Source organism: Alteromonas ponticola (assembly GCF_012911815.1).
GTDB classification, from domain to species: Bacteria; Pseudomonadota; Gammaproteobacteria; order Enterobacterales; family Alteromonadaceae; genus Alteromonas; species Alteromonas ponticola.
On record NZ_JAATNW010000001.1, the window covers coordinates 461,373 to 572,791 of the forward strand.

At 46.3% G+C, this 111,419-nt stretch carries 100 protein-coding genes and 5 tRNA genes (1 of these 105 only partly in view); 58 read left to right on the forward strand and 47 right to left on the reverse strand.

Going from position 1 to position 111,419, the window contains the following annotated elements:
* The 3 genes in view from HCJ96_RS01975 to HCJ96_RS01985 are tightly spaced (at most 9 nt apart) and all read left to right on the forward strand, a layout consistent with a single transcriptional unit that may run on beyond the window.
* A protein-coding gene (locus HCJ96_RS01975; RefSeq protein WP_169209339.1) for an AAA family ATPase crosses the window boundary here: on the forward strand, window positions 1-623 show its 3' portion. 295 nt of this gene lie to the left of the window's left edge; only the last 623 of its 918 coding nucleotides appear in the window; its start codon lies beyond the left edge, outside the window; the stop codon is at window positions 621-623.
* 9 nt (window positions 624-632) lie between these two features.
* Window positions 633-1,610 carry a DUF58 domain-containing protein gene (locus tag HCJ96_RS01980; RefSeq protein WP_169209340.1) on the forward strand — a complete coding sequence of 326 codons (978 nt, stop codon included), beginning with the start codon at window positions 633-635 and terminating at the stop codon, window positions 1,608-1,610.
* On the forward strand, window positions 1,607-3,640 hold the full coding sequence (locus HCJ96_RS01985; protein ID WP_169209341.1) for a transglutaminase TgpA family protein: 2,034 nt from the start codon (window positions 1,607-1,609) through the stop codon (window positions 3,638-3,640). The genes HCJ96_RS01980 and HCJ96_RS01985 overlap by 4 nt, the downstream gene beginning before the upstream one ends.
* 6 nt (window positions 3,641-3,646) lie before the next feature.
* On the opposite strand, the gene HCJ96_RS01990 is transcribed toward HCJ96_RS01985, so the two are convergent.
* The 6 genes from HCJ96_RS01990 to HCJ96_RS02015 all read right to left on the reverse strand — a co-directional run bounded on the left by HCJ96_RS01990 (window position 3,647) and on the right by HCJ96_RS02015 (window position 9,476).
* Window positions 3,647-4,222 carry a hypothetical protein gene (locus tag HCJ96_RS01990; RefSeq protein WP_169209342.1) on the reverse strand — a complete coding sequence of 192 codons (576 nt, stop codon included), beginning with the start codon at window positions 4,220-4,222 and terminating at the stop codon, window positions 3,647-3,649.
* An 18-nt stretch (window positions 4,223-4,240) separates the two neighbouring features.
* The gene (gene fusA / locus HCJ96_RS01995) at window positions 4,241-6,325 is read right to left on the reverse strand and encodes an elongation factor G (RefSeq protein ID WP_169209343.1); all 2,085 of its coding nucleotides are present in this window, start codon (window positions 6,323-6,325) and stop codon (window positions 4,241-4,243) included.
* A gap of 177 nt (window positions 6,326-6,502) precedes the next feature.
* Window positions 6,503-7,582 (reverse strand): 23S rRNA (cytidine(2498)-2'-O)-methyltransferase RlmM, encoded by a 1,080-nt coding sequence (rlmM, locus tag HCJ96_RS02000; RefSeq protein WP_169209344.1) that lies wholly within the window; start codon window positions 7,580-7,582, stop codon window positions 6,503-6,505.
* A complete protein-coding gene (locus HCJ96_RS02005; RefSeq protein ID WP_169209345.1) occupies window positions 7,575-7,952 on the reverse strand; it encodes a DUF423 domain-containing protein in 378 nt (125 codons plus the stop codon). Before HCJ96_RS02005 ends, rlmM begins: the two co-directional genes overlap by 8 nt.
* Window positions 7,949-8,587 (reverse strand): alpha/beta family hydrolase, encoded by a 639-nt coding sequence (locus HCJ96_RS02010; protein WP_169209346.1) that lies wholly within the window; start codon window positions 8,585-8,587, stop codon window positions 7,949-7,951. The genes HCJ96_RS02005 and HCJ96_RS02010 overlap by 4 nt, the downstream gene beginning before the upstream one ends.
* Window positions 8,577-9,476 (reverse strand): transcriptional regulator GcvA, encoded by a 900-nt coding sequence (locus HCJ96_RS02015; protein ID WP_169209347.1) that lies wholly within the window; start codon window positions 9,474-9,476, stop codon window positions 8,577-8,579. Before HCJ96_RS02015 ends, HCJ96_RS02010 begins: the two co-directional genes overlap by 11 nt.
* A gap of 216 nt (window positions 9,477-9,692) precedes the next feature.
* Here HCJ96_RS02015 and HCJ96_RS02020 point away from each other — a divergent pair, with 216 nt between their 5' ends.
* Window positions 9,693-9,977, forward strand: a complete 285-nt coding sequence (locus HCJ96_RS02020; RefSeq protein ID WP_169209348.1) for a hypothetical protein — start codon at window positions 9,693-9,695, stop codon at window positions 9,975-9,977.
* Window positions 9,978-10,059: 82 nt separating this feature from the next.
* On the opposite strand, the gene kdsA is transcribed toward HCJ96_RS02020, so the two are convergent.
* Genes kdsA through hemA form a run of 6 tightly spaced genes read right to left on the reverse strand, consistent with a single transcriptional unit; the run spans window position 10,060 to window position 16,171 of the window.
* On the reverse strand, window positions 10,060-10,914 hold the full coding sequence (gene kdsA, locus HCJ96_RS02025) for a 3-deoxy-8-phosphooctulonate synthase (protein WP_169209349.1): 855 nt from the start codon (window positions 10,912-10,914) through the stop codon (window positions 10,060-10,062).
* A gap of 17 nt (window positions 10,915-10,931) precedes the next feature.
* On the reverse strand, window positions 10,932-11,306 hold the full coding sequence (locus HCJ96_RS02030; RefSeq protein WP_169209350.1) for a SirB2 family protein: 375 nt from the start codon (window positions 11,304-11,306) through the stop codon (window positions 10,932-10,934).
* A 10-nt stretch (window positions 11,307-11,316) separates the two neighbouring features.
* Entirely contained in the window at window positions 11,317-12,873 is a 1,557-nt protein-coding gene (locus HCJ96_RS02035; protein WP_169209351.1) for a DUF3369 domain-containing protein, read from the reverse strand.
* 53 nt (window positions 12,874-12,926) lie between these two features.
* Complete coding sequence (gene prmC / locus HCJ96_RS02040; protein WP_169209352.1) at window positions 12,927-13,766, reverse strand: peptide chain release factor N(5)-glutamine methyltransferase; 840 nt, start codon at window positions 13,764-13,766, stop codon at window positions 12,927-12,929.
* Between the two features lie 6 nt (window positions 13,767-13,772).
* Entirely contained in the window at window positions 13,773-14,858 is a 1,086-nt protein-coding gene (gene prfA / locus HCJ96_RS02045) for a peptide chain release factor 1 (protein WP_169209353.1), read from the reverse strand.
* Window positions 14,859-14,896: 38 nt separating this feature from the next.
* Entirely contained in the window at window positions 14,897-16,171 is a 1,275-nt protein-coding gene (gene hemA / locus HCJ96_RS02050) for a glutamyl-tRNA reductase (protein WP_169209354.1), read from the reverse strand.
* Between the two features lie 119 nt (window positions 16,172-16,290).
* On the opposite strand from hemA, the gene lolB reads away from it, so the two are divergent.
* From lolB to HCJ96_RS02075, 5 genes are all read left to right on the forward strand, one after another.
* Window positions 16,291-16,899 (forward strand): lipoprotein insertase outer membrane protein LolB, encoded by a 609-nt coding sequence (lolB, locus tag HCJ96_RS02055; RefSeq protein WP_169209355.1) that lies wholly within the window; start codon window positions 16,291-16,293, stop codon window positions 16,897-16,899.
* Window positions 16,884-17,753 carry a 4-(cytidine 5'-diphospho)-2-C-methyl-D-erythritol kinase gene (gene ispE, locus HCJ96_RS02060; RefSeq protein WP_169209356.1) on the forward strand — a complete coding sequence of 290 codons (870 nt, stop codon included), beginning with the start codon at window positions 16,884-16,886 and terminating at the stop codon, window positions 17,751-17,753. The genes lolB and ispE overlap by 16 nt, the downstream gene beginning before the upstream one ends.
* A gap of 12 nt (window positions 17,754-17,765) precedes the next feature.
* A tRNA-Gln gene (locus HCJ96_RS02065) sits at window positions 17,766-17,841 on the forward strand.
* A 32-nt stretch (window positions 17,842-17,873) separates the two neighbouring features.
* Window positions 17,874-18,821 carry a ribose-phosphate diphosphokinase gene (locus HCJ96_RS02070; protein WP_169209357.1) on the forward strand — a complete coding sequence of 316 codons (948 nt, stop codon included), beginning with the start codon at window positions 17,874-17,876 and terminating at the stop codon, window positions 18,819-18,821.
* Between the two features lie 111 nt (window positions 18,822-18,932).
* Window positions 18,933-19,352 carry a hypothetical protein gene (locus tag HCJ96_RS02075; protein WP_169209358.1) on the forward strand — a complete coding sequence of 140 codons (420 nt, stop codon included), beginning with the start codon at window positions 18,933-18,935 and terminating at the stop codon, window positions 19,350-19,352.
* A 24-nt stretch (window positions 19,353-19,376) separates the two neighbouring features.
* Here the strand turns inward: HCJ96_RS02075 and HCJ96_RS02080 are convergent, their stop codons facing one another.
* Complete coding sequence (locus tag HCJ96_RS02080; RefSeq protein ID WP_169209359.1) at window positions 19,377-19,844, reverse strand: hypothetical protein; 468 nt, start codon at window positions 19,842-19,844, stop codon at window positions 19,377-19,379.
* Window positions 19,845-20,018: 174 nt separating this feature from the next.
* Window positions 20,019-21,398 (reverse strand): amidohydrolase family protein, encoded by a 1,380-nt coding sequence (locus HCJ96_RS02085; RefSeq protein ID WP_169209360.1) that lies wholly within the window; start codon window positions 21,396-21,398, stop codon window positions 20,019-20,021.
* Window positions 21,399-21,620: 222 nt separating this feature from the next.
* Between HCJ96_RS02085 and HCJ96_RS02090 the strand changes: the two genes are divergently transcribed.
* The 9 genes from HCJ96_RS02090 to HCJ96_RS02130 all read left to right on the forward strand — a co-directional run bounded on the left by HCJ96_RS02090 (window position 21,621) and on the right by HCJ96_RS02130 (window position 27,092).
* A complete protein-coding gene (locus HCJ96_RS02090) occupies window positions 21,621-22,286 on the forward strand; it encodes a 50S ribosomal protein L25/general stress protein Ctc (RefSeq protein ID WP_169209361.1) in 666 nt (221 codons plus the stop codon).
* A 5-nt stretch (window positions 22,287-22,291) separates the two neighbouring features.
* A complete protein-coding gene (gene pth, locus HCJ96_RS02095) occupies window positions 22,292-22,882 on the forward strand; it encodes an aminoacyl-tRNA hydrolase (protein WP_169209362.1) in 591 nt (196 codons plus the stop codon).
* 27 nt (window positions 22,883-22,909) lie between these two features.
* Window positions 22,910-24,001, forward strand: coding sequence for a redox-regulated ATPase YchF (gene ychF, locus HCJ96_RS02100; protein WP_169209363.1), 1,092 nt, complete (start codon window positions 22,910-22,912; stop codon window positions 23,999-24,001).
* Between the two features lie 170 nt (window positions 24,002-24,171).
* Window positions 24,172-25,011, forward strand: coding sequence for a peptidylprolyl isomerase (locus HCJ96_RS02105; protein ID WP_169209364.1), 840 nt, complete (start codon window positions 24,172-24,174; stop codon window positions 25,009-25,011).
* Between the two features lie 157 nt (window positions 25,012-25,168).
* A tRNA-Met gene (locus HCJ96_RS02110) sits at window positions 25,169-25,245 on the forward strand.
* Between the two features lie 48 nt (window positions 25,246-25,293).
* A tRNA-Leu gene (locus tag HCJ96_RS02115) sits at window positions 25,294-25,378 on the forward strand.
* Window positions 25,379-25,382: 4 nt separating this feature from the next.
* Window positions 25,383-25,458 (forward strand) — tRNA-Gln (locus HCJ96_RS02120).
* Between the two features lie 57 nt (window positions 25,459-25,515).
* Window positions 25,516-25,591: transfer RNA gene (locus HCJ96_RS02125), tRNA-Gln, on the forward strand.
* 97 nt (window positions 25,592-25,688) lie between these two features.
* Window positions 25,689-27,092, forward strand: a complete 1,404-nt coding sequence (locus HCJ96_RS02130) for an amino acid carrier protein (RefSeq protein WP_169209365.1) — start codon at window positions 25,689-25,691, stop codon at window positions 27,090-27,092.
* A 26-nt stretch (window positions 27,093-27,118) separates the two neighbouring features.
* On the opposite strand, the gene HCJ96_RS02135 is transcribed toward HCJ96_RS02130, so the two are convergent.
* Both HCJ96_RS02135 and HCJ96_RS02140 read right to left on the reverse strand, forming a co-directional pair.
* On the reverse strand, window positions 27,119-27,301 hold the full coding sequence (locus tag HCJ96_RS02135; protein WP_169209366.1) for a hypothetical protein: 183 nt from the start codon (window positions 27,299-27,301) through the stop codon (window positions 27,119-27,121).
* On the reverse strand, window positions 27,289-28,470 hold the full coding sequence (locus tag HCJ96_RS02140) for an FAD-dependent monooxygenase (RefSeq protein ID WP_169209367.1): 1,182 nt from the start codon (window positions 28,468-28,470) through the stop codon (window positions 27,289-27,291). The genes HCJ96_RS02135 and HCJ96_RS02140 overlap by 13 nt, the downstream gene beginning before the upstream one ends.
* 223 nt (window positions 28,471-28,693) lie before the next feature.
* On the opposite strand from HCJ96_RS02140, the gene miaB reads away from it, so the two are divergent.
* From miaB to HCJ96_RS02195, 11 genes are all read left to right on the forward strand, one after another.
* The gene (gene miaB / locus HCJ96_RS02145) at window positions 28,694-30,130 is read left to right on the forward strand and encodes a tRNA (N6-isopentenyl adenosine(37)-C2)-methylthiotransferase MiaB (protein WP_169209470.1); all 1,437 of its coding nucleotides are present in this window, start codon (window positions 28,694-28,696) and stop codon (window positions 30,128-30,130) included.
* Between the two features lie 23 nt (window positions 30,131-30,153).
* Window positions 30,154-31,206: a PhoH family protein gene (locus HCJ96_RS02150; RefSeq protein WP_169209368.1), complete on the forward strand. Its 1,053-nt coding sequence runs from the start codon at window positions 30,154-30,156 to the stop codon at window positions 31,204-31,206.
* 18 nt (window positions 31,207-31,224) lie between these two features.
* A complete protein-coding gene (gene ybeY / locus HCJ96_RS02155; RefSeq protein WP_169209369.1) occupies window positions 31,225-31,695 on the forward strand; it encodes an rRNA maturation RNase YbeY in 471 nt (156 codons plus the stop codon).
* A gap of 33 nt (window positions 31,696-31,728) precedes the next feature.
* Window positions 31,729-32,586, forward strand: a complete 858-nt coding sequence (gene corC, locus HCJ96_RS02160; RefSeq protein ID WP_169209370.1) for a CNNM family magnesium/cobalt transport protein CorC — start codon at window positions 31,729-31,731, stop codon at window positions 32,584-32,586.
* Between the two features lie 15 nt (window positions 32,587-32,601).
* Window positions 32,602-34,098 (forward strand): apolipoprotein N-acyltransferase, encoded by a 1,497-nt coding sequence (gene lnt, locus HCJ96_RS02165; RefSeq protein WP_169209371.1) that lies wholly within the window; start codon window positions 32,602-32,604, stop codon window positions 34,096-34,098.
* Window positions 34,099-34,269: 171 nt separating this feature from the next.
* Entirely contained in the window at window positions 34,270-34,713 is a 444-nt protein-coding gene (locus HCJ96_RS02170; RefSeq protein ID WP_169209372.1) for an Hsp20 family protein, read from the forward strand.
* 95 nt (window positions 34,714-34,808) lie between these two features.
* Window positions 34,809-35,237, forward strand: a complete 429-nt coding sequence (locus HCJ96_RS02175; RefSeq protein ID WP_169209373.1) for an Hsp20 family protein — start codon at window positions 34,809-34,811, stop codon at window positions 35,235-35,237.
* Window positions 35,238-35,370: 133 nt separating this feature from the next.
* The gene (locus HCJ96_RS02180; protein ID WP_169209374.1) at window positions 35,371-35,622 is read left to right on the forward strand and encodes an acyl carrier protein; all 252 of its coding nucleotides are present in this window, start codon (window positions 35,371-35,373) and stop codon (window positions 35,620-35,622) included.
* Window positions 35,623-35,711: 89 nt separating this feature from the next.
* A complete protein-coding gene (locus HCJ96_RS02185) occupies window positions 35,712-36,389 on the forward strand; it encodes an SDR family NAD(P)-dependent oxidoreductase (protein ID WP_169209375.1) in 678 nt (225 codons plus the stop codon).
* Window positions 36,390-36,765: 376 nt separating this feature from the next.
* Window positions 36,766-37,737: a calcium/sodium antiporter gene (locus tag HCJ96_RS02190; protein WP_169209376.1), complete on the forward strand. Its 972-nt coding sequence runs from the start codon at window positions 36,766-36,768 to the stop codon at window positions 37,735-37,737.
* Window positions 37,734-38,612, forward strand: coding sequence for an FAD:protein FMN transferase (locus HCJ96_RS02195; RefSeq protein WP_169209377.1), 879 nt, complete (start codon window positions 37,734-37,736; stop codon window positions 38,610-38,612). The genes HCJ96_RS02190 and HCJ96_RS02195 overlap by 4 nt, the downstream gene beginning before the upstream one ends.
* A gap of 56 nt (window positions 38,613-38,668) precedes the next feature.
* Here HCJ96_RS02195 and greA read toward each other — a convergent pair whose 3' ends face one another.
* The 4 genes from greA to dapB all read right to left on the reverse strand — a co-directional run bounded on the left by greA (window position 38,669) and on the right by dapB (window position 44,713).
* Window positions 38,669-39,145 (reverse strand): transcription elongation factor GreA, encoded by a 477-nt coding sequence (gene greA, locus HCJ96_RS02200; RefSeq protein WP_169209378.1) that lies wholly within the window; start codon window positions 39,143-39,145, stop codon window positions 38,669-38,671.
* A gap of 125 nt (window positions 39,146-39,270) precedes the next feature.
* Window positions 39,271-42,492 (reverse strand): carbamoyl-phosphate synthase large subunit, encoded by a 3,222-nt coding sequence (gene carB / locus HCJ96_RS02205; protein ID WP_169209379.1) that lies wholly within the window; start codon window positions 42,490-42,492, stop codon window positions 39,271-39,273.
* Between the two features lie 12 nt (window positions 42,493-42,504).
* Window positions 42,505-43,635, reverse strand: a complete 1,131-nt coding sequence (carA, locus tag HCJ96_RS02210) for a glutamine-hydrolyzing carbamoyl-phosphate synthase small subunit (RefSeq protein ID WP_169209380.1) — start codon at window positions 43,633-43,635, stop codon at window positions 42,505-42,507.
* A 271-nt stretch (window positions 43,636-43,906) separates the two neighbouring features.
* On the reverse strand, window positions 43,907-44,713 hold the full coding sequence (gene dapB / locus HCJ96_RS02215) for a 4-hydroxy-tetrahydrodipicolinate reductase (protein WP_169209381.1): 807 nt from the start codon (window positions 44,711-44,713) through the stop codon (window positions 43,907-43,909).
* 163 nt (window positions 44,714-44,876) lie between these two features.
* Between dapB and HCJ96_RS02220 the strand changes: the two genes are divergently transcribed.
* A complete protein-coding gene (locus HCJ96_RS02220) occupies window positions 44,877-45,533 on the forward strand; it encodes a cytochrome b/b6 domain-containing protein (RefSeq protein ID WP_169209382.1) in 657 nt (218 codons plus the stop codon).
* Between the two features lie 349 nt (window positions 45,534-45,882).
* Window positions 45,883-47,073 (forward strand): diguanylate cyclase, encoded by a 1,191-nt coding sequence (locus tag HCJ96_RS02225; RefSeq protein ID WP_169209383.1) that lies wholly within the window; start codon window positions 45,883-45,885, stop codon window positions 47,071-47,073.
* Here HCJ96_RS02225 and HCJ96_RS02230 read toward each other — a convergent pair.
* From HCJ96_RS02230 to grpE, 5 genes are all read right to left on the reverse strand, one after another.
* A complete protein-coding gene (locus HCJ96_RS02230) occupies window positions 47,070-49,598 on the reverse strand; it encodes an EAL domain-containing protein (protein ID WP_169209384.1) in 2,529 nt (842 codons plus the stop codon). The genes HCJ96_RS02225 and HCJ96_RS02230 overlap by 4 nt on opposite strands.
* A 412-nt stretch (window positions 49,599-50,010) precedes the next feature.
* Window positions 50,011-50,490 carry a c-type cytochrome gene (locus tag HCJ96_RS02235; protein WP_169209385.1) on the reverse strand — a complete coding sequence of 160 codons (480 nt, stop codon included), beginning with the start codon at window positions 50,488-50,490 and terminating at the stop codon, window positions 50,011-50,013.
* 123 nt (window positions 50,491-50,613) lie between these two features.
* Window positions 50,614-51,750, reverse strand: coding sequence for a molecular chaperone DnaJ (gene dnaJ, locus HCJ96_RS02240; protein ID WP_169209386.1), 1,137 nt, complete (start codon window positions 51,748-51,750; stop codon window positions 50,614-50,616).
* A gap of 160 nt (window positions 51,751-51,910) precedes the next feature.
* Window positions 51,911-53,836, reverse strand: a complete 1,926-nt coding sequence (gene dnaK / locus HCJ96_RS02245; RefSeq protein ID WP_169209387.1) for a molecular chaperone DnaK — start codon at window positions 53,834-53,836, stop codon at window positions 51,911-51,913.
* A 92-nt stretch (window positions 53,837-53,928) separates the two neighbouring features.
* The gene (grpE, locus tag HCJ96_RS02250; protein ID WP_169209388.1) at window positions 53,929-54,564 is read right to left on the reverse strand and encodes a nucleotide exchange factor GrpE; all 636 of its coding nucleotides are present in this window, start codon (window positions 54,562-54,564) and stop codon (window positions 53,929-53,931) included.
* Between the two features lie 597 nt (window positions 54,565-55,161).
* Between grpE and HCJ96_RS02255 the strand changes: the two genes are divergently transcribed.
* Both HCJ96_RS02255 and HCJ96_RS02260 read left to right on the forward strand, forming a co-directional pair.
* On the forward strand, window positions 55,162-55,557 hold the full coding sequence (locus tag HCJ96_RS02255; protein WP_169209389.1) for a DUF3718 domain-containing protein: 396 nt from the start codon (window positions 55,162-55,164) through the stop codon (window positions 55,555-55,557).
* A 360-nt stretch (window positions 55,558-55,917) separates the two neighbouring features.
* Entirely contained in the window at window positions 55,918-59,286 is a 3,369-nt protein-coding gene (locus HCJ96_RS02260; RefSeq protein WP_169209390.1) for a PAS domain-containing hybrid sensor histidine kinase/response regulator, read from the forward strand.
* Between the two features lie 21 nt (window positions 59,287-59,307).
* Here HCJ96_RS02260 and HCJ96_RS02265 read toward each other — a convergent pair whose 3' ends face one another.
* The 4 genes from HCJ96_RS02265 to HCJ96_RS02280 all read right to left on the reverse strand — a co-directional run bounded on the left by HCJ96_RS02265 (window position 59,308) and on the right by HCJ96_RS02280 (window position 64,264).
* Complete coding sequence (locus HCJ96_RS02265) at window positions 59,308-59,748, reverse strand: phosphate-starvation-inducible PsiE family protein (RefSeq protein WP_169209391.1); 441 nt, start codon at window positions 59,746-59,748, stop codon at window positions 59,308-59,310.
* Window positions 59,745-60,941 carry a Na+/H+ antiporter NhaA gene (gene nhaA, locus HCJ96_RS02270; RefSeq protein ID WP_169209392.1) on the reverse strand — a complete coding sequence of 399 codons (1,197 nt, stop codon included), beginning with the start codon at window positions 60,939-60,941 and terminating at the stop codon, window positions 59,745-59,747. Before nhaA ends, HCJ96_RS02265 begins: the two co-directional genes overlap by 4 nt.
* Window positions 60,942-61,218: 277 nt before the next feature.
* Window positions 61,219-61,860 (reverse strand): response regulator, encoded by a 642-nt coding sequence (locus HCJ96_RS02275; protein WP_169209393.1) that lies wholly within the window; start codon window positions 61,858-61,860, stop codon window positions 61,219-61,221.
* A gap of 97 nt (window positions 61,861-61,957) precedes the next feature.
* Complete coding sequence (locus HCJ96_RS02280; protein ID WP_169209394.1) at window positions 61,958-64,264, reverse strand: TonB-dependent receptor; 2,307 nt, start codon at window positions 64,262-64,264, stop codon at window positions 61,958-61,960.
* 240 nt (window positions 64,265-64,504) lie between these two features.
* On the opposite strand from HCJ96_RS02280, the gene HCJ96_RS02285 reads away from it, so the two are divergent.
* The 6 genes from HCJ96_RS02285 (at window position 64,505) to HCJ96_RS02310 (ending at window position 70,837) form a co-directional block, all read left to right on the forward strand.
* Window positions 64,505-65,800 carry a GntP family permease gene (locus tag HCJ96_RS02285; protein WP_169209395.1) on the forward strand — a complete coding sequence of 432 codons (1,296 nt, stop codon included), beginning with the start codon at window positions 64,505-64,507 and terminating at the stop codon, window positions 65,798-65,800.
* 8 nt (window positions 65,801-65,808) lie between these two features.
* On the forward strand, window positions 65,809-66,996 hold the full coding sequence (locus HCJ96_RS02290; RefSeq protein WP_169209396.1) for an E22 family MetX-like putative esterase: 1,188 nt from the start codon (window positions 65,809-65,811) through the stop codon (window positions 66,994-66,996).
* A gap of 13 nt (window positions 66,997-67,009) precedes the next feature.
* The gene (locus tag HCJ96_RS02295; protein WP_169209471.1) at window positions 67,010-68,011 is read left to right on the forward strand and encodes an extracellular catalytic domain type 2 short-chain-length polyhydroxyalkanoate depolymerase; all 1,002 of its coding nucleotides are present in this window, start codon (window positions 67,010-67,012) and stop codon (window positions 68,009-68,011) included.
* On the forward strand, window positions 68,004-68,771 hold the full coding sequence (locus HCJ96_RS02300) for a 3-hydroxybutyrate dehydrogenase (RefSeq protein ID WP_169209397.1): 768 nt from the start codon (window positions 68,004-68,006) through the stop codon (window positions 68,769-68,771). Before HCJ96_RS02295 ends, HCJ96_RS02300 begins: the two co-directional genes overlap by 8 nt.
* 75 nt (window positions 68,772-68,846) lie before the next feature.
* Window positions 68,847-69,722, forward strand: a complete 876-nt coding sequence (gene nadK / locus HCJ96_RS02305; protein WP_169209398.1) for an NAD(+) kinase — start codon at window positions 68,847-68,849, stop codon at window positions 69,720-69,722.
* A 116-nt stretch (window positions 69,723-69,838) separates the two neighbouring features.
* The gene (locus HCJ96_RS02310) at window positions 69,839-70,837 is read left to right on the forward strand and encodes an NADP-dependent oxidoreductase (protein WP_169209399.1); all 999 of its coding nucleotides are present in this window, start codon (window positions 69,839-69,841) and stop codon (window positions 70,835-70,837) included.
* Between the two features lie 94 nt (window positions 70,838-70,931).
* On the opposite strand, the gene HCJ96_RS02315 is transcribed toward HCJ96_RS02310, so the two are convergent.
* The gene (locus tag HCJ96_RS02315) at window positions 70,932-72,038 is read right to left on the reverse strand and encodes a serine hydrolase domain-containing protein (protein ID WP_169209400.1); all 1,107 of its coding nucleotides are present in this window, start codon (window positions 72,036-72,038) and stop codon (window positions 70,932-70,934) included.
* A gap of 365 nt (window positions 72,039-72,403) precedes the next feature.
* On the opposite strand from HCJ96_RS02315, the gene recN reads away from it, so the two are divergent.
* From recN to HCJ96_RS02330, 3 genes are all read left to right on the forward strand, one after another.
* Window positions 72,404-74,089, forward strand: coding sequence for a DNA repair protein RecN (gene recN, locus HCJ96_RS02320; RefSeq protein WP_169209401.1), 1,686 nt, complete (start codon window positions 72,404-72,406; stop codon window positions 74,087-74,089).
* 92 nt (window positions 74,090-74,181) lie between these two features.
* Complete coding sequence (locus HCJ96_RS02325) at window positions 74,182-74,538, forward strand: outer membrane protein assembly factor BamE (protein ID WP_169209402.1); 357 nt, start codon at window positions 74,182-74,184, stop codon at window positions 74,536-74,538.
* 172 nt (window positions 74,539-74,710) lie between these two features.
* Window positions 74,711-75,373, forward strand: coding sequence for a DUF4097 family beta strand repeat-containing protein (locus HCJ96_RS02330; protein WP_169209403.1), 663 nt, complete (start codon window positions 74,711-74,713; stop codon window positions 75,371-75,373).
* A 67-nt stretch (window positions 75,374-75,440) separates the two neighbouring features.
* Here the strand turns inward: HCJ96_RS02330 and HCJ96_RS02335 are convergent, their stop codons facing one another.
* Both HCJ96_RS02335 and dkgB read right to left on the reverse strand, forming a co-directional pair.
* A complete protein-coding gene (locus HCJ96_RS02335) occupies window positions 75,441-76,739 on the reverse strand; it encodes a DUF445 domain-containing protein (protein ID WP_169209404.1) in 1,299 nt (432 codons plus the stop codon).
* Window positions 76,740-76,801: 62 nt separating this feature from the next.
* Complete coding sequence (gene dkgB, locus HCJ96_RS02340) at window positions 76,802-77,605, reverse strand: 2,5-didehydrogluconate reductase DkgB (protein WP_169209405.1); 804 nt, start codon at window positions 77,603-77,605, stop codon at window positions 76,802-76,804.
* Between the two features lie 140 nt (window positions 77,606-77,745).
* Between dkgB and HCJ96_RS02345 the strand changes: the two genes are divergently transcribed.
* Entirely contained in the window at window positions 77,746-78,519 is a 774-nt protein-coding gene (locus tag HCJ96_RS02345; protein WP_169209406.1) for a type 2 periplasmic-binding domain-containing protein, read from the forward strand.
* Window positions 78,520-78,563: 44 nt separating this feature from the next.
* Here HCJ96_RS02345 and HCJ96_RS02350 read toward each other — a convergent pair whose 3' ends face one another.
* From HCJ96_RS02350 to HCJ96_RS02375, 6 genes are read right to left on the reverse strand one after another with little or no spacing between them, the layout of a single operon-like run.
* Window positions 78,564-79,154 carry an HD domain-containing protein gene (locus tag HCJ96_RS02350; protein WP_169209407.1) on the reverse strand — a complete coding sequence of 197 codons (591 nt, stop codon included), beginning with the start codon at window positions 79,152-79,154 and terminating at the stop codon, window positions 78,564-78,566.
* A 54-nt stretch (window positions 79,155-79,208) separates the two neighbouring features.
* Window positions 79,209-80,135, reverse strand: coding sequence for a 23S rRNA pseudouridine(2605) synthase RluB (gene rluB / locus HCJ96_RS02355; protein ID WP_169209408.1), 927 nt, complete (start codon window positions 80,133-80,135; stop codon window positions 79,209-79,211).
* A 15-nt stretch (window positions 80,136-80,150) separates the two neighbouring features.
* Entirely contained in the window at window positions 80,151-80,774 is a 624-nt protein-coding gene (scpB, locus tag HCJ96_RS02360; RefSeq protein WP_169209409.1) for an SMC-Scp complex subunit ScpB, read from the reverse strand.
* Window positions 80,761-81,633, reverse strand: coding sequence for a segregation and condensation protein A (locus HCJ96_RS02365; protein ID WP_169209410.1), 873 nt, complete (start codon window positions 81,631-81,633; stop codon window positions 80,761-80,763). The genes scpB and HCJ96_RS02365 overlap by 14 nt, the downstream gene beginning before the upstream one ends.
* Window positions 81,630-82,250, reverse strand: a complete 621-nt coding sequence (locus tag HCJ96_RS02370; protein WP_169209411.1) for an L-threonylcarbamoyladenylate synthase — start codon at window positions 82,248-82,250, stop codon at window positions 81,630-81,632. The genes HCJ96_RS02365 and HCJ96_RS02370 overlap by 4 nt, the downstream gene beginning before the upstream one ends.
* Before the next feature lie 4 nt (window positions 82,251-82,254).
* Window positions 82,255-83,127 carry a PHP domain-containing protein gene (locus tag HCJ96_RS02375; RefSeq protein WP_343034637.1) on the reverse strand — a complete coding sequence of 291 codons (873 nt, stop codon included), beginning with the start codon at window positions 83,125-83,127 and terminating at the stop codon, window positions 82,255-82,257.
* Window positions 83,128-83,380: 253 nt separating this feature from the next.
* Between HCJ96_RS02375 and HCJ96_RS02380 the strand changes: the two genes are divergently transcribed.
* The 7 genes from HCJ96_RS02380 to HCJ96_RS02410 are packed head-to-tail and all read left to right on the forward strand — an operon-like array spanning window position 83,381 to window position 90,309.
* Window positions 83,381-84,973, forward strand: a complete 1,593-nt coding sequence (locus HCJ96_RS02380; protein ID WP_169209412.1) for an anthranilate synthase component 1 — start codon at window positions 83,381-83,383, stop codon at window positions 84,971-84,973.
* Window positions 84,973-85,587 (forward strand): aminodeoxychorismate/anthranilate synthase component II, encoded by a 615-nt coding sequence (locus HCJ96_RS02385; protein WP_169209413.1) that lies wholly within the window; start codon window positions 84,973-84,975, stop codon window positions 85,585-85,587. The genes HCJ96_RS02380 and HCJ96_RS02385 overlap by 1 nt, the downstream gene beginning before the upstream one ends.
* Complete coding sequence (gene trpD, locus HCJ96_RS02390; protein WP_169209414.1) at window positions 85,580-86,611, forward strand: anthranilate phosphoribosyltransferase; 1,032 nt, start codon at window positions 85,580-85,582, stop codon at window positions 86,609-86,611. Before HCJ96_RS02385 ends, trpD begins: the two co-directional genes overlap by 8 nt.
* Entirely contained in the window at window positions 86,604-88,001 is a 1,398-nt protein-coding gene (trpCF, locus tag HCJ96_RS02395) for a bifunctional indole-3-glycerol-phosphate synthase TrpC/phosphoribosylanthranilate isomerase TrpF (protein WP_169209415.1), read from the forward strand. Before trpD ends, trpCF begins: the two co-directional genes overlap by 8 nt.
* A gap of 17 nt (window positions 88,002-88,018) precedes the next feature.
* The gene (gene trpB, locus HCJ96_RS02400; RefSeq protein ID WP_169209416.1) at window positions 88,019-89,206 is read left to right on the forward strand and encodes a tryptophan synthase subunit beta; all 1,188 of its coding nucleotides are present in this window, start codon (window positions 88,019-88,021) and stop codon (window positions 89,204-89,206) included.
* A complete protein-coding gene (gene trpA / locus HCJ96_RS02405) occupies window positions 89,199-90,008 on the forward strand; it encodes a tryptophan synthase subunit alpha (RefSeq protein ID WP_169209417.1) in 810 nt (269 codons plus the stop codon). The genes trpB and trpA overlap by 8 nt, the downstream gene beginning before the upstream one ends.
* 1 nt (window position 90,009) lies before the next feature.
* Entirely contained in the window at window positions 90,010-90,309 is a 300-nt protein-coding gene (locus HCJ96_RS02410; protein ID WP_169209418.1) for a YciI family protein, read from the forward strand.
* A 126-nt stretch (window positions 90,310-90,435) separates the two neighbouring features.
* Here HCJ96_RS02410 and HCJ96_RS02415 read toward each other — a convergent pair whose 3' ends face one another.
* Window positions 90,436-90,900, reverse strand: coding sequence for a pyridoxamine 5'-phosphate oxidase family protein (locus tag HCJ96_RS02415; RefSeq protein WP_169209419.1), 465 nt, complete (start codon window positions 90,898-90,900; stop codon window positions 90,436-90,438).
* A 250-nt stretch (window positions 90,901-91,150) separates the two neighbouring features.
* Here HCJ96_RS02415 and HCJ96_RS02420 point away from each other — a divergent pair, with 250 nt between their 5' ends.
* Genes HCJ96_RS02420 through HCJ96_RS02430 form a run of 3 tightly spaced genes read left to right on the forward strand, consistent with a single transcriptional unit; the run spans window position 91,151 to window position 93,440 of the window.
* The gene (locus tag HCJ96_RS02420) at window positions 91,151-91,435 is read left to right on the forward strand and encodes a PepSY domain-containing protein (protein WP_169209420.1); all 285 of its coding nucleotides are present in this window, start codon (window positions 91,151-91,153) and stop codon (window positions 91,433-91,435) included.
* Window positions 91,435-92,109 (forward strand): response regulator transcription factor, encoded by a 675-nt coding sequence (locus HCJ96_RS02425; protein ID WP_169209421.1) that lies wholly within the window; start codon window positions 91,435-91,437, stop codon window positions 92,107-92,109. Before HCJ96_RS02420 ends, HCJ96_RS02425 begins: the two co-directional genes overlap by 1 nt.
* A complete protein-coding gene (locus HCJ96_RS02430) occupies window positions 92,106-93,440 on the forward strand; it encodes an ATP-binding protein (protein WP_169209422.1) in 1,335 nt (444 codons plus the stop codon). Before HCJ96_RS02425 ends, HCJ96_RS02430 begins: the two co-directional genes overlap by 4 nt.
* A gap of 63 nt (window positions 93,441-93,503) precedes the next feature.
* Here the strand turns inward: HCJ96_RS02430 and HCJ96_RS02435 are convergent, their stop codons facing one another.
* A complete protein-coding gene (locus tag HCJ96_RS02435; protein ID WP_169209423.1) occupies window positions 93,504-98,060 on the reverse strand; it encodes a chemotaxis protein CheB in 4,557 nt (1,518 codons plus the stop codon).
* Window positions 98,061-98,284: 224 nt separating this feature from the next.
* On the opposite strand from HCJ96_RS02435, the gene HCJ96_RS16430 reads away from it, so the two are divergent.
* A complete protein-coding gene (locus HCJ96_RS16430; RefSeq protein WP_169209424.1) occupies window positions 98,285-99,004 on the forward strand; it encodes a phosphatase PAP2 family protein in 720 nt (239 codons plus the stop codon).
* 93 nt (window positions 99,005-99,097) lie between these two features.
* Here HCJ96_RS16430 and HCJ96_RS02445 read toward each other — a convergent pair whose 3' ends face one another.
* Window positions 99,098-100,138: an AI-2E family transporter gene (locus tag HCJ96_RS02445; protein ID WP_169209425.1), complete on the reverse strand. Its 1,041-nt coding sequence runs from the start codon at window positions 100,136-100,138 to the stop codon at window positions 99,098-99,100.
* A gap of 88 nt (window positions 100,139-100,226) precedes the next feature.
* Here HCJ96_RS02445 and folX point away from each other — a divergent pair, with 88 nt between their 5' ends.
* The 3 genes from folX to HCJ96_RS02460 all read left to right on the forward strand — a co-directional run bounded on the left by folX (window position 100,227) and on the right by HCJ96_RS02460 (window position 101,902).
* Entirely contained in the window at window positions 100,227-100,589 is a 363-nt protein-coding gene (gene folX, locus HCJ96_RS02450) for a dihydroneopterin triphosphate 2'-epimerase (RefSeq protein ID WP_169209426.1), read from the forward strand.
* Between the two features lie 9 nt (window positions 100,590-100,598).
* Entirely contained in the window at window positions 100,599-101,495 is an 897-nt protein-coding gene (locus HCJ96_RS02455) for a TIGR01777 family oxidoreductase (RefSeq protein WP_169209427.1), read from the forward strand.
* 212 nt (window positions 101,496-101,707) lie between these two features.
* Window positions 101,708-101,902, forward strand: a complete 195-nt coding sequence (locus HCJ96_RS02460; protein ID WP_169209428.1) for a CsbD family protein — start codon at window positions 101,708-101,710, stop codon at window positions 101,900-101,902.
* Window positions 101,903-101,961: 59 nt separating this feature from the next.
* On the opposite strand, the gene HCJ96_RS02465 is transcribed toward HCJ96_RS02460, so the two are convergent.
* Both HCJ96_RS02465 and HCJ96_RS02470 read right to left on the reverse strand, forming a co-directional pair.
* Complete coding sequence (locus HCJ96_RS02465; protein ID WP_169209429.1) at window positions 101,962-104,484, reverse strand: ABC transporter permease; 2,523 nt, start codon at window positions 104,482-104,484, stop codon at window positions 101,962-101,964.
* A complete protein-coding gene (locus HCJ96_RS02470; RefSeq protein WP_169209430.1) occupies window positions 104,485-105,228 on the reverse strand; it encodes an ABC transporter ATP-binding protein in 744 nt (247 codons plus the stop codon).
* Between HCJ96_RS02470 and HCJ96_RS02475 the strand changes: the two genes are divergently transcribed.
* Window positions 105,205-105,882: an arylesterase gene (locus tag HCJ96_RS02475; RefSeq protein WP_425483727.1), complete on the forward strand. Its 678-nt coding sequence runs from the start codon at window positions 105,205-105,207 to the stop codon at window positions 105,880-105,882. The two genes, HCJ96_RS02470 and HCJ96_RS02475, sit on opposite strands and share 24 nt — an antisense overlap.
* Before the next feature lie 35 nt (window positions 105,883-105,917).
* Here the strand turns inward: HCJ96_RS02475 and HCJ96_RS02480 are convergent, their stop codons facing one another.
* The 4 genes from HCJ96_RS02480 to HCJ96_RS02495 form a co-directional block, all read right to left on the reverse strand.
* Window positions 105,918-107,192 carry an amidohydrolase family protein gene (locus HCJ96_RS02480; protein ID WP_169209431.1) on the reverse strand — a complete coding sequence of 425 codons (1,275 nt, stop codon included), beginning with the start codon at window positions 107,190-107,192 and terminating at the stop codon, window positions 105,918-105,920.
* Window positions 107,189-108,610 (reverse strand): amidohydrolase, encoded by a 1,422-nt coding sequence (locus tag HCJ96_RS02485; RefSeq protein WP_169209432.1) that lies wholly within the window; start codon window positions 108,608-108,610, stop codon window positions 107,189-107,191. Before HCJ96_RS02485 ends, HCJ96_RS02480 begins: the two co-directional genes overlap by 4 nt.
* 152 nt (window positions 108,611-108,762) lie before the next feature.
* Complete coding sequence (gene dusC, locus HCJ96_RS02490; protein WP_169209433.1) at window positions 108,763-109,713, reverse strand: tRNA dihydrouridine(16) synthase DusC; 951 nt, start codon at window positions 109,711-109,713, stop codon at window positions 108,763-108,765.
* Between the two features lie 195 nt (window positions 109,714-109,908).
* A complete protein-coding gene (locus HCJ96_RS02495; RefSeq protein WP_169209434.1) occupies window positions 109,909-110,817 on the reverse strand; it encodes a M14 family metallopeptidase in 909 nt (302 codons plus the stop codon).
* Window positions 110,818-111,419 lie beyond the last annotated feature (602 nt).

Genomic DNA, 111,419 nt, shown 5'->3' on the forward strand with positions numbered 1-111,419 from the left:
TGGTGTTAGCCGATGAAATCAACCGGGCCAGTCCTAAAACGCAGAGCGCTTTATTAGAAGCTATGGAGGAACACCAAATCAGCGTCGATGGCACGACGTACTCGCTGCCTGATCCGTTTTTTGTTATCGGCACCCAAAACCCGAGTTATCAATCAGGCACCTACCCTCTGCCAGAATCTCAACTGGACCGGTTTCTTATGCGCATATCACTTGGCTATCCTAGCTGGGACGCGGAGAAAGCCATGCTTCAGGCAGGGGGCAACCGACAATCTTTCGCCATGAACGAAGTCATTTCTTCTGCTGATCTGCTGGCCTATCAACAAGACGTTAACCGGGTTCACTGCAGTGATAATGTTATCAGCTATATTTTACGCCTGGTAACGCAAAGCCGTGAAGAAGGTATTTACCCAAATCCGCTCTCTCCACGCGCGAGTAAGGCTTTACTGCAATCAGCGAAAGCCTGGGCGTATTTGCATGAACGGGACTTTGTGGTACCCGAAGACGTACAGGCAGTTTTTGTGGCAGTGGCCGAACATCGCTTACGCTCTGAACGTGATGATCCGCAAGAACAGAAGGTTTTGAGTGAACGCTTATTGGAAAGTGTCGACCCCCTAGCAGCCTAGGTCAACAGCATGCTAAGTAACGTAAAGCACATCTGGGATAACCGGGTTAATCACTGGCTCAGCAAGCGTATTCCCGCCTCAGCAAAGCAAAAGCTGAACGTGCGCTCTATCTTTATATTTCCTACCTGGTTCGGGCTGGGCTTTCTCATTACCTGCGCAGGTCTGTTTATTTTAGGCACCAACTACCAGAACAATCTGATGTTGTTATTGTTTGATTTTTTACTAGGCCTGTTCCTGCTAAATCTATTTTTCAGTTATTTAAACTTTGCCCGCCTGCAAATAAAGGCGCAGCCAATTCAGGCTGTGTTTGCACAAGGACATGCCTCGTTGACGATCCACCTTTTGCCTAATGATGATAATCGTTCAGCCCACGGCATAATCAATGCCGGTTGGTGGAAAGACAACAATGTGCACAGCGTAGATTTAGACGCGAAGACAACTCAACTGTGTCTGCCTTATTTTACTCCAGCAAGAGGGGTTCATCCCTTACCCCGAGTGACCCTGTTCAGTGAATATCCGCTGGGACTTTACCGCTGCTGGACGCACTTGAATTTAGCCCAGCAGGTTATTGTTTATCCTGCCCCACACACCTGTGCCGTTAAATTGCAGTATAAAGCAGGTGCAGGAGAACGCGCCTCCACCGAGCAAGAAGGTCACGATGACTTTTATGCGCTACGCCCTTATCAACAGGGTGAGCCGCTGCATCGGGTTGCCTGGAAAAGCGTTGCCAAGGGGGGTGACTGGGTAAGTAAGTCGTTCAGTCATCAACAGTCTGAAGCCGGTTTTCTCATCCTTCCTCTACCGTGTCAGGATCTGGAGCTGGAACTTAGCCGCTTGTGCTACCAGATTATCAAGCTAACTGAAAAAAACCTGCAATTTGGTTTAACCCTGGGCGATGCGGTGATCGAACCCGGGCAGGGAGAGCAACATAAGCATCGTTGCTTGTCAGCATTGGCGCGTTACCCCGCAAGAGAACTCCCATTATGACTGCAGGTCGCCTTCCCATTGCAGGCCACACCGCCAGCTTATGCATTGCGGTGCTTATCAGTGTATTGTCACTTAGCTTACTTGAACCGCTCATGGTGTGGGTCATTTTGCTCACACTGTGTACCCTGTTTGTGCGCATTTCACTCTACCTGGGCTGGTATCAGAATGCACCCAATCAGCGCACTATAAATCTGCTGGCCGTGCTGTCTTCACTGGCTCTGGCCTGGTTTAGCCTTAATCTGGGCCTGCTATTTTCAATGATAAATCTGCTGGTTGTTGCCTGTTCGTTGAAATTAATAACGTTAAGCAAACGAAGAGATTTTTTACAATTGTTCGCCTGTGGGCTGTTTCTGATTGGCGTCGGCTTTATCTTTCAACAGGGCATACTAAGCGCGCTGTTTTATTTCGCTACCTTACTGTTTTTACTATTTGCGCTGATCAGCTTTTATTCTCCGCAACTCTACTGGAAAAAGCGGACCAAGGTAATCAGTTATCAACTTTTACAGGCCTCCCCCATTGCCATTATTTTATTTTTACTGCTACCCCATTTAGGACCGCTGTGGAAAATGCCCACCAGCCAGTCAACTAAAACAGGATTGTCTGAACGAGTCACGCCCGGCGATATTGCCAATTTGAGTCAATCTGATGAACTGGTATTCCACGCAACCTTTGAAGGCAGAGTTCCAGTACGCAGTGAAAGATACTGGCGAGCAATGACGCTCGAAGAGTTCGATGGTAAAACATGGCAAATCAGCCCGCACCGAGAGCGCTTTCGGCAACGTAACCAACGAGTCAACAATCGCTTTTTACCCGCATTACTCACAAGCAGTTACGATTATCAGATAATCGCAGAAGCCAGTGGCCGCCCCTGGTTGTATGCAATTGATATAGCAGTTCCTGCCACCAGCACTGATAAAAATCAGATTTGGTCATCCAGAGACTATCAGCTGATTGCCAATCAGCCATTAATGAGCAAACGCGCATATAATGTACGCTCTTTTCCACTTTCTCCCCTGCCCTCGCCCAATTTAGACTTGGAACGTCAGCTAAATTTGATGGTTCCTAAAAAGGGTAACGAACGGACGATTAGTTGGGTAGCGGATTTGCGCAGCACTTACCCGGATAATCAGCAATTTATTGAAGCGGTTTTAGCCTATTTTGGCCAACAACCTTTTATTTATACTTTGTCTCCGCCGCCGATGCGTGAAAACTTTGCTGATACCTTTTTGTTCGATGAAAGGGCCGGATTTTGTTCCCATTACGCCAGTGCTATGGCTTATGTACTCAGACTGGCTGGTATTCCGGCACGCATGGTAACCGGTTATCAGGGCGGCGAGCGCTTGAAAGACAAGGTCATCAGTGTTTATCAGTACGACGCCCACGCCTGGGTAGAAGCAATCGTCAGTGACGAAGGCTGGACACGCTTTGACCCCACCGCCGTGGTGGCGCCATCCAGAATCAATGCCGGGTTGAGAAATACGCTGGATGCAACAGGCGAGTTAGCGCAGTACACGCTTTTCTCTGATTTTGGAAAGACTGGTGTGGTAAGAGAAATCAGTTTGATGTTTGCCAATTTAAATTATTTCTGGAGTCGGTGGGTCCTCGGCTTCGACAATCGTCAGCAACAAAATCTGTTTACCTTACTTCTAGGTAACATTACCCCACTTAATATGACCCTGTTAATCTTAGGCTGCTTAGTCGCCATAAGCTGCTTACTTGCGCTCTATTTTATTCCTCGATGGAGCAGCAAAACGATTGACCCGTGTACTCGCTACTATTTAAAAGCGGTTAGCTTAGTGAGCAGTGCGACAGGAATAGAGCGTCATAATCAACCGCCTCTGGCTTTTTTAGCGCAGGCCGAAAAACATCTCACTGCGCCGGCTAATTTGCACTTCCGCGTTGTTACTCACTGTTTTGTTGCACAGCAGTATCAAGCGGCGGCAACGAAGGATAAAACGCGTAAGCGAGAACACCTAAAGATGCGCAAAGAGGTTAATACGCTACAACGAAAACTGAAAAATCAATGGTAAACCGAATCATTTAACTGCCATTATCAGGCAGCGCTCATCCACTACCTGAGCCATGGGGAAAACTTTTTTAGCCTTTTTAGCCAGTTTCGCCACCCAATCGGCGGGCACGACGAGGGTAATGACAGTGAAAGGTCCGGATTTAAAGCTTACGGCATGTTGATGACAAACAATGGTAGTTACCATGCTTACAGATATAGCGACGGCTCTATATTCACCCGCATCGCTCAAACACACTGGGCGTATAATGATAACCTGGTTTTTGCAGCGCGTTTGTAGTGTAAGTAATGAGTGAAACAGACTGCATCGCCACCATAAGAAACACACAACAATTAATAGCCCTCCTTCAAACAGCAGGGTGGCTGCGACGTTCAGAAGGAGATGGTTGAACAGTGTCGTACTGGTATTGAATAATTCAATAATCAAAGCTGCCTTCACCACGGATGATTGAGATTTAAAGGTTCCGCCATGAGTGGAGTGCGTATCATCGCGAGTTGTCAGCAGTATCTTACACGCACAGCATTCATCCAAGTCCAGCTTTAGATCAGGTAAAAAAAAGCCCGCTACAATGAGCGGGCTTGGCATCTTGGAAAAAGTGTACTACTACTTTTTCTCTTTACGAGCTTTCACTTCTTCAATTACTTTGTCAGCTACGTTTTGTGGACATGAGCTGTAGTGGCTGAATTCCATAGAGAATTGACCACGACCTGATGTCATTGTACGCAGATGGCCGATGTAACCGAACATTTCTGACAGTGGTACGTCAGCTTTAATACGCACACCTGTTACACCTGCTTCCTGATCTTTGATCATGCCGCGACGACGGTTAAGGTCACCGATAACATCACCAACGTGATCTTCCGGGGTAAACACGTCAACTTTCATGATCGGCTCAAGTAATTGAGGACCCGCTTTTGGCATAGATTGACGGAATGCACCTTTCGCAGCGATTTCAAACGCGATAGCTGACGAGTCAACGGCGTGGAAAGCACCGTCATACAGTTCAACTTCAACGTCAAGAACCGGATAGCCTGCAACAGGACCCACTTCCATCATGCTCTTGAAACCTTTTTCGATGGCTGGGAAGAATTCTTTAGGAACGTTACCACCAACAACGGTTGACTTGAACGTAAAGCCAGAATTCTGTTCGCCAGGACGGATACGGTAATCAATTTTACCGAACTGACCAGAACCACCAGATTGCTTCTTGTGCGTGTAGCTGTCTTCAACTTGCTGCGTGATCGTTTCACGGTACGCAACCTGAGGCTGACCTACGATAAGTTCTACGCCGTAGGTACGCTTAAGAATATCCACTTTGATGTCTAAGTGAAGTTCACCCATCCCTTTAAGGATAGTCTCACCTGAATCTTCATCAGTTTCTACGCGGAAAGACGGATCTTCTGCAACCATTTTACCGATTGCGATACCCATTTTCTCAGAGCCACCTTTATCTTTAGGTGCTACAGCAATCGAGATTACCGGCTCAGGGAAAACCATTGCTTCAAGCGTACAAGGGTGCTTCACGTCACACAGGGTGTGACCAGTCTGTACGTTCTTCATACCGACGATGGCAATGATGTCACCAGCGTGTGCTGAAGTCAGTTCATTACGCTCATCAGCCTGCATTTCTACCATTCGGCCAACACGCTCAGTTTTACCTGTGGCTGAATTCAAGATGGTGTCACCTTTGTTCAGCTTGCCAGAGTAAATGCGCACAAACGTAAGGGCACCAAAGCGGTCATCCATAATTTTGAATGCTAACGCTTTTAATGGCTCGTCAACTGAAACGGTAGCAACTTCACCTGTTTCGTTACCTTCTTCGTCAGTAAGCGGCTGAGGTTCAACTTCTGTTGGAGCTGGCAAATAATCAACAACGGCATCCAATACAAGTTGCATACCTTTGTTTTTAAACGCCGAGCCACAGAATGTTGGGAAGAAAGCAAGATCACGGGTACCTTTGCGGATACAACGCTTAAGGTCTTCAATCGATGGTTCTTCGCCATCCATGTAAGCCATCATTAATTCGTCATCTTGTTCTACCGCAGTTTCGACCAGCGCTTCATGGTATTCGTTGACTTTATCAACCATGTCTGCAGGTACGTCTTGAATCGAGTAGTTCTCAGGCAGGCCTGTGTCATCCCAAACGTACGCCTGTTTAGTCAGTACGTCTACAACACCTGAGAATTCGTCTTCAATGCCGATAGGCAGTGTCATAACAAGTGGCGTCGCACCAAGTACTTTCTTCACCTGGCCAACTACACGATAAAAATCCGCACCCATACGGTCAAGCTTGTTGACGAAAATGATGCGCGAAACTTCTGATTCGTTAGCGTAACGCCAGTTAGTTTCTGATTGTGGTTCAACACCACCCGATCCACAGAAAACGCCAATACCGCCATCAAGTACTTTCAAAGAGCGGTATACTTCTACGGTAAAGTCAACGTGTCCGGGAGTGTCAATTACGTTTAAACGGTGATCCTTCCAGAAGCAGCTAACTGCAGCTGACTGAATGGTAATACCACGCTCAGCTTCTTGCTCCATGAAGTCAGTTGTTGACTCACCGTCGTGTACCTCACCAGTTTTATGGATTTTACCGGTAAGCTTCAAAATACGTTCTGTAGTGGTAGTTTTGCCCGCGTCTACGTGAGCGAAAATACCTATGTTTCTGTAATGAGATAAGTCTGCCATTGGTTCACTTTCGTTGGTTCAGTGTAAAAAAACGGCGGGATTATAAAGGATCTTGCTACTACTTTTATACCTTTTTCCGCAGAAAGGTTAATTTCTGCGCGCAAAAACCGCCGCAACAATATAATAACTATATAAAAATCATAACGTTAAGCAAAATAAATTAAATTTACTGATTTTTTAAAAATACTGACTTTGACGGATAACCGTTACCGTAACCTCGTCACGATCGTGATAAAGGTGTCTGGCAGTCATGCTAAATGAGTCGTTTAATTTTGCTAACCGTGCTTTTAGGGACAACAACGCCATTGAAACTGTTTCGTAACGCTGCTTCATTGGAAGTTTCAAGTTAAATATAGCGTGAAGAGCGCGGTCCGTCACTAGCCAGTCACCCATTAATTTTGCAACCCGGTCGGGTTGTTCAATCATATCACAAACCAGCAGGTCCACTTTTTGCTGTTGTGGTTTATAGGTAAAACCGTCTTCGGCAAAATGTGCTACCTGACCGGTGGCCATCAGCGCTTCATCAATCGCTCCATTATCTACCGCTTCCACGTACATTTCGCGAGTGACCAACTGATATGTCCAGCCACCGGGACAGGCACCAAGGTCAACCGCACGCGCTCCCGGCCTGAACACGTATTGGCGTTCGCGTTCATCTAACATGGTTAGGATAGCTTCTTCCAGCTTTAATGTTGAGCGACTGGGTGCACTAGCGGGAAACTTAAGGCGACACACACCTAATTCAAATGGACTGCGTGTTTGCGGGTAACTGATGGCTAATTTGCAGGTTGTAAACGCAGTAAAAAACACGTGCAGCACAGGCTGCTTCAGCGCTTCTTTTTTGCTCAGATAATCCTGTTTGCGTAACGCCTGGCGTAACGGTACGGCAAATTTGCGACAGAATTTTGCCAGCTCTTTGCCGTCATCAGTGTCTGGGTACTCAACCCATACCGCGCCAAATTTAACCGCCTGCGCTGCCACCGCCTCCAGAATAGGTGAAATTCTATCGCTCGACTCCAGTTCAGAGAGCTGTGCAAACACCCAACTTAACTGGCGTGGGAATACCGTTTTTTTAAGCTCAAATTGTTTAGCTTTGATCGCTTCAGATGGCGGCTCATACAAGGGAAACTCGACAAAGCCCTGATTCGGTTTGAATAGTGGGTAACCGAACACATTATGCTGTGCTGTCAAGTCAGCGAGCTCTTTAGCTGTATCCGCTTCATAGCCGCTGCGGCAATACGCAAGTAAACTAGTCATTATTAAAACCACGCAAGCTGGCGGCAAACATGCATAGCCAGCCAAGAATAAACGCGACCCCGCCAATTGGCGTTATCGGTCCGAATATGGGCTGGTTGGTTGTCGCCAGCATATACAAGCTACCACTGAACAAAAAGCTGCCCAGCAGAAAGCCCCAGCCTGCACGCTTAAGCCAACGGTGATGACCAAAGGCAGAGAGTGCGGGTAACAGCAGCATCGCCAGCGCATGGTACATCTGATAACGCACACCGGTCTCAAATACTTTTAACCCATCAGCACTTAACGAATCCTTTAATTCGTGAGCTGCGAATGCGCCTAACACTACCGCTAAAAATGCACTTAGTGTCCCTGCTACAAAAAATAATCTCATTTACTCCACTCTTTTATAAATTGAACAGTTTGCTCAATGGCTGATTGAATATTGTCCTGTTGAGTCAGACCACTGGCTTTTCGTGGCTTAAAACTATGTTCACCGTCGGTCAATATCGAGGTATGGATGGCTGGACTTAACGAATAGTGTTTAATTTCATCTGCGGTGCCAAAAGGATCACGCTCGCCCTGAAGTATCAACAATGGGGTCTGCAGGTTCGCAAGATGCGCGGTACGCGTTTTCTCTGGTTTACCTGGCGGATGAAATGGATAACCATACACAATGATACCCTGCACAGCGCATTGTTCAGCAATCATCGATGCAACTCTTCCCCCCATGGATTTGCCCCCGATAAACGTGGGAAGGGTGCTGCGATCCAGCTTACTTTGTTCAACGATTTCGCGGTAGTGAGCTTCCAGCACCGGCATGCGGTCGGGCGGACGGCGCTTTTCAGTTTGCTCAATAAGCTGCATGTAGGGAAAATCAAACAGCAAGACTTCTATATTCATCTCTGACAAGCCGTTCGCCAAATCTTGCATAAACGCTGAGGATTTCCCTGCCCCGGCGCCGTGCGCAATGATCATTCGGGCGCTGGCGCTGTGGCGTGCTGATTTCAGCTCCAGGCTATAGGACATCTTGCTCTTCCTCTACCTGGGTCAACACCCAGCTCCGGAATGCCGCTATTTTGCCGAGCTCTGCCTGCGCCTGATCACACACCAGATAAAACGCATCACGACTTTCTACTTTTTCTTCAAAGGGAATGACCAGACGTCCTGCATCGAGCTCAGGACGCGCGAGCACGGTATTACCCAGCGCGATACCCTGCCCCAGGGCCGCGGCTTGTAAAACCAGCATGGAATGACTGAACACCGGCCCTTGATTTACATTGACCCCATGCACACCCACATGTTTTAACCAGTCTTTCCATGCGGCGCGACTGGAGTCATGCAACAAAACATGATGTTTTAGATCGGATAACTGGTTTAGCGGTTTAGGGCCACTGAACAAAAGCGGCGAGCACAACGGCGTGAGGAACTCAGTATGCAGTTTATCTGCGCTCACCCCACTCCAGCGGCCTTTACCGTAGTAAATAGCCACATCCACATCATCATCTAAAAAGCCCTCATCAAAGTCTACCGCTTTTATTCGTACGTCGATGTCAGGATGAGCCAGACTGAACTTGCTGATACGGGGAACCAGCCACTGGCTGGCAAAGCTGGGAGGCATGGCTACGGTAACCGCACCTTTAGAGCCCTTCGCCAGCAGTTTTTCAGTGGCTTCCTGCAGATTTTTAAAAATATCTTTGAGTTCGAGAAAATAAGCCTGCCCCTCTTCCGTCAACAGTAAGGTGCGATTACGCCTGAGGAAGAGTTTCATGGATAAGTAATCTTCAAGCGCTTTTATCTGGTGACTTACCGCGGCCTGAGTAACAAAAAGCTCATCAGCCGCACGCGTGAAGCTCAGATGTCGGGCCGCGGCTTCAAAGGCCTTGAGCGCATTTAGTGGGGGTAATCTTCGGTGCATCAGAATAATTCAACTTTGTGAAAATAAGGTTACAAATCCATTAGTTTTTTTAATGCATATGACATACTTTAACTCGTTTTAAAGTTTGCGAAAAGTTGTTTATTATTTCCCCGCAGTAAAAAAATACTCTTTTTATTCATAGAGTAACGCTGTAACGATTTGTTAAGAATTTAACATTTCAGCAACTATTTTTAAATTACTTATATTAGGTGTGATATGAAAAAATTACTTTTAGCTTCGGTCTCTGTTGTCGCTTTTGCGTCAGCGGCAGTCAATGCCAGTGAAATGCAGCCTCAAAGCCACGCTTCGGCACTTAACACAATGGCTTTCAATACCATTGATCTTGCTTCAATCAAGCCTGTCGTGGAGTTGACAGAAACCATTCAAAATCAGGTGGATAAGGCGTTTGCCGACGAAATTTCTACAATGAGCAAAGACACATTGTTCGTAAGAAACGACAAACGTAAATCTCGTAAAACCACGAGCCTACGTAGCGAATAATAAAACTTACACACCTGATGAGCAACTGGCGGCCTGCGCCGCCAGTTCTGCTTATTACTTATTACTTACCACCTGTTCGCTATTATCGCTGACTGGTATCAAGCTCTGCAAATCCTTTTATTAAATCGTCCAATGCCTTCATCTGCTCTAAATAAGCCTCCAGCTTATCAAGTGGCAACGCACAGGGTCCGTCACACTTAGCCTGATCAGGGTCTGGATGCGCCTCAATAAATAAGCCAGCCAATCCTAATGCCATACCGCTACGTGCTAACTGCGCAGCTTGTGCACGGCGTCCATCAGCAGAACTTTCGCGTCCCCCGGGCATCTGTAAGGCATGGGTGGCGTCAAAGATAACCGGCGCATAGGCTTTCATTGCATCCATTCCCAGCATATCAACCACCAGGTTGTTATAACCAAAGCAGCTTCCGCGCTCACACAGGATAATATTGTCGTTCCCTGCTTCGGCGAATTTTTTTATGATATGGCGCATTTCATGCGGCGCCAAAAACTGCGGTTTTTTCACATTGATTACTGCACCGGTTTTTGCCATTGCCACAACCAAATCAGTCTGGCGGGCCAAAAATGCCGGCAATTGAATGACATCAACAACTTCAGCGACGGGTGCGGCTTGATGAGGTTCATGAACGTCAGTAATGAGGGGAACAGAAAAGGTGTTCTTGATTTCCTCAAAAATCCTGAGCCCCTCTTCCATTCCTGGTCCACGAAAAGAATGTACTGATGAACGGTTGGCTTTATCAAACGACGCTTTGAAGACATAGGGAATGCCCAGTTTCTCTGTCACTCTGACATAGTGTTCTGCGATACGCATAGCTAAGTCGCGAGACTCGAGCACATTCATGCCACCAAAAAGCACAAAAGGCGTTGTGTTGGAAACGTCAATTGTGTTGATTGAAACCACGGATTTGGATTCACTCATAAATAATGTTCACACTCCTAGAAAAACATGGGTTGCTTAGTAATAGCAACATTAGCAATTAATACTAACCAGATCAGTGCACCGATGAAACCAATCCAGCGCATAGGCGCATTTCTACCCCATTTTAAGGCGAACATTCCTAGCAGAATATAGGCAACTAAACCCACCACCTTGAATGTCACCCATGCATGCACGAACGGATATTGCGAGATAATGATGCAAAGCCAGATTGCACTGAGTAAAAGAATAGTATCGATAATATGAGGAACAATTCTTACCCACTTTCTGTGTAAAAAGGCGGGGTTAAATTGTGACCAGATAAACCTTACGATAAATAAAAGGATACTTAACCCGATAGCAGTTAAGTGAATGTGCTTGGCAGCTGCGTACATTGCAATGACCTTATTGTTGTTCTAAATCGGCGTAATCATGTTGTACCTGCATGAATAAATCAATATTTTCAAGCAAGTAAGTCACTAATCGGGGATCAAAATGCTTCCCGGACTCTTTTTTCAAGGTTTCGATGACTTTCTCTAGCGGCCATTTTTGTTTATATGGCCGCTTATTTACTAAGGCATCAAACACATCGACTAACGCAGCGATACGGCTTTCCACTGCGATTTCCTTTTCTCTCAGCCCCTCAGGATAACCTGCACCGTCCCAACGTTCATGATGCTGTTTGGCCAACATTGCGGCAATTTGGATGGTGGGCTTATCTGAGTCTTTCAGTATCTGGTAACCAAATTCGGCATGCTGACGGATCTGGAATATTTCATTTTCTGTTAATGGGTCGGTTTTTTGAAGCAGGGTGGGCGAAATTAACGCGTTACCTACATCATGCAGCGGTATCGCGAGCTTGAGAATTCTTACTTTGCGGTCTTCCAATTTCAAGCCCCGCGCCAATATTTCCGCCATTTTGACCATGCGTTCAATGTGACGGTTACCTTGCGATTCATGATCCAGCGCCTTACTTAATCGCTCAATCACCTCTCGTTGTGTCCCTTCAATTTCATTAGTTAGCAAAAGATTTTCAAAAGCTATTTGTACATTATCAGAAAAAAGCTTAATCAACCGTTTGTCTGTCTCTCCGACCCTTCTTGCCAGCCCGGTGAGATATAAAATTGAGCCGTTTTGGTTTTTACTATCGCAGTACGCCACCACGTAATCATCGCCATATACAATCTGTTTTGAACGCAAGGCTTCTTTGCACAAAGCATATACATTTTCATCCACTGCGTCCTTTAGCCGTTTCCCTTCTTTTTCAGAATATTCTCCATTACCCGCGAACACGTACAACTCATCGCTGGCGTGCTGACTGAAGGATTTAGGTGCGGCAACGGCGGTGGTGATATAAGCGGCGTCCTTAGCACATCCCAAAATAGACGAAACTTGCTGGATAAGCCCCTGCATGAATTTTTCCAGGGAATGTGTGGCAAATAAATCGGTTGAAGCATCAATTATTTTTTCAAGCCCAGCGCGATTTTCTTCGATGGCGACAATGTCACGATATGAACGTAGTGCTGCAATGATAACGGTAAACAGTTTTTGTGCAGTCAGCTCGGTTTTAGATTTATAATCGTTGATATCGTAGTTAATAATGACATGTTTTTCAGGCGCCTGACCAGGCTGCCCGGTGCGCAGAATAATCCGCGTAAAGTGGTTATCCAGATCGTCTCTGACATACTGTGCCACTTCCAGCCCTGCTTCATCCGTCTCCATTACCACGTCAAGCAGAACCACCGCTATATCGTCGTGTTCTATAAACCGCTTTTTAGCTTCTGAGCCAGAATAGGCACTGATGAATTTAAGGCGTTTTCCATTTAAAATAAAGTCACTTAGTGCCAACTTGGTGACCGCATGCACCTCCGGTTCATCGTCCACCACTAAAACCTTCCAAAAACCAAGTTCTTCTATGGGGGGTTCATCGGTATCTTCAGCAAATAACAGGTCATCATTCATGCTTTTTATACTCTTTTTACCGCTTTGCTAATTGAATACTACTGTAAGTTCAATTATTCGCAAGTATGCCAGCGACCTAAGGTAATGCGATCGAGTGCATTGATATCTTTAAATGTAACTATTTCAGTGTAGCCATGCTGGGCAAAAATTTCCGCCACCGCGGCCCCCTGATTATAGCCGTGTTCTATCAAAACCATGCCGTGAGAATTAAGATGCTCAGAGGCTTTTGCGACGATCCGCCGGATATCCTCAAGACCATCCACGCCGGATGTTAATGCTGACGCAGGTTCGAATCGCACATCACCTTGCGCAAGATAGTCACTGGTCGGTTCCACATATGGTGGGTTACTGACGATGATATCAAAGGTGTCATTACCCACGGCGGCAAACCAGTCGCTTTGTTTCACTATTACATTGGCAGTGCGGTTCAACGTCACATTGACTTTCGCCAGCTCAACCGCCTCGGCCACTTTATCCACCGCGACGACCTGCGAGTAAGGAAGTTCAGTCGCCAGGGCGATAGCTATTGCGCCAGTGCCGGTACCCAAATCACAAATAGACGGTGCGGAAGATGTATTAAACTCAAGCGTTTTTTCTACCAGTAATTCCGTATCAGGGCGAGGAATAAGTGTTGCCGGCGACACCTTCAAGCTAAGTGACCAGAACTCCTGATAACCTCGCAGATAGGCAACAGGCGTCCCATTTTTGCGTTGTTGCACCAATGATTTGAAGTCAGTCAGCTGCGCTGCAGAAACCTCACGCTCTGGCCAGGTGTACAAATAGCTGGTTGTCTTTCCCAGACAATGACTGAGAAGCGCGCGGGCATCGACGACAGGAGATTCTGTACCGGCCAGCTCCTGTTGAGCCCAGCTAAGCGCGTGCTCTATGCGCATGGTATATTACTCGTCTGACAATGATGCCAGCAAATCAGCCTGATGTTCCTGGCGAATAGGTTCAACCAGCCCCGCCAGATCACCTTCCACCACTTCATCTAACTTATAAAGCGTCAGGTTGATTCGATGATCGGTTACTCTGCCCTGGGGGAAATTATAAGTACGGATACGCTCTGATCGATCGCCACTGCCGACCAGATTACGGCGGGTAGTCGCTTCCTCTTTGGCGCGTTTTTCTTCTTCTATCTGATTTAGCCGGGCCTGCAGCACCGACATCGCTTTGGCGCGGTTCTTGTGCTGCGAACGTTCATCCTGACATTCCACCACTAAACCTGTAGGTAGGTGGGTGATACGAATTGCTGAATCGGTTTTATTGACGTGCTGTCCACCTGCCCCTGATGCGCGAAAGGTGTCAATTCGTAATTCAGCAGGATTAATTTCGATTGCTTCTGACTCCGGCACCTCAGGCAGTACGGCCACAGTGCACGCTGAGGTATGAATACGTCCCTGCGATTCAGTTTCGGGAACACGTTGTACCCGATGCCCGCCGGACTCAAATTTCATGACCCCGTAGACCCCTTCACCCGACAGGTTGGCAATCACCTCTTTAAAACCGCCATGCTCGCCTTCATTTGCGCTCACCACTTCGACTTTCCAGCCGCGGGATTCGGCGTAACGGCTGTACATTCTGAATAGATCGCCTGCGAAAATAGCGGCTTCATCGCCGCCCGCGCCAGCACGAATCTCTAAAAAGCAGTTGTGATCATCGTTAGGATCTTTAGGCAAAAGCAGTACTTGCAGTTCACTTTCCAGGGTTTCTAACTGGGCTTTTGCCTCTTTTATTTCTTCCTGCGCCATTTCACGCATTTCAGCATCATCTTCGTTAAGCATTTCCTGTGCTGACTCAAGATTTCTTTGTGCTTGCTGATAAGCATTAAAGCCGGCCACGACATCCTCTAACTGGCTGAACTCTTTTGACAGATTACGGAATTTATCTTGATTACCGATGACCTGCGGATCGCCAAGTAGCGCCTGCACTTCATCAAAACGCTCTACCAGATTTTCAAGTTTTCTAACGACCGATTCTTTCATACGTAAGTACTAAACCTTTCACAAAATAGTGATATCAATTATTTTTCATTCTGATTAATTTCAGAAGACAGTTCCAATGCCTGCTCGAGCCAATGGGTAACACTTGCGTTGTTATCTGCAGCGGCCTCGCGTAATACCCGCGTCGGCCCATGCATCAATGCATTGGTCAATTTATAAGCTAATTCCTGCATAACATCGTCAGCGGCTTTGCCTTCCTGCAACTGATTGACCGCGCGCGATACCAGTTGATCTCGTTGCGCCAGGCTTCTTTGACGGTATTGTTTTACTAAATCAATGGATTGCTGCGCCTGTTGCCAGGTAAGATAACTGTCCACGTAATCCGCGATAATTTTTTCTGCTTCCTGCGCTGCCATCTCGCGCGAGGCCAGGTTTTTCTCCACAATATGCTGTAAATCGTCAACGGTATACAGATACGCGTCGCCTAGTTCATTAACCTGCGCCTCTATATCACGTGGCACCGCCAAATCTACGAAAAAGATAGGTCTGTTTCGGCGTTGTTTCAACGCATCTTCGACCATGCCTTTCCCTATCAGGGGCAACTGGCTGGCGGTCGAGCTGATAACAATGTCATATTCCTTCAATTGTGCGGGCAGTTGTGACAGGGTCAGCACTTTGGCACCTAATCTATCCGCCAGTGATTGTGCGCGAGCGACGGTGCGATTAGCTACCGCGATTTGCACAACCCCCTGCTCTTTTAAATGTTGGGCAACCAATTCAATGGTTTCTCCGGCGCCTACCAGTAAAACGGATCGCTTGGGCAACGCAGAAAATATATGTTTGGCAAGTTGTACGGCGGCAAAGGCAACAGAGACCGCATTGGCACCAATTTCAGTATCGGTGCGCACTTTTTTGGCCACCGCAAACGTGTGCTGGAACAGCTTTTCAAACCCCGAACCGACCATCCCTGAATGCTTGGCATCCGTGTAGGCTTGCTTGACCTGACCTAAAATTTGCGGCTCACCTAAAATTAATGAGTCTAATCCACTGGCTACCCGCATGACATGCTGCACGGCATGCTGATCAAGATAACAGTAACTATGTGCGGCAACCTCCTGTTGCGCTAGATTATGAAATGACGCCAGCCATGCGGTTACCGTTTCACTCGACATCTGCGGTGCTTCCACATAAATTTCAGTGCGATTACAGGTTGAGACAATCACCGCTTCCTGCACGGTTGGCAGGGTTTTTAGCGACGCCAACGCAGCCACCATCGAGTCCGGCGTAAACGCTACTTTCTCGCGTAGTTCAACAGGTGCAGTTGTGTGATTAATTCCGAGGGCTAATAAGGTCATTCAATTTCATACAGACAGAGTCGCAGCGCATTGTACGAAAAACGCAAATTGATTGAAAGTACCGATGTATTTGTGTTCCTATTAAGGCAACAAAAGCCGTTATAAACCAGCCTATCGTTATGTCGAGTTCGTTGAAATACATTGTCATCACCTTTTTACTCACCCTTTATGGCTGTACTACCTTGCCTGACGGCCCAGAAGAAACAGTTAACCTGCCAGAGCAAGTGGCCGAATTAGCCAAAGTGACTTCCTGGCAGTTAAAAGGAAAAATGGCCATAAGAAATCAACAGGAAGCGGTCAGTGCAAACGTAAAATGGGATGTTGATAACGCCAACTTTCATTTTACCCTCACTAATTTTTTGGGCATAACGCTGGTTGACATGGTGGCCGAACCTGGCTCGGCGAAACTGACCACCAATGATGAAGAATATTCCCATCACGATGCCAGTGAACTCATCGCCCGAGTCACCGGCTGGGATATTCCGCTTGCCGATCTACTGGCCTGGGTAAAAGGATTACCCAAGCAAAGTGACACCTACAACTTAACTGAGCACGGCCTGTTACAAACGCTTTCTCCGGCCTGTTCAGGCTGTCATGACTGGCAGGTGGCCTACGACAATTATGACAAAATAGGCGACGTCTGGCTTCCCCATAGCCTGGTAATGACTCGCAACAATGACCCCAAGCAATTTATAAAAATTCGGATTTCTGAATGGACAATCAACTGACTGATTGGTGGCCTAGCCCTGCAAAGCTGAATCTCTTTCTGCATATTCTGGGCAGAAATGAGCGGGGTTACCACTTGCTGCAAACCTTGTTTCAAATGCTGGATGTGGGCGACAAGCTTGCATTTAGGCTTACTAACGATGAAAAAATAATTTTAACCAATCCGCTGGCAGGCGTTGCCGATGAAGATAACCTGATTGTTCGTGCGGCCAGATTACTCCAAACAACGTGTAAAGTGACGCAGGGTGTGACCATTACGTTGGACAAGCACCTCCCTATGGGAGGCGGCATTGGCGGTGGTTCGTCTAATGCGGCGACTACCCTGGTTGCATTAAATGAGTTGTGGAAGTGTAAACTTAATAACACACAGCTGGCCGAATTAGGACTCTCGCTAGGTGCTGATGTGCCCATTTTTATTCATGGTGAGACGGCGTTTGCCAGCGGCGTAGGTGAAAAAGTTTTTCCTGTAAAAATTGCGCCAAAATGGTATCTGGTGGCCAACCCGGGGATTCATGTCAGTACTGCTGAAGTGTTTGCCGCGGCTGAACTGCCGCGCAATTCAAGTGCCATAAACTGGCACGATTATAAATTTGAAGAAACGCGAAACGATTGCCAAACTTTAGTCACAAACAGGCATCCTGAAGTTGCAAAATTATTACAGTGGTTGGTACACTACGCACCGTCGCGGATGACGGGCACGGGAGCGTGTGTGTTCGCCACATTTGCAAGCCAGGCGCAGGCTATGGAAGTTCAGGCCAGGTTACCAATAGAATGGACTAGTTTTATTGCAAAAGGTGTCGATCAGTCGCCACTAAAAATAAAACAACAAACTGTGCGCGCCGCATCAGACATGTAGTTTTTTTACAATTGGGGTATAGCCAAGTTGGTAAGGCAGCGGGTTTTGATCCCGCCATTCGTAGGTTCGAGTCCTGCTACCCCAGCCACCTCTTCTCAAAAACGCACTGAGGAAAAACTTGTGCCAGACATGAAGCTCTTTGCAGGTAATGCAGTACCAGAACTTGCCCAGAAGGTCGCTGACCGCCTTTATACTAAACTCGGTAAAGCCAGTGTAGGCAGATTCAGCGACGGTGAAATCAGCGTCGAGATACATGAAAACGTCCGTGGATCGGACGTTTTTATTATCCAGTCTACCTGCGCACCGACTAACGATAACCTGATGGAGCTGATAGTGATGATTGACGCGTTGCGTCGAGCATCGGCTGGAAGGATCACAGCAGTTATCCCTTATTTCGGTTACGCCAGACAGGACCGACGGGTACGCTCTGCTCGCGTTCCTATCACCGCCAAGGTGGTCGCAGATTTTCTCTCTAACGTTGGCGTCGATCGGGTTTTGACTATCGATCTGCACGCTGAGCAGATTCAGGGATTTTTTGATGTGCCGGTGGATAACGCATTTGGTACACCAATCCTGATGGCGGATATGATGAAGCGTGACTTTGTTGATCCCGTTGTCGTCTCTCCTGACATCGGTGGTGTTGTGCGCGCACGTGCAACAGCTAAACTGTTGAACGATACCGATTTAGCGATAATCGACAAGCGCCGACCCAAAGCCAACGTTGCGCAGGTGATGAATATTATTGGTGATGTGAAAGATCGTGACTGTATCATCGTAGATGACATGATTGATACCGGCGGCACTCTGGCAAAAGCCGCTGAAGCGTTAAAGAATCACGGCGCGCGAAAAGTCTACGCGTACGCCACGCACGCCATTTTCTCAGGCAATGCGGCAAAGAATCTGAAGGATTCGATGATTGACGAAATTATCGTCACCGACAGCATCCCTCTGCACGATGACATGCGCGCGATTGACAAAGTTAAGCAGCTGACGCTTTCAGAAATGCTAGCTGAAACTATTCGCCGTATCAGTAACGAAGAATCAATTTCGGCAATGTTCGAATATTAATGTAGTACCGCCACCGGTGTTAAACCGGTGGCTTTTACTTCCTGGCTTGATTTCCTCACTCCCCTCTGCCTAAGATAAGACATCGCTCAAACAAAGGCAGTAAAATACATCATGACCAAATCAATTCTGACAATTTCGGTGGGAATCGCCTTACTGGGCTGCTCTGAGGAGCTGTCGTCACATACTAACCCCCCCGTTCCTGTTGAAGAGGCCAGTGCACAGCCACAGGAGGTAGAAATGGTAGAACCTGAAGAGCTAAAAGGTGAAATGCAGAAATCCCAAAGCATGACAGGCACGGTGGTATATAAAAATCTCGAAGGAGGTTTTTATGGGTTCATCAGTGAAGGCAACGAAAAATTCACCTTCCGAAAACTACCCCAGGAATTCAACAAGCACGGTCTAAAAATAAAGGTTTGGGGAAAACCACGTAAGGACGTAATGACATTTACCCAATACGGCACCGTGTTTGAGGTGGAAAAAGTGGAAGTTATAGATGATTCCCAGGTGAAACCGGTTAACGAACGCTATTGATGTTAGTGGGGTATCACCCACTGCTCAACTATCAATTTGTCGAAGTTCAACCCGCTGTATCTCATCCCCTTCAAAGGTATAGAGCTCGGAAGATAACGAGTGGGTGTCTTCGAATCCGATTTCGTTAATAACATTGATTAATGTGCGTAGATGTTCAGAATTATTCTTGCGTGCGCACAATACAAAATTCTTATGCGCAAAGTTAATGACCACCGGCCCACCCATTTGTTGTTCCACGCCATGCCAGAAGCTGGGATATAAAATTGTGCAGGCGGCCATTTCATCCAGGCGTATTTCCCATACGGCTTCACTGGCAATGACCTGACTGTTTTGAATTGCCGCAAAGCCGGTATCTAACCCCCGGTCCCACATTTGTTCTTCGCTGATATTATATTTAGCCAATAAAATAGGGTTAAGAGAGGTGAAATCTTGTCCGTCATTTATAGCAAATGTAAGTAGTAAATCAGGCGTGATAGCTTTACAAAAAGGCATAGCCTCTAAATGCGGCTGATTTCCAGATTCAAGCCTCTGCAAAAAAAGGCGATTCTTAATAAGGGGATAAACAACCAGGTCGGATTTATCCTTGTTAAGGCGCTGTTTTAAATATGAAATCATTAATTTAAACCCGCATCAATTGACTTTTCCTCGACGTCTCGGTAGCCCTTATTATTTTGGAATAGCGCTTTCTACGACGTCACCATTTTGCTTATACATGACACCGGACTTCATAACGAGATCCACATTCTGCAGTAAATTGATGTACCGCAACACATCCCCATTTACACCAATAATATCAGCGCTTTTTCCTTCGCTAACTGAACCAAAGCGGTCGCTGACACCCATCATCACCGCGGGCCACCAGGTAGCAGCGCGAATTGTATCCATGGGAGTCATTCCCATTTCCTCAACCCAGATTGCTAATTCATTCCATGTACTTTGACAATGAAACTTGGTAGGTATACCACTATCAGTTCCCGTTAAAAGTACTACTCCCGATTCTTTTAATTGCGTGAATTTTCGCTTTAATGTTGGTTTACGTAACGGGGTCAACTGCATGTAAGCCAGTTTCCCGGGCGCTTCTAATGATTGCCTGATATCCTCTATCGTGTCTTTTTTCAGCCCACGATGCCAACACGTATTATCCAGCTTTTCAGGGTTTGCCACCGTGAGGTTGTAATTCCATAACCCTTCGATTGTGGGTGTCCAGAATAACGGTCCACCAGCAACTCTTCCTGTAGCCGTTCTAGCGTGGAGTGCATCAATAATGTCTTGTGGATACTCTGGTGCTGTGGTTAACCCCGTATGCTCAAAATTATCCACACCTATTTTCAGACCCACTCTAATTTCATCAGGACGATGGGAATGCCCAACTACTTTCAGTCCTCTGGCGTGCGCTTGTTCAACAACCATTTTGGCTGCCTCTAACGGCATTTTATCCTGGTCTATTAATTTTATGATATCGACACCTGCATCAGCCAACTGATTAACTTTTTGCCTGGCTTCTTCAACATTTTTCACTCCCCAGCGGTAATGTTGTGTGCCTGGATAAGGTTCTGCCTGCAAAAAAGGTCCTGATACATACAGATGTGGGCCAGCTAATTCGCCCTTTGCAATACCTTTTTTAATGGCAATGGATTCTTCAAGAGGTGCGCCCAGATCTCGCGCGCTGGTGACACCAGCAAGTAATAGTTGCAATGCGCTAGCTGGCATTATTTCGCTTTGTTGACGATCACGATAAGTAGGTTGCCAGTGTTCATAGTCGGCATGGCCATTGAGCATTAGATGTGCATGGTTTTCCCATAAACCCGGTAACAAGTCCATCCCTTCCGTACTAACCACTTTATAATCAGAAGGCACATTTAGGGTAGCGACTGTTCCTATCGCTTCGATGGTGTCACCATTGATCAAAATGACGCTATTTTGTATGGGTTGATGCCCAAATCCATCAATAAGTCTTCCGCCTACCAGTGCGGTTTTCTCTGCACATACAGAAAATGACAAAACGATAAATAGTATTAAACCGATAAGTCTACAAAACATATTCATTTTATTCCTTTTTTTATATGTCATTAACCCTATGCTAAAAATGCAGTTGTGAAAACCTTGTACGTAAACAAATGAGATGAAATGCGTTTTTCCGTCTTTGTAATTGTAAGTTCTCCGGCATGGTGGTAGAATTCGCCGCCCTCAAATTATGAGGGTTCTTTATGCGGGTTTTGGTCGCAAAAATCCGTGCTTATTTAATTACTATTTTTCTGGAGACATTCAATGTCTGATGCAATTTTTAATCTGGATGCGCAAGTTCGCACAGATATGGGGAAAGGTGCGAGCCGCCGCCTACGTCGTGCTGATAATTTACCTGCGATCCTTTACGGTGGTGACAAAGAGCCAGTTGCGCTTACTTTAGACCACAACAAAGTAAACAATGCTGCTGATTTTGAAGCGTTTTACTCGCATGTTTTAACATTAAACATCGACGGTGAAAAAGTTGAAGCGCTAGTGAAAGACATGCAGCGTCACCCGTACAAGCCCAAAATTACACACATCGATTTTCAGCGTGTAATCGCAGGCCAGGAAGTTCACACTAACGTACCACTACACTTCATTAATGAAGATAAGTGCGCAGCGGTTAAGAGCGAAGGCGGTATTGCTGAGCACCACGTAAACGAAATTGAAATTACGTGTCTGCCTAAAGATCTTCCTGAATTTGTAGAAGTTGATATGGCTGGTGTTGAAATGGGTCAAACCGTTCACCTATCTGACTTGACACTTCCTAAGGGTGTATCTTCTGTTGAGTTGGCTCGTGGTGATGAAGATCACAACCTGGCCGTGGTGACTGTTAAGCCAGCACCTAAGACGCCTGTGATTGATGCTGAAGAAGCTGAACAAGCAGCAGCAAAAGCGGCTAAACAAGAAGAAGCAGACAAGGAATAATCAGCTTGGCTGATATTCGTCTTATCGTGGGCCTGGGTAATCCAGGCCCCGAATACGAGCACACCCGCCATAATGCCGGCGCCTGGTTTCTCCATCAGTTCGCAGCGGCTTTTAATACCCCACTAGCCCCAGAATCAAAATTTGCAGGACACACTGCACGAATCAGTATTGGTGGACAAGACGTTCGCTTGCTCTATCCATCCACTTTCATGAATCGAAGTGGCCAATCGGTGGCAGCGCTGGCCAATTTTTATAAAATTGAGCCGGAACAAATTCTGGTTGCTTTTGATGAACTGGATATGCCGCCTGGCGTAGCAAAGTTTAAAGTTGGTGGCAGTTCAAGTCAGAACGGGGTGCGTGATATCGTTGCCAGAATGGCAAACAACAAGAATTTTTTACGTTTGCGGATTGGCATTGGTCATCCGGGACATAAAAGTAAGGTGACCGGCCACGTGCTGGGAAAACCTTCTGCAGCAGAAAAACAGGCCATTGACGAAGCTATCGATGAAGCCGTTCGTTGCACAGAATTGCTGATCAAGCATGATTTGAAACAAGCACAAAACAGATTACATTCCTTCTCAGCTACCGTTGCCTGAGACTGACGATTTATAAGGATTCATCCCATGGGTTTTAAATGCGGCATCGTAGGGTTGCCAAACGTTGGTAAGTCGACCCTTTTTAATGCATTAACTAAAGCAGGCATCGAAGCAGCTAACTTCCCTTTCTGTACCATTGAGCCTAATACTGGCGTGGTACCCGTTCCAGATACACGTTTGGATAAGCTGGCCGCGATTGTTAATCCTCAGCGGGTTATCGCAACCACCATGGAATTTGTTGATATCGCCGGTCTGGTTGAAGGCGCTTCAAAAGGCGAAGGCTTAGGCAATAAATTTTTGGCCAACATCCGCGAGACCGATGCTATTGGCCATGTAGTGCGTTGTTTCGATAACGACAACATCGTGCACGTCGCCGGTAAAGTCAACCCGCAGGATGATATCGATGTTATCAACACCGAATTAGCCTTGAGCGATTTGGAAACCGCTGAAAAGGCGTTAATTCGCGTGGGTAAACGTGCTAAGGGCGGTGATGCGGATGCCAAGTATGAATTAAAAGTACTGGAAAAAATTAAGCCGCATCTTGATGAAGGTAACCTGCTTCGCTCAATGTCGTTGAGCAAAGAAGAATTAGCCGCAATCAGCTACATGAACATGTTGACCTTAAAACCCACCATGTACATCGCCAATGTCAACGAAGACGGTTTTGAAAACAACCCTTATCTCGAACAGGTGCAAGCCATTGCCGAGAAAGAGAATGCTGTGGTGGTTGCCGTGTGCGCGGCTATCGAGTCTGAGATCGCTGAGCTGGATGAAGAAGAAAAAGCCGAATTCATGGAAGATATGGGCCTGGAAGAACCTGGCTTAAATCGTGTAATTCGCGCAGGATACAACTTACTTACTCTGCAAACTTACTTTACTGCCGGGGTTAAAGAAGTGCGTGCGTGGACCTTCCCAGAAGGCTCAACCGCTCCCCAGGCTGCCGGTAAAATTCACACCGACTTTGAAAAAGGGTTTATCCGCGCTGAGGTCATTGGCTACGATAATTTCGTCCAGTTTAATGGCGAGCAAGGTGCCAAAGATGCAGGTAAATGGCGTCTTGAAGGCAAGGATTATATTGTTAAAGATGGTGATGTCATTCACTTCCGCTTCAATGTTTAACTGCGTGCAGAACTGATGCGCGAGTAGTCATTGGTAGCCATAAATATTGCCCCGTTTCTGCGGGGCTTTTTTGTATTCGGTCAACGCCTTTGATATAACTTATACCGACATCGTGGCCTATTGAAAATAATTGTCTGTATTAACACTTTGCCTCAGGAAGACGCAAAACCATGCTTAAATCACTTCTTCTGTTCATGTTTATGCTCTCACTAACTGCCAGTGCGCAAAATGACGAACACTGGTACACACCAAAACAGTCAGACCTGGCCTATATTCACCTGCCCCAGGGTCTGGCTGTGGTAGCATTAACTGATAGCATTGCCCCTCATCATGTTGAGCGTTTTAAGCAATTGGCAAAAAGTCAATTTTACGATGACCAATCATTTTATCGCGTCATTGATGGCTTTGTCGCACAGGGTGGCAGTAATGGTAATCACGAACCCAGTGAGTCTACGTCACCATTAAAGGCAGAATTTACTGCGCCAACGGTTGAAGGGTTTTATGAGGTCGAGCGTCCGGATATGTTTGCGCCAGTCAGTGGCTTTATCAACGGCTTCCCAGCTGCAACTACGATGCAGCGAAACAGCTATTGGCTGCTTCACTGTCCCGGTATGTTAGCCATGGCTCGCGATAATAAAAAAGACACCGCCGCAACGGAATTTTATGTAGTAATTGGCCAGGCGCCGCGTCACCTCGACAGAAATATGTCGGTGTTCGGGCGGGTTGTCGCCGGCTTAGACGTATTACAAAAGCTGCCGAGAAGCGGACACATGCACTCAACTGCTGCCGCCGAGGCAAATGAAGACAATAAAATTATTTCTATCCGCATGGGCGATACCCTGCCTTCAGGCGCGCAACGACACTTTCGAATTCAATTGCCCAGCCATCCTGATTACTTAAAAAAGTTAGATATGGCAAAAAACCTGGATAATCCTTTTTATGTGGATCGTGAATTAGCGCCCCGAGCAATTGATGTGTGCTATTACCAGACACAAATTGAAGAACTTTAGCCCTTAATGGCGACAAACGAGTATGCTTTTCGTTGTTTTATTAAGCGCAAGCGTTCACATAATCGCCACTTAGACAAAGTTGTCATAAAAAGGGGTTGACGACCCTTAGGCAGATGAGCATAATACGCGCCACTCCTGAGGGAGTAAAGATTTCGGAGGCTACGTAGCTCAGCTGGTTAGAGCACATCACTCATAATGATGGGGTCGCAGGTTCGAGTCCCGCCGTAGCCACCAATCTTATTTTCTTTCTGTTGTGCCCAATGAAAGAAAATTGTTTACCTGGCGGAAGTGGTGGAATTGGTAGACACGCTGGATTTAGGTTCCAGTGCTTCACGGCGTGAGAGTTCAAGTCTCTCCTTCCGCACCATTGTTGGGGTATAGCCAAGTTGGTAAGGCAGCGGGTTTTGATCCCGCCATTCGTAGGTTCGAGTCCTGCTACCCCAGCCATTTTTCTTGAGTAATGGCGTTTTATTAATTTACAAATTAAGTTGCGCGGTTACCTCTTGGGGTATAGCCAAGTTGGTAAGGCAGCGGGTTTTGATCCCGCCATTCGTAGGTTCGAGTCCTGCTACCCCAGCCATATTCTAAAGCCGACCATCTGGTCGGCTTTTTTGCTTTACACACCCTGCAAAGGTCGGCAGACTGTTATTCAACTACACTAATTCGGATAAAAGTGCGTGATTAATCAGGTTGTTGGCGCAATCAATAATGTGCTCTGGGGCGAAGGGCAAATCCTCATTTTCATGCTGGTCGCTTGCGGTATCTGGTTTACCGTGAGATTAGGCGGTGTTCAGCTAAAACACTTCATTCATATGTTTAGCCTGCTAAAGGGCAGCGGCAATGCCACCAAAGAAGGCATCAGTTCATTTCAGGCGCTGTGTACAAGTCTCTCTGCGCGGGTAGGTACAGGTAATCTTGCCGGTGTAGCGGTCGCCATTTCGCTAGGCGGCGCGGGGGCTATATTCTGGATGTGGGTGATCGCATTTTTAGGTATGGCGACCGGCTTTGCTGAGAGTGTACTGGGTCAGCTTTACAAGGTACGTGATCACAACGGAGAATTTCGGGGTGGTCCGGCTTACTACATCAAACAGGGTCTTAACAAAACCTGGCTTGCCGTGTTGTTTTCTGTCTGTCTGTTTTTGGGTTACGGCTTTGTTTTTAGTGCGGTACAGGCCAATACGATTACCGATGCGTTAAATAATGCCTACGCTATCCCAACTTTCTGGTCAGGTTTGGCAATCATTGCCCTTGCTGCCCTTATTGTGGTGGGAGGTTTTCGCGGAATCGCCCGTTTTGCCGAGTGGATCGTGCCGTTTATGGGCATCGGATACGTGATCGCGGCGTTGGTAGTGACGTTTATGCATATCAATGAAGTTCCTGATTTGTTAATGCACATTATCCGTTCTGCCTTCGGGTTAGAAGAAGCGGGTGCCGGTGCCCTGGGTGCGGCAATCAAGAACGGCATTCAGCGCGGACTTTACTCAAACGAAGCGGGTTCAGGTAGCGTGCCTCACGCTGCGGCGGCGGCTTCTCCCAACCCCAACCATCCTGTATCGCAGGGTTACATCCAAATGCTAGGGGTATTTTTAGATACCATGATTTTGTGTACCTCTACCGCCTTTATTATTTTACTGGCAGGCGGTTCTGCGCAGGACCAGATGGAAGGCATTCGAATGACTCAGGATGCCATGAGCAGTCATATTGGTAGCGGTGGTACCGACTTTGTCGCTGCCGCCATTTGTTTGTTTGCATTTACCTCAGTGGTGGCAAATTATGCTTATGGTGAAAGTAATCTGCATATGTTCAAACTGGACAACAAGCCAGGCAGAGCGGCCTATACCGTAGGGTATCTTGCAATGATTTTCTGGGGTTCCATGGCAGCGTTACCACAGGTTTGGGCTATGGCTGATATGGCACTGGGTTTGATGACGGTAATTAATATTGTGGCTATCGTCTGGCTTACACCGACCATCGTCGCCATCAGCAAGGATTACTTTACCAAACATGAAAAAGGTGAACGTCCTGAATACAAGACCGGCGACTGTGAAATACAGGGAAATACTGAAAAAGATATTTGGTAGGGTATCAATTAATGGGGGAGCCCAGCCTACCCCCTCATCATCATCATCATGATAAGCTGAATGACCAGAGCAATCATAATAAGCGGCCAAATCCAGCGGGCAATTTTGGCCGACTCTTCACTACTAATACGCATTTTGGAGCGTTCAATCAATGGAACTACTACAAACAACGCCAGGAAAAGTATCCCAATAATAACTAAAACTTCCATTCGTTTAATCCCAATGCATATTTTAGAACCTGCTTTTTACCAAAAGGCAGGTGTTGTGCCAACGTCAGTAAAGACTGCCGCGCCAGCTTCAGCGGCAAGATATCATTGCTGAACAACGTATAAAACCCATCCATCGCTGACATCATCATTAAATTATCACGCCTTCTGGGTCGCTCGTACTCTTTTTGCAGTCGGCTACGAAGTGCGTCATGCGCAGAAGTATCAGCGTCGGCCGTGATAGCCAGTAATGCTTCAATATCTCTGAAGCCGAGGTTAACCCCCTGACCTGCCAATGGATTAATTGTATGGGCGGCATCACCAATCAGTACCACATTGCCTTTGACATAGTCACTCGCGTGACTGCGCGTTAACGGAAACCCGGTTGCAAACACCACATCAAAATCTCCCAACAAGTCAGGAAAGGCCTCAATGGTCGGTTGTTTGAGCTGCGCAGGCGTCATTGCTGCAAGTTGTCTTACCCGGTCGGCTTTGTCGTACCAGATTAAAGCGGCATAATTGTCATACATGGGAAGATACGCACGCGGCCCTGCCGGGGTAAATTGCTGCCATGTGATGTCAGTCTGTGGTTCATGCATTGACACAATAATGCCTAATGCCTGCTGTTCATACTGCCATCCAGAGCACGCTATCCTGGCCGCCTTTCGCACTTGAGAACGCGCGCCATCAGCACCAATCAACCAGTGTGCAGACACTTTTTGCTTATCATTCAGCTCAATGTTTACCGCCTGTTTGTCGCTTAAATCAATTGATTTTACCTGACTGGATGTAATCAGCTCAAAATTGCTTTTATTTGCCAACGCCTGCAGACAGCCCAGCTGTAACAGTCGATTTTCGACAAAATAGCCTAATTCAGGTAAGTTCACTAACTCTGCGGTAAAATCTGTTCTGGCATTTTCGGCTTCCCATACAGATAGCTGACGATAAGCCCGCATGCGCGTTTGCTCAATAAATTCCCACGCCCCCAACGCTTTCAACAAGTCGACACTTGCCACAGAGAGTGCAGAGACACGCAGATCTGGCGGCTGTTCTGGCGAAAATGACTGGGGCATGTGGGGTTCAATCAACACCACGCTGTGGCCCTGGCTAACCAGCCCCAAGGCTAATGTGGCGCCCACCATACCCGAACCCATTATACAAAAATCTTTCATGATCATTCCTTTAAGTCAGTTTCTATTATGGCGCGTGGGTGTCGAACTGTCATGTGTAAAGCAAATTCGACGCAGTTTCACATTCTATATAAGTTATCACTGGGAAATACGCACCAGAGCAGGTAAAATATGCGGCTATTTTATTCACTTTCGGGTTTCGTCAGTGGCTTCACTCGATGTGGCGCTGGCATATCCTAACCAACACTTTACACAAACGGTCATTATGAACAAAAAGCTGTACATTAAAACCTGGGGCTGTCAAATGAATGAGTACGACTCAGAAAAAATGGCAGACCTGTTAGATTCAACACACGGCTACTCTCTGGCACAGGAGCCCGAGGACGCAGACGTGATCCTGTTGAACACTTGTTCGATCCGTGAAAAGGCACAGGAAAAAGTGTTTCATCAGCTTGGCCGCTGGAAAACACTAAAGAAGGACAAGCCGGACCTGATCATTGGTGTGGGTGGTTGTGTGGCCTCTCAGGAAGGCGACGCGATTCGTCAGCGTGCACCCTTTGTAGATTTGGTGTTTGGCCCTCAAACGCTGCATCGTTTACCGGAAATGATCAATCAGATACAAAGTGGTGAGAAAGCAGTGGTGGATGTCAGCTTTCCTGAAATCGAAAAATTTGACCGCCTTCCCGAACCTCGAGCAGAAGGCCCGACTGCATTTGTGTCAATTATGGAAGGCTGTTCAAAATATTGTACGTTCTGTGTGGTGCCCTACACCCGGGGTGAGGAAGTCAGCCGCCCGGTTGATGATGTGATATTAGAAATTGCTCAATTGGCAGAGCAAGGCGTGCGTGAGGTTAATCTGTTAGGACAGAATGTTAATGCGTTTCGCGGTGAGCATCATGACGGCACTATCTGCCGCTTTGCTGAGTTGCTGGAATTGGTCGCGGCAATTGATGGGATTGATCGGATCCGCTATACCACGTCGCATCCGGTAGAATTTACCGATGACATTATTGCCGCCTACGCCAGCATTCCAGAGTTAGTTAACCATTTGCACTTACCAGTACAAAGTGGCTCAGACCGCATCCTGAATCTGATGAAACGGGGTCATACTGCGCTCGAATATAAGTCCAAGATACGTAAATTACGTAAAATCCGTCCTGACATCAGCATGTCGTCGGACTTTATCATTGGTTTTCCCGGTGAGTCTGATACCGATTTCGAAGCAACCATGGATTTGATTCAGGCTGTAGATTACGATTTAAGTTTCAGCTTCATTTACAGCGCACGTCCGGGTACCCCTGCAGCTGACGCGATTGATGACGTTAGTGAGGAAACCAAAAAGCAACGTTTGTATTTGTTACAGCAGCGAATTAACCAACAGGCCTTGCGCATAGCCAGAAACATGGTAGGAACTGAGCAACGCATTCTGGTCGAAGGCCCCTCTAAAAAGAACCCAATGGAATTGTCTGGCCGTACTGAAAATAACCGCGTGGTGAATTTTGAGGGAACACCCGACATGATTGGCGAATTCGTTGATATTCGTATCACTGATGTATTTTCCAACTCGTTACGTGGTGAGGTAGTTCGCCGTGAGAGAGACATGGGCTTGCGTGTCGCAATTTCACCCCAATCTATTACGGCGAAACGTCAGGTGAACCAACCTGATCAATTGGGCGTAGCCCAATTTGTTCCAACTGTATAATTAACACTGAGGTAAAAAGAAACTTGAGCACTGTTGAAAGCGTAGAAGTTGCACTAGAACCGGCTGATAATCGTCGTTTATCGAATTTATGTGGCCCCTTTGATGACAATATTAAACAAATTGAACGCCGCCTGGGTGTTGAAATTGGCTATCGCAACAATGTGTTCAAAGTTCTCGGTGAGCAGCAACAGGCAAAAGGTGCGTCCGACATACTTAAGTCTCTGTACGTCGAAACACAGCCGGTAAAAGGGGTGGTGCAGGAAGTGGGGCCCGAGCAGGTACACCTTGCCATTCAAGAGAGTCAATGCCTTGAACGTTCTTACTCAGGTGAATATGGCAAAGAAGTGCACATACGCACTAAGCGCGGGGTAATTAAGCCGCGCAACCCAAACCAGAGTCAATACGTTGCTAATATCGTTAATCACGATATCACTTTTGGGATTGGCCCGGCTGGCACCGGCAAGACCTATCTCGCTGTAGCCTGTGCAGTAGATGCGTTGGAGCGACAGGAAATTCGTCGCATCCTGTTAACCCGCCCTGCTGTTGAAGCGGGTGAGAAATTAGGCTTTTTGCCTGGCGATCTATCACAGAAAGTCGATCCGTATTTACGTCCTCTCTACGATGCCCTGTTTGAAATGCTGGGTTTTGAGAAAGTAGAAAAACTGATGGAGCGCAACGTTATTGAGGTTGCTCCCCTGGCCTACATGCGTGGGCGAACGCTAAATGATGCCTTTATTATTTTGGATGAAAGCCAGAATACTACGGTTGAGCAGATGAAAATGTTTTTGACCCGTATCGGTTTTAATTCAAAAGCCGTCATCACCGGCGATATTACCCAGGTCGATCTGCCTCGTGGAGCTCGATCAGGTTTACGTCACGCCATAGAAGTGCTTAAATCAGTCGACGACATTTCATTTAACTTCTTTAATGCGGATGACGTGGTACGTCATCCGGTTGTTGCGCGCATTGTGCGCGCCTATGAAGAGCACGACTCTGAACAGGAAAAGCTACGGGTTGAAAAACGTAAGCAGGAAGCATTAAAAAATGAACAATCTGCCGAAAGTACACGCTCCTAGTACGATTATTTTTGAATTATGAATGCCATCGTTGATTATCAGGTTGCCTGTGAAAACAGTTTTTATGAAAAAAACTTTCCGTCTACTACCGAAGTAGAGAGATGGGTGAGCGCGGTATTAAAACATTTGCAAATCAGTCAGCATGAACTCACAGTTCGCTTTGTCGACAATGATGAGTCACAGGCACTCAATCAGACCTATCGCGGCATCGATAAGCCGACCAATGTGCTGTCTTTTCCGTTTGAGGCCCCACCGGGAGTAAGCCTGAATTTGCTTGGCGATCTGGTCATCTGTGCCCCGGTAATTGAACGGGAAGCGCATGAACAAAAGAAAACAATTATCCACCATTATGCCCATATGATCGTGCACGGCACGCTTCATTTGCTGGGTTATGATCACATCGAAAATGACGACGCTGAGACAATGGAAGCATTGGAAATACACATTTTGTCTCAATTAGGCATTGACGACCCTTATCAAGAACATTAACGTAACTTTTGAATTAGTTTGAAAACGAAAATTATGAGCGACGACAACCCCCACTCTACCAACGGCTCTTCGAGCAGAAACTGGTTAGACAAATTAAAGCTAACCTTCTCAGGAGAGCCGCAAAGCAAACAAGAGCTCGTTGAGGTTATTACTGAAGCGGAGCAGCGTGAGCTGATCGACCCGCAAACCCGCGAAATGATAGAAGGCGTTATTGGCGTAAATGATATGCGGGTTCGCGATATCATGATCCCGCGCACGCAAATGACCACCATCGATATCAACCAATGTGTGGAAGAATTTTTACCTACTGTATTAGAATCTGCTCATTCTCGTTTTCCTGTTATCAGTGAAGATAAAGATCACATCGAAGGCATCTTACTGGCGAAGGATTTGCTTAGTTACGCATTCAATTCCCAGACTGAATTTCGCTTAAAAGATGTAATTCGCCCAGCGGTAATTGTACCTGAAAGTAAGCGCGTAGACGTACTTCTCAAAGAGTTTCGTCAACAGCGTTACCATATGGCGATTGTGGTTGATGAGTACGGCGGCGTTTCTGGTTTGGTCACCATCGAAGATATTCTTGAGCTCATCGTGGGTGAAATAGAAGACGAATATGATACCGAAGCAGACGGTACCGATGACATCAGGCCGTTAAACAAATATACCTATTCTGTTAAAGCGTTAACCGCGGTGGATGATTTCAACGAATTTTTTGAAACCAGCTTCAGTGAAGAAGAAGCTGATACCATTGGCGGTATTGTGTTAAAAGCGTTTGGCCATATGCCCAGCACCAATGATGAGATCACCATCGGTGATATTCATTTTAAAGTGACCAACTGTGATAAACGCAGGTTAGTACAGTTAAAAGTTATCATCCCCTCACTGGAGTAAGTCGCCCTGAAACGGATGTTGTCTCATGCGCTGACTCTATTGAGCGGCGCAAGTTTAACGTTTGCCTTTGCCCCCTTTCATTTATGGCCAATTAGCTTCCTGGCGGTAGCCGTGGCGGTTTACCAGCTTATTCGTAGCGAAAAAGGTTTTTTAACCGGTTGGTTATTCGGCTTTGGCTGGTTTGGTGCAGGTATCAGTTGGGTACACGTCAGCATTGCTGATTATGGTGGATTACCTTTAATTGCCTCAATTGGCCTGATGGCGTTATTAAGTGCCTACCTGGCACTCTATAGCGGGTTAGCATTCTGGCTGACGAAAAAATACTTCACGCCTAAATTGTGGCCGTTAACCTTACCGTTTTTCTGGTTTATTGGCGAATGGCTGCGTAGTTGGGTGCTGACTGGTTTTCCGTGGTTGTCGCTCGGTTACAGCCAGCTTGAAAGCCCACTGAATGGTTGGATACCGGTTCTCGGCGAAACGGGGGTTACCGCGCTGTTAGTGTTGCTGGCAACGGCGCTGGCTGTCTATCCTCTCAAAACTAACTGGATGCGCATAAGTCTGGTTTACGCAGTTATATTTTTAAGTGGTTATATCGCCAGCAATTACCATTGGGTGACGGTGGAGAAGACTGTGCAGGTTTCGATGGTGCAAGGCAATATCGCGCAATCGTTGCGATGGACGCCTGAGCAGGATCGGCCCACCATGAAAAAGTATCGCAAACTGACTGAGCCGCTATGGGAAAGCGATCTGATACTATGGCCAGAAGCAGCGATTCCTAAACTTGAACCACTGGCAATCGACTATCTGGCCAATCTGGACAAAGTCGCGGCGAAATATAATACCAGCTTGGTGACAGGCATTGTTAATTACAATCATGAGTCGAAAGCCGCCTGGAATAATATCATAGTGCTTGGCAAAAAAGAGGCGGATTCCCACCGGGGGCAGTATTACTATTCCCATCTTAATCGCTACGCAAAACATCATCTGTTACCCATTGGCGAATTTGTTCCTTTTGAAGATTGGCTACGTCATGTCGCGCCTCTGTTCAATTTACCGATGTCATCATTTTCCCGAGGTGACTTTCAACAGCCCAACCTAATTGCCAACGGTCTAAAACTAGCGCCAGCGTTGTGTTTTGAAATTGCTTTTCCTCGTCAGGTGTTAGCCAATATTCATGCTGACACTGACCTTATTGTAACTGTTAGTAACGATGCCTGGTTTGGTCGATCGCATGGGCCAGCTCAACACTTGCAAATCGCTCAAATGCGTGCGCTGGAGACAGGTAAATCCGTTATACGTGCAACCAACAATGGCATCACTGCCTTTGTCGATCCTTTTGGAGTTATTACCTCAAGACTTCCACAATTTGAAGCGGGTTCGCTCACTTCGCCCGTTGCCATCACTCGCGGTCAGACGCCCTATCGCTTTTGGGGAGACTTTGCTGCACTTACATGGGTGACCCTGTTATTCGGGTTTGCTGTCTACATGAAAAAAGAAAAAATAATTAGTTAAATTTCATACACATAGTATAAATAATGAAAAATTATTAAAATTTTTTATTGAAAAAGATTTTGGTATCCCGATATATTGAATTGTCGACGCTGAACAGTCAGGTTGACAACAACGCCGCCGAAGTTCGGGGCACTTAATTTAACCATATTGCTTATTATTGAGGATATGACCATGCGTACTATCGATCTATCTCCACTATACCGTTCGTTTATTGGTTCTGACCATTTAGCTTCGCTTGTTGACGCTGCCACACGTGCAGAGAAACAAAGCAGCTATCCCCCATACAATATTGAATTACTTGCTGAAGACAAGTATCGCATCACTATGGCGATCGCGGGTTTCAGTCAGGATGATGTTACCATTGAAGTGCAGGAAAATACCCTTACTGTAACCGGTAAGAAAGAAAGCGAAAATAAAGACGCTGAGCGCAAGTTTCTGCACAAAGGCATTTCAGAGCGCAATTTCGAACGCAAGTTTCAGCTAGGTGACCACGTTAAAGTGTTATCGGCTGATATGGAAAATGGCTTACTCCACATTGATATGGAGCGTGTGATTCCAGAAGCCAAAAAGCCGCGTCAAATCGAAATTGGCAGCCGTTTAATCGAAAACAAATAACCCTTAGCGGGCCTGCACTGCAGGCCCCTTGATATGTCGTTGCCGAATGGTCGGGGCGACAAACCTGCATATTGCTTACTATTGAGGATATGATTATGCGTACTTTAGATTTATCTCCACTTTACCGTTCATTCATTGGCTTTGACCGTTTGGCTTCAGCGCTTGATACATCATCTGCATCATCCGCGCAAGAAACCTATCCGCCATACAATATTGAATCGCTAGATGAAAACCGTTATCGCGTAACGATGGCATTAGCCGGTTACAGTAAGGATGATATTACCCTTACTATTGAAGATACGACATTAACAGTGGCTGCTAAACTGGAACCATCCAGCGATGATAAAAAGCGCCGCTTTTTACATCGCGGCATAGAGCAACGTAACTTTGAGCGTAAATTTCAGCTAGGCGAACATATTGAGATTCGTGAAGCTGAGTTTGAAAACGGCTTGTTACATATCGATATGGAGCGGGTGATCCCTGAAGAGAAAAAACCAAAACAGATTGCAATTGGCGTTCATTAATTTAAACGTCTCCCATTGATGTTTAACGCGGCTCTCCCTGGCCGCGTTTTTTTCGTTAGCTCTCGACTGATCAATTCAGCACATTCCCGTGTTTAAATATCTATGGAATTTAAACAATGGGAAGAAAAATTAGATGGACAAGCAAGCACTTGTGAAAAAAATTGAAACCTGGCTTAAAAAGCACGTGGATAGCCCTAATGACGATATTAATTCATCGACCAAATTGGTAAGTGACTTAGAACTGGACAATGAATTAATAAATAAACTTTTTGCCCATTTTGAAAAAGAACTGCAAATCACCATACCCGACACAGCGGGAAACGAAATTGTCGACGCGAATGTCGGTGAATTTGCTGATTATCTATTAAAGATAACGCAACGTTAACCACAATTTCCACCCACCAATGGTTTTAAAAACCTGAAAATTTACACTACTATCTCACATCATGGCTTATTTTTTTATAGTGATTTTTCATGCCTAAAGCAATCGTCACCGGGGGTAACGGACTTATTGGTAAAGTCTTATGCCAACAACTTATAAAACAGGGCTGGCAAGTTGCCAGCTTCGATACCAATGACAGTGTAAAAGGGGTAGAAAGCGTCTGCTGTGATGTAGGTAACGAGAATTCAGTGAAGCACGGTTTCGCTGCACTGGGCTGGCAAAATCTGGATTTACTTATCAATTGCGCCGGTAAAACTGATTACAGTAAAAAACCGTTAGCAGAACAGTCATATAAAGATTGGCAAGAGGTCATCAATACCAACCTCAATGGTACATTCTTAATGAGCCGTGAAGCAGTGAAGCACATGCAATCCGGTAGCAATATCATCAATATCACGTCTACCCGTGCTTTCATGTCCGAACCGGGTGATTTTTCTTATGGTGCGTCCAAGGGCGGTATAGTTTCGCTCACACAGGCTATGGCAATTTCGCTGGGGCCAGACATACGTGTTAACGCCATCGCGCCGGGCTGGATCAGTGACGAGTCCGATTTGCGCGAAATAGATCATCAGCAACACCCAGCCGGGCGGGTAGGTAAACCTCTCGACGTCTATCAGGCCGTAGACTATTTGCTCAAGGCTGATTTTGTCACCGGGCAGGTCTTAGTGGTCGATGGTGGTATGACGAAAAAAATGATTTATGAAGAGTGAATGCAAGCTTTTATATTGCGATCCAGACAGCCTGAGATTAAATTTAATTCACAATCAAAAATACACTTTAAAATGTCTGACACCAGCACTACATTAGTGGTACTTAGGGGAGTAGTCTCCTGGCTTTGCGCAGGGAAATTGCCAACAATCCCTGAACCGTTAAGGTTCATGGCAATTTCGGACATTAGTCGTTCTGACAAGACTTAAGATAACCCATTACACTGGGCAGGTGTAACAGGCTATTTTATGTCGATGTCTGCCCTGAGAATAATGATATGCACCTTATCCCATTTCCGTTGTGCCCATTTCGAGCAATGCCTTCCCGCAAGCAGGCAACCGCAACTTACCCTGTTCTGGCAAGTGGTACGGAGGACCTATGTTACTAGCCGCTGTTGCTATTGCTATTGGGCTTATACTGCTGGTGTGGAGTGCTGACCGTTTTGTCGAAGGTGCTGCCGCAACCGCCCGTCACGCAGGTCTCTCATCATTGCTTATCGGTATGGTTATCGTCGGCTTCGGTACCTCGGCACCAGAGATGGTGGTCTCAGCAATCGCTGCCAGTGAAGGCAATGTAGATCTCGCGCTTGGCAATGCCCTGGGGTCAAATATTGTTAATATCGGTCTGATACTGGGTGTTACTGCGCTTATTGCTCCGATCGTTGTAAAGTCGACCATTGTTAAAAAAGAGCTACCCATTTTATTGGCTGTTGCCCTGCTGTGTGGTGCGTTATTGTATGACAACAAACTCTCACTATTCGACGCACTCTGCTTGTTGTCAGGCTTTATCATCTTTGTGGTGTGGTCCGTTTATTCCGGTAAACGACATTCAGCGGATGCACTGAACAGCGAGTTTGATGAAGAAATCAAACAAAATACAATGGGGCTAAGCAAGGCCATCTTTTGGTTGGTCGTGGGGCTGATACTGTTAATTGTCAGTTCGCGGACACTTGTTTGGGGTGCGGTAGAAGTAGCTTCCCGCCTGGGGGTCAGCGATCTGGTCATCGGTTTAACGATCGTGGCAATCGGCACGTCGTTACCCGAATTAGCGACATCATTTTTGGCGGCCAAAAAAGGAGAACATGACATTGCAATTGGCAACGTAGTGGGATCCAACATATTCAATATTTTAGCGGTCATGGGTATCGCCGCGGCGATTTCCCCCGGCTCTCCGGTTTCAGCCAGCCTGCTGACGCGAGACTGGACCACCATGCTGGTTTTCACTATTGCATTGACAATTATGGCTATTGGGATTGGTCGTCAGGGGCGTATCAATCGTCTTGAAGGCGGTATATTGCTGCTAGGCTACCTTGCTTATAACAGTTATTTGGTTCTGGGGGTAATGAAATGAATAAGCGTATCTCTCTTTTATTGTTACTTTCGTTGATATTGGCATCATGCAGATCGTATATTAATGAGTACCAATTCACCATTTCCCATGCTGGTTTTAGCGTGGATGTAACCTATGAAACTACCTCTGAAGACTTGTCAAATGACACCATACAGCCTGTTCTACAAGCACACTTGGCGAAACTTCACGATGACTATGCGTCAAATGTCAGCAACTCATGGGTTAGTCAGTTTAATCAGGCAGAGAATTCTGACCAGTTGACTGTTCCCAGTGAATTTAGCGCTATTTTACGCATGACCAAGTTGATCTCTGACACTGCCGACGGTTGCTTTAGTATTGCGTCGTCGTGGCCAGACGACATGAACAAGCGATCGGATGTCAGCGAAACAAACGTAGCAAAAGAGGTGTTTTTAGCTTACGGCGGATTTGTACGCAAAATTGACCCTGCCGCTAAAATCGATTTAGCGCCCTTATTTAACAGTATCGTCAGTGAAAGTATTGCCGATCAACTCAGTGCCAAAGGTATCAACAATTTTAAGGTTTCTGCAAAGCAGGTAGAAATTATATCCGGCAAGTATAAAGCGACGGATGTGATGTTTGAGAAAGCCCAATCCCATGCTTTTGTCGAAGCAAAAAAACTGACCCAAGGGAACTTCAATAAAATTGCGGCGGCCTCATCAAACCAGGATAGCCGCATGGAACTAACAGATAGAGAGCAAAGCAGGTTTCCCGCCGTTATCGTATATCATGACGATGCAGTGAGAGCGCAGATTTGGGCGAATGCGTTAGCCTGTCTGAGTCCAGAACAAAGACAATTGGTTGCCAGGGGGAACAATATTCAGGCAGTTTTTGAAGAAACGAGTGAGCAGGGGTAGTCTGGGGTTAGGAGAAGATGATGAAGACGTGTAAAACGTCTTCATCGTAGAAATGACTAAACGTATTCAACTTCTGTAATTTCAAACTCCACCGTTCCGTTAGGGGTGGCGATATTAACTACGTCATCAAGCTCTTTGCCGATGAGTCCGCGGGCAATGGGAGAATTAACGGAAATCAGATTCTTTTTGATGTCTGCTTCGTCATCACCGACAATGCGGTAAGTCGTTTCTTTGCTGGTTTCCAAATTCATGATGGTAACCGTGGTACCGAATATCACCTTCCCGGTATTTTCCATCCTCGTCACGTCAATGATTTGCGCATTCGATAATTTCGCTTCGATATCCTGAATACGGCCTTCACAAAAACTCTGTTGTTCACGGGCCGCATGGTATTCAGCGTTCTCTTTTAAATCACCATGCTCACGCGCTTCGGCGATGGATTCTATAATACGTGGACGTGTTTTGGTTTTTAATTCGTTCAGCTCATCACGCAACATGGCTGCGCCGCGAGCAGTCATTGGATACTGACTCATTCTTATCTCACTCTAACTAATTTCCATATCCACCTCAAAGAGGCGAAAAAAAGTGCGCCCTCTGGGCGCACTGATATTTTATATAGCACTTACAAATAGAATAGCCTGTATCCAGGCTATTGTCATTAGTGTTTGATGCGTTTGTGCAACTCCTGTACAGACGCAACCTTGTCACGATCATCCGCAAATTTTGCTCTGATCGTAGCAAACGCAGCATTTAAGGTTGTGGTGTAGGTGACCTTATTCAGCAATGCTTCGCGTCTTATATACATAGAGTCAGTGATAGCCTGTCTGCCTTCGGTGGTGTTCACGATATAGCTGTATTCACCATTTTTGATGGCATCTACTATATTAGGGCGACCTTCCGAAAGTTTATTCACTACCGTACTCATTACCCCAGCATCATACAGTTCTGTTGCCGTCCCGCGAGTTGCTTCGATACTGAAGCCGTTTTCAACCAGCGTTTTGGCCAGCTCAATGATTTTTTTCTTATCATTAAGGCGCACCGACAGTAAGGCCTTGCCTGAACGTGGCAGCGGTGAACCCGCACCCAGGTTAGCTTTTGCATAGGCTTCTTCAAACGTATCGCCAATGCCCATTACTTCACCAGTAGAGCGCATTTCCGGGCCTAACAACGGGTCTACGCCCTGAAATTTAGCGAACGGCAACACCACTTCTTTTACCGAATAGTACGGTGGAATGATTTCACTAGTGATACCCTGCTCTTTTAGTGAAATTCCTACCATGGCCCGCGCAGCCACTTTCGCCAATTGAATACCAGTCGCTTTTGATACAAAGGGAATGGTGCGTGCAGCACGCGGATTAACTTCAATTAAGTACACTTCGTTATCTTTGATGGCGAACTGGGTATTCATTAAACCTACCACGCCTAACTCGAGTGCCATGGCCTTAACCTGCTCACGCATAACATCCTGAATGTCTTTCGACAACGAATGCGGTGGTAACGAGCAAGCCGAATCACCAGAGTGAACCCCTGCTTGCTCAATGTGTTCCATGATGCCACCAATGACCACCTCGGTACCGTCCGATACCGCATCGATATCAACTTCAATGGCATCATCCAGGAAGCGATCGAGCAATACAGGTGCGTCGTTAGACACTTTAACGGCTTCATTAAGGTAGCGTTTTAGATCCTTAATGTCATATACAATTTCCATCGCGCGGCCACCCAATACATAAGATGGACGAACGACCAGTGGAAACCCGATTTCGTTGGCCTTAGTCAGCGCTTGTTCAACGTTAGTCACGGTGGCGTTAGCAGGCTGTTTAAGCCCCAACTTATTTACCATGTGCTGAAAACGCTCGCGATCTTCTGCACGGTCAATGGCATCCGGAGAGGTGCCGATAATAGGCACGCCGTTCTTTTCAAGCGCTCGAGCCAGTTTTAACGGTGTCTGACCACCGTATTGCACGATAACGCCTTTGGGCTTCTCTTTGGCTACAATTTCAAGTACATCTTCCAGTGTAACTGGCTCAAAATATAGACGATCTGAGGTATCGTAGTCGGTCGAAACGGTTTCAGGGTTACAGTTAACCATAATCGTTTCATAGCCATCTTCACGCATGGAAAGCGCAGCGTGCACACAGCAATAGTCAAATTCGATGCCCTGCCCGATTCGATTTGGACCGCCACCTAAGACCATTATTTTGTCTTTGTCAGATGGATTCGCTTCACACTCTTCGTCGTAACTTGAATACATATAGGCAGTGCTGGTCGCAAATTCTGCAGCACTGGTGTCGACACGTTTGTACACGGGGCGAATATTGAATTTGTGGCGACGCTCGCGAATATCGTCTTCGCCAACATTTGTCAGCTCGGCTAAGCGGGCATCAGAGAAACCTTTGCGCTTCAATGTGCGCATCAGGTTCTCGTCAATGCTACTTATGCCGTCTGCGGCAACCTGATCTTCCAGATTGATGAGATCTTCAATTTGTACCAGATACCAGCGATCAATGTTTGTCAGTGAATAGACCTCATCCACTGACATACCCAGTCTGAATGCGTCACCGATGTAAAAGATTCGCTCAGCACCGGGCTCGCGCAATTCGCGCACAATTTTATTACGTGCTTCAGAATCTTCTAAATCCACCATGGGATTGAGTCCACTTGCGCCAATTTCCAACCCACGCAATGCTTTTTGCAGTGATTCTTGCTGGTTACGGCCAATCGCCATCACCTCGCCCACTGACTTCATCTGCGTGGTCAGTCGGTCATTTGCGCCGGCGAATTTCTCGAAGTTAAAACGAGGAATTTTGGTGACGACATAATCGATTGACGGTTCAAACGAAGCCGGTGTTAAACCGCCAGTAATGTCATTTTCCAACTCATCCAGGGTGTAGCCTACAGCTAATTTAGCGGCAATTTTGGCAATCGGAAAACCGGTTGCTTTGGATGCAAGCGCTGATGAACGCGATACCCGCGGGTTCATTTCGATGATAACCATGCGACCTGTTTCAGGATCGATGCCGAACTGCACGTTTGAACCACCGGTCTCAACGCCAATTTCCCGCAAAACTGCCATGGCAGCATTTCGCATGATTTGGAATTCTTTGTCGGTAAGTGTCTGCGCTGGGGCAACGGTTATTGAGTCGCCAGTGTGTACACCCATTGGGTCGAAATTCTCGATGGTACAAACGATAATACAGTTATCGTTTTTGTCGCGCACCACCTCCATTTCGTACTCTTTCCAACCAATCAGTGATTCATCGATTAACAGCTCATTGGTAGGGGACAGATCCAGGCCGCGATGACAGACCTCATTGAATTCATCTATGTTATAGGCGATTCCCCCCCCGGTTCCGCCCATGGTAAACGAAGGACGGATAATGCACGGAAAGCCAATACGGCTTAGCACATCATGTGCCTGTTCCATACTGTGTGCGATTTCTGCACGTGGACACTCAAGCCCAATTGATTTCATCGCCTGGTCGAAACGTTCGCGGTCTTCAGCCTTATCTATGGCGTCAGCGGTCGCGCCGATAAGTTCAACGTTGAACTCATCCAGCACCCCTTCACGATTTAAATCGAGCGCACAGTTGAGTGCCGTTTGCCCACCCATGGTTGGCAGGATTGCATCAGGACGCTCTTTTTCAATTATTTTACGTACCACTTCCCAGTGGATCGGCTCAATATAAGTGGCATCAGCCATCTCGGGATCGGTCATGATAGTCGCTGGATTAGAGTTAACCAGAATTACCCGGTACCCTTCTTCGCGTAGCGCTTTACATGCTTGCGCGCCGGAGTAATCAAATTCACAGGCCTGACCGATGACAATAGGGCCTGCACCTAAGATAAGAATACTTTTTAAATCAGTACGTTTTGGCATAGCTGGCGTGTCCTACTGCTTTGATTGTTCAATTAATTCGATAAAGTGATCAAAAAGCTCGCTGGCTTCCTGTGGCCCAGGACTGGCTTCCGGGTGCCCCTGGAAACTAAAGGCAGGCTTATCTTTACGGTGAATACCTTGTAAAGATTTATCGAACAACGAAATGTGCGTCACCTCCAGATTATCCGGCAACCCTTCTTCTTCAACAGCAAAGCCGTGATTCTGACTGGTAATCATCACTTTCTTGCTATTCAGATCCTGAACCGGGTGGTTGGCACCGTGATGGCCAAATTTCATTTTGGTGGTTTTCGCACCACTGGCCAGTGCCAGTAATTGATGTCCCAGACAAATACCAAAGGTAGGAACATTCTTCTCAACAATTTCTCTGATTGCATTTATCGCATAATCACACGGCTCTGGGTCACCAGGTCCGTTAGATAGAAATACCCCATCAGGATTCATTGCTAACACTTCTGATGCTGGGGTTTGCGCTGGCACCAAGGTAATTTTGCAGCCTCTATCGACCAGCATCCGCAGAATATTGTGTTTAACCCCGTAATCGTAGGCCACAACATGATACCTGGCATCAGTTAACGATTGATAACCGTCGCCCAGTACCCAGGCGCCACCCGTCCACTGCTTGACTTCTTTAGTACAAACCTCTTTGGCTAAATCCATCCCTTTCAAGCCGGGAAACGATTTGGCCTTGTCCAATGCAAGCGCTTCGTCCAGATTATCTCCGCAAATGATGCACCCATTCTGGGCACCCTTATCGCGTAATATGCGGGTTAAACGGCGCGTATCGATATCAGCAATTCCGACGACGTTTTTTGCTTTTAAATAATCAGTCAGGCTTTGTTGATTGCGAAAATTACTGGAAACAAGCGGCAAATCGCGAATGACTAGTCCTTTTGACCAGATAGTATCTGCTTCAACGTCTTCAGGATTTGTTCCGGTGTTACCAATATGAGGATAAGTGAGTGTGATGATTTGTTCAGCGTAGGAGGGGTCAGTGAGAATTTCTTGATAGCCAGTCATTGAAGTATTAAAAACCACTTCTCCGACGGCGATCCCCTCAGCACCAATAGCAGTGCCTTTAAATATCGACCCATCTTCGAGCACCAAAAGGGCAGAATTAGCCAAGTCAACCTCCAGATTAATCATAATCAAGGGTTTAAGCATGTATCTAACTTAAACCTCATAAAAAACGGGAGGTAATGGTGAAGTTACATCCCGTTTACAGAACTTTGCAGCTAATAAAATTGCGCTGTACAGCGATTCAGCGCGGAAATTTGGCAAATTCCGATTATTATATATGACTTAATTAAGAAGGTCTAATTGGATTTCGAAGTTTGTAAAAAACAAGCGGCTTGTTGTCATTTTCACTTTTGAGCCGTAAAAGTACCAATTACACTCAACTTTCTGCTAACCCCAGAACATCTGACATTGAATACAAGCCAGGTTTTTTCTGCACAAGCCACTCGGCTGCCCGCACCGCTCCTTTCGCAAACGTCAGACGACTGGATGCTTTGTGGGTGATTTCTAAGCGTTCACCAATGTCAGCAAACAACGCGGTGTGTTCGCCGACGATATCCCCCGCTCTCACTGTGGCAAAGCCTATGGTATTGTGGTCTCTAACAGGTGACTTGCCTTCTCTGCCATACACCGCGCAGTCATCTAAATCACGCTTGAGCTCATCTGCAATCACTTTACCAATCGCGATTGCAGTACCGCTGGGCGCATCCTGCTTGAAACGATGATGCGCTTCACTAATTTCAATATCTGCAGTCTCGCCCAGCGCTTTCGCCGCTTGTTTAACCAGCGCAAGCATTACATTAACGCCTACACTATAGTTAGCTGCGTAAACAATTGGGATGGTTATGGCTGCATCCTTAAGTATCTGCTCCTGAGCCTGATTCAAGCCAGTTGTGCCTAACACTAAAGGAACGACATTGCACACACACCAATTTACGTTGTGTTCGAATGCTGCGGGCAATGTGAAGTCAATCATGACGTCCACATCGTCAGGCTGTATGGTGGAAATGCCGGTACAGGCTATCGTTTGATTGCGAACGCCTGCCACATCACCTACGTTCATGCCTATCCAGGGAGAGTCGTCGCGCACCGTAGCCAGTGTAAGAGTAGTTTCACTGCTCTCCTGCACCGCTTCAATTAACACCCGGCCCATACGTCCGTTCGCGCCAAAAATACCTACATTCATTCTATTTGCCGTTGTTGTTATCAAAAACTGAATGGAAAAATAAAGCAAAGATAGTAACACGGCAACTATGGATTGCGGGGAGAAAAAACTAAGCTTTAGCGGTAGCCCGTTGATAAGCTGTGGTAAGCTGTCATTATCGAATAAGTATGTACACTAAAAAAGCATGAAAATAAAGCTTATCTGGGATTGGCCCACACGCGCATTTCACTGGTTGCTGGTTGCCAGTTTATCTGGCCAGTATATCACTGCAGAAGTAATGGACAATGCCATGCAGTGGCATTTCTATCTAGGCTACTTTACCATCGGATTACTAATTTTTCGCCTTATATGGGGATTTACAGGGCCACTTTACGCGCGCTTTGCTCAATTTTTAGTTGGACCCGGCAAAATCAAAGCTTATGTGGCTGGCAGAAAAGCTGCCAGGCGTGCAAATGCAGGTCATAACGCGGTAGGCGGCTGGTCTGTCATCATCATGCTTACGCTGCTGATAGCGCAAGCTGTCAGCGGACTTTTTATGTCTGACGAAATATTCTGGGATGGGCCGTTTTATCATTTGGTTGACGCTTCGGTTCAAAGTTACGCCAGCTGGGTACATCATACATTTTTTGACGTAATCTTAGCTGTAGTCGCTTTGCACATTACTGCGGTATTGTTTTACGTATTGATCAAAAAGCAGCCTCTAATCAACGCCATGATTCATGGTAAAAAAGCCACTGACGCTCCGCCGATAGATTCCTCTCATTCAGGTCGTGCGTTGTTTATCTGTGCAGTTATTGCTGTGGTAATTTACTGGATTATCAGCAACGCGCCGACGTGGTAACCAAACCCGAACTTCTGGAGTATTGCTGACCGCAGATGCGATATTATCGCCTTCCAGGTCATATGATTTCTCCCCTTAACCATCGCCGCCATTCAGCGCCTTAGTCGGCGGCGATCGACGCGTTTTCACTTTACCGATTTTATCACCTTCTTTTATTAATCTCTTTCATGTTTTTTTCGTAATGAATAAATATTCTGAACCTCTATTAAACGTTGCTCAATGATCTTGGTTGGTTTGGAGGGTAAGAGTGTGAATAGTCCAAACATGCTTACTTTTCGCGTCGTTACAGAATGTCACCATGAGTGAGTTCAATATGAGTCAATATTTACCTTAAAAGAAGTTGTATATAGTGAAGTTTACTACCCCACCTTCAAAGAACAAAAAGGATGATTACCAGCTCGGGTATAAAGATGGTTACCAGCAAGGAATTGCTGATAAAGCTCTGGAATATAAGGAGATAATTTCTGCACTTAAAAAACGTGTCAGCACTAATCGACGCGCTAAAGACTTGTCACATGTGATGTATGAAATTTCTGAGCTATCGCATGATGATACGCTGGATATCAGTGTTTTTTACGAAGGCATATGCACCTCACTATCAAGTATCGTTGACACCACAAACTTTTTTATTGCGCGGCTTAATTCTGCACGGCAGGAACTCGAATTCGTTTATTTTCGCGATACCGCAGGGTTGCTTGATGATTTAACAGGTGAGCCTCCCGCGCGACCATTAGGACGTGGCTTTACAGAATTAGTACTGGATAGTGGTAGACCTACGTTGCTAACCGGTGAGGACATTCGCCAGCTTTGTTTAAGGGGTGAACGGGTAGCAAATAAGTTAAATGCCACTTCGTGGCTTGGCGTACCACTGATTACCTCGGACGAGGTATTTGGTGCGATAGTCATTCAAAGCTATACCGAACAAGTACAGTTCGATGAGTCAGATGTAAACTTGCTGACCTTTGTCTCCAACAACATTTCTCATGCCATCAAGCGACATGAAGAGAAGATGGCCAGACAACGTGATTTACAAAAACTGGCGCTGGCATCCCAACGAGATACCTTAACCGGTTTATTGAACCGCACTACCTTTCACAGTGAGCTCGAAAAAGCCTGTACTCAATTGTTAGAAAACCACTTTATTGCTGTGTTATTCATCGATTTAGATGGCTTCAAAATGGTCAATGATACTTATGGTCATGCAGAGGGTGATAAAGTGCTAAAGACGGTAGCAAAGCTCTTAAAAGCTGAAGTGCGTGCCTGTGATGCGGTTTCTCGAATGGGCGGTGATGAGTTTGTGGTAATGCTGCCTGATATCGAATCGGCCAACCAGGCAACAGAAGTTGCCAAGCGTATGCTGGAGGCCATTTCCGAATATCAGTGTTCAAATAACCTAACAGTGGAGTTAGGTGCCAGTATCGGTATCGCCGTTTCCGAACGAAATAAGGCTTCGGCAAAGGAGTTGATCAACAAGGCGGATGCTGCCATGTATGATATCAAGCGTCAGGGCAAAAACAATTTTTCAATTGAAGCGATCTAATAGTTCTCACTGTTGATAAACGACGCACTCATCAGTGACACCCATTTATCTTCGGGAATGGGCATGCCTAAATGGAAGCCTTGAAAAATATCACAGCCATGCTGGATCAGGTAATCCATTTGAATATCATTTTCTATTCCTTCAGCGACCGTTCTTAAACCCAATGCCTGGGCCATCTCAATTATCGTATTAACAATAGGAAAATTTTGATTGGTAGACGTGATCTCGTCTACAAAATAACGGTCAATTTTGAGTTCAGCAATAGGTAACGCTTTAAGATAACTCAAGCTGGAATAACCAGTGCCAAAGTCGTCGATAGAAAATGAAAAACCCATTTTTGAGAGCTTTTCTATGTGCAGTCTGACCTTATCAATACTCTCTACCAGCGTAGTTTCTGTCAGTTCTAACACCAGATTGGCGGAATCGACGCCCCATTTTGAGATGATTGCAATAAGCCGTTCAGCAAAGTCTGCACGAGCGATTTGTTGTGCACTGATATTCACCGCAAGTTTAACTAACAAGTCTTTTTCATGACACTCAGCCAGCACTCTGCAGGCTTCATTGAGTACCCAGTAGCCAATTTCAAGTATCGCGTCACTCTCTTCAGCGATAGGAATGAATTCTGCCGGACTTATCATTCCAATCGCAGCATGCTGCCACCGTAATAACACCTCAGAGCAGATAAGCTCTCCATTGCGATTGTACTGTGGTTGCAGAACAATAAAAAATTCGTTCTCGGTAAGTGCACGGTTAAACGATTGTGCGATGTACTGATGGCGCTCGTACTCTTCGTATGCTGACTTTTCAAAAGCAACTGGACCAACATGGCCGCTTTGCTTGGCCCGCTTCCTGCCAAATTCTAATACGCCGATCACTTTCTCAAAGGAAGATTGCTGACTATCGATATGCACCGATGACAAAGAGCACTTTAACGAATGGTTATCCCCCTGGAAAGAAATATCCTGAGCGAGATCGTGTAACAATTTTTGTTCAATTTCTTCAATGAGATTCAGCTGCGAAAGCCGTTGTTGATTCGTTTCTTTCGCGGGTGTAACAATGGGGCTTAAATGTAGAATAAGAAACCGATCGGCATTTTTACGGTAGGCACGGAAACTGGAGCTCAACAATTTTTTAATTCTGCTCCCGGTTATCTTCAGAATCTGGTCACCCGTCTCCTTGCCGAATAACAGGTTATATTGTGCGAATTTATCGATATCAATCATACAGCAATAAATTTGCGCATTCGCCACCCTGGCTTGAGCAATCAGCTTTCTTAAATCTTTTTCGAACGATTTAAAGTTCGCCAATTGAGTCACATCGTCGAAAAAGGCAATTTTAAATATGTTATCAATGGCCTCCTTGCGTTCTGTAACATCTCTAATGATCCCTATATAACGTCGTTGGCCGTCCAGGATGACTTCTGTCAGTGACAGCTCAATCGGGAAAGTGTGGCCGTTTTTGTGTCGTGCCGTCAGCTCTTTGTTTGGGGCAAAGAAAAGAGACTTGGTTTTAGCTTGATTGCTATTAATGCTGGTCGACTGAATATCAGAGAATTCTTCAGGAATAAGCACCGAAATGTCGTGCCCTAACAGGGCGTCGGGAGAAAAACCAAACACTTTTTCGATGGTTTGGTTGACCATAATAATGGTACCGAAGCCATCCAGCGTCACCACCGCATCATTTAGGTTGTCCAGAATATTAATCAGATATTCTGTGTAATTTTGCTCGGTTGACGTTTTTTGATAAGCCTCAGTAATATCCTGCAAGGTGGCGATAACACTGACAAGGTGTTGCTTTTCCAGACATGGTGTCAGCGTTAGTCGCAACCAGCGTTCTTTTTCGTTTGTTCTTAGTTTGAAATCATGCTGGGCAGAATGCTGGTTCTGCATTACATGGCGAATATTGGTAACAATGCTTTTGCGGTCAGTTGGTGAAACCTTGTTCAATCCATGACGCAACGAGAAATAAGTACGGCTGGTCAGATTGAGCAAGTTGGCAAATTCTTGCGTAACGAGAAAATCCGCTGATTGTACGAAAAACTGACAGCCTCCGGTTTGAGTAAGTTCAGCTACACGCTTGTGCAGTGATAACAGATTATTTTCGTTTTCATCAACTTGCCGGTTCTCTGCACTGAATGTGTCTACAAGGTTCGTCAAGTTCTGCAACTGTTGAGTAGAAAGTGGTTTCGATGAAATAACCACCACATATAACCCGTCGCCGCTGCAATAGGTGGGAAGTTTTATAAAGTGAATAAATGCAGACGCAGCTGAGGTTAACGTTTCAGGCCAGTCAATCAATTCGCCAGCTATGTCGACTGATGTAACAGCGCGTGCACAAATTTTTCTGGCATCGCCTGACAGCTTAATTCTTCCCGCAGCCGCATTGTTATTCATCATCCCAGAAAGGACGGTTCCTTCGTCAAGCTGATCCGCCATGGTGACAACCAGAGCGCCATCTACGTCCAAAGTAAGAATGACATCAGATATAAGTGAAGTTAATCGCGACCAACGTTCAGATTTACTCACAAAATTTATTTCCTTAGCCTTTAGTTTAGTGCTGGCAGTTGTTCAAACGTAACTAATCTAGTTATGGAAAACAATTAAGCTGACATAAAAAAGTCATTGTACGAAGTTTATTCTGTACGGAAATTCAGAGAATTAAGTTTTTAATATGTATAGAAAAAGGATAGAACAGATTGGTGTTGACTTTCAATTGGTTAAGCGTAAACAAAAGACATATTTACTGGTTTATGAGTATGCCAGTGGATTAGGGCGTATCCCCGTTAATACGATAAGATATAATTATGGCTGCAAGTCAGGGTATAACTTTTTAATATACATGAAGGCTGAATTACGTATGGGAGACATGAGACCACCAGCCTCCGGCTTCCGCCTGACGCTGATGTAGTTAACTTAAGTATATTGACGCTTCTTTTTACTAGTCATCTTTGTAGTCGTCGTGGCAGGCTTTGCAAGCGCTACCTACCTGACCGATTGCGTTTCGATATTGCGAGTCATCGCCTGCAGCAACGACGCGGCCAAGATTGTTCGCCGCTTTTTTGAAGCCATCAATCTTTTCTTCAGCATCACTGACGTTTTCCCACAAAGCAGGTTTAGCATGGGAGTTAACATCAAACTTGCGCGTATCAACTAATAAATAGTCATACATCATGTCGCCAAGTTGCTGCAACCTGAGACTGTTCGTTTGCAGTACTGCCTCATCGTAAGGAATTTTGCCTCTTGCCATGGCCCCCAGGGGGCCCATGTTGTCTTTCATCAGCGTAAATAGCGCTTTACGATTCTCGACGGCATTTCGCGCTTCTTTTTCTGATTTCACTTCAATTACCTTTGCCGCGACAGGTAACGCAAGCGCCAGCGCTGATAACGAAACGACTAAAAACTTGCTCCGTATTTTCATCTTATTTCCTTTATCGAATTTATTATCTAAACAATCTGTATACCCCATAATAAGAGATAAGGTTGTTGCCGTACAACGAAAAAAGCCCTAAAAATTAGGGCTTTCAACGTTTTATTATTGTGTTTAGTTGGTCAGATCGTCAAAAAACTTCTTAACGCCATCAAAGAATCCTTGTTCCTTGGGACGATGCTTAGCTTTATCGCTGCCGCTGCCCATTGATTCTTCAAATTCTTTGAGCAGTTCTTTTTGGCGTGAAGACAGATTAACAGGGGTTTCAACGACAACCTTACACATTAAATCACCCGTGACGCCACTGCGCACAGACTTAACGCCTTTGCCACGTAAACGGAACATACGTCCGGTTTGCGTTTCAGGGCTGACTTTCAACTTCACTTTACCATCCAGTGTTGGCACCTGCAGTTCGCCACCAAGCGCCGCCGTAGTAAAGCTCAGTGGTACCTCGCAAAACAGGTTGCTGCCATCACGTTGGAAAATTTTGTGCTCTCGAACGTGCACCTGAACATAAAGATCGCCTGCTGGCGCTCCATTTTCACCCGCTTCACCTTCACCGGTTAAGCGAATGCGATCGCCGGTATCCACACCTGGTGGTATTTTGACCGACAAGGTTTTGGTTTTTTCAGTGCGTCCATGGCCATGACAGTTATTGCAGGGATCACTAATGATCTTGCCTTTTCCTGAACAGGTAGGACAGGTTTGCTGGACAGCAAAAAAGCCCTGACGCATTTGCACCTGGCCGTTACCATGACAAGTTGGACAGGTGGTCGGTGACGTCCCCTTCTTCGCGCCGGAGCCATGACAGACATCACATTCAACCAGGGTGGGTACGCGAATCTCAACGTCTTTACCACGCACCGCTTCTTCCAACGACAGCTCGAGATTGTAACGTAAGTCTGAACCCTGTCGTGCGCGAGACTGACGCCCGCCTCGACCGCCGCCAAAAATGTCACCGAATACATCGCCAAATATATCACCGAAATCGGCACTACCGCCAAAACCGCCTCCGCCGCGGTTAGGGTCGACGCCGGCGTGCCCGTATTGATCGTAGGCAGCACGTTTTCTCGGATCCATTAAGATTTCATACGCTTCCTGGATTTCTTTGAATTTCTCTTCGAGAGACTTGTCACCCTGTGTGCGATCCGGGTGATACTTCATCGCCAGTTTTTTATACGCTTTCTTAATCTCGCGTTCACCGGCGCCCTTCTCGACTCCCAGGACTTCGTAGTAATCACGTTTAGACATATCGGTTACTTTCCTACCCTTTCTTCATACCCTGTCCGGATATGTACTTTAACTGCTCTTTGGCGTCGTAAAGCTAAACAAAACAAAGGCGCAACAAGGCATTCCCTGCTGCGCCTAACTGATTTCGCCCGCCAGATTAACTGCCGAGCGAGTTTTCAGCTTACTTCTTATCGTCGTCTTTCACTTCTTCAAATTCAGCGTCAACAACGTCATCATCAGCTTTAGCGCTTGCCTCTTCCTGTGCGCCGGACTCAGCACCCGGCTGACCGGCTTTCGCTTGCGCCGCTTCCATCAGCTTACCTGACGCCTCAACCAATGCTTGCGTCTTAGCTTCGATAGCAGCTTTGTCTTCGCCTTTAACGGCACTTTCAAGGTCTGATAACGCAGACTCGATAGGTGCACGGTCCTCAGCACTGAGTGCATCGCCGACTTCGTCCAATTGCTTACGCGTTGCGTGAATCATGCCGTCAGCCTGATTACGCGTCTGAATAAGCTCTTCAAACTTCTTATCTGCATCTTTGTTGGCTTCGGCATCCGCTACCATTTTTTCGACTTCTTCATCGCTTAAACCAGAAGACGCCTTGATAGTGATTTTCTGCTCTTTACCCGTATCTTTATCTTTCGCTGATACGTGTAAAATGCCGTCAGCATCAATGTCGAAGGTCACTTCGATTTGCGGTACCCCGCGAGCAGCCGGACGAATTCCTTCCAGGTTAAACTGACCCAGAGACTTGTTGCCGGACGCTTGTTTACGCTCACCCTGAAGTACATGCACAGTTACTGCCGACTGGTTGTCTTCAGCCGTTGAGAAAGTTTGCGACTTCTTAGTCGGGATAGTCGTGTTCTTTTCGATCAATGCTGTCATCACGCCGCCCATGGTTTCAATACCAAGAGAAAGCGGGGTTACATCCAACAACAATACATCTTTAACATCACCAGCTAATACACCACCCTGGATTGCCGCACCTACCGCCACTGCTTCATCAGGGTTTACATCTTTACGTGGCTCTTTGCCGAAAAAGTCGGTTACGTATTTCTGAACCAACGGCATCCGCGTCTGTCCACCTACCAGAATGATATCGTGAATATCACTCACAGAAAGGTCTGCATCAGCAAGCGCTTTTTTAACTGGCTCAAGTGAATTTTTAACCATGTCTTCAACCAGAGATTCGAGCTTGGCACGCGTTACCTTAATGGCTAAATGCTTAGGGCCTGAACCGTCAGCAGTGATATATGGCAGGTTCACTTCTGTCTGCTGAGCTGAAGACAATTCGATTTTTGCTTTCTCACCGGCTTCTTTAAGACGCTGCATAGCTAATGGATCTTTACGTAAGTCTATGCCCTGATCTTTCTTAAATTCTTCAACCAGATACGTGATCATGCGGTTATCAAAATCTTCACCACCTAAGTGAGTATCACCGTTAGTGGCTAATACCTCGAAGGTGTGCTCACCGTCAACAACGTCGATTTCAATGATGGAAATATCGAAGGTGCCACCACCTAAATCATAAACCGCAACGACGTTGTCGCCTTTTTTCTTATCCATTCCGTAAGCTAGCGCAGCCGCAGTGGGCTCATTGATGATACGCTTAACTTCTAACCCGGCAATTCGACCCGCATCTTTTGTCGCCTGACGCTGAGAATCGTTAAAGTAAGCAGGTACCGTGATTACCGCTGCAGTTACTTCTTCGCCCAAGAAATCTTCGGCGGTCTTCTTCATTTTTTTCAAAACTTCAGCAGATACTTGAGGAGGAGCCATTTTCTGGCCTTTTGCCTCAACCCAGGCATCACCATTATCCGCCTTGGTAATTTTATAAGGCATGATGTCGATATCGCGCTGAACTTCCTTATCTTCCCAACGACGTCCAATCAGACGTTTGATGGCAAATAAAGTATTGTTAGGGTTTGTTACCGCCTGGCGTTTAGCCGGCTGTCCCACCAATGTTTCGCCATCATTGGTATAAGCAATGATGGAAGGCGTTGTGCGGTCGCCTTCAGCGTTTTCAATAACGCGCGGTTTGTCGCCGTCTAGAACTGCGACACATGAATTCGTTGTACCTAAATCGATACCGATGATTCTACCCATAACGTGTCTCCAATAAAATCGTACTTAATGCTGCATTGTGAGTGGGGTTATTCACTCACGATTTCAATAGTTACTAATGAAAAAAACTTCAATTAGGCCTCTGTATCAACGCCGCTGCTAGGTGCTCGTGATACCATTACCATCGCGGGGCGTAACAGGCGGCCATTGATTTCATAGCCTTTCTGCATAACAGCCATAACTGTGTTTGGCTCATGCTCTGCACTTTCCTGCATCGCCATCGCTTGATGAAGTTCAGGATTAAACTGTTCACCCTGGGGGTCAATTAATGTCATTCCAAACTTTTCGATAGTGGATAGAAACGACTTATGCGTCATCTCCACACCCTCAAGTAGGGGTTTGATCGCCTCGTTACTGGCATCACTCACTTCGATAGCGCGCTCAAGATTATCAATAACCGGTAGGAGTTCGCCGGCAAAACGCTCAAGTGCAAATTTGCGCGCCTTCTCCACCTCTGTTTCAGCACGACGGCGGGCATTTTCCATATCAGCCCGGGCACGTAACACGCTTTCCTGCTGTTCTTTGATAGTATTGTGCGCGTCATTCAATGCGTTTTGCAGTTCGTACACCTGTTGACTTACCTCGTCACGCATCTCAACGTCTGCTTCACCTTGTGCACCCTGAGCCGCGTCATTTTCTTCAGCAAGTTGCTCTACAGAGTCTACTGGTTGCTCTTCGGTCTGCGCCTGCTCATCACGCTTGTCACTCATGTTTACCTCCGGATAGTGCGATCATCGGCATAAAATTGCTTACGTTTAAATTTCATCGAAATGAACCTGCATAAAACAGGTTCAAAATCTGTGTTGGGCCTATTAATGGGGTTAGATTATAGGGCTTCAAGTGTGACCCTGAAATTTTTGTGGAAATTATACGGGGATATCGAAAGGGGTTACGTCTGGTCACTGGTCATGACGCGTTACTCAATTTGTGACAGAAGAGCTGGGGTCACCGTACCCTCCATTTTCTTGCTCTTAACAGTCGCTGAAATAACGGCGTTTTTTTAAGCCGGCTAAAAACAAAATTAGTTGCTGTCGCTAAAAATTTATTTTTGTTCAGGCCCTGCTGAATATTTTTTCTTAAGAATGACGCCGTGCTGTCGGTTGAATAAATGCGAAGTGTTGCAATAGGTTACTGTTGCATTTTTTGTCAGCAACAGTGCTTTTGGTCTGAACCAGCTGCTCCCGCTGCTCACAATGGGTATTTGGCTTTATAACAATGTATCGCTTAACTGCTTTTGCTTGACCTATAAATTCCAGTTTAATCCGCGTCGTCGACAAAACGACGAATAAATTTTTGAGGAAATGACTATGTTGAAAATTGTTAAAACTTCTATCGTCTTCGCTACAGCATCTTTAGTTTTTGCTGGTGCAGCACAAGCCAATATTGAATCTGAATTAGCCAACATCTGTAATATCGTGAAAGTAGACGATAAAGGTGAGCTGCGTAAAAAAATGAAAAAGGTGGAAACTGATTACCGCCTGAAACTACAAGATTATTACACTGGCATTTCTTGCGATGGGCAAAGCCTGTTACGTACTGCTTTTCTAAACAACGCAGTCGAGTCTGGTACCTTGCTGGTCAAGAAAATGCCTAAGAGCCAATTAAACAGCCCTGAGAATGACGGCAAAACGTTGCGAGCATGGGTTTCAGAGAATGGCTTGATGGATTCGGCTCTTGCTAGTGAATTAAACGACCGTATTTAGTTCGTTTAAAAATGACCGAATAAATTTTCGTTATAAGGTCAACATGGTCCCAGGTCCTTAACCTGGTTTTGATAAACGGCTTCCATAGGAAGCCGTTTTTTCATTTTTGCCACACCAGTGCATCCTATTTACAACTTCACACTCTATCTAATCGCAATAGCGAAAAGCCTTCCTCGGAATGCCAATAGACTAACCGCAAGCTGCAGAAAAATCGATAGAGGTTGTTCAGCCATAAACTACTGTCAGCAAAGTCGGTTTACCGGGAATTTTGAAAAAAGCATAAGAGAATTAATTTCAATACACATTGATTAAATTATGCTAGGTTGAAACGATAATAAAAAAAGCTGATTTACGCTAACGATGTTGACTCTCTGGACCGTCGGCCTGCTGGTTGTAGCCTATCTGGTCGTTTTATTTCTGATTGCATTCTGGGGCGAAAAAAACCTCAGGGATAACCAACAACACCCTGTTTTATACAGTCTGGGTCTTGGCGTGCACTGCACATCCTGGGCTTTTTTCGGCACTATCACGCAGGCATCTCAGTACGGCTGGGCGGTCGTGCCCACCTATTCTGGCATCATAGTGACAATGTTGTTAGGTTTCGGTGTATTGCGAAAAGTCAGTCGCCTTTGCCAGCAACACAATGTCAGTTCACTCGCCGATCTGATTGGACTACAGTACCGCAATAGCCATCTGTTGGCCGCCATTGTCTCACTTCTTTGTTTTATTGGGGTCGTTCCCTATATTGCGCTTCAATTGGATGCCATCACAGAGAGTATAAATTTAATAACCGGCTCTGACAGCACGGTGAACGCGGTGGGACTTTACGTAGCGGCGATAATGGCGCTGTTTGCAATCTTGTTTGGCACCCGAACGTTAAATCTCACCCGCAAGCATCCTGGTCTCCTCCTTACCATTGCAGCAGAATCGTTAATCAAGTTAATGGCGTTGTCAGCGGTAGGTATTTTCGTTTGTTACAGCTTGTATGATGGCGTGTTTGATCTGATTGCCCAGGCAGCCAGGTCGCCCAAAGGTCAACAGGTTCTATTTGCTGACGCAGCCCCCTGGGTTTACATCAGCCACATGTTGCTGGGGGTTTGTTCAATGTTCGTGCTCCCCCGTCAGTTTCACATGAATTTTATCGAACAAAATGGCGACAACGAATTACGTAAGGCGCGTTGGCTGTTCCCTCTTTACCTACTGGGTATGACGGTTTTTATCCTGCCAATTGCTTTGGCCGGACAGCTTTTATTAGACACCAACACCATTAAAACAGATGCGTTTGTACTTGCTTTACCAATTCAATTCGAGCAAACCTCAATCTCGATCATCGCATTTTTGGGTGGCATTTCTGCTGCGACCAGCATGGTCATTGTAGCGACATTGTCATTGGGTGTGATGATGGCGAATAATCTTTTCACACCCATATGGTTAAAGCTGGCATTTACCCGCGATCGTCAGGCATCAATGCAAGCCTCCAGCCTGCTAACTATTCGTCGGGTGACCATTATCGCTGTATTGAGTGTTGCGTACTGGTACCATATCAACGTGAGTCAGTCAGCACCGCTGGTTAAAACAGGCAGTGTGGCCATTGCTTTACTTGCGCAAATTTTTCCAATCATGATGTTTGGCTTGTACTGGCAGAAAAGTACTCGTCTTGCAGCCCAGTGCGCATTGATTGCTGGATTTATCTGCTGGGTAATGTGGTTGTTTTACCCTAGCCTCTTGTCCAGTTACTATTTCGATCCGCCGCTTACTGATACCGAATTGGCAAATGGTTTTATATTAAGCCTGGTCGTTAACTGTATTGTTTTTGTCTCAGTGAGTTTACTTATTCCACACCAAACCGCTACAAAATCCAATGAGCAGAAAGATCCCCCTTTCCCGGAACTGGCAATTCGCATTAAGGATCTGTTGCAACTCACTCAAAAGGTATTGGAGCCCGCCGCAAACGAGGCCTTGTTAAAACAACTTAACTACAGTGGGCAAACTGATACCTCTTCGGGGTTTGCCAGCCACACGCTACTGTTGAAAGTAGAAAAACTACTGACTGTTCAAGTGGGTAACCCCAGTGCCCGCATTTTGCTAACGGCGCTGGCAGATTCACAGCACGATACGATCCCGGACCTGGTTGAATGGGTAGAAGAGGCCTCACAGTCGTTTCAGTTTAACCATGAAGTGTTACAGTCATCGGTCGAAAATATTGAACAAGGTATCTGTGTATTAAATCAACAGCTGTGTCTGCTTGCCTGGAATCCCCGCTACGTCCAACTATTTGATTACCCTAAGGATTACTTGCAAGTGGGTATGCCCATCCAGACCCTGCTTCACTTTAATGCAGAGAGGGGACTGCTGGCGGCTGGCAGTGACGTAAATGCGGAAATAGAGAAACGGGTTAATTACATGCGTTCGGGTAGCCGTTATAAACATGTCCGCAAGCACAACAATGGTAAAGTGATTGAATTAAACGGTCACCCTCTTCCCGCGGGCGGATACGTGACCACTTATAGTGACATTACCGAATATATCCAGATTCAAGATGAATTGAAAGCGGCGAAAAATGACCTTGAACAACGGGTACAGCAACGCACACTGGAACTTCATCAGGCCAGACTGGAAGCGGACAAAGCCAATCAGAGTAAAACACGCTTTCTGGCAGCAGCTGGACACGATTTGATGCAGCCTTTTAATGCCGCGACATTATTTGCTTCAATGTTAGCGCAAAAAACCAGTGGTACCGAAACAGCGCAAATCGCCGAGGGACTGGTGAATTCTCTGAATAGCGCGGAGGGCCTGCTATCGATGTTACTGGATATGACAAAGTTAGAATCGGGCGTGCTGACAACCAGCATAACCGAATTTCCGCTGGACGACGTACTGGAACCCCTTGCAACCGAGTTTTCTATTATTGCACAACAAAAGTTGCTGAATCTCAATTACGTTCGCACTAACGTGTGGGTGCGTTCTGATAAAAATCTGTTACGTCGTATTATTCAGAATCTAATCTCCAATGCTATTCGTTACACACGCGCTGGCGGCATCCTTGTTGGTGTCAGACGTTGCGGAGTGAACTCCATCAACATTTGTGTCATCGACAGCGGCCCCGGTATTCCCAAACATCAGCAAAAGGAAATCTTTAACGAGTTTCATCAGCTCGAGGGCAGTGAAGGAAATCAGGGCTTGGGCCTGGGGCTGACCATTGTTGAACGCATCAGCCAGTTATTAGATCACACGATCATATTGGACTCAAAGGTCAATCAAGGAACGCAATTTTCGGTAAATGTGCCAAGGATTGCTGCTCCTGCTGTTTTAAGTCACGGCCATGCCACCAAAAAAGCAGTACACCAGATCGTTGCCCCACTTGCGGGAGACACGGTTCTGGTGCTCGAGAATGATCCTCAAATTGTCACGGCTATGACAGCATTACTCACTGATTGGGGAGCGCAGGTGATTGCCGCCACCAGTTTGACACAAGCCCTGGCGAGAAGCCCGGTCGCCCCCACCATGATGTTACTGGACTACCACCTGGATCACGGTGAAACTGGCACGCATGCGGCTTGTCAGCTAAGAAAACATTGGCAACAAGCGGTACCAGGAATTCTGATAACGGCTAATCGCAATGAGGGTATTCGAGAAGAAGCCGACTCGGCCCAGCTGGGTTACTTGCCCAAACCCATCAAACCGCTAGCGCTTAAGCAAAAAATCAGAGAACTGGTGGCGTCACGCTAATACCGTTGTGCAGCTACATGGTTATTCAACATGCTTATCGCTTGGGATTTGATGGATTAACCAATAGCCGACACTCATGGCAATTACCACCACGCCAATGCCGTAAACGTATTCGGGCGAAACCTCTGCAAAATCGAGCACGATAACTTTTCGGGCGATGGCCATAAGCGCCGTGGCCATTACAATTTTTACGTGAATGACATCTTCTCTGAGGTAAATTGTGATATTAATCAATATCTCAATCGCAATAAGAACCGCCATAAAGGCCCCGAACGAGGCCAGCATATCGGAAATGGTCAGAATAAACGTGGGGGGCGTGATGAGTTTCTGATAGATCGTCCAGCCTACATCAATTACCCCCATCACAATGACCAACGCCATCAAAATTGCAAGTAGTCTCACCATCACTCTAACAACGGTATAAATTCGGGAGATCAGTGGGTCGTCAGTTTTTGCTTTCATTTTTGTCCCTGATTAAAAGAGGATGTTTTTTTAGCATTACAGCGATACAAAATGATTGAACCTACTATTGCTGATAACACTGAGCCAAACAGTACGCCTACTTTTACATTTTGCTGATAATCCAGACTCTGTTGTTCAAATGCCAGAGTACCGATGAAAAGACTCATGGTGAAACCGATACCGCATAGCAATGAAACACCATAAACCTGCAACCAGTTTGTGCCGGTCGGAAGCTTCGCCAACCCCATTTTAACGACGAGCCAGCACACTGTGAAAATGCCCACCTGTTTGCCGACAAATAACCCAAGTGCAATACCGACAGTGATTGAGCTGAAGAGATCTTCCATGCCCACATCAATCAGACGTACCCCGGCATTTGCAAAAGCAAACAGAGGCAGCACAAAATAGGCTACCCACGGATGAAGTGTATGCTCAAGGTGAGGAAGCATAGGCTGGTCGTCCTGGTTCTTTAGTTTTAACGGAATAAACCAGGCTAACGCAAATCCGGCCAGTGTTGCATGTACCCCAGATTTTAGTACTGCAGCCCACACCACTACACCAATCAGAATGTAGGCTGCCTGACGTCTGGAGTTGAATCGATTGAGGATGAAAAGACACACCAGGCCTACAAATGCGACTTGTAAGGAAAGGGCAGACAGCTCCTGAGAATAAAACAGTGCGATGATAACGATAGCACCAATATCGTCAAAAATAGCCACGCTCAATAAGAACAATTTTAAGGTGGTTGGCAGCTTATTGCCTATCAGCAGGAAAATGCCCAGCGCAAACGCAATATCAGTGGCTGACGGAATAGCCCACCCTTTAACGGCAATTGCATCGTCGACGTTTAGCCCGTAATAAATAATGGCAGGGAAAATGATTCCTGCAATAGCAGCAACCCCGGGGAAAACCACTTGTGAAAAATCTGAAAGGTGGCCTTCTAATAGCTCGCGCTTAATTTCCAGACCTATTAGAAAAAAGAAGATGGCCATCAAGCCATCGTTAACCCACAGCAATAGGGGTTTAGCGATTTCAAACGCACCAAACTTAACGATAACGGGAATATTGAGGAACTGATTGTACTCCTCATGTAGCGACGTGTTGGCAAATACCATCGCCAGTGCTGCAGCAAACACAAGAATGACGCCACCAGCGGCTTCATGTTTTAACCAATCGTTGACAATACGGATCATTTAAAATCCGATTCCCATTTAGCTATTCATAGAACAATAGTAGCTGAATAACTTTCATTTAGATCAACGATCAATGGTTTACAAATGGGAATTACCCCTGTGTTCGTTAAATCAATATCACAGTCCAGCTCTTTTTCTCTTAAAGGTTGCCAATATCGAAAACATCTCGATGTATGCCTGACAATGTAAAGCGTGACAGCGGATAAGAGGCCGACACTCCCATATTATATTTACGATGTTCAGGTCCAGTGAAAGCGCTTGTTGAGATGTGCACTCTTTATTTATTACCCATTAGCTGTTTGAAAATGATCCCCGCCTGGGTGCGGTTGATCACGTTCAATTTGCGCAAAACCGCCGACACATGTTGTTTCACGGTGGACTCAGAAATCGTTAAGTGATAGGCAATCTGCTTATTTAACAACCCATCGGAGATGAGCTTTAACACGGTGAATTGGTGCGGCGTTAATTGCGCCATGCGATGCGCAAAGTCGCTCTGTTCATCGTCTTGCAGTTCTGATAATGCATTACTGATGTTATCGGGTAACCACTGCTCGCCCTCAATAATTTTTTTCACCGCATCACTAAGCATTGGTAGTGGTGTAGATTTTGGTATATAGCCACTGGACCCCAGGTCGATTGCTTTGCGGATTAAATCCGGACTCTCTTCAGCCGACACCATCACCACAATAACGTCAGGAAAACAGGCCCTGATTTCGCTTAATCCAGTCAACCCTTCATTTCCCGGCATATTAATGTCTAAAAAAACAATCTCGATCTCTGTGTCAGATTTAAGTCGTGCGTGGGTTTGCGGGTAAGAGTCTGCTTCAATAAGGTTGTCGCCTACGATATCCGCTAGCGCATAATGCATGGCAGCACGGAAAAGAGGATGGTCATCGGCAATAAGTATTTTGGGACGCATGGGAATACAGAATTCTTTTTTTACACTGTGGAGAAACTGCGCGTAAATTGCAAGCGGTAAAAGAAAGGGCGGCTAATGCCGCCCCATCAGGGTCATGTTAAAACCGATAACCAACGGTTAAATGCACCGTACGTGGATCGCCATAGTAGCCAATCAGGGTAGTATCACCCCCTAAGCCAGGACCAAAACCACCGCCTTCGAGGGGAACAACGAAATCGTAGCCTCCCACCAGGTATTCTTCGTCGGTCAGGTTTTTGGCGTGAATGCCACCATACCAGTTACCGTCCTGACTTTCCCAGGTCACACTTAAGTTAACCATGCCATAAGCATCCTGTTGGATCAGGTCACTGGTTTCAAATAAGAAGTAGTCATCACGGTAGTAATAATTGGCGTTAAAGATGAAGTCGCCAATATCACTTTCAAACAGATAGCTTGCACTGACGTTCAAGGTGTTTTCCGGTGTACTCGCCGCGGCAATAATAGGAGGTACTGCATTGTTTTCTTTGATTTCAAAATCAAGATAACCATAAGCCACATCAAATTGTAAATTATCCGAAGCGACATAGGTCATTTCAATTTCAGCACCCTTTGCGGCGGTTCTTGCAGCGTTTCGCAAGCGTTGATTCAACGCAGTCGGATCGCTCAAATCACTGCCAATACCAATGTACTGACGATCGTTGTGATCGTAGGAGAACAAAGTGACGTTCATACGCAAACTGTCTGTCAGATCACTTTTCACACCCAATTCGTAGGAATCAACAATTTCAGGCTCCACACCCGGCTCATTGGTGGTTGCACGAGGGTTAAACGTACCTGACTTAAAGCCTTGCGCATAGCTGGCAAAAAACATAGTGTCACGGCTCATCATATATTCCACCCCGACCCGCGGCGTAAATTGTGACCAGCTCTCAACTGCAGGACCATCAAACACCCCATCGCCATCAGGATCGTTACCTAGCACCTGAGGTACTAACTCGCCTTCCGGGCGCACAAAGCCATCGATCCAGCCTGAGTATGGATACAGATTATAGAAAACCAGACCATTATTAACGTTCGCGGTTTTTTCTTCATCAGTATATCGCGCACCCACGGACACAGATAATTGCTCAGTTATGTCGTAACTGACCTGCGCGTAAGCCGCCCAGCTTTCACTGTTATTACAACCACTGACTTCGCGGGTCAGGCCGGGTGTACCAAAAGCCGCGCGGCCCAGAACGCCAAGTATGGCGTCAAAATTGCCGCAGGACTCGCCATCGTAATAATACAAACCAGACACAAGTGTAAAATCGGTGTCTACATAGTTAACCTGAAGCTCGTGGGTGTCGTTAGAATCGTCGTACTCAGCAGGCACGTCAAAAATATCCAACGCCGTGTTATCAAAGTCGATATTGGTGGGCGAATAGCTTTCCCGATGCGAACCGATATATTTCAGTTCCAGTGCATCGGTCATATTGTATTGTGCAAGCCAGCTGTAGCCCTCCAGCTCTACTTTGTTCCAGGTAGGTAAACTGGTGTACGAATCATATTTTGAATCGGGCACGGGCGCGTCAGTCAACACGCTGGGTAATAGACGGTACCCCCCCTTGGCATTGGAGTCGTCCTCAGTCTTATCCCAGCCCAGGCGGAAGAAAAGATCATCAGAAGGACGAATTTCCAGGGTCAATCGACCCGCCCAAAGGTCTTTGTTGTAGTTTTCACGATCCTGATCAGGCAATGCAGATTGAAGATACTGACCGAAACCATCGCGATTTAAGTTGGCATAGCCAAAGCCTAAATAAACGGTGTCCTCGATAATGGGAACCTGGCCGGTTAATTTCATGTCGCGCTGACTGTAGCTTCCTACTGTAGCCTCAGCAGTAAATTGGGTGTCACCCGACATTTCTTTTGTAACATATTTTACTGCACCACCAATGGTATTCTTGCCATACAGCGTTCCTTGTGGACCACGTAACACTTCAATTCTTTGCACGTCAAGGAGATCCAGCACGGCACCCTGTGGACGCGCCATGTAGACATCATCTATGTAAATACCCACCCCTGGCTCATAGCCCCAGAGCGGATCCTGCTGTCCTAGTCCCCGAATAAACGCTGTCAACGTTGAATTGGTACCACGACTGGTTTGCAACGTTGTGTTCGGTGAAAATTGCTGGATTTCGGTCAGCACACTAATGCCCTTTTCAGACAACTCACCGGCACCAATCGAGGTGATCGCCACCGGCACTTCCTGCAACGACTCAGTCGTTTTTCGTGCGGTAACTTCAATTCGTTCAAGCTTTTTTTCGTTATCAACGGCAGCCGTCTGCTCTTGGGCAGTGGCCATAGGAGCGCTGAAACAGGCAATCGCGACAGCGCTTGCGCACAGTGTCTTGTTAAAGCCTCTGGCGTGTTTTAATGTGTGTTGCATATCGGTTCCCTATTCGTTTTTGTTTTAATAAGGCTAATCGGGTTGTTTTATTTTCGCTGGTACAACGGTAACGACAGCATCGAAACTGAGTACTTCTGCATTCACTTTAAAACAAGCGATATTTTTTTTATGTAGTACCATCGTACTATGGGCAAGTGTCTGAGTTCACTTCACAATTTACTCAAATTCTGACTATCTGTCTCTTACAGATAACGAGAATAACAATAAGCGGAATACACTATGTTAAGTTTGATAGGCCTGATAGGCGGTCTGGTTTTACTGATTATACTCACCATACGTGGAATGAATCTATTCATCGCAGCGCCGTCCTGTGCGCTGATAGTTGCACTCACCAGTGGTTTGCCCGTATTTGTCGGCGACAATAATTTCGTCGAAACCTACATGAGTGGCTTCTCTGGCTTCATCGCCAGTTGGTTTTTCATGTTCTTGTTGGGGGCCATTTTCGGTAAGTTCATGGAAGATACCGGCGCTGCTGACTCGGTCGCCCGCTGGATTGTTGGCAAGTTGGGCTTTAAGCACGCGGTGTTAGCCGTGGTCATGGCCTGTGCAATCCTGACCTACGGTGGCGTCAGCGTATTTGTGGTCGCTTTTTCTGTGTACCCCATGGCGTTAAGCCTGTTTAAAGACGCTAACCTGCCCAGACGTTTCATACCTGCAACCTTAGCCTTTGGCTCAGTAACATTCACCATGACCTCAGCCGGGTCGCCCGAAATCCAGAACTGGATCCCGATTAAATATTTAGGTACATCCCCTTTTGCTGGCTGGGAAGTCAGTCTAGTAGTGGCGATATTTATGGCCACCTTTGGCTATTGGTGGCTTAAAAAAATGATTGGCAAGGCCATTGCCAATGGTGAGGCGTTCGATAGCAGAGAGCATGATCCACACATTCCAGAACGCGACTACCCGCATCCCATAACCGGCTTAATTCCATTGTTTGTTGTACTTATTATCTCGTTTACGCTACACGAAGCGCTGGCGCAACTTGCCTTGATTGTCGCTCTGGGTGGTGGCGTGTTAACGATAATGCTGATTAACTACAAGCATTTCCACAATATGCCGCAAGCGATCAACCTTGGCACAACGGGGGCGTTGGTGGCCATTGGTAATACCGCAGCGGTAGTCGGCTTTGGCTCAATCGCAAAAAGCACGCTGGCTTTTCAACAAACCGTAGAACTGATGACGCAGATCCCCGGTAACGAGTTAATCGGTGCAGCGATTGCGGTCAGTGTGATTGCAGGCTTAACGGGTTCAGCATCGGGTGGACAAGCAATTGCCTTGCCTCTGGTTGCTCCGCACTATCTTGATCAAGGCGTTGAGCCAGAAGAACTTCACCGAATCGTGTCCATATCTTCTGGCGCGCTCGACTCTTTGCCGCATAACGGTTACGTGGTTACCACTATACGCGCCATTTGTCAGGAGACTCATAAAGCGGCCTACAATGCGGTGGCTGCGCTTACAGTGGTTGTGCCTCTTATCGGTCTGGCGATGGCAATCGGTCTGTTTTCAATAATGTAAGGTCTCCCATGGAAAAAATAGTTTTTATCTGTCTTATCCTTTGCCTGTCTGCTGTTACTGAGGCCAGACCCGCAAAAGATGAACTGTTAGTTGAAAAGCAGACCTTTACTACTCAGGAGTTTGCTTTGTTCAATGGCGAAGTATTGCCTGAAGTAAAAGTGGGTTGGGAAAGCTACGGCAAGCTCAACACGGATAAAAGCAATGTCATATTAATTACCCATTACTTTACCGGTACCTCACACGCCGCGGGTAAGTACCACCCGGATGATCCAGCACCGGGTTACTGGGACGCCATCATCGGCCCCGGCAAAGCGATTGACACCAATAAGTTTTTTGTTATCAGTGTCGATTCACTGGCCAATCTGAATGTTTTTGATGAAAACGTAGTGACCACAGGACCTGCCAGCATTAATCCGGCAACCAACAAACCCTGGGGAACCGACTTCCCGGTTGTCACCATTCGCGATTTTGTCAACATTCAAAAAGCCGTCTTGCAAAGTCTGGGGATTGACTCACTACATGCCGTGATTGGGCCCTCAATGGGCTCAATGCAGGCGCTTGACTGGGCAGCGGCTTACCCTGAAATGGTTGAGCGGGTAATTTCTGTGATCGGTTCAGGTGAAAGTGATGCCTGGACGACCGCCCTGTTAGAGCAATGGACCATACCGATAAAATTAGACGCAAAGTGGAATAATGGTCACTATTCTCTTAATGATATACCCAAGGCGGGTTTAACTGCGGCTCTGATGCTGATTACCCAGCAGGCATTAACCCCGGAATTTTTCAATAACCAGGGCAAGCAGTTAAATTACATGCCATTGGAATCTGCACCGCTTAACAGTATTGCAAGTTCACACAGCATCGTCGACTGGTTACGGCAACGCGCAGCAGCGCGCGCAGAAAACATGGATCCCAATTCACTGCTTTATCTGGCGCGTGCCTGTCAGCTTTACGTGGCAGGTCATGATAATTCACTTGCGAAAGGGCTTAAAAAAGTCACTGCCCCCAGTCTTTTCTTACCTTCCTCAAGCGATTTGCTGTTAATGCCTTATTTGGCAGACAGTCCAAACCAACAGTTAGGCCAATCAAGCAAATTACTTACGCTGGAAGGTCAATTAGGTCATCTTGAAGGCGTATTGAATATTCAGCAGCACGCGAAGACGATCACTACATTTTTAACTCACCCTGTCAGGTAACCTTATGATGAAGATGGCGCACCTTACGTTACTGTCAGCGATGTCAATGTCGCTGAATGCTTTAGGACAAGACACCTTGCCTGAATTGAATCTGGATTTGTCTGATATGACGGTTTCCGGGTTATCTTCGGGCGGCTACATGGCAACGCAATTTCATGTCGCCCACAGCGACACGGTAAACGGTGCCGGTGTGATTGCGGCAGGCCCTTACTATTGTGGGCAGAACGATATTACCGTGGCCCTGAACCAATGTGTCAGCAAAATGGAAGAACCGGTAGATCTGTCTTCGTTGAATCAATCCGCCGCGTCCTGGGCAGAACAAGGCAAAATTGCGCCACTGGAAAATCTCAAAGGCGATAAAGTCTGGTTATTCCATGGAAGCAAAGATACCAAAGTGACGGCTGAGGCGTCTGATTTATTGAGCCAGCAATATCAACAATGGGCCGGTGAACAGAATGTCACCTACATTGACAACAAGCCTTTCGCACATTTATTTCCCACCAGAGAAAAAGGAGGGTCATGCTTGTCATCCGATGCGCCCTATCTGGGCAACTGCGATTATGATGCGGCAGGTGAAATGCTAACCTCAATTGTGGGCAACCTAACGCCACCATCTACTGAACTCTCCGGTCAGGTGGTTTCGTTTAGTCAACCAGAGTTAGCCGGTGAGGCGGCCAAAACCATGGCCCAGACTGGCTACACCTACATTCCCAAAAGCTGCGCAGAAGGGGCTGAATGTAAGGTCCACATCAGTTTCCACGGCTGTAATCAATATGCTGAAGCAGTGGGCAGCGAATACGTAAAGAATACCGGCCTTAATGAATGGGCGGACTCGAATAATATGGTAGTGGTGTATCCGCAAACGAAAAAATCCATGTTTATGCCATTAAACCCCCAAGGCTGCTGGGACTGGTGGGGTTATACATCAGCAGACTACGCGACCGCCGAGGGCCACCAGATCCAGGCAGTCATGACCATCGTCGAAAAGTTAAACAGCGGAAGCAACCATGAATAAAAGAAACATTCTCATCACCGGCAGCGCCAGCGGTATCGGGTTTGGTATTGCAGAACACCTGGCCACGCAGGGACACCACGTGGTGCTGGCCGACATTAATCTCGACGCGGCGACTGCGGCCTGTGACAAATTAATCGCAAAGCAGTTAAGTGCCGCCCCTATTGCGCTTGATGTCAGCAATGCTGATCAGGTGCGCAAAGCCGCTGAAAGCTTGGCAGCTACGCCTATTGATATTTTAATTAACAATGCCGGCATTCAGCATGTGGCAAAACTTGAAGCCTTTCCAGCGGAAAAGTGGCAGCAGCTAATTAACGTGATGCTGGTTGGCCCTGCCCTGCTTACACAGGCATTCTTACCCGGTATGCGTGAACGCAATTTTGGCCGTATCATTAACGTCGGTTCCATTCACTCGGTAATTGCATCGCCGTTCAAATCGGCCTATGTCGCCGCCAAACACGGCTTGCTGGGCTTCGCCAAAACCGTCGCGCTAGAAACCGGTGATTGTGATGTCACGATTAACACATTGTGTCCTGCCTATGTGAAAACGCCGTTAGTCGAACAGCAGATAAAGGCTCAGGCCGAAGAAAACGGTATATCTGAAGAAGAGGTGATTAACAAAATCATGTTAGAGCCCATGCCGAAAAAGGCCTTTATCAGTATTGATGAATTAGCGGCTACGGCGAGCTTTCTCATTAGTGATCACGCACGTAACATTACCGGCCAAACTATGATCCTGGATGGTGGCTGGACCGCACGCTAACACTTCCTACTTTCCATTCAAATGTGCTAATGTCCAAGGTAGAACACTGATTTTATTACGGACATCAGCACCTTAATGTTATATAAAACTGTTGGTTTGATTGGCAAACCCAGCCATGAAGCGATTCATGACAGCCTCGATGAACTGATCACCTACCTAAAAAAGAAGGGGTGTGAAATTCTGATAGAAGAAAGCCTTGCTGCTGAGATGGACGATGTACACAGTCAATTTGCCAATTTGGTCACCATTGGTAAACAGGCTGATCTGGCTGTGGTTGTGGGGGGTGACGGTAGCATGTTAGGTGCCGCGCGCGTGTTGTCACGCTTCGATATTCATGTAGTGGGCGTCAACCGTGGAAATTTAGGCTTTCTAACTGACATCAACCCTGATGAAATCACCTCACAATTGGATCTGATTTTCGCTGGTGAAACCGTGGTGGAGCAGCGCTTTCTGTTAGAAGTGGGGGTTTATCGTCATGAACAGCTCAAAAGCAACAATTGCGCTGTAAACGAAGTGGTGCTTCACCACGGTAAAGTGGCCCATATGATGGAGTTTGAGATTTATATTGACGACCAGTTTGTGTTCAGCCAGCGCTCAGACGGATTAATTGTCGCAACTCCCACCGGTTCTACTGCCTATTCTCTTTCTGGCGGCGGCCCCATCATTATGCCGCGACTAGATGCGTTGACACTGGTGCCCATGTTCCCGCATACGCTGAGTTCCCGCCCCATAGTGGTGGATGCCAACAGTGAAGTTTCTATGCGCGTATCCAAAGTGAACAGTGACAGTTTACAGGTCAGTTGTGACAGTCATATCGTTTTGCCTGTACTGCCAGGCGATGAAATTCGCGTACGCAAAAGTGCCGATACGCTGGCATTGGTTCATCCCAAGGGGTACAACTATTTTAATGTGTTACGTAACAAGCTGGATTGGGGTAGCAAGCTGTATTGATGCGTTTAAATTAAAAAGCACAGTAAACATGGGTAATTGATAAACTGTAGCTCTTGTTTCGTCTGGCATCATCCCCACAACGTATTGTTATCAGACAATATAATTCGGGACATTTTATGGCAGTTTACAAGCAATTAGTACTTAAGCAGCGCCCTACCGATGGCAAAATCGGAAAGCACTTATTCACCCTCAAAGAACAACCTATTCCTTCGCCCGGTGAGGGTGAAATGCTGATCAAACAAACTTACATGTCGCTGGATCCGGCGATGCTGGGCTGGATGAGCGAAGATAAAGAGAGCTATATCCCGCCGGTTGAAATTGGTGAAGTGATGCGCTCCAGCGGCGTGGGCGAAGTGGTTGAATCAAATCACCCGGACTTTAACGTTGGCGACAAAGTCATGGGCATGACCGGCTGGCGGGAGTACCTGATAAGCGATGGACAAGGCTTTAATAAATTGCAGCCCGGTGTCACCGAAGAAATGGCGTTGTGTGTGTTTGCCCTGCCCGGCCTGACTGCAACCACGGGCTTATATAATTTCGGTGAGCCCAAAGCTGGCGAAACACTCGTTGTCACGGGTGCTGCCGGTTCAGTAGGTTCAATTGTAGGCCAGCTTGCGAAGGCTGATGGCTTGCGGGTAATTGGGGTGGTCGGCAGCGATGAGAAAGCGGACTGGATCGTTAACCAATTAGGCTTTGATGGCGCTATTAATTACAAAAAAGATGACCTGAAAGCAAAACTTGAAGAGCTAACGCCTGATAAAGTGGATGTGTTTTTCGAAAATACCGGCGGCCCAATCCAACAGCTCATATTCAATCGCATGAATGCGCATGGTCGTATCGTAGTGTGTGGCATGATTGCCGACTACCAGGCAGAAAAGCCTTCTGCTGGCCCGAACTGGATACCGCTGATTAAAAAGCGCATTAATATTCGTGGTTTTGCCATGCCGGATCATTGGAACGAGATTCCGCAACTACTGCAAAAACTGACCCCGTACGTTCAGCAAGGTAAAATTCAATACCGGGCGCACACGATTGAAGGGTTGGAAAATGCAGTCGATGGCCTCAACATGCTGTTCGAAGGTAAAAATACCGGTAAGATGTTGTTGAAATTATAGTGGTCTACCTTCTCCCACCATGAGTAGGGATAGCTGTTCCCTACTCGTTATTATGCGCATATCCAATCATTGCGAACAATCTAGGTAAGCCAAATTATTCCAGCGTTTCTCTACTTCGATTTAACATTTCGGCACCTAAGGCAATTTCTTTTAATTCGAACGTCAAATCGCGGATGGGGAATGCACGTATATTTGCCAGCACTATCACGGTCAACTCATCGTCTGTATAGCGATGCAGATTTGAGTAAAATCCATCCATAGAGCCACCATGACGAGTCAGCGTCCCTGTGTTTTCGCTTACCCTCCGTTGATACTCTCTGATACGAAAACCATAGCCGTAATTGCCTAACGCACTTGACTCTTCTTTGAAGGCTAACTGAATAATTTCCTGTGAAAGAAAATCATCACCATATAACGCTTGGTCCCATTTAAGCAGATCACCGACGGTTGAGTAAATATCACCCGAACCCAATGCGTAAGATACAATGTTCTCATCATTCTTCACGCCGAAAAAACCTTTTCTGTATCCTTTCGCTCTATTAGCAGGGAGCTGGTTTAATCGTTCTACCCCGGAGTTGGCCATCCCCAAAGGCACAAAAACCAAATCTTTCATCGCTTCCGGATAGTTTTTGTCGGTTACGTTTTCAATCACCATTGCTGCAAGGTGGTAATTCAGGTTTGAATATTGGTACGAAGAGCCTGGAACAAAAGACAGCCTAGATTGGTTAATGATGTGCAGAATTTCCTTTGATGACACATCTTTGTTTTCGAACTGAACCAACCTTTCTAAATGAGGTAATAAACCAGACTGATGTTTTAACAACAGATGCAAGGTGAGCCCTTCAGCAAGCGCTGGATTAAGTTCGCGAATATACGTTTGGACTGGTTTATGTAAATCAAGCTTGCCCAATTCCACCAGCTTAAGTATGGCGACGGCGGTAAACGATTTGGTAAGTGAGCCGATTAAGAACTGATTATTGACAGTGTTGAGTATTTTCCCTTCAATATCTGCGTAACCATATGCTTTTTTGAAGACCACATTTTCTTTTTGAGCGACTAAAACTACGCCTTGAAACTGCTCTTGCTCGACGTAACTCTTTACATGTTGATTTAGTTTTTCAGATAAGGAAAGCGCGTCGCTAGCGTTCGTCTCTGCTAGCGAAATTAGGATTAAAAATAACACAAACCTGAGCTTAAACATGCATCCTTCCTTGAATAGTCCTGGTACTACTTAATTTTGCCAGGTGTCGTATTTATTGGTGAAGATTAAGGATTTTAGAAGTAAATTAATCCTGCATTCAGACAGAGTCACTCATTTTTAAGGTGAGTAGAAAATAAACTGGTTTTCAGCCAGCTGGAAACTTAGCTAACGCATCTTTGGATGCGCGGTAGGGAGAAAACTGAACTTGTGGCAGTGTCACAATTGCTGCAGCGGTCGAGGTTTATGAAGTCATCGTTAGCTTGTTTACTGTAAGATACAACATAAATAGTTAAAAAATCACTTTACAAACACTCACTACTGTATATATTTACACTTACTGTATATTTATAAAGTATTGTGGGTATATGTTAGTTCATCTTTCAGTCAAAAACTTCGCTATTGTCAAGCAGCTCTCAGTGAGTTTTGAACAAGGCATGACGGCAATAACCGGTGAAACCGGTGCTGGTAAGTCCATTGCTATTGATGCACTGAGCTTGTGTTTAGGTGCACGCGCTGACGCCAACGCGGTCAGAAGTGGCGCTGAGAAAGCTGAAATTGTTGCACATTTTTCACTGACTGATAACCAACCAGCCATTAATTGGCTGGATGAGCTGGAACTACTTTCTGAAGAGGTCGCTGATGGCTGTTTCATTCGACGAGTCATTTCCCGTGAGGGGCGCTCTAAAGCTTTTATCAATGGTTCACCGGTTTCTTTACAGCAGTTAAAGCAGCTGGGCCAATATTTTATATCCATTCATGGGCAAAATGCGCACCTGCAGCTGCTTAAAGAAGATCATCAACGTCATCTGGTGGATAGTTTTGCCAAACACGATGGCTTACTTGTCGCTGTTAAACAGGCTTACCGCGACTGGCAATCAATAACATCAGAATTCTCCCGGTTGCAAAGCGAAGCACAGACCCGCATTGATCGTCAGCAACTTTTAGCTTATCAGGTGGCTGAACTCGATGAGTTTGGTCTGGCGGAAGATGAGTTTGCAGAACTCGAAGTGGAACACAAACGCGTCAGCAATAGTCAGGCGTTACTTGAAGAAGCGCAACATAGTGTTTTCACTCTATATGAAAATGATGAAGGCAATGCATTAGCAATGATCCAAAGTGCCTTGGACGGTCTGGAACAGCTACAGGAAAACGACGCCAACCTGACGCCAGTTGTCTCCATGCTAAGTGAAGCATCGATACAAATAGAAGAAGCCGCCAAAGAGTTGCGACGTTATTGCGATAGATTCGATCTGGACCCTGAAGCGATGCAGGAAATTGAAGCCCGTTTTGCTAAAGCTATGGAGCTATCCAGAAAGCATATGGTTGCACCTGAAGATTTGTATTCTCATCATCAGACCATTTTAACTGAGCTTAATGCGCTTCAGGCCGATGAGTCGAAGTTAGAAGGCATGCAGCAGCAGGTTGATGATGCATGGTCACATTATTGCACTCAGGCGACCCAGCTCTCTGAATCACGTCTGGTTGCGGCGAAAACCCTGGCTTCGCAGGTAGAAAAGCAGATTAAACAAATGAATATGCCACACGCCATCGTGAGTATCGATGTGACTCAACGTGAAGAGGCGCGTCCGACGCCCAGTGGCGTAGATGAGATTTCCTTTAAGGTATCCACCAACCCTGGTCAAGGCTTAGAGAAGCTGGAAAAAGTTGTCTCGGGTGGCGAGCTCTCTCGAATAGGGTTGGCGGTTCAGGTGATTGCGCAGGATAGTCAGGTGACACCTACCATGATTTTTGACGAAGTAGATGCGGGAATAAGTGGCCCTACGGCATCGATTGTTGGCAATTTATTACGTCAGCTTGGGCGCAAATCTCAGGTTATGTGCGTTACCCATTTGCCTCAGGTGGCGGCGCAGGCACACAATCAACTATTTGTAACCAAAGTGAGTACTGAAAATCAGACTGAAACTCGCATTCTTCCGTTAACTAAACAAGATCGCATAGATGAGTTGGCGCGACTGCTGGCAGGCGACAAAGTTACTGATTCAGCATTAGCCAACGCCCGAGAATTGTTGAAAAGTGTCGAATCGAACTAATAAGCAGTTGATTGGTCCTATCGTACGGGGTAGCATGCTTCCCCGCTAAAATAGAAAATTAACGATAAGGCTAGTCCGCGGATCTGTATATCATGAAGTTGTTGCAATCACTGTTATTAATTACGTTTATAAGCGGCCTTGCAGGCTGCACAGACTGGATATATCGCATTGATGTTCCTCAGGGGAATTTTCTTGAGGAGAAAGACGTCAAAAAGTTACGTATAGGCATGACTAAGGAACAAGTCATTTACGTGTTAGGCCGTCCGGTTGTGAAGGACTCTTTTAACCATGATACGTGGTATTATGTTTACGACATGAAACGCGGAATGAGCAAACGCGGTGAAGATTTTCAAAAACGGCTCATTATCCAATTTGACGATGATAGAATTGCTAGCGTTGAGGGCGACTTCGAGCTTTCTGAAGAATTTGACACACCATTAGACGAATAATCCTCCATTTTTGGCCTGAAATGCCAAGTTTTGGCATTTCAGGCTACTTTCAGCTTTTCTATCTTTTCAGCAAATCCTAACATTTTGATTTTAAAGTGATTAATTTTTGGCATACGGTCTGCTAAAGTTTGATACAAATTCAAACTTATAAAGTGAACATCCAGGACGTTTTATGCACCTAAAATTACTATCTACTCTCTTCGTTGCAGCCTCGTTGAGTGGTTGTATTGTTCATGTGGGCGGCGACTATCGTGATAAACCAGGCAGTTCAGTTAGTACAGTACTCGGCGGCATTGATATTGATGAAGGGCACTCAGTAGGCGACCTTTCCACAGTTAATGGTGGTATCGAGTTGGCAAGTAATGTTATCGCCAGGGATGTCGATACCGTTAACGGGGGTATTGAGATGGGCGATAATGTCACTATAGAAGATGCCAGTGTGGTAAATGGTGATATTGAAGCAGGCACTAATCTCCATGTTAATGGTGATGTGACCACCGTAAACGGTGACGTGAACTTTGAGTCAGGTGCAAACATTAAAGGTAATATAGAAACGGTAAATGGCGATATTCAATTGACTGGCGCGACCGTTGGCAGGGATATTACCACCCACAACGGCGATATTGAGCTTGCTGATGCAACGGTGGTAAAAGGTAACATCATATGGGAAAAGCGTGATGATGATAGCTGGTTGCGAAACGACAATATCCCCAGGTTGAGAATCAGTGCAGACAGCGTTGTTGAAGGTGAAATCATGCTCTACCGCGAAGTTGAGTTAATTTTAGAAAACGCCTCGCTGAACGATAAAGTCCGTCGTCTTTACTCCGACGAATAGCCCGACCAAAACTTGTAATATACAAATGCCCTGACTCAGGGCATTTGTATTTGATTTACCACAACGTCTAATAAAACTGCTCAATTCCCACTTCGATAAGAAAAAGCAATGCACCAATAATGCCTCCCACGAGGGTGCCATTAATCCGCACTTTCTGTAAGTCGCGCCCTATATTTAACTCCACCTGATAGGCCATATCACGCTCATCCCAACTTTCAATGGTGCGCTGAATGTGATCGGTGAGAAAGTCGGCTAACTCAGGTGCCATATATCGCCCCGCCTCAGCAATATGGCGGTTTATCGAAGCAGCGAGTTTTGCATCACTGTTTATCGCCTTACCTAAGTTGGCAAGTGCCCGGGTGAGATGGGTTCGAAAATGACCATCATCCTCGCTTAAGTCCTGTTTAATACGCCCATTAAGCTCCACCCAGATTTTTGTCAGATATTTGTGCAGCGATGGGTTCTCGAGTAATTGGACGCGCAATTCATCCAGTTTTTGCGCCAGTTCAGGCTCCTGACTAACGCGCTTAATGTAATCATGAAGATATTCATCAAAGGCAATCCGTACCGGATGCTGTTGATCTTCATTGATATCTATAATCATGCTGGCAATTGCCTTGACCGCAATGTTGGCGCCTTTTTCACTTAGCCAGGTTGAGGGCAGAAATTTTTCTAATCGACGATGCTCGGTGCGCATCCAGTCATGCAGCTTCAAGGCAATCATCGCTTGCGTTTCTGGGTGCTCACAGACTTTAGCGATGCGGCTAATAATCTGGTTTAAAATTTCCTGATGGCGATTATTGCGAGTAAGTACACTGAGGGTGCCGCCGGCAAGCGGTCCCAGATTTATGCGATAAATTGCACGTTTAAATCCCGCGATGAGAAATGCCTGAATAGGTTTATCGTCGATCACGTTTAACGCACCCGCAGCCATATCACTTACATAGCGACTGACTTTTGCGGCATTGGCTTCAACCATCAACCAACGTGCAGCCCCCTGGGCCGGCTGGCTTTCGGCAATAAGGGTTTCAATTGCCTGAGGGTTGAAGAATTTCTCTTTTACGAAGCCAGACAGGTTTTCTGCTATCACGGCTTTGTTGTTGGCCACTATATTGGTGTGTGGAATAGGCCAACGGGAAGGAATCGGCTTAAATAATGCGGTTACCGCAAACCAGTCGGCAAGCCCCCCTACCAGCGCTGCTTCGCTCGACATTTTAATCAAACCAATTAAAAAGCCAAACTCCACTGCCAGGGGTGACTGTTTTAATACACTGGTTAAAAGAAACAAACTGGCCGCAGCAATTAACCAGCCCAAAGCTCTGCGCTTAGAGTGCTTTAACGCGTTTTCTCTGACTGACTGGTCCAATTTGCGTTCCTCATTACATCAATACGACCTGGGAGCATTACTGCAAATGTCTGGTATAAATCTCAGTCCCAGTCAGGTGCAAAGTCAGGGTCAACAATGCGCTCACCGTTATCCAGCTCGTTAATTCGACTGATATCCCGTTCATCCAGTTGAACCTTTTGTGCATCGAAATTACTCTGCAAATGTTTCCTGCTGGTTGAAGAGGGAATTGCGTAGATGCCCTTACTCTCTAACCAAGCCAGCGTCACTTGCGCCGGGCTGGCAGCATACTTCTCAGCTATCGCCAACAGCGTATCATCTTTCATCACCTTACCAACCGCCAGTGGCATGTAAGCAGTTACATTCATATTGTGTTCTTCACAGGCTGCAACCACCTGTCTATTTTGCATGTAAGGGTGACACTCGATCTGATTCGTGTAAATGGTGTTTTTACCAAGAATCGAAACAGCCTGCTGCATCTGACTCAGGGTAAAATTTGAAACCCCAATATGGCGACACAAGCCTTGCTCCTTCGCTTCTGCCAGACAATTCAGGTATTCATCCATAGCAATATCATTGTTGGGATACGGCCAATGGATTAGCAGTAAATCAACATAGTCGGTTTTAAGTTTGGACAGGCTGGTGTGCACACTTGGAATAAAGTGATCTCTACCCAGTTTTTCATACCATACCTTGGTCGTCACAAATAACTCTTCCCGGTCAATTCCATTGGTTTGTATTGCATCTCCTACCTCTTCTTCGTTGCCATATATCTGGGCAGTATCAATGTGTCGGTAGCCGATATCTAACGAATCCATCACTGACTGTCTGGCGACTTTACCTTCGAGGCGAAATGTTCCCACTCCAAGTTGTGGCATTTTTTCCATGTAGAACTCCTAGGTCATCGTTGAATGTTACGCTATGATTAAATTTTAAAACTATAAAAGACATTATGCCTACGTCGAGGTAGTCTCTTGAGATCCACGCTATTTATGAGTCTCGTTGTGAAGGAGCGGCCGCTCGCCTTATGAATGTATTTAAGTACCAGGTAGCTTCGTTGCTCGCTTTGTTTATTGTTTCTACTCACATTGTCGCTGAGCCCGAACGTATATACCGTGTTGGGGTTGAAGATGTGCCTTATTATCCATTACAAGACTTCAGAGCGCCTGAAAATAAAGGCGTACTTGCCAGTATCTTGCGCTTATTTGAAGAAAAACAAGGCATTAGTATCGAGTTTATTCCGTTGCCTATCCACCGATTTTCATCCTGGTACGATGATGGAGGCATTGATTTTCGCATTCCAGACAATCCGACGTGGACGGACAAGCTACACCCTGAATTAAAATTTAGTAGTCCTGTACTGCAGCTTTGCAATTCCACTATCGTGCTGGCAAAGAACGCCGATAAACCGCCGTCAGAAATAAAAAGTATTGGTACCTTGTTTGGCTTTACCCCCTCTAATCACTGGCGTTCACGGATTGAAAGGGGTGAGATGGAGCTGATCACTGACAGCTCTACCAAAGTGCTGACCCGCATGTTGCTAAACGAGATGGTGGATGGCCTGGATTTAGATTACAGCGCAATAAGACATGAGGTAAGAGAGCTCGGGCACGATGTAGAGACAGTTGACGTGTATCGTAGTGTCAGTCAGGCGTTAGTCAGTTATCAGATGTCTACTCTCCATCACGAAGGTATTCTTAATCAGTTTAATGATTTTTTGCAGAACCATCGTGATGAAATAATCACTATTAAAAAGAACTTTGATGTCCTGAGTAATAGTGACTGTAAGTATGAGCTATGATAGAGCAGACCTGGCCCGAGAGCGAAAATGAAAAGTAAAAGGAATTAACTGATCAACCACCCTTTCGCTTCAGCCACATCAATTTGCTCGCACACATAGTCCCATAATTTAGGTGCCAGACCGTCTAAATATTGATTCCTCGCGAGCACTTGCGATTTTTTTACCTTGTGTCTTGCCCAACTTCCACCACTGTTTTGCACGTTTTGGATTAACGGTAATATACGATCTATCGCTTTGGCAAAACGACCATCAGCCGATTCGGCCTTCTCAAATTCCAGCCATAAGGCCAACATGGATTGCGATTGAGCTTCAGGTAACAAGCCGAAGATGCGGTGGGCGGCCTGCAATTCTTTTTCTTCCTGTGCGTTCAAATCGTCGATTGCTGCAAAAGCAAAGGTGTCACCGGCATCAATTTCGACCACATCATGAATGAGCAGCATTTGAATCACTCGGCTGATATCAATATCCTCTTCAGCATACTCTTGCAGCGTGACAGCAGTTAAAGCAATATGCCAGCTGTGTTCAGCGCTGTTTTCCTGACGATTGTTATCTGATTTGATCAACGCCTGTCGACGAACGCTTTTAAGACGATCGAGTTCGCGAATAAATGCAAGTTGTGCATTGAGTTGTGTCAAAGCCAATCCTTATAGAAAAATGAATGAGCGCGTGAACTCAGGCCACGCTTAGAACTAACGTGATTTTCTTCTTTTTTTATCGTTTTTACGCGGTGCCACTGCCGGTTCAAATGAATGGGTGCTTTGCTTGTTTTTGCCTTCAGCATTGCGCGTACGATGTTTTTTTACCGAGCGGCGCATACGGCTAAGACGAGCATGATCAAGTTTATTCTGGCGGGCATCCACCAGACTGTCCGTTTCATTTGGCAACTGAACCAGTTTGCGTAATGAGTTGACTTCCTCAAGCGGCAATTCGACCCATGCGCCCTGAGGCAAGCGTTTTTGCAATTCTATGGTGCCGTACTTGACCCGAATAAGCCGACTTACCTGTGCACCCTGTGACTCCCAAAGCCGTCTTACTTCGCGGTTTTTGCCTTCTGACAAAGTGACGTTATACCAGTGATTCATGCTGTCTTCGTCAGACGGACGCGCTTTAATGCTGGTAAATTTAGCTTCGCCATCCTCCAGCTGAACCCCTTTTTGCAGTGTATTTAAAGTCTGTTGACTGACCTCTCCGAATACCCTAACTGCGTATTCTCTTTCGACTTCACATTTGGGATGCATCAAACGGTTGGCAAGCTCTCCATCATTGGTAAACAAAAGCAACCCACTGGTGTTAATATCCAGGCGTCCCACCGCAATCCAGCGTCCCAGGCGGATGGTGGGTAATCGTTCAAACACCGTAGTGCGTCCTTCTTCGTCATGCCGAGTACAGATTTCACCTTCGGGTTTGTTATACATCAGCACCCGGCACACTGGTTTCTCAGTCTGCCGTGAAAGCAAATGCCCGTCCACACGAATCTGTGCCGCAGGCTCTACGCGATCACCCAGTGTCGCCACTTTGCCATCAACTGACACGCGACCTTCGTCGATCCAGCGCTCCATCTCACGACGGGACCCTAAACCTTGATTTGCCAGAACTTTTTGTAATTTTTCGCTCATTGGTGCTTTGGCTCTTTACTCTGATATAGTGGCTAATGAAGCATGTTCTTGATTAGCCGACTCTGTTAATACGTGGTTCGTTTTGGCCTGATCATTTTGTTGTGCCAGGGCATCAAATGCATCGGCCGAAGGTAATTCCGCTAACGAACCTAATGAAAAATAATCTAAAAATGCAGTGGTGGTAGCGTATAAAGCCGGTCGACCCGGTACTTCCTTGTGCCCAACACTGCGCACCCAACCGCGCTCTGCCAATGTTTTCATAATATTACTGCTGACAGCTACGCCGCGAATCTGTTCAATTTCACCCCGGGTGATGGGTTGCCGATAGGCGATCAAAGCAAGCGTTTCCATCATTGCGCGGGAATACTTGGGCGCATTCTCCTGCCACAATAAGCTAAGAAACGGACTGAGACTGTCTAATGACTGAAACCGGTACCCTCCAGCCACTTTAATCAATTGGATACCTCGAGGCCGATAGTCTAACTGAAGTTCTTTGAGCACTTTTTTAAGCGCCCGATCACTCACTGTAAAATCTGCTAGCACCGTATCCCGTAAAAGCTTTTCAGAAACCGATTTCTGAGCAACAAAAATTGTCGCCTCAACTAGCTGTTTCAGTTGTTGATGATTAATCTTTTTCATGGCTGCCTAATTTAACATGAATTTTGTTATAAGGCCCTGCCTGTATACAAATTATCAGCTGCTCTTTTACCAATTCTAAAATTGCCAGAAATGAAACGACAACGCCCGGCTTGCCTTCGTTTATCGTGAATAAGCGTTCCATTGGGGTAAATTCATGTTCGCTTAAGGTGGCCAGGATCGCCGACATGCGCTCTCGCGTACTGAGTGATTCACGCTCGATAGTGTGATGCTCAAACGCGGCAGCTCGCTTCATTGCATGACTAAATGCCAATACTACCTCTTGTAAGCTGACACTGGGGGAAATTTTAATCGGCTGTACCGCTTCATCCAGTATCACCTCACATAAAAATACGTCTCTTTCCAAACGGGGTTGCTCGTCCAGTTCCTGAGCCGCTTTTTTCAATACCTCGTACTCTTTTAAGCGACGAATTAATTCCGCACGTGGATCATCTTCGTCGTCGCTATCATCAGGTCTTCGCGGTAACAACAGCCGCGATTTGATTTCTGCCAGAATAGCCGCCATCAGAAGATATTCTGCCGCCAGCTCAAGTTTAACTGACTTCATCACCTCGACGTATTCCATGTACTGACTGGTTATCTGTGCAACGGGTAACGTGGTGATATCAAATTTTTGTTTGCGAATGAGGTACAGCAACAAGTCTAATGGCCCTTCAAACGCTTCCAGAATGACCTCTAGTGCATCTGGCGGAATGTACAGGTCCTGCGGTTTTTCTATTAACGCTTCACCATTGATGAACGCCAGTGGCAACGGTTGTTGCACCGGCTCAGCAAGAGAGGGGGATTGCGCCTCAGTTGGCGTCACTTCCTGGACATCATCGTCCGACGCTCGCGGGTTCATAGGAAGGGTGACGTATCCCCGGCCCCCTCACGCACTATCACTGGCTCATCTTCAGACAGGTCAATTACCGTGGTAGGTTGCTCACCAAGACACCCCCCATCGATGATAAGACCGACGCGTTTTTCCAGCTTCGTGCGTATCTCTTCTGGATCCGACTCTGCCATTGTCTCACCTGGCAGAATCAGTGAGGTAGACATCATCGGTTCATTCAGTGTTTCTAACAAGCGTTGTGCAATATTATTGCCCGGAACCCGCATACCTATGGTTTTTCGCTTGGGATTTTGCAAACGTTTAGGTACTTCCCGCGTAGCCTTAAGGATAAAGGTGTAAGGTCCGGGGGTATTATTTTTCATTAATCTGAAAACGGTGTTGTCCACCTTTGCGTAAACAGATAACTCAGACATATCCCGACACATCAGCGTAAATTGATGCTCGATATCAATACGTCTAACCATACAGAGTTTGTCGAGGGCTTTTTTATCGTCCATCTGACAACCTATGGCATAACCTGAATCGGTGGGATAAACCACCACTTCACCACTGCGAATGAGATCACAGGCTTGATTTATCAATCGTTGCTGAGGATTGTCAGGGTGAATCACAAAATACTGACTCATAAAATTATCCAGAATATGCAATGTTCCAATTATGCCAGATTGGCGTTAAGGCGTCATCAATGTGCAGATTACGTCCCAGCTCTGTCCATCGTGAGGGAAAGTGAAAATCTGAACCTGCTGAGGCCAGTAAATTATGTTCTGTCGTCAGTTCATTGATGATGCGACGCTTATCCGCAGCCATGCCAGGAAACGCTGTTTCGATAGCATCGCCACCTGCATAGCTAAAATCAGCGACCAATCTGCGCAACCACTTAGTTGACATATCATAATGTGCAGGATGAGCAAGCACGGCCTGACCACCCGCCTGTTTTATCACGGCCACCGCTTGTTTAATCTCAGGCCATTGTGCCTTGTAAAATGCACGCTTTCCTTTACCCAGATATTTTTTAAAAACCGTATCCATTGAAGCCACCTGATAGTCGGCCACCAACACTCTGGCAAAATGTGCCCGTGTTACCTGCCCGCCTCCGGCAAGGGCAAGCGCTTTTTCGGTAACACCTTCGAAGCCACACTTAGCCAGCTTTTCGCCAATTTTAAGTGCACGCTCATGGCGAATATCAGCTTGATTCGCTAAAAACGTTTGTATGTCTGCATTTAACGGCTCAATGTTTAAGCCCACCACATGAATATCAAACCCATGCCAGCTACACGATATTTCTACTCCGTTAACAATACGAAGGTGACGGCTCTGACTACGCTGAAACTCGTGCGCCGCTTTCAGAGCTGCTACTGTATCGTGGTCGGTTATCGCTAGCACATCTACTTGCATGGTGTGCGCACGCGCAACCAATTCTTCCGGAGAAAGGTGACCGTCAGAAAGTTTGGTATGACTGTGCAGATCAATTTTTAACTGTTTTTGCAAATTATCGGTTGACACAACTGCCTTTTTGTTTTCTTCTATTAATAACAGTATACGTGCTAAGCACGTTGAATCCTAACCAAGTTTACCCATTTTTTAGAATTAGGTAGTCAGTAACCATGCAAATAGCCGCGGTCTCCTCAATGACTTTAATTAACTGGTGGTGGCACTCCCTCTCTTAGCGGGCGGAGCATGCGTTGGTGTGTGTTTTTTAAGAAAAGGCCCGTTTTAACGGGCCTTTTTTTGTTTTACGATTCAGGAGTTGCATAAAATGAGTTTAGCCGAGTTAGGCAGTCAACCAGGGATGGTAGAAACTATCATTCGACCTTGTCAGTACGTAAATGATCCTCTGCAGGCATTTGAGATGCTATGTGAAGAAGGCAAGCCTTCACTGCTACTGGAGTCAGCAGAAATTGAAAGCAAGGACGAATTGCAAAGTTTGCTGTTAATTGATGCTGCTTTGCGTATCGAATGTAATGAGAACATAATTATCTGCGAAGCATTAAACGACAATGGGCTGAGCGTACTTCCTCTGTTCAGAAAACATTGCCCGGAAGGGGTGAACATCACCGAAGAAGAGCATACATTGTATCTGTCGGTGCCCCGCACCGCAGCCGATTGTGATGAAGATAACCGCCTAAAAGCTGTCAGCGTTTTTGATGGCCTGAGAGTGCTGTTACAATCAATAACTGCTCTTCGCGAGCATCCCCATGCGCTATTTTTAGGTGGGGCATTCGCTTATGATTTGTTGGCCACATTTGAAACCCTGCCTAGCGTAGAATCCAGTGAAAACAGTTGCCCAGATTACGTTTTCTATGTGGCGGAAACCTTACTGATCACCAATCACAAAACACAACAAACTGAATTATTAGGCAGTGTATTCAGTGGGGAAAACGTGGCTCAGAGCTACTTTTCTGTATCTCAGAAGCTTGAGCAGATAAGTCATCAACTCGGTCAGCTGGTCACTACTGACACCCACTCGTTAGCTGTTGAAACGGGTTCAGAAGTTGCCGTCGATAAATCTGACGACACATTTAAACAGGACGTGTTAAATTTAAAGGAGCATATTCTGGCCGGCGATATCTTTCAGGTTGTGCCTTCACGTACCTTTTCTCTGCCCTGTCCTTCTCCACGACAGTCCTACGCCAGGCTCAAACAAACCAATCCGAGTCCGTATATGTTTTACCTGCAGGATAGAGATTTTTCCATGTTTGGTGCATCTCCTGAATCAGCGCTGAAGTACGAAAGGCAAACTAATCAGGTGGAAATCTATCCGATTGCAGGCACGCGGGCGCGCGGCAAACGACCCGATGGCAGCATTGACGCTGATTTGGACAGTCGCATTGAACTTGACCTTAGAAACGATGACAAAGAGAAAGCAGAACATATTATGCTAGTGGATTTAGCGCGCAATGATGTGGCCAAAGTCAGCGAACCGGGGAGCCGGTTTGTAAAAGATTTATTGCAAGTGGATCGCTATTCACATGTTATGCATCTGGTCTCGCGGGTAGTGGGACAGCTTCGAAACGATTTGGATGCTCTGCATGCCTATCAGGCTTGTATGAACATGGGTACATTAGTAGGCGCCCCTAAAGTGAGTGCCGCGACCTTAATTCGTGAGGTCGAACAAAAAAGAAGGGGCAGCTACGGTGGGGCTGTGGGCTATGTCAATGGACACGGTGACATGGATACCTGCATCGTGATCCGGTCCGCCTTCGTGCGCAATAAAATTGCCTACATTCAAGCAGGAGCTGGTGTAGTTTATGATTCTGATCCTCAGGCTGAAGCCGACGAAACACGAAGCAAAGCGCAGGCGGTTATCAGCGCGGTTCAAGCCACCAATATTATGCAGGGAGCAGTCTGATGAATAGCGATATCTGTATCTTCCTTATCGATAATGTCGATTCATTTACTTACAATCTGGTAGATGAACTACGCGCACTGGATTTCGAACTTATCATTTATCGCAACACGGTAAGTGCCGAGTACATATTTGAGAGAATGCAGCGCAAAGCGGCAGAAAAGCCTGTATTATTGATGCTCTCACCTGGGCCGGGCGCGCCTCATCAGGCTGGCTGTGTGCCAGAACTATTACAGTCCGTCGCCGGTGTTTTTCCCGTATTGGGTATCTGCCTTGGTCATCAGGCAATCGTGGAGCATTACGGTGGCATAGTGAGTCGGGCCACAACAGTGATGCATGGGAAAGCCTCTTCAATTAATCATGATGGTTCAGGTGCTTTTGCCAATTTACCCAAGCCACTGGTGGTAGCCCGCTATCACTCACTGGTAGCCACATCACTTCCCCCTTCCCTGCGTTGTATTGCTGATTTCGAAGAAAGTCCAATGGCCGTGTTAGCTGAGGCAGATAGAATGCTGGGCTTTCAATTTCATCCTGAATCAATTTTAACCGCGACAGGCAGCACCTTATTGCGTCAAAGTATCGCGTTTCTAACCGCTAAAGAGAGTGCACATGCTTGATATTTCACCCATATTGAACAAACTGTATGCTCAGGAAAACCTGACACAGGCGCAGTCATTCACGCTGTTCAACAGCATAATGCACGGCGAACAACCGGATACGATTATCGCGGCAGTGCTGACCGCCTTAAAACTCAAAACCGAATCGGCGGATGAAATTGCCGGTGCAGTGAGTGCCATGATAGCGAATGCTACGCCTTTCCCGACACCAGATTACGCCTTTGCCGATATTGTTGGCACCGGGGGCGATGGACACAATACCATCAATATTTCCAGCGCCGCAGCCGTCCTCGCCGCCGCATGTGGAGTGAAAGTAGCAAAACATGGAAACCGCAGTGTTTCCAGTCGCTCTGGTTCTGCCGATCTCTTTCGTCAGTGTGGCATTGAACTGGAAATGCCTCCCTCTATTGCCAGAAGCTGCCTTGACGATGCCAATTTCTGCTTTTTATACGCACCCGTGTATCATGCAGGCATGCGCCACGCGGCGCCAGTTAGAGCGGAATTAAAAACCCGGACAATTTTCAATATCCTCGGTCCACTCGCCAACCCAGCTGGTCCCAGTCATGGTTTATTTGGTGTGTACAGCCCGGACTTACTGGAAAAATATGCCCGTACTTTGATGTTGTTAGGCCAGCATCGGGCGATGATTGTACATGGCAGTGGGCTGGATGAACTTGCCTTGCACGGCGAGTCTATTATCCTAGACCTTGAGCATGGCGATATTCGACGTTTAACCGTGACTCCCGCCGATTTCGGCTTATCGCAGTACCCCATCAAGGCAATAGAAGGTGGCGATCCTGCCGACAATTATGAAATGATCAAAGCAGCACTGGCGGGTGAAGGACAAGAAGCGCATCGTGCTGCTATCGCAATGAACTGCGCTGCCCTTTTAAAATTAACTGACAAGGTGCAATCGTTTGAGCAAGGCACCGAATTAGCTATGTCAGTTATGCAAGAGGGCAAAGCAATCACCACCTTAGAAACCGTAGCAGCATTGTCGCAACAGCAGGTGAAAAATGCCTAATATTTTAGAAACGATTGTTGATAACAAGCGCAAAGAGCTTGCACTTAAAAAGCGCGACTTAGACATTGAGCAGATTAAGTCTACGTTAGTACCTTCGGAGAGAAGTTTGTTCGACGCACTTAAATCTTCTCCTGCAAGCTTTATTTTGGAATGTAAGAAAGCATCACCTTCTAAAGGGTTAATTCGTGAACCCTTCGATCTTGATGAGATTCTTGATGCCTATGAACCTTATGCCAATGCAATTTCGGTGCTTACCGATGAGAAATTTTTCCAGGGCAAATACGAATACTTAGGTCACGTTACCAGCAGAGTGTCAGTACCTGTTATTAACAAAGATTTTTTCATTGATGAAATGCAGGTTTATCTGGCCCGGTATTATCAGGCCGATGCGATCCTGCTGATGCTCAGTGTTCTTAGCGATAACGAATACAGACAGCTCGCAAAAGCAGCTGAAGCGCTTAACCTCGATATCCTGACCGAAGTAAGCAATGATGAAGAGATGTCGCGTGCTATTGAACTTAAAGCCAGCATTATTGGCATCAATAACCGTAACCTGCGTGACCTCTCAACCGACCTTAATACGACTAAGCGACTGGTTCCTTTGCTTAAAAACGCCAGTCACGAGTTTGTAGTGGTATCAGAATCAGGTATTTATACCCACCAAGATGTACTTTCTCTCGCTCCTTATTGTGACGGTTTTTTGGTGGGTAGTTCGTTAATGGCGCAAGCAGACCTGCCACTTGCTGTACGCAAACTGGTATTCGGCGCTTTCAAGGTGTGTGGAATAACCACCTCAGCCGATGCCCAATGCGTATTTGATAGTGGCGCAACATACGCTGGGCTCATCTTCGCCCGACAATCACCTCGTTGCATTTCAGAGCAGCAGGCGCAACATATTACCTCGACCGCTCCTGGTCGCTACGTGGGTGTATTTACCGCTACCTCGGAATCGGATATCGCGCAAAAGGCGCGCACGCTTTCGCTGCATGCGGTGCAGTTACATTTTGCCACATCGGCTGAATTCAGAGGTAATTTAAAACAATTGCTACCAGAAACGTGTGAGATCTGGCAAGCCGTAGGGGTAACCGATACGTTACCGGATCAGTTTGAATCAATTATGCATTGCGAATCGATTGACATGATCTTGCTCGATTGTCAGGTCAACGACTCGTTCGGTGGCACAGGTAATCAGTTCAACTGGCAACTAATCAATCACATTGAAAATAAACAAAAAATCATTCTCGCTGGAGGTATTTCACCTGAGAACGTCAAAGCCGCAGTGGCCACAGGAGCTGCAATTATTGATGTGAATTCAGGGGTTGAGCACCAACCAGGTGATAAGTCAACCAGCAAAATCGAAGCACTGTTTGACAGTGTACGCGACTATTAGTAAATACAGGATTTAACATGAACAAACTTGAGTCAAGATTCGGCGAATTTGGTGGCATGTATGTCCCTGAGTTATTGGTTCCTGCACTAGACCAATTAGAGCAGGCATTTATTGACGCCCGTGAGGATGCTTCTTTTCAGCAGGAGTTTACCGGATTACTTAATGATTACGCGGGTCGGCCAACGCCACTCACCCTGACTAAAAATCTGGTCAGTAATCCGTTGGTAAAACTGTACCTGAAGCGAGAAGACCTGTTGCACGGTGGTGCGCATAAAACCAATCAGGTGTTAGGTCAGGCACTGCTGACAAAACGGATGGGTAAAACCGAAGTCATTGCTGAAACCGGTGCCGGACAACATGGCGTAGCGACTGCGTTAGCCTGCGCATTACTGGGTCTTAAAGCACGAATTTATATGGGCGAAAAAGATGTTGAGCGGCAAGCACCGAATGTGTTTCGCATGCGCTTAATGGGCGCTGAAGTGATCCCGGTCAGTGCGGGTTCGGGTACGCTCAAAGACGCAGTTAACGAAGCTATGCGTGACTGGTCAGCCAACTACGACAAAGCCCATTATCTGTTGGGTACTGCTGCAGGCCCGCACCCCTTCCCAACTATTGTGCGTGAATTCCATCGCATGATGGGCGAAGAGATTCGCCAGCAGGTAATGGATAAAGAGGGACGTTTACCTGACGCCTTGATCGCCTGTGTCGGCGGTGGTTCCAACGCCATCGGTATGTTTGCCGACTTTATTGAACAACCTGAAGTTAAACTGATAGGCGTAGAACCAGCAGGGAAAGGACTACACACCCATTTGCATGGGGCGACAATTTGTAAAGGAAGCAAAGGTATTTTGCATGGTTCTCATACCTTTATCATGCAAGATCAAGAGGGACAAATTGAGGAGAGTTATTCCGTATCAGCTGGATTAGATTATCCTGCGGTTGGCCCTCAGCATGCCCATCTAGCCCAAACAGGCCGAGCTGAATATGTTGCGGTCACCGACGAAGAGGCACTGCATGCGTTTCAGTTGCTGGCCAGAAAAGAAGGCATTATTCCCGCACTTGAGTCATCCCATGCGCTGGCACATGCACTGAATATGGCCGACGAAGCAGAACAAGAAACCATACTGGTTGTAAACCTTTCTGGTCGTGGCGACAAAGACCTTGCGCACGTTACCAAAATTTTGGGAGACGAAGTCAATGGATAGATATAAAACACTTTTTAAGCAGCTAAATGAACGCAAGCAAGGGGCATTTGTGCCTTTCGTCATGATTGGTGATCCTGATCCAGACACCTCTTTTGAAATCATCTGCCAGCTTATTGATAGCGGCGCTGATGCTTTGGAGTTGGGTTTCCCCTACTCTGATCCTATTGCGGATGGACCCACTATTCAGAAAGCCGCGATCAGGGCGTTAAAAGAAGGGGCAACCCCTCCTCAATGTTTTGAAATCTTAACAAAAGTTCGCGCCCTATATCCTGACATTCCGTTCGGCTTACTTCTTTACAGCAATCTGGTTTTAGCCAAAGGGATCGAAACATTTTACCAACGTGCCAGGGATGCAGGTGTCGACTCTATTTTGATTGCCGATGTCCCGTTAAGGGAAGTGGCTCCGTTCAAGCAAGCTGCTGATAACACGGGAATTGAGCAAATTTTAATTGCGCCTCCCAATGCATCGGATGAGTCCCTAAAAGAAGTAGCTGCGGCCTCCACTGGCTATACTTATGTGCTGGGCCGTGCAGGGGTTACTGGTGCAGAAACAGATGCAAACCTTGACGCACGAGCGCTGTTGAATAAGCTGCAACAAGCCAACAGCGCACCAAGTCTATTGGGTTTTGGCATATCGCGGCCTGAACAGGTCAAGCAAGCCATAGTAGAAGGCGCTGCTGGCGCAATAAGTGGGTCTGCTACGGTGAACATAATTGAAAATAATTTGCATGATAAGCAACAGATGCTGAATAAGCTCAGTGACTTTGTGCACGCAATGAAAGCTGCGACACAGAAGGACTAATATGCTTTATATGATCAACGCAACGGATAAGAAAGATAGTCTTGACAAAAGACTGGCGGTACGAGCTGCTCACTTAGTCCGGCTGAATGCTCTGAAGGATGAAGGCAGGTTGGTCTTAGCAGGTCCTTTTCCCGCTCTGGATGCTGCTGACCCTGGCCCAGCAGGATTTACTGGATCACTCATTGTTGCCGAGTTTGAATCGTTGGACGCCGCCAAAACCTGGGCAGATGACGATCCCTACATCAAAGCCGATGTATACGAAAGAGTGGAAGTTAAACCTTTTAAAATGGTGTTACCTTAAGTTGTAAATGCACGCTGGTCTTCATAAGCTGGCAATTAACTAATTCAGGCTCTGCCAGATATGTCATAAAACGGACAACAGGGCGCAAGGTTCTATCGTGCGCCCTTTTTGCCAGTGATTAACGCGTTACAAGTTAACCTTTGCGTGCTCGCCCATGTCATCTTCCTTCATGCGTTTGCCAGTCATTAATTTAAATACTCCTTTAATTCCCGGGTCAGCATTCCAGATTTCAGCATTATCCAACTCAAAACGCATCATTTTTAACGCTGGGTCGTCTTTACCTTCGTCATACCAGGCCTCGACTTGTTTCGACCAATATTTATCAATAATTTCCTGGCGAGTCTCTTCCACCAAGCGCCCTTTGATGCAGGCAAAAACTTCATGACTTTTCCCACTGAAACAGGCCATTGCAGGTCCACCCGGAGCGATTCGGTTATCTTTTTTTGTATAAAACCAAAACTCATGGTCTGCGTCTTTATCCAGTTGAGCATGCATGGGTTCTGCGTGATCTTTTGCATTGACCAGACTCACCATTACGTTGGGACTTTCTGCCATGGCTTTCCACATTTTCGTTCGAATATCTGTTGACATATTTCGCACTCCTTGTTGAAAAAAGCGTAGTTGTAAACGATGTTCAGCAATGTAAACGAGATAAAGAGGGGATCAGATTGCTCATTAATAACTTTTAAGTATTACTATTCCGATTAGACCCACTTAAAATTGCACAATTCAGCATATGTTCATCAAAATTTTCTATGCTAGGATTAGCAAAAGAGCTTGTTTGCGGGCGACATAAGATACGATTACCAGAAAGGTGATGTCAGGTCTTTTAAGAGGGGTTATGAAATCGTTGATTCGGCGTGTATTGCTGTTAACCGTGCTGTTGTGTTTTATCAGCGTGCCGAGCTATGCCCAACAGCAAAATACAAATGATGACCAGTTAGATAAAGCCCAGGCTGCTGAGCGCGCCACACAGCAGGTTAACGGCCGGGTGTTACGGGTTGAAAAAAATAAAGACAATTTTCGCGTCAAGGTGTTGAAAAAGTCAGGCCGCGTTGTCTCTGTGGATGTAGACAGACGCTCCGGTGAAGTCAGCCCACCTCAGGAAAAGGATAAAAGACGTTAATGCGTATTCTCATAGCTGAAGATGATAGTAGACTACTGACACAACTCGACCGGCTTATGCAACGCAATGGCTACAGCGTCGATTTAGCCGATGATGGCGAACGTGCGCTGTTTCACTTGAATGAATACCCCTATGACTTAGCGGTTATTGATATTGGCTTGCCCAAATTAGATGGGTTTGAAGTTATCCAGCGCGCCCGTCAAAATAATGTGCGTTGCCCTATCCTTATATTAACGGCGCGTGATCGCTGGCAGGAAAAAGTAGAAGGCCTTGATTCTGGTGCCGATGACTATCTGACGAAACCGTTTCATGAAGAAGAGCTGCTGGCGCGCGTTAAAGCACTTATCCGTCGTTCTTCAGGACAAGCAAACCCTGTTATTCAGGTGGGGCCGATAGAGCTGGATACGGTCAGTGAAGAAATTCGGGTAAATGGTCAGGCACTTGAATTGACCGCTTACGAATACAGGGTCATGCAATACCTGATGATGAACCCCCAGAAAGTCATTTCTAAAACTGAATTAACTGAACATATTTATGATCAGGACTTTGATTTAGATAGCAACGTGATAGAAGTGTTTGTTGGACGTCTCCGTAAAAAAATCGACCCGGAAAATACCCTTAAGCCCATTGAAACATTGAGAGGACGGGGTTACAGGATAAATAGAGACTTATGAAGGGCTTGTCCCTTCAGCTTCGTGCAATTATTCTGGCGCTTATTGCACTCACGCTGTTCATTCCCCTCACCGTTTTAACGCTCGATAAGGCGTACACCGCCAGTTTAACCCAGGCCAAGCAGGACGAACTTAAGTTAATGAGTCTGGCATTAATCTCGGCGTTCGAGCTTGATGGCAATATCCCCTACATGCCGGAAATCTTGTATGAGGAACAGCTCAACCTGCCCGATTCAGGTTATATCGGCCTAATTCGATTTCGTAATAAAACCGTTTGGCAATCTGCTTCTGCATTGCACTACGATATTACTCAGCCTCCGCTGTCACCGGCCGTAGGTGACGAATTATTTTTAGTCGATTACACTGCTCGCTTCGACAGAAAACGCAGTCACTTCGCCTATGCGTTTACCGCCGAATTCGCCGGGGCGGAAGACTTTGAGCCGGTGCACTTTTATATCTTCAATGATAAAACCGAATTTAATCAGGAGCGCGACGCGTTTCTCAAAACGGTGTGGCAATGGTTGTCATTGCTTGCCTTTGCTTTGCTTACATTGATGTTAATTGGCATGGCCTTGTTGCTTGCGCCAGTCAGAGAATTAATTAATGAAATCAGCTTAATGGCAAGGGGAAAACAAACTCGGCTTACGCATCATTATCCCGTTGAATTCTCGGGCTTGCAATCCAGTATCAATCAATTAATTCAGATTGAAGAAGATCAACGCACACGCTATAAAAATAGTCTGGACGATCTTGCCCATAGTCTGAAAACACCGTTAGCGGTAGCACTTGGTACACCGCATTTACCCGAGGAAGCGCGCGACGCGCTGACGCAGATAGACCATCTTATTCGTCGTCAACTCAAACGTGCCACTATCGCAAAATCCAGCTGGCAAGCAGGGGTAAGTATTCTCCCCATTGTCAATCAGGTCACGCAGGCAATCGCAAAAATATACCGAGAAAAGTCTCTTTCGATAAAGGTGTCCGGGGCGGACACTGTATTCCATGGCGATAAAACGGACCTGATGGAGATGCTCGGGAATGTGCTGGATAATGCCGCAAAAGCAGCCAAAACAAACATTCACGTATCATTGACACACTCAGATAACTGGCTTGAGATCAGCGTAGAAGATGATGGACCTGGAATTCCTGAAGATCAACGTGAAAAACTATTGCAACGTGGAACGAGACTCGACACCTATGCCGAAGGTCAAGGTATAGGCATGGCTGTAGTGGCGGATTTAGTTAGCATTTATCAGGGCAGACTGCTGATTGAAACATCATCGCTTGACGGTGCGAAAATCACGCTACAGCTGCCCGTTCACCTCAAACTATAGTTTTAAAACGAAACCAGCATTGTTCGGGGCCGCTACTTATTTGATGTGCCTGCACCCCGCGCGTTAAAGCGATTCTGCAAACCTTTCCAATTCGTTTAAAATGGTTTCAACACTGACCGGTTTATTAAAGTGTCCATCGAAACCTGCTGCTTGTGTACTTCTTTTCGCCTCTAGATGACCATACCCTGTGACCGCCAGAAACAACGTTTTTTCGGGCAGGTTAGGCTTTAGCAACTTGATCAGCTCTATCCCACTCATATCGGGTAAACCGATATCCAGTAAAGCCACATTAGGTTCAAACGCGCTATAATTTTGCACCGCTTCGCTGCCGGTATTAAACACTTTAACTTCGCACCCCTTAAGGTCAAGAATCATCCCCAGGCCATCGGCTACCGTTTCATTGTCGTCCACCAACATGACGCGCAATTTTTGCATGTTTTTTAAGGTTGACGCTTTTTTACTTTCGTAGGGATGAATGGTAACACTATCATTGTCGGTAAAATCAGCCAGTATGGGCAGGATCAGTGAAACCAACGCGCCCTTATTCTTGCCTTCGCTATGAATTGAAACGGAACCACCATGCAATTCAGCAATCTGTTTTACTAATGAAAGCCCTATCCCTAGGCCCGTATTTTTTCTCTCACTTTCATTTTTAATCTGCTGAAAAGGTTCAAACACCTTGTCTTTATATTCCATATCAAGACCAATCCCGGAGTCTCTGACATTGATAATAAAGAGGTCTTTAGAACGAACTAGTTCAACGTCAATAACGCCAAATTCAGGGGTAAATTTTGACGCGTTATTGATCACATTGTTAACGACTTGCTGTATGCGCGTGCGATCGATTTTCGACTCAATAGTCTCTTTAGGTAAAGCTAAATTAATAGTCTGATTATTTTGACGCACTGCGGATGAGAAGTTTTCTACGATTTCTCTTAATAACTGGTTAATATCTACCAGTGATTTGTCCAGTTTTACCTCACCTCGGGAAATACGCGTCAGGTCAAGTAGCTCATCCAGCAAGGAAGACACAAGAGTGACGTTGCTCCTCATCGAATTTAGTGCCCAATCCAGCTTTGATTTATCATGTTCTAAAATCTGTACCGCCCCGCTAATCGACGCCAGCGGATTGCGGATTTCGTGCCCTAACGTCGCCAGAAAATCGTTTTTCTTTTCATCCGCTTCCTGCAACTCTTTTATCGCATTTTTCAACGAGGATTCCAGTTTCCGTTGGCGTGTAATATCTCCTACCATGCCAATCATTCTAACTGGTTTGTCGTTTTCGAATAATACTTGTCCATTCGCTTCTACCCAGACGACCTTCTGAGTGAACGAGTGAACCACTCGGTAAATAGCGTGATAATGACCATCACTTTTTGGGTTCATGGCACTTTCAATTTCGAGTTGAATGGCGTCTCTGTCATCTTCATGCACGCCTTTGAAAAAGTCATCTAGCGTAATAGAATTGCCGCGAAGGCCCCAAATTTCATACAGGAGTGGGTCCCAGTATATCATGTTCGTATCCATCGCCCACTCAAACGCGCCCATATGACTGGAGTCTTTAGCAATTCGCAAGCGGTTCTCATTATTTTTAAGCTGTAACTCCATGCTTTTACGATGCAATGCGACAGAGAGGATATTCGCTGCTGAGACCAGAAAATGCATGTCCTCTTGATTAAAGGAGCGCTTCTCTTTGGTATGCACGCCCAGGACGCCAAAGGGTTTGTCTCCATTTTCAATGATACAACTCATGCCACTGACTATTTTGTGATCAATAAGCAAGTCTGGTCCGGTAAAACGTTGCTCCGTAGCCAGGTCGGTAACCACCACCGGCTCTGCTGTATTTAATGTAAACCCCGCCTGGGAACCGCTATCAGCGGGTACCGCCGCATTGCCAACAACACCGCTGTTCCAGCCGATCCCCGCTCTCACAACAAGCTGTCCCTGTTCAGGCTGATACTCTAGCACCTTACAAAAATCAGCTTTTAGTGTATGGGTCACTTCTCTCACAAGCTGGTCCATCAAATTCGCTGTATCTTCACTGCTGAGGGCCTTCAGACCGAGCTTCGCAATAACCGCATGTTGCTCACTGCTGGCTTTTAATCGGTTTGCGGTCACTTTCAATTTAGTCACATCAATAAATGTGATGACAACTCCATCCACCTTTCTTGTTTCAGTTTGGTAAGGAAGAATCTTTCTGACGTACCAGCGATTATCTGTATGAATTTGCTTTTCAGTTGACTCCAGACTGTCTAAAACCCTTTTTGCTTCTTCAAGGGTATCTTCATCAATCAAATCGCGACAAAGCTCATTGATGGGTTGGTCTATATCCTGTGAGCCAATTCTAAGTAGCCTTTCCGCAGCAGGTGTGAACCGCTTGATTTTCATATCACTGGAAAGAAAGATGGTGGCTAAATTGGTACTGCCGAAAAAGTTTTTAATGTCATCATGCGTCGATGAAAGTTCATCGATCTTATCTTTGAGCTGTGCATTAACCGTTGTTAATTCTTCATTTAACGAACGCAGTTCTTCGGTACTTGCTTCCAGCTCCTCATTGGAAGATTGTAATTCTTCATTGGTCGACAATGCCTCTTCGTGTGCAGCTTTCAACTCTTCAGTGCTGGTTTCCAGCTCTTCGACCGTATTTTGTAATTCCTCTTTTGTCTCCCTGAGCTCTTTTTCCATGGCATCGATCATACTGTCGTGATCATGGTGATCGACCTGAAGGCTGACAGAATCGGTATGCTCAGTTGTCGACGGCAGCTCTTCAAAAGTGATGATAACGTGCCCATCTTCCTTTTTACCGCTCGATGTGGGCGTAATGGTGCAACGAAAATTTAGCTCGGGCCCAGTTTGTGACAACGTTCGTGGGAGTCCAATACTGACACGCTCACCTGTCTTTTTGGCCTTGTAAATGCCACTGCGCAAGCGGGTGCGAATAGCCGGATTGACCATTGAATAAAGATCCAGGCCAGCATGACCATCGGGCAGGGTTAAAAATTTGTTTACGTTACCGTGAAAGTACGAGACGCGGTTTTGCTCATCGACGATGATGGAAGGTTTCACCGCCAGTAAAAGCGTTTGCATGGCACGTTCTTCATCACCACTTGGCTTATGACGTTGTTTATTCCGCAATGTATTTTTATCACTTTTATCACTAAAAAAAGTAGGTAAAATAGACGGGTAATTTTTCACCCCATTTCGCTCCTTACGACCGTAGATTCGCCATTTCGCCGATAACGTAGTAAATAGTTCCTTTCTTTCTCCAATACTTTCAGAACTACCAAGAAATAAATAGCCTTCCGGAAGTAACGCATAGAAGAATGACTTCAACACCTTCAGTTGCGCTGTCTTTTGCAGGTAAATTAATAAGTTACGACAACTTACCAAGTGCAACTTTGAGAACGGCGGGTCGCTGAAAACATTTTGTTGCGCAAACGAAATTTTATCGCGAATTTTACTTCTGATGGTGGCATAACCATCGCTGGTCATATCAAAATACTTGTCGATAAATGGCTTCGGTAACTCCGCAATAATACTACTGGGATAACTCCCACGCCGTGCAGTTTGTATTGCATCCGTATCGATGTCAGTGGCAAAAATGCGCAGCCCAACATCTTTACCCGACTTTTCAATCTGCTCGGTTAACAGCATGGCGAGCGTATAAGCTTCTTCACCACTTGCACAACCCGCTACCCATACCCTGACATCCTCACCTTCATCAATTTCATCTACAATATTAGCCAGTACTTTACTGTCTAACATTTCAAAGGCTTCGCGATCACGGAAAAAATCAGTCACATTAATCAGTAAATCTCGCATTAGCGAATCTCGCTCATCCTGACTTATTCGCAGTAAATCGATGTAATCCCTGGCGAATTTTTTCCCAGTTAAACTCATTCTGCGGAAAATGCGTCGCTTAACCGTACTATCCTTATATTGTGCCAGGTCGAAATTCTCCTGGGTTTTAAGCAGCGCACGGATTTTATTCAGGTCATCGAGTGAAGAATCGTCATCTTTAGCCAATTCATGGTACGGGTGCGCCTCGAATTTAATCAAAAATTGCGGAATTTGCTCAACAGGGAGAACTTCATCTACCACGCCCGCATCGATCGCTGACATAGGCATGCTGGAATATACTGCGGTGTCTGGTTCCTGAACTACTGCAAGCCCTCCAGCCGCTTTCAGCGCTCTCAATCCAGCGGTCCCATCACTACCGGCACCAGAAAAAACTAAACCCACGGCTTTTGACTTATAAACTTCGGCCATGGAACGGAATAGGTGGTCAATCGCCATTCGCGCACCACGATGGTCTGTCTGATCTACTACACGGATATTATGTTCATTAACTTCAATATATTTGCCCGGAGGGATAACGTATGCGTGTCCAGATTCAATTTTTTGGCCATCTTTTGCCTGACAAAACTTATACGGGGTCTTGCGAGCCAGTATTTCAGCGAGGATACTTTCATGATCTGGAGAAAGATGCTGGACCACAATAAATGCGATGTTGGCGTCGGCTGGAACATGGTCAAAAAAGAGTTTTAGCGCGTCCAATCCACCTGCAGAAGCACCAACGCCAACAATGAGTGGCGTTCTATCTTTTTTAACTCCGTTCATCAAGCCCTCGCTGGCTTACAGCAACAAAATACGATGTAAAAGAGTAGCAAGATGTATGCAGCAGGTCTAATTAAATCGGTTTGCGAACAACGCAAATTGAGTATTTCAGACCAACCTCAGGATCGCACTTTTCAGAAAATGAGTAAGGAGAATAATCTGCCTGTGTAGTTCGAAAGTATGAAAAGAGGTACGTTGAACGTCCCTAAGCAAAGGAAGTTATGCCAATGAGATTAAAAAAATTAACGCAACATTTTCCCGCATCAATTGACCTTCCATTTATTATCGTTAGCGCTATATGCTGCTTTGCAATTTGGACGTTTATCGAGCTTGCCGATGATGCACCTGAAGGTGATTATCTTGAAATCGAAAACAAAGTACTCACTTTTTTTAGAAGCGCAGAAAACCCGGAACAAGCGATCGGGCCTTTCTGGGTAGAGCAAACGGCACTGGAAATCACCTCATTGGGATCAATTCCTGTTCTTACCCTTATTGTGGTGTTATGCGTATTGCACATGTTACTGATTAGGAAGTATGGGATGGCGATATTACTTACTCTCTCCACTGTTCTGGGTGGCGCCCTTACCTTCCTGTTGAAAGACATTTTTGAGCGAGCCAGACCGGACAAGGTTTCTGCACTGGTCGATGTAATGACCTACAGTTTTCCCAGTGGTCATGCGATGACCTCGTCAATTGTTTTTATGACCTTGGGTGCGCTGCTCGCGCAGACCGTTTCCAACAATCTGGAAAAAGCCTATTTTATCGCTACGGCGTTATTTTTAAGCTTTGCTATCGGCTTTACCCGCGTCTATCTAGGGGTGCACTACCCTACAGACGTTATGGCGGGGTGGGCAGCAGGCACGGCCTGGGCATTGATCTGCTGGAGTATCCCACATGTGTTCGTAAGGATCAGGCGAACTTATTCGAAGTCAGAAAAATTGTTATAATCAAATGGGCAAACCTTGTGGAATGCCCCTTATCCGCCATCGTTTACCACCCTCTCAGATGATAACACTGCCCACACAATGCATTTATCCTCACTAAAACTGTGGGCGCGTTTTTTCACCTTCACTGGAAAGCAGTACAGCTAACCAGCGACTCTCCTCTCTGGATTCAAGTGCAATTTTAACAATCATTGTTAGCGGCACCGATAGCAACATACCGACGCTACCCAGCAGCCAGCCCCAAAAAATTAACGACAAGAATACAACCAGCGTTGAAAGACCCATCCCTTTACCTAATAACTTGGGCTCTACCATATTGCCCATGATTGTATTGACCAACACGAATCCCAGGGCCACCAACCCAGCAGAAGCCAGGCCATACTGTACAAACGCGATGATGACTGCAGGAATGGCTGCGATAATTGAGCCAATGTTGGGAATGTAGTTCAGCATAAAGGCGAGCACCGCCCACAGTAAAAAGTGGTCAATATCCATCACGTACAGCCAAACCCCAATAAACAAGCCCGTGGCCAAGCTCACCACCGTTTTAATCGCTAAGTAACTGTTAACCGACTTAATAAAACGATCCACATGTTTCATTTTCATATCGGGATCAGCCAAGGCAATATGGAGACGTTTCGGAATACTGTCTGATTCAAACAGCATGAAAATAACTGTCAGCAAAATTAATAACAGGTTCGATAGCGCCCCGCCCATTCCGCTAATGAAGTTAGTTGCCACAGACATAGCCATACCGGGATCAAGATAAGACGCAATCAGGTTTCTATCGACATAGATATTAAACGCTGCCAGGCGCTCAGCAATCCATGAAAACTCATCACCCAGTTTTAATTTGTAGGCAGGAAGGTTTTGTTTAAATTCTGTGAGTGACTGTCCAACCAGTCCGGCAAGAAGAAAGCCAATAAACACAATTATCAGTATTACTAAGGTAATGGAAACCCATTTGGGTATTTTTCGTTGTGTAGCCCAATTAATCAGAGGGCTGCACGCTATTGCGATAAAGCCAGAGAGAAAAAATGGCACCATAATAGCGCTTGCAGCCTTAATGCCGGCGAAGACGATGACAAGTGCTGCGAGTACGACGAGCGCTTTCGCTGTAGGAGATCGAAGTTCCATATTGTTTATTACGTTTTTTTGCTATCCTAAAATTCGTTTCCTAATTTACCGCGAGTTGCGGTCGACTACAATTTTTTAAGAGAAAACAATGACGTTGAATGAGGCTACGATAAAAATAAAAAACTTGCGTCTGCGAACCTATGTTGGCATTAACGAAGATGAAATTGCCAACAAACAGGATGTTGTTGTTAACGCAAAAATTATTTATGACGCTAAACGGGCAACCGACAGCGACAATATGCAGGATGCGCTAAACTATAAAACAGTGACTAAAGCGATTATTAAGCTGGTTGAAGATAACCGGTTCGCGCTATTGGAAAAGCTGACCGCAGATGTGCTGGAAATTGCGGCTTCCCACGATTGGGTGACATTTGCAGAAGTCGAAGTGGATAAACCGCATGCGTTACGTTTTTCTGATTCAGTGTCACTTACATTATCTTGCTCTAAGTAAGGAAAAAGAATGCACATCCTCATCACGGGTGGTACGGGGTTGGTCGGTCGACACCTGGTAAAAGCACTAGTCACTAAACACGATATTACCGTTTTGACCCGAAATGCCGAACGTGCTTCAACGATTCTAAAACAGAACATTTCGTTCATTCAGTCTTTAGATGAAATCAATGATTTTTCAAAATTTGATGCGGTGATAAACCTTGCCGGAGAACCAATTGCTGACAAGCGCTGGACGTCACATCAAAAAGAGAAAATATGTAAAAGTCGCTGGCAGATCACGCAGAAACTGGTAAAAAAAATTAACGAAGCGGCCACGCCTCCAGAAGTGTTCATATCAGGATCGGCGGTGGGTTATTACGGTCGTCAAGGTAAGAAAAAAATTTCTGAACACGATCACCAGGTGCACGAAGAATTCACTCATACGGTGTGCAAGGAATGGGAAGCTATCGCACAGCAGGCAAAAAGTGAAAATACACGGGTTTGTACTATTCGAACAGGAATCGTGCTGGCAAAAGGTAAAGGTGCGTTAGGTAAAATGGCCGTCCCATTCAAAATTGGGATTGGCGGCAAGCTGAGTGATGGCGAACAAATGATGTCGTGGATCCATATCGATGACGAAGTGGCTGCAATCTTATTCTTACTTAATAATGAAAACTGTGCCGGTGCATACAATTTAACCGCACCAGCTCCAGTAACTAATGCTGAATTTTCCCATCAACTTGCCAGAGCATTACATCGCCCAAACTTATTTACGGTCCCTGCGTTTGCGCTAAGAATAATGTTAGGCGAAACCGCTGACATTTTATTGACCGGTCAATGTGTTTTGCCTGCCAGGCTACAAGCTGAAGGCTTTACATTTCAATACCCGTCACTTGAGAAAGCATTACATGCGATATATCGGTAGCGTTAAACTCATTGCTTTATAAAGCCATGAAATTATTACGCGCACCGTTTCATTAACTTTTAGCAATGCCATACCGACACCCTTAAAAAACGATATTTTTCAACAATTTACACTTTCATATATTTACATTTAGATTGGTACATGCCTTGCAATAGTATCGTCACCATTTCTCAAAATGGTTTTTTTTACTGCTATCTACAAGGAGATAGATTATGAATAATGATCGTATTGAAGGTAATTGGAAAGAATTGAAAGGTAAAGTTCAGCAGCAGTGGGGTAAATTGACCAACGATGATCTTGATCGTATCGATGGCAAACGCACTGAGCTGGTAGGCAAAATTCAGCAACATTATGGTAAGTCCAAGGATGAAGCTGAACGTGAAGTAGATGATTACTTTGCCCATTAATATTCGTTGCAGTAAATAGCTAAAAAGGTGGCCTTAGCCACCTTTTTTCTATATGGCTGTTAAACCATTCGTCGCAACAGGGTTGTTGTATTGAGCATAAGTAATCGCCAACATCCCAACGCACCCAGCAACCCTACAACCAGCGCACCAGCCACCGGCGCCAGCACCCAGTATTCAAGGTGAATACGCGCATCCATTTGAAAGACCTGGGTCTGCAGTAAATATAGACTTAATTCGTTGGCAATGGCGGCCATCAGTCCGGCGACCAAGCCGATAATTATAAATTCAAACACCACACTCAAGCGGATTAAGCTGCCCTTAGCACCTAACGTGCGTAAAATCGCCAATTCCTGCTGTCGTTCATCCATGCTTGCCTGGACCTGTGCGATCAGCACTAACGAACCGGCCGCTAGCACGAGAACCAAAATGAACTCAACCGCCATCGAAACTTGATCAACAATTTCTCGTAACTGATTGATACTCGCATCAACATCGAATAGCGTAACTGACGGAAACGGCTGCATCAATCCTGTGATGTCGGCTTTGCGTTCAGCTTCCAGATAGAAGCTGGTAATATAAGTCGGTTCGAATGCTGCCATCGCGTCGGGATGGATAATAAAGAAGAAGTTGGGCTGCATGCTCTGCCAATTGACTTTACGTAAGCTGGTTACCTGCGTTTTAACTATTTCACTGCCAATGTTAAAGGTAAGCCTGTCATCCATTTCAATATCTAACCGTTCAGCCACCTCAGCTTCGACTGACACCGGAAAATAACCGGCTTCAGTTTTGACGGCCTCATCGCCATGCCACATGCCTTCAACCACTTCGTTTTCACTTTGTAACTGATTACTCCAGGTTAGGTTAGCTTCCCGACCCAGACCGTCTCTACCTTCTGACGGTTCTTCGTCTTCTTTACTAACGCGCGTGTTAACTTGCTCGTCGTTAACCGCAACAAAGCGTCCACGTACCACTGGATAAAAAAACTCGACATTAACGTCTCGCTCAGCAAAGTGTTGCTCAAGGTTATCTTTTTGCTGCGCGGTTATATTTGACATAAAGTAATTTGGTGTGCCCTCAGGTAGCTGAGCGCGCCATTGAGCGACCATGTCATTGCGCATGACCAATACCACAAGTAGCAACATTATTGTGATGGAGAAACTGATCAGTTGGACACTGTTATCCATTGCCCTGCGCCTGATGCGCGCCCAAGCCAATTGCCAGGGGCCAATTCGGCCGCCTCCTAGTTTGCGACCCAACCAAATCAAGCCGAAGGTTACCACCAACAAGCTCAGCACTAAAACAACGCCGGAGATAAACAGTATCGCACTGATTTTTAAATCCTGACTGTAGATCCACATTAATAGAAAAACCGCACCACCAGCGGCACCAAATTGTAATGTACGCGAACTTAAACCGGCGTCCATATCACGCCGTAGTACGCGCAATGGCGGTACAGAAAACAATCGCAGCAGTGGGTAGAGCGAGAAAAGAACCGCACAAACGGCACCTGTAAATACCGCAATTAAAAGTGGTCGCCAATGCCAGACGGACAGAGACACTTCAACTCTGTCAGCGAGAAACATGACTACTAACTGCTGAATTGTCATCCCGAAGGCGATGCCGATAACTATGCCCACAATCGCGATAAAACAGATTTGCAGAGTGTAAACCCGACGTATCATTTTCTGTGTAGCGCCCAACGTTTTCATAATGGCAACCGGATCGAAATGGCGTTGGCTGTAACGTTGCGCCGCCACAGCGATGGAAACGGCTGCAAGAACAATCGCTAATAAACTGGCAAGTAAAAAATAGCGTTCAGCCGTAGCAACGGATCTACCCACTGCAGACTGGTCATCTTTGATCGTGCTCCAACCATGCAAATCGTCATTAAGTTGGGGTTGCAACCAGTCGTAAAAACGGGTTATCACACTTTCATCGCCGGCAAAATAGCCACGATAACCAACGCGGCTGCCGGGACCGGTGATCTGCATCGCAGGAATGTCGGCTATATTCACCAATACCAGGGGGTCGGTGGCAAAAACATTGAAACCCGCATCCGGTATCCCCCCTAACACTTTATCGACGACAAATTGCGCATCACCAATTTCAACCGTATCGCCCAGCTCAACACCCAGCAGCTGGAACAATCTTGAATCCAGCCATGCCTTACCCGATTCAGGCACAACATCAATGTCGCTTTCGATGCCAAACGGGCTGTCGCTTACTTTTATAGCGCCTTTAAGCGGATAATTGTTACTAACTGCACGCAAGTCAACAAGGGTTAATTTTTCGCCGCCAAATACCATTGAACGGGCGCGTATCTGCTGTGAGATCTCAAGATTTTCACTCTGTGCTTTGTCAAACCACGCGTCAGGAATAGGATCGCTCGAGCGAATCTGTGCGTCAGCGGCCAGAAATTCTGCCGATTTATCGGTTAGCGCGCTTTGTAAACGTTCACTAAACAACGACAATGATAGAACGGCGCTTACGGATAGCACGATAGCGAGTAAAATAATGGTAAGCTCACCTCGTCTCGCCTCGTGCTTGAATAAGCGCCAGGCTAAGTTCATCACCATATTCATTTAACCTGCCTCGCGAGAATAGTCAGCTGTTATTTTATTCTTTTCGGTCAGGGTACCAGCCTGCATCACTAACTGGCGATCGCATTTGGCCGCTAGCGTTTCATCATGCGTGACCAACACCAGGGTAGTGCCCTGCTCTTTATTCAGATTAAATAGCAGGTCTTCGATTTTATGGCTGTTAGCAGCATCCAGGTTTCCGGTAGGCTCATCTGCAAAAAGAATTTTTGGTTGACCGATAAATGCTCTGGCAATAGCCACACGTTGTTGTTCTCCCCCTGATAACTGATTCGGATAATGATGAGCTCTGTGGGCCAATCCTACCTGTTCCAGTATTTTCTTCGCTTTTCCTGAAGGGTCCCGCAGATCTGCAATTTCGGCAGGAAGCATGATATTTTCCAGCGCAGTGAGGCTTTGTACTAACATAAAGCTTTGAAAAATAAAGCCTACTTTAGCTCCGCGCAGCTGGGCCCGGCCCTCTTCATCCAAATCGTGCAATGACACATTGTCGAGCCATATCTCACCAGAACTGACTTCATCAAGCCCTGCGAGCAAGCTAAGCAGCGTTGATTTACCGGAGCCTGACGCCCCCACAATAGCAACCGACTCACCAGTCTTGACCTGAAAGGAAATCGGTTGAAGAATCTGCAAATGCCCTTCACTCGTACTAACTGTTTTAGTAATCTCACTGGTTCTAATTATTGAGGAGTCGTTGCTGTCGTGTTGGTCTTTCAAAGTCGTCGCCATATTCAAATTACATTCCTGTTATTTTTGTTACCGCTACTGGTCTTTTCAGATCATTTATACGCCGGTACACAAAATGAAAACACACAAAAACCTAAATTACTTATTTTGGGAGATAGCCTAAGTGCTGCTTACGGTTTAAAGCAACAAGAAGGTTGGGTTAGTTTGTTACAAAATATCTGGAAAGACGAGTCAGTTCAGATTGATGTGGTGAATGCTGCGATCAGCGGCGAAACCACCGATGGTGGTCTGGCGCGTTTGCCGCGATTATTGGAACAACATCAACCAAGCCATTTGTTGATTGAATTGGGGGGAAATGATGGGTTACAAGGCCACCCAGTTAGCAAGATGCGCACTAATCTGGCCAGGATGGTCGATCTAGCCAAACAGGCCAACATCAATGTGCTGTTGCAGGACATGGAAATCCCAACCAATTACGGGCGAAAGTATACCTCTATGTTCGCTGATAGCTTTGAGGCCGTTGCTGAAGAACATCAAATTACGCTCATCCCCTTCTTTTTACAAAATGTGGCGACAGAAGAAAATATGATGCAGCGGGATGGTATCCATCCAAATAAAGACGCACAGCCAGTAATTGCTGCATTCATGAATGAACAACTTAAACCCATCATTTTACGTACTAACACTGCTGAATAAAAAATGGCCCGTTAACGGGCCATTTTTTTACTCATCTAAGGTCGAAGGTATTGCGTTGGTTGTGCATGTGATTCCTTCTGCGAAGACAGATAACGATCCCGTAACTTGGTCTGCCTTGACTCCATCTTAATTGGCTCGCCGTTTACAAACACCTGCTCAGCGGCTTCTGTTACCTCGAGTGGGTCACCACTCCAGATAACGATGTCTGCACGTTTGCCCTGAGAAATGGAGCCAATGGTATCTTGCATTCCCAGTATTTTTGCTGGTGCAGAAGTCAGGCTGGCCAACCCTGCATCATGCGATAATCCGTTGGCTACCGCATTACCGGCATGTTGTGCAGCGAGCCGAATATTGTGCGTATCCATGCCAATTGCAACCATAACACCCGCCTTTTCCAGCCTGGCCGCGTTCGCTAGTGTCGCCCCAAGCTGGTCAAATCCGCCAGGCAGGTTAAATTCAGGGTCGATAATCACGGGAATTTTGTGTGCAGCCAGCTGTTTTGCGACTCGCCATGCTTCCACACCGTGCACGAGCACAACATTGATATCTGGATGACGCTTTTTAAAAGCAATCACCTGACGGATATCCGCTGCACGATCAGCCTGCATAAACAGAGGCATTTTACCGCTCAATACTTTTTTCAAGGCGGCCACATCTGCTCGCGAGTTTATACCATCCCAGTCGTCTTTTGCATCGAGTTTACCTTCCACCGAAGCAGCTTCCGCCAATGCCGCTTCAAGCGCAACCCACAACGCAGCGCGAGAACCGCCAGACTCTTCGGCTCCTTTACTACCCACATCAACTTTCATAAAGGCGTGCGCTTTAAGCAACGGCTCCTCGCCAAGCGACATCACCGCACCCTGCCCGTAAAAAAGTGTATCGACATTAGAGATAGTCGTGGCGGCTGACGTTACCCCTTCAACCCGAGAAATGTTAACCAGCGATGAGTCTGGATTAAGCGCATAGCTAACATCTAAGGCTGCTCCAGTTTTGGTTATACCAGCTTTCTTCACGGTACTGTCAACCACGCCAGCTGAGGACGAAACCTCAACTAATCCGAGAGTGGTTAATGCGCCCACGAAACCGGGTGTGATGACCTTTCCCGTCGCATCAATTTTTCGATAGTTATCCGGTACTCGCAAATCACTGTCGATTTGTGCAATCTTGCCGTCTTTAATTAAAATAGTGGCCTTTTCCATTGTCCCCAATTGGGTCATGGTATGTACCTTACCGCCCATTATTGCGATGTTTTCGGCCCACACAGATGTTGACATAACTGCAGTGGCTAACAAACTGAGCATTAACTTCATTTTATATCTCCTTCGCCAACCTGACCTAACTCGAAATCGCTCACCGGCCACTGTTCCGGGTTCGCTCTGTCATAGGCCAAACCGCCATCAATGTAGACCTTTTCTGCTTGAGAATAAGTCGAGAACGGATCGCCACTCCACAGCACTACATCTGCATTTTTACCGGCTTCCAGGGACCCGGTGTGGTCATAAATTCCCAGTGCTTTAGCGGGGTTAGCGGAAAGCCATTGCCACGCATCGGCCTGTGAGATCTCTATACCAGCACGCTTGCCATCCGACCATGCTTTTGCGGCTTCCTGGTTTAGACGCTGGATACCTAGATCACTATCGGAGTGAACAATGGCGCACGCACCTGCCTGATGCACCAGCGGGATATTTTCACGAATGCCGTCATACGCTTCCATCTTGAAGCCCCACCAGTCAGCCCACATCGCCGAACAAACATTTTGTTCTTTTAGTTTGTCGGCAACCTTGTAAGCCTCTACGGCGTGGTGAAAGGTACCAATTTTGTACTCAAACTCTTTCATCACATCCATCATGACGGTCATTTCATCGGCACGATAACAATGCATGTGAACTAAAATGTCGCCCTTTAGTACACCCGCCAGTGTTTCTAATTTTAGATCACGTTTAGGTGGCTTAGGGTTTTTACCTTCATCAAATTCTCTGTCGTAACGCTCCCATTGAACGATGTAATCCTGCGCATCAGACCATGCCTGGCGATATCCAGCTACATTGCCCATTCGGGTCATTGGCCCTCCTTTTTCACCATATACTCGCTTAGGATTTTCTCCACATGCCATTTTCAAGCCATGTGGTGCATCAGGAAATTTCATGTCCTGCATCGTTCGGTTAGGCACGTTTTTTAAAACAACTGAGCGCCCGCCGAATAAGTTGGCTGAGCCTGGTAATATCTGCATTGAGGTTACACCGCCCGCCAGTGCCCGGCCAAATCCCGGGTCTTGAGGCCACACCGCGTGTTCCGCCCATACACCCGCGGTTACCGGATTCACCATCTCATTGCCATCAGAATGTGAGCGAGTGGAGGGATTTGGATACACACCCAGATGGCTATGAGTATCGATTATTCCCGGGGTTACCCATTTGCCCTTACCATCGATTACCTGCGCATCTGCAGGGGCATCAACATCGGCGCCCAATGCGACTACTTTACCGTCGGCAAAATAGATAGCACCATTGTCTATTTTCTCTCCTGTCCCCGTTAAAATGGTGACATTTCTGATGATCGTGGGCTGTCCGTCGATAGGACTATATGTGCTTGGATAGGGGTCAGGGTTAATCGAAACTTTCTTACCATTCGGTTGTTGTTCTTTCTTGGGGGTGGTGCTGCATCCCACTATTGCCAGAGAAAACAAACATGCCACCGCAACGCTAAGACGTGAGGGTACTCGCTGCATAGTTTTTCCATTAAGTTGAGTTCAAACTCACCTCCTCTACTGTGAGTGGGAGGCTTACATGTTCTGCCCATGTTGAATGGCGGAACATAACGTTAACGTAATAAACTAGCCGATCAGTTCATATCTAACAAGTTAATGATGAAGAATATCGACTAAGCAATATCAGCATGCGAGGATTGGCTGGCCAATACGGTGACAATGCTTTTAGCGTCATTTAATCGTTTGATTTGACTAAATAAAACATCAGCTTGAGGGTATTGTCTGCGAAGGTAGCCACACCATTGCTTGATTCTGTTTGGGTAGTAACGCCCTTTATCTCCATAGATCTCATAACCTGAATAAGAAATAAGTAAATCAGCCACTTCTTCCCATGGCATGGGGGCATGCCCTTGCTTGATCGTCTGCGCCAGATTCGGCATTGCTAATGCTCCTCTTCCCAGCATCAGGTCACTACACGCCGATTGCTGCATACAATTGAGCGCATCACTGGCATTCCATATCTCGCCATTCGCAATTACCGGGATATCAATGTGCTGCTTTATTTTTGCGATGTAATCCCAATAAGCGGGTGGGCGATAGCCTTCTTTTTTTGTACGCGCGTGCACAACGAGGTGACTGGCCCCTGCTTGTGCGATCGCGTGCGCATTTTCAACGGCTAACGACTTATCATCATAGCCCAATCTGATCTTAGCGGTGACAGGTAAGGTGTCGGGTACTGCATCACGCACCGCTTTGACAATGTCAAACAGGGTTTGTGTTTCTTTTAATAACACCGCCCCGCCCTTACTTTTGTTTACTGTTTTGGCAGGACAACCAAAGTTCAGGTCAACGCCTGGTGAGCCCATTTCGATTGCAGTCAGCGCATTCTCTGCCAGCCATTCAGGATGTTGACCTAATAGTTGCACGCGTACAGGCACGCCGGAGGGCGTTTTAGCGTCGTTTTCTAATTCAGGGCACAATCGAATGAAGGTACGCTTGGGAAGCTTTTGATCGACCACGCGAATAAATTCCGTTACACATAAGTCGAATCCTCCTACGCGGGTCAGCATGTCGCGCATTAGATGGTCTACAACACCTTCCATGGGCGCAAGCATAATTTTCATAAGAGAACTCACCAGATATACAGAATAAAAGCGGGGCGGAGTTTAGCAAAAATTGATTAATTGACCAACAAACGAATGCGCAGACACTGCGTGAAATATTTTAGGTTAATTAAAAACGTTGTGTTTCTAAAGAGTGCCTCAAGTGCCCGGTTCAACGGGAAAGGCCAGTACATACTGGCCGTTCTATGGCTTAGTTCAGTGCTGTTTCAGATAATTAAGCGCACCCACAATTGCCGCAACCTGCGCTTTGTTGCACTCCTCATCGGTGGCGCTTGGACTGTCAGGATAAACCTCGGTAGTAGTCACATAGTCCGCATTCGTCATACCGCCACAAAGAAAGAGTTTCTTTTTGTCATAGCAGATAACACCATCAGAGACCGTATCGGCACCGATGATCTTACCGTTTGCATCAGGCGGCGCGATATGGGTGACCTTGCGCACACTCTCTATGATGGCTTGTTGGAATTCAAGCTTCGGATTATTTGTATTGGCAACCGTATAAAACCCATCTGGAATTTCCCACTCATCGTGGGTTACCCCATCGCGCGCGGCAAGTGCGGGTCTAAATTCAGAGTTATCGGTATCGGTGGTCTCGTGAAGATCAATGTGCACTGCAATTGGCAACGTCATAGAGGAGACAAATGCCATCACCTGAGCAGATTCAGATGCTGGCGAATCAGGCATAAAGGAGCGGTTTGGATCCAGTGCCAGCGGATTCCAGCGATTGATGGTTTCGTAGCCCCAGGGACTGATACACGGCACGACAATGAAATTAAAATCATCAGCATAATGTGTGAGGTGTTGGTTTATAAATAAGAGTGCGCCTTGTACGCCACTGGTTTCGTAACCGTGGACACCGCCTGTAACGAGAATGGTAGGCTTACTCTCATCCATCGACTCACTGACCACAGCATAGAGCGGATAACGCGCTTCATCATAAGGTAGTGCGCCGTATTGAAAGATAGAAAAGCCATCTATTTTTTCAGGGAGTTTCGCTAACACTTCATCCTGATAACTGCGCTTAACCTGTTGCAATTCACGCCATTGCTTTTTCTCTTCATCAGACCAAGGTTTACCGGGACGACCAATTGGATAATTTTCCATTCTTGCTCCTACTTCCTGCAAATTTAACGATTATTCAAAGCCGATATGCTAACAAGAATTCGAGGATGAGTCATTTAACCCAATAGCCGGAATCGCGTTATTTAGAAGATGTGACCAACACGATAGCGCCAATCACCCTACCCTGCGGGCCATGCTAACGCATGTTCTGCCACGTTCCTGACGTGGCAGTCGAACCCCTGTCTAGTTGAGGATTGCAGGTGATTTAAGGTTGAAGGATTGAATAAGGGCTTCTCACCCCTGACGAGCACGCATAAAAAAACCAGCCCGAAGGCTGGTTTTATATATGGCGTCCCCTAGGGGATTACAGCATACATCCCTGTATGCTGCCCTGCGGGCCATGCTAAAGCATGTTCTGCCACGTTCCTGACGTGGCAGTCGAACCCCTGACTAGTTGAGAGATGCAGGTAAATTTAAGCGAAAAGGTTTGAATAAGGGCTTCTCACCCCTGACGAGTACGCATAAAAAAACCAGCCCGAAGGCTGGTTTTATATATGGCGTCCCCTAGGGGATTACAGCATACATCCCTGTATGCTGCCCTGCGGGCCATGCTAAAGCATGTTCTGCCACGTTCCTGACGTGGC

Bases quoted from the DNA above. Each gene is read 5' to 3' on its own strand.
- trpB (WP_169209416.1), top strand. From the start codon at position 88,019: ATGAACAAACTTGAGTCAAGATTCGGCGAATTTGGTGGCATGTATGTC.
- kdsA (WP_169209349.1), bottom strand. From the start codon at position 10,914: ATGAGTGAATCCAAATCCGTGGTTTCAATCAACACAATTGACGTTTCC.
- trpA (WP_169209417.1), top strand. From the start codon at position 89,199: ATGGATAGATATAAAACACTTTTTAAGCAGCTAAATGAACGCAAGCAA.
- HCJ96_RS02290 (WP_169209396.1), top strand. From the start codon at position 65,809: ATGGAAAAAATAGTTTTTATCTGTCTTATCCTTTGCCTGTCTGCTGTT.
- HCJ96_RS02330 (WP_169209403.1), top strand. From the start codon at position 74,711: ATGCACCTAAAATTACTATCTACTCTCTTCGTTGCAGCCTCGTTGAGT.
- miaB (WP_169209470.1), top strand. From the start codon at position 28,694: ATGAACAAAAAGCTGTACATTAAAACCTGGGGCTGTCAAATGAATGAG.
- HCJ96_RS02285 (WP_169209395.1), top strand. From the start codon at position 64,505: ATGTTAAGTTTGATAGGCCTGATAGGCGGTCTGGTTTTACTGATTATA.
- HCJ96_RS02135 (WP_169209366.1), bottom strand. From the start codon at position 27,301: ATGGAAGTTTTAGTTATTATTGGGATACTTTTCCTGGCGTTGTTTGTA.
- ybeY (WP_169209369.1), top strand. From the start codon at position 31,225: ATGAATGCCATCGTTGATTATCAGGTTGCCTGTGAAAACAGTTTTTAT.
- HCJ96_RS02280 (WP_169209394.1), bottom strand. From the start codon at position 64,264: ATGCAACACACATTAAAACACGCCAGAGGCTTTAACAAGACACTGTGC.
- HCJ96_RS02380 (WP_169209412.1), top strand. From the start codon at position 83,381: ATGAGTTTAGCCGAGTTAGGCAGTCAACCAGGGATGGTAGAAACTATC.
- corC (WP_169209370.1), top strand. From the start codon at position 31,729: ATGAGCGACGACAACCCCCACTCTACCAACGGCTCTTCGAGCAGAAAC.
- HCJ96_RS02005 (WP_169209345.1), bottom strand. From the start codon at position 7,952: ATGAGATTATTTTTTGTAGCAGGGACACTAAGTGCATTTTTAGCGGTA.
- grpE (WP_169209388.1), bottom strand. From the start codon at position 54,564: ATGAGTGACAAGCGTGATGAGCAGGCGCAGACCGAAGAGCAACCAGTA.
- HCJ96_RS02300 (WP_169209397.1), top strand. From the start codon at position 68,004: ATGAATAAAAGAAACATTCTCATCACCGGCAGCGCCAGCGGTATCGGG.
- HCJ96_RS02075 (WP_169209358.1), top strand. From the start codon at position 18,933: ATGACCAAATCAATTCTGACAATTTCGGTGGGAATCGCCTTACTGGGC.
- dusC (WP_169209433.1), bottom strand. From the start codon at position 109,713: ATGAAAATTATGCTTGCGCCCATGGAAGGTGTTGTAGACCATCTAATG.
- HCJ96_RS02170 (WP_169209372.1), top strand. From the start codon at position 34,270: ATGCGTACTATCGATCTATCTCCACTATACCGTTCGTTTATTGGTTCT.
- carB (WP_169209379.1), bottom strand. From the start codon at position 42,492: ATGCCAAAACGTACTGATTTAAAAAGTATTCTTATCTTAGGTGCAGGC.
- ispE (WP_169209356.1), top strand. From the start codon at position 16,884: ATGGACAATCAACTGACTGATTGGTGGCCTAGCCCTGCAAAGCTGAAT.
- HCJ96_RS02415 (WP_169209419.1), bottom strand. From the start codon at position 90,900: ATGTCAACAGATATTCGAACGAAAATGTGGAAAGCCATGGCAGAAAGT.
- HCJ96_RS02465 (WP_169209429.1), bottom strand. From the start codon at position 104,484: ATGAATATGGTGATGAACTTAGCCTGGCGCTTATTCAAGCACGAGGCG.
- HCJ96_RS02425 (WP_169209421.1), top strand. From the start codon at position 91,435: ATGCGTATTCTCATAGCTGAAGATGATAGTAGACTACTGACACAACTC.
- lnt (WP_169209371.1), top strand. From the start codon at position 32,602: ATGTTGTCTCATGCGCTGACTCTATTGAGCGGCGCAAGTTTAACGTTT.
- HCJ96_RS02265 (WP_169209391.1), bottom strand. From the start codon at position 59,748: ATGAAAGCAAAAACTGACGACCCACTGATCTCCCGAATTTATACCGTT.
- HCJ96_RS02020 (WP_169209348.1), top strand. From the start codon at position 9,693: ATGAAAAAATTACTTTTAGCTTCGGTCTCTGTTGTCGCTTTTGCGTCA.
- HCJ96_RS02195 (WP_169209377.1), top strand. From the start codon at position 37,734: ATGAATAAGCGTATCTCTCTTTTATTGTTACTTTCGTTGATATTGGCA.
- greA (WP_169209378.1), bottom strand. From the start codon at position 39,145: ATGAGTCAGTATCCAATGACTGCTCGCGGCGCAGCCATGTTGCGTGAT.
- HCJ96_RS02480 (WP_169209431.1), bottom strand. From the start codon at position 107,192: ATGAAGTTAATGCTCAGTTTGTTAGCCACTGCAGTTATGTCAACATCT.
- HCJ96_RS01990 (WP_169209342.1), bottom strand. From the start codon at position 4,222: ATGCCAAGCCCGCTCATTGTAGCGGGCTTTTTTTTACCTGATCTAAAG.
- HCJ96_RS02180 (WP_169209374.1), top strand. From the start codon at position 35,371: ATGGACAAGCAAGCACTTGTGAAAAAAATTGAAACCTGGCTTAAAAAG.
- HCJ96_RS01980 (WP_169209340.1), top strand. From the start codon at position 633: ATGCTAAGTAACGTAAAGCACATCTGGGATAACCGGGTTAATCACTGG.
- HCJ96_RS02260 (WP_169209390.1), top strand. From the start codon at position 55,918: ATGTTGACTCTCTGGACCGTCGGCCTGCTGGTTGTAGCCTATCTGGTC.
- HCJ96_RS02185 (WP_169209375.1), top strand. From the start codon at position 35,712: ATGCCTAAAGCAATCGTCACCGGGGGTAACGGACTTATTGGTAAAGTC.
- HCJ96_RS02325 (WP_169209402.1), top strand. From the start codon at position 74,182: ATGAAGTTGTTGCAATCACTGTTATTAATTACGTTTATAAGCGGCCTT.
- rlmM (WP_169209344.1), bottom strand. From the start codon at position 7,582: ATGACTAGTTTACTTGCGTATTGCCGCAGCGGCTATGAAGCGGATACA.
- nhaA (WP_169209392.1), bottom strand. From the start codon at position 60,941: ATGATCCGTATTGTCAACGATTGGTTAAAACATGAAGCCGCTGGTGGC.
- HCJ96_RS02385 (WP_169209413.1), top strand. From the start codon at position 84,973: ATGAATAGCGATATCTGTATCTTCCTTATCGATAATGTCGATTCATTT.
- HCJ96_RS02140 (WP_169209367.1), bottom strand. From the start codon at position 28,470: ATGAAAGATTTTTGTATAATGGGTTCGGGTATGGTGGGCGCCACATTA.
- HCJ96_RS02030 (WP_169209350.1), bottom strand. From the start codon at position 11,306: ATGTACGCAGCTGCCAAGCACATTCACTTAACTGCTATCGGGTTAAGT.
- dnaJ (WP_169209386.1), bottom strand. From the start codon at position 51,750: ATGTCTAAACGTGATTACTACGAAGTCCTGGGAGTCGAGAAGGGCGCC.
- HCJ96_RS02455 (WP_169209427.1), top strand. From the start codon at position 100,599: ATGCACATCCTCATCACGGGTGGTACGGGGTTGGTCGGTCGACACCTG.
- HCJ96_RS02080 (WP_169209359.1), bottom strand. From the start codon at position 19,844: ATGCCTTTTTGTAAAGCTATCACGCCTGATTTACTACTTACATTTGCT.
- dkgB (WP_169209405.1), bottom strand. From the start codon at position 77,605: ATGGAAAAAATGCCACAACTTGGAGTGGGAACATTTCGCCTCGAAGGT.
- folX (WP_169209426.1), top strand. From the start codon at position 100,227: ATGACGTTGAATGAGGCTACGATAAAAATAAAAAACTTGCGTCTGCGA.
- ychF (WP_169209363.1), top strand. From the start codon at position 22,910: ATGGGTTTTAAATGCGGCATCGTAGGGTTGCCAAACGTTGGTAAGTCG.
- recN (WP_169209401.1), top strand. From the start codon at position 72,404: ATGTTAGTTCATCTTTCAGTCAAAAACTTCGCTATTGTCAAGCAGCTC.
- HCJ96_RS02460 (WP_169209428.1), top strand. From the start codon at position 101,708: ATGAATAATGATCGTATTGAAGGTAATTGGAAAGAATTGAAAGGTAAA.
- HCJ96_RS02015 (WP_169209347.1), bottom strand. From the start codon at position 9,476: ATGCACCGAAGATTACCCCCACTAAATGCGCTCAAGGCCTTTGAAGCC.
- HCJ96_RS02035 (WP_169209351.1), bottom strand. From the start codon at position 12,873: ATGAATGATGACCTGTTATTTGCTGAAGATACCGATGAACCCCCCATA.
- HCJ96_RS02255 (WP_169209389.1), top strand. From the start codon at position 55,162: ATGTTGAAAATTGTTAAAACTTCTATCGTCTTCGCTACAGCATCTTTA.
- trpCF (WP_169209415.1), top strand. From the start codon at position 86,604: ATGCCTAATATTTTAGAAACGATTGTTGATAACAAGCGCAAAGAGCTT.
- scpB (WP_169209409.1), bottom strand. From the start codon at position 80,774: ATGAAAAAGATTAATCATCAACAACTGAAACAGCTAGTTGAGGCGACA.
- HCJ96_RS02085 (WP_169209360.1), bottom strand. From the start codon at position 21,398: ATGAATATGTTTTGTAGACTTATCGGTTTAATACTATTTATCGTTTTG.
- nadK (WP_169209398.1), top strand. From the start codon at position 68,847: ATGTTATATAAAACTGTTGGTTTGATTGGCAAACCCAGCCATGAAGCG.
- HCJ96_RS02370 (WP_169209411.1), bottom strand. From the start codon at position 82,250: ATGAGTCAGTATTTTGTGATTCACCCTGACAATCCTCAGCAACGATTG.
- HCJ96_RS02275 (WP_169209393.1), bottom strand. From the start codon at position 61,860: ATGCGTCCCAAAATACTTATTGCCGATGACCATCCTCTTTTCCGTGCT.
- HCJ96_RS02430 (WP_169209422.1), top strand. From the start codon at position 92,106: ATGAAGGGCTTGTCCCTTCAGCTTCGTGCAATTATTCTGGCGCTTATT.
- hemA (WP_169209354.1), bottom strand. From the start codon at position 16,171: ATGACCTTATTAGCCCTCGGAATTAATCACACAACTGCACCTGTTGAA.
- HCJ96_RS16430 (WP_169209424.1), top strand. From the start codon at position 98,285: ATGAGATTAAAAAAATTAACGCAACATTTTCCCGCATCAATTGACCTT.
- HCJ96_RS02365 (WP_169209410.1), bottom strand. From the start codon at position 81,633: ATGAACCCGCGAGCGTCGGACGATGATGTCCAGGAAGTGACGCCAACT.
- HCJ96_RS01985 (WP_169209341.1), top strand. From the start codon at position 1,607: ATGACTGCAGGTCGCCTTCCCATTGCAGGCCACACCGCCAGCTTATGC.
- HCJ96_RS02315 (WP_169209400.1), bottom strand. From the start codon at position 72,038: ATGTTTAAGCTCAGGTTTGTGTTATTTTTAATCCTAATTTCGCTAGCA.
- HCJ96_RS02435 (WP_169209423.1), bottom strand. From the start codon at position 98,060: ATGAACGGAGTTAAAAAAGATAGAACGCCACTCATTGTTGGCGTTGGT.
- rluB (WP_169209408.1), bottom strand. From the start codon at position 80,135: ATGAGCGAAAAATTACAAAAAGTTCTGGCAAATCAAGGTTTAGGGTCC.
- HCJ96_RS02105 (WP_169209364.1), top strand. From the start codon at position 24,172: ATGCTTAAATCACTTCTTCTGTTCATGTTTATGCTCTCACTAACTGCC.
- fusA (WP_169209343.1), bottom strand. From the start codon at position 6,325: ATGGCAGACTTATCTCATTACAGAAACATAGGTATTTTCGCTCACGTA.
- HCJ96_RS02295 (WP_169209471.1), top strand. From the start codon at position 67,010: ATGGCGCACCTTACGTTACTGTCAGCGATGTCAATGTCGCTGAATGCT.
- HCJ96_RS02420 (WP_169209420.1), top strand. From the start codon at position 91,151: ATGAAATCGTTGATTCGGCGTGTATTGCTGTTAACCGTGCTGTTGTGT.
- HCJ96_RS02175 (WP_169209373.1), top strand. From the start codon at position 34,809: ATGCGTACTTTAGATTTATCTCCACTTTACCGTTCATTCATTGGCTTT.
- HCJ96_RS02310 (WP_169209399.1), top strand. From the start codon at position 69,839: ATGGCAGTTTACAAGCAATTAGTACTTAAGCAGCGCCCTACCGATGGC.
- HCJ96_RS02220 (WP_169209382.1), top strand. From the start codon at position 44,877: ATGAAAATAAAGCTTATCTGGGATTGGCCCACACGCGCATTTCACTGG.
- HCJ96_RS02010 (WP_169209346.1), bottom strand. From the start codon at position 8,587: ATGTCCTATAGCCTGGAGCTGAAATCAGCACGCCACAGCGCCAGCGCC.
- lolB (WP_169209355.1), top strand. From the start codon at position 16,291: ATGTCGAGTTCGTTGAAATACATTGTCATCACCTTTTTACTCACCCTT.
- HCJ96_RS02090 (WP_169209361.1), top strand. From the start codon at position 21,621: ATGTCTGATGCAATTTTTAATCTGGATGCGCAAGTTCGCACAGATATG.
- dnaK (WP_169209387.1), bottom strand. From the start codon at position 53,836: ATGGGTAGAATCATCGGTATCGATTTAGGTACAACGAATTCATGTGTC.
- prmC (WP_169209352.1), bottom strand. From the start codon at position 13,766: ATGCGCATAGAGCACGCGCTTAGCTGGGCTCAACAGGAGCTGGCCGGT.
- HCJ96_RS02345 (WP_169209406.1), top strand. From the start codon at position 77,746: ATGAATGTATTTAAGTACCAGGTAGCTTCGTTGCTCGCTTTGTTTATT.
- HCJ96_RS02495 (WP_169209434.1), bottom strand. From the start codon at position 110,817: ATGGAAAATTATCCAATTGGTCGTCCCGGTAAACCTTGGTCTGATGAA.
- dapB (WP_169209381.1), bottom strand. From the start codon at position 44,713: ATGAATGTAGGTATTTTTGGCGCGAACGGACGTATGGGCCGGGTGTTA.
- HCJ96_RS02235 (WP_169209385.1), bottom strand. From the start codon at position 50,490: ATGAAAATACGGAGCAAGTTTTTAGTCGTTTCGTTATCAGCGCTGGCG.
- HCJ96_RS02470 (WP_169209430.1), bottom strand. From the start codon at position 105,228: ATGGCGACGACTTTGAAAGACCAACACGACAGCAACGACTCCTCAATA.
- prfA (WP_169209353.1), bottom strand. From the start codon at position 14,858: ATGAAAGAATCGGTCGTTAGAAAACTTGAAAATCTGGTAGAGCGTTTT.
- HCJ96_RS02410 (WP_169209418.1), top strand. From the start codon at position 90,010: ATGCTTTATATGATCAACGCAACGGATAAGAAAGATAGTCTTGACAAA.
- HCJ96_RS02485 (WP_169209432.1), bottom strand. From the start codon at position 108,610: ATGCAGCGAGTACCCTCACGTCTTAGCGTTGCGGTGGCATGTTTGTTT.
- HCJ96_RS02190 (WP_169209376.1), top strand. From the start codon at position 36,766: ATGTTACTAGCCGCTGTTGCTATTGCTATTGGGCTTATACTGCTGGTG.
- trpD (WP_169209414.1), top strand. From the start codon at position 85,580: ATGCTTGATATTTCACCCATATTGAACAAACTGTATGCTCAGGAAAAC.
- HCJ96_RS02445 (WP_169209425.1), bottom strand. From the start codon at position 100,138: ATGGAACTTCGATCTCCTACAGCGAAAGCGCTCGTCGTACTCGCAGCA.